General features: G+C 64.5%; 93 protein-coding genes and 1 pseudogene (1 of these 94 running past the window's edge). 57 read left to right on the top strand and 37 right to left on the bottom strand.

Annotation, left to right across the window (positions count from 1 at the left end; translation table 11 throughout):
* Window positions 1-198: 198 nt before the first annotated feature.
* The 3 genes from IEV83_RS14110 to IEV83_RS14100 form a co-directional block, all read right to left on the bottom strand.
* A complete protein-coding gene (locus IEV83_RS14110) occupies window positions 199-504 on the bottom strand; it encodes a hypothetical protein (RefSeq protein ID WP_181761771.1) in 306 nt (101 codons plus the stop codon).
* A gap of 135 nt (window positions 505-639) precedes the next feature.
* Window positions 640-1,095: a VOC family protein gene (locus IEV83_RS14105; RefSeq protein ID WP_209003167.1), complete on the bottom strand. Its 456-nt coding sequence runs from the start codon at window positions 1,093-1,095 to the stop codon at window positions 640-642.
* A 251-nt stretch (window positions 1,096-1,346) separates the two neighbouring features.
* Complete coding sequence (locus IEV83_RS14100; protein WP_181761772.1) at window positions 1,347-1,547, bottom strand: hypothetical protein; 201 nt, start codon at window positions 1,545-1,547, stop codon at window positions 1,347-1,349.
* A gap of 750 nt (window positions 1,548-2,297) precedes the next feature.
* Between IEV83_RS14100 and IEV83_RS14095 the strand changes: the two genes are divergently transcribed.
* On the top strand, window positions 2,298-2,573 hold the full coding sequence (locus IEV83_RS14095) for a ParB/RepB/Spo0J family partition protein (protein ID WP_181761773.1): 276 nt from the start codon (window positions 2,298-2,300) through the stop codon (window positions 2,571-2,573).
* A gap of 139 nt (window positions 2,574-2,712) precedes the next feature.
* On the opposite strand, the gene IEV83_RS14090 is transcribed toward IEV83_RS14095, so the two are convergent.
* On the bottom strand, window positions 2,713-4,512 hold the full coding sequence (locus IEV83_RS14090; RefSeq protein ID WP_181761774.1) for a hypothetical protein: 1,800 nt from the start codon (window positions 4,510-4,512) through the stop codon (window positions 2,713-2,715).
* 158 nt (window positions 4,513-4,670) lie between these two features.
* Between IEV83_RS14090 and IEV83_RS14085 the strand changes: the two genes are divergently transcribed.
* The 7 genes from IEV83_RS14085 to IEV83_RS14055 all read left to right on the top strand — a co-directional run bounded on the left by IEV83_RS14085 (window position 4,671) and on the right by IEV83_RS14055 (window position 11,359).
* Complete coding sequence (locus IEV83_RS14085) at window positions 4,671-4,958, top strand: hypothetical protein (RefSeq protein WP_181761775.1); 288 nt, start codon at window positions 4,671-4,673, stop codon at window positions 4,956-4,958.
* A complete protein-coding gene (locus IEV83_RS14080) occupies window positions 4,942-6,156 on the top strand; it encodes a CaiB/BaiF CoA transferase family protein (protein WP_181761776.1) in 1,215 nt (404 codons plus the stop codon). The genes IEV83_RS14085 and IEV83_RS14080 overlap by 17 nt, the downstream gene beginning before the upstream one ends.
* 17 nt (window positions 6,157-6,173) lie before the next feature.
* A complete protein-coding gene (locus tag IEV83_RS14075) occupies window positions 6,174-6,662 on the top strand; it encodes a MaoC/PaaZ C-terminal domain-containing protein (protein ID WP_209003166.1) in 489 nt (162 codons plus the stop codon).
* A gap of 81 nt (window positions 6,663-6,743) precedes the next feature.
* On the top strand, window positions 6,744-8,282 hold the full coding sequence (locus IEV83_RS14070; protein WP_181761777.1) for a class I adenylate-forming enzyme family protein: 1,539 nt from the start codon (window positions 6,744-6,746) through the stop codon (window positions 8,280-8,282).
* 56 nt (window positions 8,283-8,338) lie between these two features.
* The gene (locus IEV83_RS14065) at window positions 8,339-8,971 is read left to right on the top strand and encodes a MarC family protein (protein WP_181761778.1); all 633 of its coding nucleotides are present in this window, start codon (window positions 8,339-8,341) and stop codon (window positions 8,969-8,971) included.
* A gap of 40 nt (window positions 8,972-9,011) precedes the next feature.
* Window positions 9,012-9,788 carry an enoyl-CoA hydratase-related protein gene (locus tag IEV83_RS14060; protein ID WP_181761779.1) on the top strand — a complete coding sequence of 259 codons (777 nt, stop codon included), beginning with the start codon at window positions 9,012-9,014 and terminating at the stop codon, window positions 9,786-9,788.
* Window positions 9,789-9,805: 17 nt separating this feature from the next.
* Window positions 9,806-11,359 carry a carbohydrate porin gene (locus IEV83_RS14055; RefSeq protein ID WP_181761780.1) on the top strand — a complete coding sequence of 518 codons (1,554 nt, stop codon included), beginning with the start codon at window positions 9,806-9,808 and terminating at the stop codon, window positions 11,357-11,359.
* Between the two features lie 385 nt (window positions 11,360-11,744).
* Here the strand turns inward: IEV83_RS14055 and IEV83_RS20090 are convergent, their stop codons facing one another.
* The 3 genes from IEV83_RS20090 to IEV83_RS14045 all read right to left on the bottom strand — a co-directional run bounded on the left by IEV83_RS20090 (window position 11,745) and on the right by IEV83_RS14045 (window position 13,027).
* Window positions 11,745-12,023 carry a LysR substrate-binding domain-containing protein gene (locus tag IEV83_RS20090; RefSeq protein ID WP_209003165.1) on the bottom strand — a complete coding sequence of 93 codons (279 nt, stop codon included), beginning with the start codon at window positions 12,021-12,023 and terminating at the stop codon, window positions 11,745-11,747.
* A complete protein-coding gene (locus IEV83_RS20085; protein WP_209003164.1) occupies window positions 11,948-12,199 on the bottom strand; it encodes a LysR family transcriptional regulator in 252 nt (83 codons plus the stop codon). The genes IEV83_RS20090 and IEV83_RS20085 overlap by 76 nt, the downstream gene beginning before the upstream one ends.
* Before the next feature lie 456 nt (window positions 12,200-12,655).
* Window positions 12,656-13,027 (bottom strand): winged helix-turn-helix transcriptional regulator, encoded by a 372-nt coding sequence (locus IEV83_RS14045; RefSeq protein ID WP_181761781.1) that lies wholly within the window; start codon window positions 13,025-13,027, stop codon window positions 12,656-12,658.
* A 124-nt stretch (window positions 13,028-13,151) separates the two neighbouring features.
* Between IEV83_RS14045 and IEV83_RS14040 the strand changes: the two genes are divergently transcribed.
* The 9 genes from IEV83_RS14040 (at window position 13,152) to IEV83_RS14000 (ending at window position 19,381) form a co-directional block, all read left to right on the top strand.
* Window positions 13,152-13,763 carry an NAD(P)H-dependent oxidoreductase gene (locus IEV83_RS14040; RefSeq protein WP_181761782.1) on the top strand — a complete coding sequence of 204 codons (612 nt, stop codon included), beginning with the start codon at window positions 13,152-13,154 and terminating at the stop codon, window positions 13,761-13,763.
* 44 nt (window positions 13,764-13,807) lie between these two features.
* Entirely contained in the window at window positions 13,808-14,521 is a 714-nt protein-coding gene (locus tag IEV83_RS14035) for a glutathione S-transferase family protein (RefSeq protein ID WP_181761783.1), read from the top strand.
* Window positions 14,522-14,655: 134 nt separating this feature from the next.
* Window positions 14,656-15,309: a DsbA family oxidoreductase gene (locus tag IEV83_RS14030; protein WP_181761784.1), complete on the top strand. Its 654-nt coding sequence runs from the start codon at window positions 14,656-14,658 to the stop codon at window positions 15,307-15,309.
* Between the two features lie 28 nt (window positions 15,310-15,337).
* Window positions 15,338-15,634: a GNAT family N-acetyltransferase gene (locus IEV83_RS14025; RefSeq protein WP_181761785.1), complete on the top strand. Its 297-nt coding sequence runs from the start codon at window positions 15,338-15,340 to the stop codon at window positions 15,632-15,634.
* Window positions 15,635-15,672: 38 nt separating this feature from the next.
* Window positions 15,673-16,107 carry an alcohol dehydrogenase catalytic domain-containing protein gene (locus tag IEV83_RS14020; RefSeq protein ID WP_181761786.1) on the top strand — a complete coding sequence of 145 codons (435 nt, stop codon included), beginning with the start codon at window positions 15,673-15,675 and terminating at the stop codon, window positions 16,105-16,107.
* A complete protein-coding gene (locus tag IEV83_RS14015) occupies window positions 16,104-16,826 on the top strand; it encodes an HAD family hydrolase (protein WP_181761787.1) in 723 nt (240 codons plus the stop codon). Before IEV83_RS14020 ends, IEV83_RS14015 begins: the two co-directional genes overlap by 4 nt.
* Before the next feature lie 158 nt (window positions 16,827-16,984).
* Window positions 16,985-17,701: an IclR family transcriptional regulator gene (locus tag IEV83_RS14010; protein WP_181761788.1), complete on the top strand. Its 717-nt coding sequence runs from the start codon at window positions 16,985-16,987 to the stop codon at window positions 17,699-17,701.
* A 105-nt stretch (window positions 17,702-17,806) separates the two neighbouring features.
* A complete protein-coding gene (locus tag IEV83_RS14005) occupies window positions 17,807-18,202 on the top strand; it encodes a GlcG/HbpS family heme-binding protein (protein ID WP_181761789.1) in 396 nt (131 codons plus the stop codon).
* Window positions 18,203-18,214: 12 nt separating this feature from the next.
* A complete protein-coding gene (locus IEV83_RS14000; protein WP_181761790.1) occupies window positions 18,215-19,381 on the top strand; it encodes an MFS transporter in 1,167 nt (388 codons plus the stop codon).
* Between the two features lie 101 nt (window positions 19,382-19,482).
* On the opposite strand, the gene arsH is transcribed toward IEV83_RS14000, so the two are convergent.
* Genes arsH through arsB form a run of 3 tightly spaced genes read right to left on the bottom strand, consistent with a single transcriptional unit; the run spans window position 19,483 to window position 21,659 of the window.
* Window positions 19,483-20,202, bottom strand: coding sequence for an arsenical resistance protein ArsH (gene arsH / locus IEV83_RS13995; protein WP_181761791.1), 720 nt, complete (start codon window positions 20,200-20,202; stop codon window positions 19,483-19,485).
* Window positions 20,199-20,615: an arsenate reductase (glutaredoxin) gene (arsC, locus tag IEV83_RS13990; protein ID WP_181761792.1), complete on the bottom strand. Its 417-nt coding sequence runs from the start codon at window positions 20,613-20,615 to the stop codon at window positions 20,199-20,201. The genes arsH and arsC overlap by 4 nt, the downstream gene beginning before the upstream one ends.
* A 3-nt stretch (window positions 20,616-20,618) precedes the next feature.
* A complete protein-coding gene (gene arsB / locus IEV83_RS13985; protein WP_181761793.1) occupies window positions 20,619-21,659 on the bottom strand; it encodes an ACR3 family arsenite efflux transporter in 1,041 nt (346 codons plus the stop codon).
* A 120-nt stretch (window positions 21,660-21,779) separates the two neighbouring features.
* Here arsB and IEV83_RS13980 point away from each other — a divergent pair, with 120 nt between their 5' ends.
* Window positions 21,780-22,103 (top strand): ArsR/SmtB family transcription factor, encoded by a 324-nt coding sequence (locus IEV83_RS13980; protein WP_181761794.1) that lies wholly within the window; start codon window positions 21,780-21,782, stop codon window positions 22,101-22,103.
* A gap of 617 nt (window positions 22,104-22,720) precedes the next feature.
* On the opposite strand, the gene IEV83_RS13975 is transcribed toward IEV83_RS13980, so the two are convergent.
* The 6 genes and pseudogenes from IEV83_RS13975 to IEV83_RS13950 form a co-directional block, all read right to left on the bottom strand.
* Window positions 22,721-24,301 carry a HoxN/HupN/NixA family nickel/cobalt transporter gene (locus IEV83_RS13975; RefSeq protein ID WP_181761795.1) on the bottom strand — a complete coding sequence of 527 codons (1,581 nt, stop codon included), beginning with the start codon at window positions 24,299-24,301 and terminating at the stop codon, window positions 22,721-22,723.
* Window positions 24,302-24,311: 10 nt separating this feature from the next.
* Window positions 24,312-25,652 (bottom strand): metal-dependent hydrolase family protein, encoded by a 1,341-nt coding sequence (locus IEV83_RS13970; protein WP_181761796.1) that lies wholly within the window; start codon window positions 25,650-25,652, stop codon window positions 24,312-24,314.
* A gap of 55 nt (window positions 25,653-25,707) precedes the next feature.
* Window positions 25,708-26,514 (bottom strand): efflux RND transporter periplasmic adaptor subunit, encoded by an 807-nt coding sequence (locus IEV83_RS13965; RefSeq protein WP_181761797.1) that lies wholly within the window; start codon window positions 26,512-26,514, stop codon window positions 25,708-25,710.
* Between the two features lie 77 nt (window positions 26,515-26,591).
* Complete coding sequence (locus IEV83_RS13960; RefSeq protein WP_181761798.1) at window positions 26,592-26,996, bottom strand: hypothetical protein; 405 nt, start codon at window positions 26,994-26,996, stop codon at window positions 26,592-26,594.
* A gap of 33 nt (window positions 26,997-27,029) precedes the next feature.
* On the bottom strand, window positions 27,030-28,364 hold the full coding sequence (locus IEV83_RS13955; RefSeq protein WP_181761799.1) for a metal-dependent hydrolase family protein: 1,335 nt from the start codon (window positions 28,362-28,364) through the stop codon (window positions 27,030-27,032).
* 477 nt (window positions 28,365-28,841) lie between these two features.
* Window positions 28,842-29,515 (bottom strand): annotated as a pseudogene (locus IEV83_RS13950) (IS5 family transposase).
* Here IEV83_RS13950 and IEV83_RS13945 point away from each other — a divergent pair.
* Window positions 29,439-29,597, top strand: coding sequence for a hypothetical protein (locus IEV83_RS13945; RefSeq protein ID WP_181761855.1), 159 nt, complete (start codon window positions 29,439-29,441; stop codon window positions 29,595-29,597). The pseudogene IEV83_RS13950 and the gene IEV83_RS13945 sit on opposite strands and share 77 nt — an antisense overlap.
* 192 nt (window positions 29,598-29,789) lie before the next feature.
* Here IEV83_RS13945 and IEV83_RS13940 read toward each other — a convergent pair whose 3' ends face one another.
* The 6 genes from IEV83_RS13940 to IEV83_RS13915 all read right to left on the bottom strand — a co-directional run bounded on the left by IEV83_RS13940 (window position 29,790) and on the right by IEV83_RS13915 (window position 35,913).
* Window positions 29,790-30,314, bottom strand: a complete 525-nt coding sequence (locus IEV83_RS13940) for a carboxymuconolactone decarboxylase family protein (RefSeq protein ID WP_181761800.1) — start codon at window positions 30,312-30,314, stop codon at window positions 29,790-29,792.
* 40 nt (window positions 30,315-30,354) lie between these two features.
* Window positions 30,355-31,182, bottom strand: a complete 828-nt coding sequence (locus tag IEV83_RS13935; protein ID WP_181761801.1) for an SDR family NAD(P)-dependent oxidoreductase — start codon at window positions 31,180-31,182, stop codon at window positions 30,355-30,357.
* Window positions 31,183-31,279: 97 nt separating this feature from the next.
* Window positions 31,280-31,588, bottom strand: a complete 309-nt coding sequence (locus IEV83_RS13930) for an AtuA-related protein (RefSeq protein WP_181761802.1) — start codon at window positions 31,586-31,588, stop codon at window positions 31,280-31,282.
* The gene (locus tag IEV83_RS13925) at window positions 31,589-32,923 is read right to left on the bottom strand and encodes an acyclic terpene utilization AtuA family protein (RefSeq protein ID WP_181761803.1); all 1,335 of its coding nucleotides are present in this window, start codon (window positions 32,921-32,923) and stop codon (window positions 31,589-31,591) included. It abuts the gene before it with no gap.
* Window positions 32,920-34,800: a TRAP transporter permease gene (locus IEV83_RS13920; RefSeq protein WP_181761804.1), complete on the bottom strand. Its 1,881-nt coding sequence runs from the start codon at window positions 34,798-34,800 to the stop codon at window positions 32,920-32,922. The genes IEV83_RS13925 and IEV83_RS13920 overlap by 4 nt, the downstream gene beginning before the upstream one ends.
* A 12-nt stretch (window positions 34,801-34,812) precedes the next feature.
* A complete protein-coding gene (locus IEV83_RS13915) occupies window positions 34,813-35,913 on the bottom strand; it encodes a TAXI family TRAP transporter solute-binding subunit (protein WP_209003163.1) in 1,101 nt (366 codons plus the stop codon).
* A 10-nt stretch (window positions 35,914-35,923) separates the two neighbouring features.
* Here IEV83_RS13915 and IEV83_RS13910 point away from each other — a divergent pair, with 10 nt between their 5' ends.
* Window positions 35,924-36,865: a LysR family transcriptional regulator gene (locus tag IEV83_RS13910; RefSeq protein ID WP_181761805.1), complete on the top strand. Its 942-nt coding sequence runs from the start codon at window positions 35,924-35,926 to the stop codon at window positions 36,863-36,865.
* Between the two features lie 140 nt (window positions 36,866-37,005).
* Here the strand turns inward: IEV83_RS13910 and IEV83_RS13905 are convergent, their stop codons facing one another.
* The 6 genes from IEV83_RS13905 to IEV83_RS13880 all read right to left on the bottom strand — a co-directional run bounded on the left by IEV83_RS13905 (window position 37,006) and on the right by IEV83_RS13880 (window position 40,228).
* Window positions 37,006-37,416 (bottom strand): MarR family winged helix-turn-helix transcriptional regulator, encoded by a 411-nt coding sequence (locus tag IEV83_RS13905; RefSeq protein WP_181761806.1) that lies wholly within the window; start codon window positions 37,414-37,416, stop codon window positions 37,006-37,008.
* An 86-nt stretch (window positions 37,417-37,502) separates the two neighbouring features.
* Window positions 37,503-37,985 (bottom strand): nucleoside deaminase, encoded by a 483-nt coding sequence (locus IEV83_RS13900; RefSeq protein WP_181761807.1) that lies wholly within the window; start codon window positions 37,983-37,985, stop codon window positions 37,503-37,505.
* Window positions 37,985-38,359: a DMT family transporter gene (locus tag IEV83_RS13895; protein WP_181761808.1), complete on the bottom strand. Its 375-nt coding sequence runs from the start codon at window positions 38,357-38,359 to the stop codon at window positions 37,985-37,987. The genes IEV83_RS13900 and IEV83_RS13895 overlap by 1 nt, the downstream gene beginning before the upstream one ends.
* Before the next feature lie 49 nt (window positions 38,360-38,408).
* The gene (locus IEV83_RS13890; RefSeq protein ID WP_181761809.1) at window positions 38,409-38,729 is read right to left on the bottom strand and encodes a DMT family transporter; all 321 of its coding nucleotides are present in this window, start codon (window positions 38,727-38,729) and stop codon (window positions 38,409-38,411) included.
* Window positions 38,730-38,758: 29 nt separating this feature from the next.
* Window positions 38,759-39,412: a DsbA family oxidoreductase gene (locus IEV83_RS13885; protein WP_181761810.1), complete on the bottom strand. Its 654-nt coding sequence runs from the start codon at window positions 39,410-39,412 to the stop codon at window positions 38,759-38,761.
* Between the two features lie 153 nt (window positions 39,413-39,565).
* Entirely contained in the window at window positions 39,566-40,228 is a 663-nt protein-coding gene (locus tag IEV83_RS13880; protein WP_209003162.1) for a TetR/AcrR family transcriptional regulator, read from the bottom strand.
* Window positions 40,229-40,414: 186 nt separating this feature from the next.
* Here IEV83_RS13880 and IEV83_RS13875 point away from each other — a divergent pair, with 186 nt between their 5' ends.
* The 7 genes from IEV83_RS13875 (at window position 40,415) to IEV83_RS13845 (ending at window position 47,031) form a co-directional block, all read left to right on the top strand.
* Entirely contained in the window at window positions 40,415-40,843 is a 429-nt protein-coding gene (locus tag IEV83_RS13875; RefSeq protein ID WP_244628192.1) for a PaaI family thioesterase, read from the top strand.
* Between the two features lie 388 nt (window positions 40,844-41,231).
* Entirely contained in the window at window positions 41,232-42,116 is an 885-nt protein-coding gene (locus tag IEV83_RS13870) for a MurR/RpiR family transcriptional regulator (protein WP_181761811.1), read from the top strand.
* Window positions 42,117-42,245: 129 nt separating this feature from the next.
* A complete protein-coding gene (locus IEV83_RS13865) occupies window positions 42,246-43,502 on the top strand; it encodes an ABC transporter substrate-binding protein (protein ID WP_181761812.1) in 1,257 nt (418 codons plus the stop codon).
* Window positions 43,503-43,575: 73 nt separating this feature from the next.
* Window positions 43,576-44,445 (top strand): carbohydrate ABC transporter permease, encoded by an 870-nt coding sequence (locus IEV83_RS13860; protein ID WP_181761813.1) that lies wholly within the window; start codon window positions 43,576-43,578, stop codon window positions 44,443-44,445.
* Window positions 44,435-45,244: a carbohydrate ABC transporter permease gene (locus IEV83_RS13855; RefSeq protein ID WP_181761814.1), complete on the top strand. Its 810-nt coding sequence runs from the start codon at window positions 44,435-44,437 to the stop codon at window positions 45,242-45,244. The genes IEV83_RS13860 and IEV83_RS13855 overlap by 11 nt, the downstream gene beginning before the upstream one ends.
* 12 nt (window positions 45,245-45,256) lie before the next feature.
* Window positions 45,257-46,006: a glycerophosphodiester phosphodiesterase family protein gene (locus IEV83_RS13850; RefSeq protein WP_181761815.1), complete on the top strand. Its 750-nt coding sequence runs from the start codon at window positions 45,257-45,259 to the stop codon at window positions 46,004-46,006.
* Entirely contained in the window at window positions 46,003-47,031 is a 1,029-nt protein-coding gene (locus IEV83_RS13845) for an ABC transporter ATP-binding protein (protein WP_181761816.1), read from the top strand. The genes IEV83_RS13850 and IEV83_RS13845 overlap by 4 nt, the downstream gene beginning before the upstream one ends.
* A gap of 27 nt (window positions 47,032-47,058) precedes the next feature.
* Here IEV83_RS13845 and IEV83_RS13840 read toward each other — a convergent pair whose 3' ends face one another.
* Window positions 47,059-47,814 carry a GntR family transcriptional regulator gene (locus tag IEV83_RS13840; RefSeq protein ID WP_181761817.1) on the bottom strand — a complete coding sequence of 252 codons (756 nt, stop codon included), beginning with the start codon at window positions 47,812-47,814 and terminating at the stop codon, window positions 47,059-47,061.
* 175 nt (window positions 47,815-47,989) lie between these two features.
* On the opposite strand from IEV83_RS13840, the gene IEV83_RS13835 reads away from it, so the two are divergent.
* From IEV83_RS13835 to IEV83_RS13790, 10 genes are read left to right on the top strand one after another with little or no spacing between them, the layout of a single operon-like run.
* Window positions 47,990-49,468, top strand: coding sequence for a 2-hydroxymuconic semialdehyde dehydrogenase (locus IEV83_RS13835; RefSeq protein WP_209003161.1), 1,479 nt, complete (start codon window positions 47,990-47,992; stop codon window positions 49,466-49,468).
* 10 nt (window positions 49,469-49,478) lie between these two features.
* Entirely contained in the window at window positions 49,479-50,279 is an 801-nt protein-coding gene (locus IEV83_RS13830; protein ID WP_181761818.1) for a 2-keto-4-pentenoate hydratase, read from the top strand.
* A complete protein-coding gene (locus tag IEV83_RS13825; RefSeq protein ID WP_209003160.1) occupies window positions 50,279-51,214 on the top strand; it encodes an acetaldehyde dehydrogenase (acetylating) in 936 nt (311 codons plus the stop codon). Before IEV83_RS13830 ends, IEV83_RS13825 begins: the two co-directional genes overlap by 1 nt.
* 1 nt (window position 51,215) lies before the next feature.
* Entirely contained in the window at window positions 51,216-52,247 is a 1,032-nt protein-coding gene (gene dmpG / locus IEV83_RS13820; RefSeq protein ID WP_181761819.1) for a 4-hydroxy-2-oxovalerate aldolase, read from the top strand.
* Window positions 52,244-53,011, top strand: a complete 768-nt coding sequence (locus tag IEV83_RS13815; RefSeq protein WP_181761820.1) for a 2-keto-4-pentenoate hydratase — start codon at window positions 52,244-52,246, stop codon at window positions 53,009-53,011. The genes dmpG (IEV83_RS13820) and IEV83_RS13815 overlap by 4 nt, the downstream gene beginning before the upstream one ends.
* A gap of 21 nt (window positions 53,012-53,032) precedes the next feature.
* Complete coding sequence (gene thmT / locus IEV83_RS13810; RefSeq protein WP_181761821.1) at window positions 53,033-53,248, top strand: 2-hydroxymuconate tautomerase; 216 nt, start codon at window positions 53,033-53,035, stop codon at window positions 53,246-53,248.
* 25 nt (window positions 53,249-53,273) lie between these two features.
* Window positions 53,274-54,293, top strand: a complete 1,020-nt coding sequence (locus tag IEV83_RS13805) for a TRAP transporter substrate-binding protein (protein WP_181761822.1) — start codon at window positions 53,274-53,276, stop codon at window positions 54,291-54,293.
* Window positions 54,277-54,831 (top strand): TRAP transporter small permease, encoded by a 555-nt coding sequence (locus IEV83_RS13800; RefSeq protein ID WP_181761823.1) that lies wholly within the window; start codon window positions 54,277-54,279, stop codon window positions 54,829-54,831. The genes IEV83_RS13805 and IEV83_RS13800 overlap by 17 nt, the downstream gene beginning before the upstream one ends.
* 2 nt (window positions 54,832-54,833) lie before the next feature.
* Complete coding sequence (locus IEV83_RS13795) at window positions 54,834-56,132, top strand: TRAP transporter large permease (protein WP_181761824.1); 1,299 nt, start codon at window positions 54,834-54,836, stop codon at window positions 56,130-56,132.
* Between the two features lie 12 nt (window positions 56,133-56,144).
* On the top strand, window positions 56,145-56,942 hold the full coding sequence (locus IEV83_RS13790; RefSeq protein ID WP_181761825.1) for a glutathione S-transferase family protein: 798 nt from the start codon (window positions 56,145-56,147) through the stop codon (window positions 56,940-56,942).
* 73 nt (window positions 56,943-57,015) lie between these two features.
* Here IEV83_RS13790 and IEV83_RS13785 read toward each other — a convergent pair whose 3' ends face one another.
* From IEV83_RS13785 to IEV83_RS13760, 6 genes are all read right to left on the bottom strand, one after another.
* Window positions 57,016-57,816 carry a DODA-type extradiol aromatic ring-opening family dioxygenase gene (locus IEV83_RS13785; RefSeq protein ID WP_308683738.1) on the bottom strand — a complete coding sequence of 267 codons (801 nt, stop codon included), beginning with the start codon at window positions 57,814-57,816 and terminating at the stop codon, window positions 57,016-57,018.
* Between the two features lie 7 nt (window positions 57,817-57,823).
* Window positions 57,824-58,738: a LysR family transcriptional regulator gene (locus tag IEV83_RS13780; RefSeq protein ID WP_181761826.1), complete on the bottom strand. Its 915-nt coding sequence runs from the start codon at window positions 58,736-58,738 to the stop codon at window positions 57,824-57,826.
* Window positions 58,739-58,782: 44 nt separating this feature from the next.
* Entirely contained in the window at window positions 58,783-59,970 is a 1,188-nt protein-coding gene (locus IEV83_RS13775) for a muconate/chloromuconate family cycloisomerase (RefSeq protein ID WP_181761827.1), read from the bottom strand.
* A 116-nt stretch (window positions 59,971-60,086) separates the two neighbouring features.
* Window positions 60,087-60,959, bottom strand: coding sequence for a dioxygenase family protein (locus IEV83_RS13770; RefSeq protein WP_181761828.1), 873 nt, complete (start codon window positions 60,957-60,959; stop codon window positions 60,087-60,089).
* Window positions 60,960-61,106: 147 nt separating this feature from the next.
* Entirely contained in the window at window positions 61,107-61,625 is a 519-nt protein-coding gene (locus IEV83_RS13765) for a flavin reductase family protein (RefSeq protein WP_244628191.1), read from the bottom strand.
* A 25-nt stretch (window positions 61,626-61,650) separates the two neighbouring features.
* Complete coding sequence (locus IEV83_RS13760) at window positions 61,651-62,250, bottom strand: FAD synthetase family protein (protein WP_209003159.1); 600 nt, start codon at window positions 62,248-62,250, stop codon at window positions 61,651-61,653.
* A 188-nt stretch (window positions 62,251-62,438) separates the two neighbouring features.
* On the opposite strand from IEV83_RS13760, the gene IEV83_RS13755 reads away from it, so the two are divergent.
* The 18 genes from IEV83_RS13755 to dmpG (IEV83_RS13670) all read left to right on the top strand — a co-directional run bounded on the left by IEV83_RS13755 (window position 62,439) and on the right by dmpG (IEV83_RS13670) (window position 78,706).
* Window positions 62,439-63,989: a 4-hydroxyphenylacetate 3-hydroxylase N-terminal domain-containing protein gene (locus IEV83_RS13755; protein ID WP_181761829.1), complete on the top strand. Its 1,551-nt coding sequence runs from the start codon at window positions 62,439-62,441 to the stop codon at window positions 63,987-63,989.
* 71 nt (window positions 63,990-64,060) lie between these two features.
* Entirely contained in the window at window positions 64,061-64,435 is a 375-nt protein-coding gene (locus IEV83_RS13750; RefSeq protein WP_181761830.1) for a hypothetical protein, read from the top strand.
* On the top strand, window positions 64,432-65,289 hold the full coding sequence (locus IEV83_RS13745; protein ID WP_181761831.1) for an alpha/beta fold hydrolase: 858 nt from the start codon (window positions 64,432-64,434) through the stop codon (window positions 65,287-65,289). Before IEV83_RS13750 ends, IEV83_RS13745 begins: the two co-directional genes overlap by 4 nt.
* A gap of 235 nt (window positions 65,290-65,524) precedes the next feature.
* Window positions 65,525-67,051: a class I adenylate-forming enzyme family protein gene (locus tag IEV83_RS13740; protein WP_181761832.1), complete on the top strand. Its 1,527-nt coding sequence runs from the start codon at window positions 65,525-65,527 to the stop codon at window positions 67,049-67,051.
* A gap of 28 nt (window positions 67,052-67,079) precedes the next feature.
* Window positions 67,080-68,141 carry a TRAP transporter substrate-binding protein gene (locus IEV83_RS13735; protein WP_209003158.1) on the top strand — a complete coding sequence of 354 codons (1,062 nt, stop codon included), beginning with the start codon at window positions 67,080-67,082 and terminating at the stop codon, window positions 68,139-68,141.
* Complete coding sequence (locus IEV83_RS13730) at window positions 68,138-68,644, top strand: TRAP transporter small permease (protein ID WP_181761833.1); 507 nt, start codon at window positions 68,138-68,140, stop codon at window positions 68,642-68,644. The genes IEV83_RS13735 and IEV83_RS13730 overlap by 4 nt, the downstream gene beginning before the upstream one ends.
* Window positions 68,638-69,930: a TRAP transporter large permease gene (locus IEV83_RS13725; protein WP_443096376.1), complete on the top strand. Its 1,293-nt coding sequence runs from the start codon at window positions 68,638-68,640 to the stop codon at window positions 69,928-69,930. The genes IEV83_RS13730 and IEV83_RS13725 overlap by 7 nt, the downstream gene beginning before the upstream one ends.
* Before the next feature lie 11 nt (window positions 69,931-69,941).
* Window positions 69,942-70,769, top strand: a complete 828-nt coding sequence (locus IEV83_RS13720) for an alpha/beta fold hydrolase (RefSeq protein ID WP_209003157.1) — start codon at window positions 69,942-69,944, stop codon at window positions 70,767-70,769.
* Window positions 70,766-71,023 carry a hypothetical protein gene (locus tag IEV83_RS13715; RefSeq protein WP_181761836.1) on the top strand — a complete coding sequence of 86 codons (258 nt, stop codon included), beginning with the start codon at window positions 70,766-70,768 and terminating at the stop codon, window positions 71,021-71,023. The genes IEV83_RS13720 and IEV83_RS13715 overlap by 4 nt, the downstream gene beginning before the upstream one ends.
* A gap of 3 nt (window positions 71,024-71,026) precedes the next feature.
* On the top strand, window positions 71,027-71,857 hold the full coding sequence (locus IEV83_RS13710; protein WP_181761837.1) for a DODA-type extradiol aromatic ring-opening family dioxygenase: 831 nt from the start codon (window positions 71,027-71,029) through the stop codon (window positions 71,855-71,857).
* Entirely contained in the window at window positions 71,854-72,171 is a 318-nt protein-coding gene (locus tag IEV83_RS13705) for a Rieske (2Fe-2S) protein (RefSeq protein ID WP_181761838.1), read from the top strand. Before IEV83_RS13710 ends, IEV83_RS13705 begins: the two co-directional genes overlap by 4 nt.
* Entirely contained in the window at window positions 72,168-73,571 is a 1,404-nt protein-coding gene (locus tag IEV83_RS13700; protein ID WP_209003156.1) for an aromatic ring-hydroxylating oxygenase subunit alpha, read from the top strand. The genes IEV83_RS13705 and IEV83_RS13700 overlap by 4 nt, the downstream gene beginning before the upstream one ends.
* A 5-nt stretch (window positions 73,572-73,576) precedes the next feature.
* Window positions 73,577-74,134 (top strand): 3-phenylpropionate/cinnamic acid dioxygenase subunit beta, encoded by a 558-nt coding sequence (locus IEV83_RS13695; RefSeq protein ID WP_181761839.1) that lies wholly within the window; start codon window positions 73,577-73,579, stop codon window positions 74,132-74,134.
* 14 nt (window positions 74,135-74,148) lie between these two features.
* Window positions 74,149-74,997: a 3-(cis-5,6-dihydroxycyclohexa-1,3-dien-1-yl)propanoate dehydrogenase gene (hcaB, locus tag IEV83_RS13690; protein ID WP_181761840.1), complete on the top strand. Its 849-nt coding sequence runs from the start codon at window positions 74,149-74,151 to the stop codon at window positions 74,995-74,997.
* Complete coding sequence (locus IEV83_RS13685; RefSeq protein ID WP_181761841.1) at window positions 74,994-75,986, top strand: NAD(P)H-dependent flavin oxidoreductase; 993 nt, start codon at window positions 74,994-74,996, stop codon at window positions 75,984-75,986. The genes hcaB and IEV83_RS13685 overlap by 4 nt, the downstream gene beginning before the upstream one ends.
* On the top strand, window positions 75,983-76,759 hold the full coding sequence (locus IEV83_RS13680; RefSeq protein WP_188478608.1) for a 2-keto-4-pentenoate hydratase: 777 nt from the start codon (window positions 75,983-75,985) through the stop codon (window positions 76,757-76,759). The genes IEV83_RS13685 and IEV83_RS13680 overlap by 4 nt, the downstream gene beginning before the upstream one ends.
* The gene (locus IEV83_RS13675; RefSeq protein ID WP_188478607.1) at window positions 76,756-77,697 is read left to right on the top strand and encodes an acetaldehyde dehydrogenase (acetylating); all 942 of its coding nucleotides are present in this window, start codon (window positions 76,756-76,758) and stop codon (window positions 77,695-77,697) included. Before IEV83_RS13680 ends, IEV83_RS13675 begins: the two co-directional genes overlap by 4 nt.
* Window position 77,698: 1 nt before the next feature.
* Window positions 77,699-78,706, top strand: a complete 1,008-nt coding sequence (gene dmpG, locus IEV83_RS13670) for a 4-hydroxy-2-oxovalerate aldolase (RefSeq protein WP_181759798.1) — start codon at window positions 77,699-77,701, stop codon at window positions 78,704-78,706.
* A 12-nt stretch (window positions 78,707-78,718) separates the two neighbouring features.
* Here dmpG (IEV83_RS13670) and IEV83_RS13665 read toward each other — a convergent pair whose 3' ends face one another.
* Entirely contained in the window at window positions 78,719-79,384 is a 666-nt protein-coding gene (locus tag IEV83_RS13665; protein ID WP_209003155.1) for a TetR/AcrR family transcriptional regulator, read from the bottom strand.
* 67 nt (window positions 79,385-79,451) lie between these two features.
* On the opposite strand from IEV83_RS13665, the gene IEV83_RS13660 reads away from it, so the two are divergent.
* Complete coding sequence (locus IEV83_RS13660) at window positions 79,452-80,663, top strand: NAD(P)/FAD-dependent oxidoreductase (RefSeq protein WP_181759800.1); 1,212 nt, start codon at window positions 79,452-79,454, stop codon at window positions 80,661-80,663.
* Window positions 80,664-80,676: 13 nt separating this feature from the next.
* Here IEV83_RS13660 and IEV83_RS13655 read toward each other — a convergent pair whose 3' ends face one another.
* Window positions 80,677-81,093, bottom strand: coding sequence for an Rrf2 family transcriptional regulator (locus IEV83_RS13655; protein ID WP_181759801.1), 417 nt, complete (start codon window positions 81,091-81,093; stop codon window positions 80,677-80,679).
* Between the two features lie 136 nt (window positions 81,094-81,229).
* Here IEV83_RS13655 and IEV83_RS13650 point away from each other — a divergent pair, with 136 nt between their 5' ends.
* A protein-coding gene (locus IEV83_RS13650; protein ID WP_181759802.1) for an NnrS family protein crosses the window boundary here: on the top strand, window positions 81,230-81,268 show its 5' portion. The gene runs 1,158 nt beyond the window's last position; the window shows 39 of its 1,197 coding nt (coding positions 1-39); its start codon is at window positions 81,230-81,232; its stop codon lies off the right edge, out of view.

Genomic DNA, 81,268 nt, shown 5'->3' with positions numbered 1-81,268 from the left:
CTTCGTTGAGGAACAGGCTAACCCAAAATCGGGAACATCTCAGGGGAGCAGGTCAATCTCAGCGGTCTAGGTATCTTTGCCACTCTCCGGGGCATCAATCACGCTATTGATCGCCATCGAGAAGGCATCGACAAGGCCGAGGCGATTGAGGAAGGTATCGGCGTCGCTGTGACCGGCACTATGAAGGCGACCGTGGACTTAGCCGAGATGGGTTACAAAGTCGCGACGTCGCGTCCGAGCCGCTTCTTGGGACGTCAGGTTGTTAAGGTCGGACAGGGGATCGGCCGACGGATCGATGCGGCAGAAGAACGTGCGCGTCAGAAAGAAGAAGCCGAGAAGAAGCAATCTTGACTGCCAGCGGAGGGCATCGCCACGGAATGTCGCGGCCCGCAGAACCCAGATTGAAAGCGCCAAGAGTTGATCGGCATCGCGGTTACTAAGAAGAAGGCTGTTTCCCAGCCCGTTGGAATTGAGCCAGTTGGCTTTCCTGATCGTCAGGGCCATTCATTGAAAAAAACAATGACTTAGCGGCTGGAGAACGTTGAATCCCGGTCTCGTTCCCTCCGCCATTCCCGCCGATTGTGCGACATTCTACTCTCCCGGTCTGATGGTCGCTTTGTGGGTGGAGTTGCCATTCGGCTAATCGCGCAGCCACGGCGTTTCACTCACCGCAAGCAGTAAGCCTTCTGGACTGAGAAAGCGCGTCACGCTCTGGCCCCAAGGCTCTTGCCTGTTGGAAATCAGCAGATCATAGCCACGTGCCAGCAGCCCTTCGGTGGCGACAGCGATATTCTCCACATCGAACTCCAGCCATGCCTGTGGTGTTGGCAGGTCTGTCGGCCATTCATCACGACCAAAGCAGGATTGCGCGGCCTGCGAGAGCGGCCAAAGTGCAAAATGCCTGCAGCCCTTTAACTCGCCGTCCTCGGTCGAAAGATAGTCAGTGTTGTCGCCGTATGGTTTGAGTGGCAGGCCAAGTATATCTGCATAAAGCCCCCGACTTTGAGTCGCGTCTGTGGTTATAGGGCCAAAACCAGCCACAAAGAGCACACCAATTTCTGACAACCCCTGCTCCATAGCTGCTGGCTCAATCATGCACTAACCCCCTGCGGTATTTTATCGCGAACTCGGGCCGACATTAGCTTTTAAAGCACTGAGGTCCAAGGCCCATTCAGGGCTCCAAGCCGTTGTAGGCGGCAAGGCGTTCGGAAGGAACACGGATTGAGCGTACCTGTAGCGCGCAAGATCAAATGGCAACAGAAATTACGTGGCAAAGCGGTGCAATCGGCCCCCTGCGAGCGCGTGACGGCCGCTAGTCGATAATCCCCTCGGCCCGCATGATATGTTCAGCCAGGCCCGCAGTGCGAACTGCCCGGCTTATGCCGGATAAAAGCGCCTTTGCTTACCGCCCTCTCAATTGCCTCCCACGTGATCGGTTCGAGCGCATCGTGTTTCAGGCAGTATGCTTCCAAGCGGTCGGTCTCGATATCGATCTGACAGTGCTCTGCCGCGCCGATATAGAACGCCACCGTCTCCAGGCGCTTCATGGTGGTGGCGTCCGGCATGACGGATGCGACACCCACACTCAGGACGGTGGCGCTGACGGCGCCGGCAATCGCTTATCCAAAGCTCATGGCTTTCAAGCCCCTTTTCCGGGTGCACTAAGGGCATGTGGATGGGCGGGGTGTCGCCCTACAGCTAGCGCGTCGAGAACAGGAAGCTCGTGGTCGAGGAGGAGCACGCCGAGCATGTCCGCTGGATCTTCGCCCGCTTCCTCGAGATCGGGTCGGGGACGGAACTGGCGCGCGGGGTCGCGCAACGCGGCATCCGCACGCCGCGCGGCGAGCACGACACGATCATAGACCGTGACATGTGGGGTAAGGTCCACGTCATACTTCAGGGGAGCCCCCGCAAGCGCTCTGCGGACCCGCGCCGAGACGCCCGCGCTCCTGAGGGGCTGCTATTCGGGCCTGATGGCGCCGCCTTCTCGCCGCCACATACCCGCAAGGGTGACAGGCTCTACCGCTACGATGTCAGCCAGACGGTGCCGAAGCATGGTGCCGGTTCGTGTCCGGTCGGCCGTGTGCCAGCAGGTGAAGTCGAGACCGCCGTCATGACCAGCTGCGCGCCGTGTTCCGCCAGCCAGAGATCGTCGCGGGGACGTGGAAGGCGGCACGCGGCCACGCCGATGACCTCACCGAGGCCGACGCTAGCGTGGCCCTGCAGCAACTCGACCCGTTGTGGGATGAGCTGTTCCCCGCCGAGCAGGCGCGCATCGTGGCGCTGCTGGTTGACGCGTGGAAATTGGCACGGACAGCACTTTGGTCACGGCGTTGGCGCGCGCGTTTCGGTGGAAGCGGCTGCTGGAGTCGGGCCAGTTCTCCACCATTGCCGAACTGGCCGAGCGCGAGGGGATCGCGCCGTCCTACATGACCCGCGTTCTTCGTCTGACGCTACTTGCGCCCGACATCGTCGAGGCGATCCTGGACGGGAAGCAGCCGTCGCAGGTGACGATGGCGCGGGTGCTGGAGCCGTTCCCGATGGAGTGGCAGCAGCAAGCACTTCACTTCTAACAGTGCGCGTCATTGCCGGTCGAGCCAGAGTAGAGGCTCGCTCGGCTGAAGCGAGAGCCCTGGGCATGGTGAAAGCGCAGGTCGGTTCGCAAGTAACACGGGCTGCATGAAATGACGGCCACACCGAGGCCTAAAGGCTTCATTGCGAATGATGCGACCTCACGGAAGCGATACCTTTTTCGATTGCGTCGATAACTTCGGGATCAAGCCTGCGAGGCTCGAGCCATGCTCTGGGATCCTCGGCCAGAAGCGGGCTGCGGCCGGCGACGTAGTCGTAGGCGTCGCGCGCGGCCTGCTCATTCGAAAGGCCCGCATGGGCGATGGCAAGCAGCGCGTGGCTCAGCGCCGATCCGTCCGCGACGGCACGTTCGGCGTTGACGAGCATGTCGTCCCATTCCTCCTTCATCATGTGGTCCATCGCAATCATGTGGAAATAGAAAGGGGCCGGCGCCAGGGACAGGTCGATCGCGCGTTCGAGGAGGGGGACGGCCTTATCGAAGCTGCCGACCATTCCGTAGCGGTAGCCCAGGTTGGCCAGCACGGCCGGATCGTTGGGGTTTTCCTCGACGGCCCGCTGCGCGAAGGCGATGGATCGGTCGAGATCCCCGGCGTATTGCTCTATATGCGACATCGCCTGCAGGGCATCGGTGTCGCTGGGGTTGATGTCCAGTGCACGCAGAGCCGCCGCGCGCGCATGGGCGAAGGCTTCGTCCCGCGTGCGCTCGCTGTCGTGGCCGAACCGCGCCGCATCGTTACGCAGATAGGCGAGCATGGCCCAGGCCCGTCCGTAATTCGGCTCGTCCAGAACCGTTTGCTCGAGGCAGTCGCGCGCCGCCTGATACGCCTCGCTGCGATAGGTGCGCCGGTAGATCTGCGCGCTGGCGACGCAGGCGAAGCCGCGCAGGCTGGGGTCGCTGCCGTCAGCCGCAAGCGTTTGGCGTATGTCGCGCATGGCATGGCCGTATTGCTGGCCGACAACCGCGGCAATCTCGCCCGCTATCGCGTCCTGGATATCGGTAAGGCTACGACCTTCTGCCCCTTCGATGAAGCGGTCGCTCCAGAGGACCTGGCCGTCGCGGCGCCGGACGAGTTCGGCGCGAACGAGCACCTCATCCGTTTCGCGCCAGACGGTCCCCGATACCGTGAAGTCCGTGTTCGGCGCTTCCTCCGCGCCTGTCGCAATCGCCGGGTCGGCGTCACCAGAGGCGGCCATCAGGTGGACCCGCAGATCCGGGAACCTGAGCAAGGATGCGGCCAGCTCATGGGAAAGGCCGGAGGCGAGCAGTGTCGAGAGGTCATCGGCGCTGCGGGTATCGAAGCCTTCCATAAGGATCTTCACCCCGCCCACTGGCACGGCCGCTGCGTCTTGCGACGGAATGCTCACAGGGCGTTTCGCCATGACGATGGCAAGAAGCGCGAGGACGAGTATGCCTGCGCCCGCCGTCGCGTGCAGGGGGCGCCAGCGGCGGGATGCCGGGGTTGCCGGCATCGGCGGGGCCTCTGTGTCAGCTGACGGGGGCGTATCCGGCCTTGCCGGGCGGGTGACGGCCTCGGGGCGGGCGAGCGCTGCGTTCCCGGTCGCCTGCGCGGCAAACTTCGGCACGTATGCCCCCTTGGGGATGCTGATGCGGATCGGGTCGTTCTGTCCGGCGTCAGCGTAGTAGTTGTCGAGATCGCGGCGCAGCTTGCGAGCCTCGAGGCGCACCACGGGGTCGGCTTGCTGGTCGAAATCCGCGCCCCTGTCGAAGACAGCCATGGCGATCGTCGTCGCCTTGATCCCGGACGCACGCCCGGCCAGCGCCTCGTCCACCACGAAGGCGAGCATGTCGCGCCGGCGATCGCTTGCCTGGAACTCGGGGAAGGCAAGGATTCGCGCGAGTTGCTTGCGTATCTCACCTTCGGAAAACGCCGTGCGAGCGAATGAGTCGGATATCGACATCGAGCGAGGTTTCTCCGGACACGCTTCGGAACATGCGATCTTAATGATATTTGACAGGAAGTTAACAGCCGCTCGCCCCGCGTGACCACAAGTTGCAACATGTTCCAACGTGTCGCCGCCCGCCGCGACCATGCTGAGTGGTCGGCGGGAGTGCTCCGATGGCCGACGCGTATCTGCAAAAACTGATCTGGCGGTTTCCGCGACTGGAACATTCCATCCTCGCGCTGCACCGCGACGATCCGGATTTCCGCTCGATCTGCGAGGAACTGGCGATCGCGGACACAGCGCGTGAGCGGTGGAAGGACCTGCCCGAGCGCGCCGACGAATACGAGAAGATCTTCGAGAGGCTGCAGGACGAGTTCCTCGATCATCTGGACAGGAAAATGCGCGCGGCCTTCGTGGAGCCGTTCAAGCAAAGGATGAAAGACGATGGCCGGAATACTTGACGGGATCAAAGTGGTCGAGGTCGCCTCGATGGCGGCCGCGCCGAACGCGACGGTAATCCTGGCGGATCTCGGAGCCGAGGTGATCAAGGTGGAACCCCTGGGCGGCGACCCTTGGCGGTTCGGGCACATGACGCCGGGCCTGCCGCCATCGAAAGTGGCCTGGACCACCTACATCCAGAACCGAACCAAGAAATCGGTCGCGCTCAACCTCAAGAAGCCCGAGGCGCAGGATGCGCTCAACAAACTCGTGGCGACCGCGGACGTGTTTCTGACGAACTCGCCGCGACCGGTGCAGAAAGCGCTGAACCACACCTACGAGGACATCAAGGCGGTCAACCCGAAAATCGTCTATGCCTCGATCAACGGCTTCGGCCTCAAAGGGCCCGACAAGAACGCGCCGGGCTTCGACGCGACCGCCTGGTATGCGCGCACCGGCGTGATGGAGGAGTTGCGCCCCAAGGAGGGCGACCCCGTCGCCCTGCCAGTGGGGCTCGGCGATCTCGGCACGGCGTCGACGCTCGCCGGCGCGGTGCTTGGCGGCCTTTTCCACCGGGAGCGGACGGGGCAGGGCTCGGAAGTGTTCACCTCGCTCATGCATAACGGGCTCTGGGCCAATGGCTGCATGATGCAGGCCGCCCTCGTCGGCACGCCGCCGATGCCGAAGTTTTACATCGACGAGTGGCCCAACCCGGTCACCGGCGGGCGCTTCAAGACGAAGGACGGCCGCTACGTGATCATCGTGGAGCTCAATCCCGACAATATCGGAAACCTGCGCGATGCCTTTGGGGCCGATCACCTGAAGGGCGACGAACGCTTCGCCACGCCGCAAGCCCGTCTGAAGAACGCGAAGGCCTTATACGACGAGATGCAGGGCATCGTGGCGCAACACGACCTCGAAACTGTGCGAAAGCGCCTGTCGGAGTTCGGCGCGAACTTCAGCGTCGTGCAGACGACCGAGGAATGCACCCGCGACGAACACATGATCGCCAATGGCTGCTTCCCGGAGGTGGCAGGGGCCGACGGCATCCGGACGGTCGACAGCCCGATGCACATCATGGCCGAGGGCGTGGAGCGGGTCGCCCCGCAGGCGCCGCCTGCCGTGGGCGAACACACGGTGTCGGTACTGACCGCCGCAGGCTTCAGCGAAGACGAGATCAAGGCGATGGCCGAGGCGAAGGCGGTCGGTTTGCCGAAGTAGTCGGCCCGAAGCGCACATTGCCCGATGCCATCGAGAAATCGAAAGGGCGAAACATGAACGATGAGAGCAAGTTTTTCGAAGACTTTGAAATTGGCGACTCATATATGACCGCCGGCCGCACGATCACCGAGACCGACATTGTGATGCACGCGATGCATTCCGGCGACTTCATGCCCCACCACACCGACGAGGAATTCGCAAGTTCGCAGCCGATCAAACACCGGATCGCGCACGGCAATCTGACCTTCGTGATCAGTACCGGGTTGATCTTTCAATCGCAGGGAATGAACCCCAACGTGATGAACTATGGCTACGGCAAAATCCGCTATCCCGGCCTTGTCTACATCGGCGACACGATCAAGACCGAGGTCACGGTCGCTGACAAGAAGGACGCCAAGCAGCCGACCCACGGTGTGCTGACGCAGACCGAGACCACCACCAACCAGAGTGGTGAGACGGTGTGCTTCGTCGAGCACCTGCTCTACGTCAGGAAGAAGAATGCTTGACCATCGCAAGACGCCGAGGACAAAGCATTGACCCTGCCCTCCGACCGCAGGACCGCCTCGAAGGGGGACGCGTTTCGTGGCATGAGCGTGACGTGGCTGCTCGATCAATGGGTGGCACGCCAGCCCGACAAGCCCTTCGTCGTCTGGGCCCCGTTCGAGGGCGACGTACGCCGCTGGAGCTACGCCGAGATGGCGCGCGAGGCACGGCGCTTCGCGGCGGGGCTCCACGCCCGGGGCGTGCGTGCGGGCGATTTCGTGTTGATGCATCTCGATAACGGGCCGGAATTCCTCGGTGCCTGGCTGGGCTGTGCTTATCTCGGCGCGGTGCCGGTGACGACGAACACGCGGTCGGTGGCGGAAAACGTCCATTACTTCGCCGAGCTGATGCAGCCCGCCTGCGCCATCACCCAGCCCTCGCTGGCGCCGCTCGTCCGGGAGGCCTGCGGGGCCGGCACGGCGATGATCGTGACGGGCGATCCCAACACCGCCTATGATGCGGCCGCCCTGGGCGCGACCTCGCTGGCAGAGGTCTTTTCCGACGGCCCGCTCCCGGACCTGCCCGCCGATCATCTCCGCAATTTCGCCGTGCAGTTCACATCCGGCACGACCTCGCGACCAAAGCCCACGGTCTGGACCCACGCGAACGCGCTTTGGGGCGCCCGGACGATCGCCATGAACCTGCGGCTACGGCGCGAGGACGTGACGCTGCTTTATTTGCCGCTCTTTCATGCCAATGCGCAGGTGACGTTCTTCTCTGCCCTCTGGGCGGGCAACACCATCGTCGTGCATCCGCGCTTTTCCGCCTCGCGGTTCTGGGACACCTGCGCCGCCCATGGTGTGACCTGGGTATCGAGGATCCCGTTTGCGTTCAAGGCGCTCAAGGGGCGGCCGGTGCCCGAGCACAAGGTACACACGCTGATCGGGCTTGCGCGCCTGCCGGAGGCGGAGGCCGAGTTCGGTGCCCGCACCATGGCGCTCTGGGGGATGACGGAAACGGGGACAGCCGCGATCATGACCGATGCCGATCATCCGGGGCCGCCCGGAACGATGGGCCGGGCGCTGCCGCAATACGATGTCGAGATCCGCAAGCCCGATGGCACCATGGCGGGGCCGGGCGAGGAAGGCCTGCTTTACATTCGCGGCGAGCGGGGCGTGTCGCTCTTCAGGGAATATTACCGGCAGCCCGACAAGACCGAGGATGCCTTCGACGCCAGCGGCGCGCTGGATACCGGCGATATCGTCCGGATCGACGCCGAGGGCTGGCTCTACTTCGTCAACCGCGACAAGGACATGCTGCGCGTCGGCGGCGAGAACGTCGCGGCGCTCGAGATCGAGACCGTGATCGCGGGCACCGGGCTCGTGCTTGAATGCGCCGTGGTGGCTCAGAAGCATCACATGCTGGGCGACGTACCGGTGGCCTTCGTTTCGGCGAACGCCGACGGCCAAGCGCTGGCGAAGGACGAACTGCGCGACCGTATCCTCAGCGGCTGCCGAGAAAACCTTGCCGACTTCAAGATGCCGCGCGCGGTGCATGTGGTCGATGACTTTCCCCGCTCCACGCTGGACCGGATTTCGAAGAAAGAGCTGCGCGATCGCCTCGACCCGGTCGAGGCCGAGTGACCGCGGGACGGTGACCATAGCAGCGCCCAAGACGCTGCAAGACAGGAGGTGCCCCGATGGGTTGGGGTGACATTTTCGTACTTCTCTTCGTGACCATCGGCCCGGTGCGAGCGTCGCTCGTCTATCTCGGACTGACCAAGTCCGCCGACGCGGACCTCAAGCGCGTCATCGCCTTTCGCACGGTGACCGTCTCCACGGTCATCTGCATCATTTTCGCGCTGGTCGGCGCCGCCATTCTCGCGGGTCTCAAGGTCAGCACGGAGGCGCTGCTGATCGCGGGCGGCATCATCCTTCTGCTCTTCGCACTGAACCTGATCCTGGGTGAGGACAAGGAGCAGACCTCGGACGGGCCGCCGCCGGCGCCTTCGATCGATGTGGCCACCTTTCCGCTTGCCGTGCCGCTCATGGCGTCGCCGCAGGGCCTTGTCGCCATCGTGGCCATTGAGGGCACTCTGGCCGGCGCAGCGGACGGCGGGATCTTCCTGGCGATGATCCTCGCGATGATGGCGATCAACCTCGGCTTCCTTCTCGCCGCCGACAAGATCTTCGCCAAGATCCCGCCCGCGATCCTCAAGATTTTCTTGCGCATCGTCGGGCTGCTGCTCTGCGCGCTTGCGGTGCAACTGGTGATCTTCGGCCTCGACGGGCTTGGCCTGATCCCGAACCCGGATGTCGATCTGAACGCCTGAGACAAACCTGCTGCCCCCAACCGCCAAAAGGAGGAAGAAGATGGCCGAGTATGAGTACGTTTTGACGGAAACGCGCGGGAATGTGGGCATCGTGACCTTCAACCGCCCCGATGCGCTGAACGCGCTCAACGAACAGGTGGCGCAGGAGGTGACCGATGCGCTTCTGGCCTTCGATGCCGACCACAGCATCGGCTGCATGGTGCTCGCGGGCGGCGACAAGGCGTTCTGCGCCGGTGCCGACCTGAAATGGATCGCCAGCCAGGATTTCGAGAGCGCCTACCTGACCGACCTCGCGGCCTACATGGACAAGGTCACGGCGTGCCGCAAACCGGTCATCGCCGCCGTGCGCGGCTTTGCCTTCGGTGGCGGGACCGAGATATCGCTGATGTGCGACATGATCATCGCCGACACGACCGCACAGTTTGGCCTGACAGAGGTCACGCTGGGCGTGATCCCCGGGGCCGGCGGCCCCGCGCGTATCACCCGTGCCGTCGGCAAGGCCAAGGCCATGTACTACGTGCTGACCGGTAAGACGTTCGGCGCGGAAGAGGCGGAACGGATCGGCATGATCACGGCGGTGGTCGAGGATGGCACGCATCTCGACGAAGCGCTCAAGATCGCCTCGAGAATCGCGGCGAATCCGCGCCTGGCAGTCCTTGCGGGCAAGGAGTCTGTGAATCAGCAGGCGGAAACCCCGCTGATCCCCGGCCTGAAGCTCGAGCGCCGTCTCTTCCACGGGCTTTTCAGCACGCCGGACCAGAAGGAAGGCATGGCCGCCTTCGCCGAAAAGCGAAAGCCGGATTACCGGAAATACTGAAACTGGAGCGAAGGGACATGGGGGACGTCTTCGTCGATGCATCTGAGGGGGGCGGACCGGTCCTGGTCAATCGTTCGCTTGCCCCGATCGCTTCCGATGGCGGCATGCGCGTTGCGATTGCGGACGGCCGGATCGGGGCGAGAGGTGACACCGGGACGCAAGGAAGCATCTCCAGCCAAGCAAAGTGCCTGGTCGGAGCGGGCACCGATGTTGCCTGGTGGAAATTGTCCCGCAGCGCGGGCTACCTCGGCAGCCGGGCTTCGGCTGGGACGGTGTCGCGCGGGATGCACGGCGTGACGACAAAACGCGCGATCGGGGTGCTGTCGATCATTGGCCTTCTGTTCGGTTCCGTCCCGGCTCTGGCGGACACCATCGGCCGTCCGGAAGCGAGGACCACGGATCTGAGTGCCGAGCCGTTGCAAGGCCCGGATTCCGCGGATGCGATCCTGCGCAGGGACCGGCAGGAGAAGGCGGACGTGCTGGACCAGAATCTCCTTGAGAACTGGGAGGAGTGGAAAGCCGGGATCCGCGACCGCACGGGATTGAGCTTTGGCGCCGATTACACCGCGGCCGGCTTCGTCGCCACGGAAAGCCTGGGCGACGATTACGCGGCGGGCGGGATCGCCCGCTTTTTCGGCTCCTTCGACCTCGTGAACCGGGACGGACCGAATACGGGGCGCCTGGAGTTCAAGATCGAGCATCGGCATTCCTACACCGACACGCCGCCCATCCTATTCGGCGCGGCGCTCGGCTATGCCGGCACGCCGCAGCCCGTCTTCAACGAGGACGGCTTTCGCACCACCACGCTTTACTGGCGTCAGGACGCCTTTGACGACCGCGCGGTGTTCCGGATCGGCTTTCTCGATGTGAAGGAATACTTCAACGTCTACGCGCTCGCGAGCCCCTGGACGGGCTTTCAGAACCTTGCATTCTCGACCGGCTCGAACACCATGAGCGTATTGCCCGACGGCGCCTTCGGCGTCATGGCCGGCGGCTACCTGACGGACAGCGTCTACCTTGCCGCCGGGATCGTGGACCGGAACACCGATCCATCCGCGGTTTTCGACGGTTTTGATACGTTCTTTAACGATTTCGAGACGTTCCGGACGGCGGAAATCGGATTTACATCGGGCGGGCAGCGGCTTTTCGTCGACAACGCGCACATCGCCTTCTGGGAGATGGACGCGAGCAATGCGACGGGCGCGCAAGGAGGGCGCGGTGTGAACGTTTCGATGTCATCGCTCGTGGGGGCGAACTGGCTCCCCTTCCTCCGAGGCGCGTGGGCCGAGGGGGGCGGCGGGGTGTTTGAGGCGTCCGTCAGCGCGGGTTTCGGCTATCTGGACCAGCCGGGCGGCAATCTGCTTGGCATAGGGCTGAACTGGGGGCGGCCCAACTCCGACACTTTCCCCGTCGATCTATCGGACCAGTGGACCGCCGAGGGCTTCTACCGGGTCCAGTTCGCCGAAAACATCCAGATCACCCCCAGCTTGCAACTGCTTGTCGACCCCGCTCTAAATCCGAAGGACGATTTCATTGCCGTGTTCGGTCTGCGCGCGCGGGCGACCTTCTGAGCTCTTGTGCGTCCGAGGAACGAGCGGACCGCGCGGCATCGACCGAAGTGAAACCACAGGCCGTGTGCCGCACTTTTATGTGCGACTGCTCACCGGAACGCACGCGCGTGAATTGTGCGGGCGCGAGGTTTGGGCGTCTTTTGCAAAGACTTAACATTGTCAGCATTTCTGCTTGAAACACTTTTTTCATAAAGATCATGATGGGTCGTTTGATTGTTCTATTTGTGTTCGTTCTGATGAAGTATAATAATTCGAATTGCTCATATAGTGTTACTAAAAGTCATTTATTTTAAATTTCTTGTGGTCAAATAAAAAGATCTTGCGAATTCATGGGGTTTGGAGAATGTCGGCCCTAGGATTCAGATCCATAAAGTGCCTATGCAAGTCATTTGATTCCTGATTCCAACTCCTGAACAGGAGTTTGGTGACGTCTGGTGGTCGTTGGGTCGATGCGCCGGATCGTGGACTTGTCGCGAGGAGGTTCTGACAACCGGATCGCCAGATCACAATCTTCGGCGACGACATCCACGAGGCTGTCGGTGAGCATGACTGAGAGTTCGATGCTTGGATACGCAAGCCTGAAGCTGCTCAATAGTTTCGGCAAGAGTCGCAGTCCGAAAGACGTGGGGGCATTGATCGACAGCCTTCCGCGATGCGGCTGCATGTCCGGTCCAACTCGTCCCTGACATTGTCGAACGCTTCGACAACCGGCCGATAGCGCGCCGCAACGAGAGCGCCCGCGGAGGTCAGCGAGACTTGCCGCGTCGTGCGGACAAGCAGCTGCTGACCGAGATCCTGTTCTAGCCGGGCGATGACGCGTGTGATGGAAGCCGGCGTCATGCGAAGGGACTTGGCTGCCGCAGTAAAGCTCTTTTGGATGTTCTCGAGCCAGCCTCAGCCTGACCTCTCCACACAAACAACGGAGGAGCCAATGTCCATGCTTGAAGTTCTTACCCCTCAGAACAGCCAGCGGATCTTCATCGATCACCAGCCGCAGACGCCGACGCGCTGGTGATGCTGCGCCGCCACGCCACTTCCGCCGGCGAGCCCTGGCTGGTCCGTCAATGCGATGTTCGCCAGCCCGGGAGAGCGTCAGGGAGCGCTGGTGCCCGCCAAAACCGAAATGCGCGCCTGCCACGACGGCTGTTCGAACGGCTGCGGCCTGCATGGATACCCATCCAGGGAACTCCGAGACCCGCCTTGGTCCGCTCGTAAACCTCCGCCAGGTCCCCCGTTGCGGCGTATTCCGGCACCGGATGGATGGCCGGGATCGCGTCCGGTTTCACGCGCCGCAGGTCAGGCATCGGCCAGGCCTTGCGGCAGGCTCTCGCTCCACTTCCGAAGCTCATCGAGAAACCCCAGCGCCGTGCGGCCCAGATCGGTGATCTGGTACTGTACCGAAACCGGGGCCGTATCCATGACCTCCCGCTGCACAAGCCCTTGCGCTTCGAGTTGGCGCAGCCGTTCGGCAATCATCTTCTTCGATGCCCCGCCGACCATCCGGGCAAGATCGTTGAACCGCACCGGCCCGTCCTTCAGGTGCCACAGGATCGAGCCCGTCCACTTGCCGCCGATGATCCGCATGCCGCGTTCGATGGCGCAGGGTTCAATGCAGGGGTCATGAACGTGCCGGCGCCCTTTCGCGTCCTCCACCACTTTGGCTTCCACCGCAAGCCTCTCCTGTAAGGTTACTAAAAGTATACTGGTTGATTTCCGTTCCCGGAGTGAGCAACTTCGCCTCGAGATGACCGGGAGTCAACCGGCCGAGAACTCGAAAACAAGGACAGACACCATGAGCAACATCCTGATCCTGAACGGCGCCCAGCCCTATCCCTTCGCTCCCGGCCGGCTGAACGCCACGCTGGCGGTCCGCGCGAAAGACCGACTGGAGGCGCAAGGTCACGCCGTGCGCCTGACCACGGTGGCCGAAGGTTATGACGTCGAGGCGGAGGTGGAGAACCACCGCTGGGCCGACACCGTCATCATGCAGTTCCCGGTGAACTGGATGGGCGTGCCATGGTCGTTCAAGAAGTACATGGATGAGGTCTATACCGTCGGGATGGACGGTCGGCTGACTGTGGGCGACGGGCGCATCGCTGAAGCGCCCAAGGCGAACTACGGCATGGGCGGCGCGCTCGCCGGCACGCGCTACATGCTTTCGGCGACGCTCAACGCCCCCGCCGAGGCGTTCGACGACCCTGCGGAGCCGTTCTTCGCGGGCCTGTCTCTAGACGACCTGCTGCGGCCGGCGCATCTCAACGCAAAGTTTTTCGGCATGTCGCCGCTGCCCACTTTCGGCGCTTTCGACGTGATGAAGAACCCCGAAATCGAATCCGATCTCGCCCGCTTCGACGCGCATCTGGCCGCTGTGTTCCCCGACGCGCGGACCGAAGCCGCCGCCTGAGCGCATGCCGGATTGCCGCAAAGAAACCTGACGGAGCGACGCAGATGACCCAGCCGGACATCCACCTCTACACCGCCGCGACGATGAACGGCTACAAGCCGGTGATCTTCCTCGAGGAGGCCGGGGTCCCCTACGGCCTGACCTTCATCGACTTATCGAAGCAGGAGCAGAAGGCGCCTGACTATCTGAAGCTGAACCCGAACGGGAAGATCCCGACCATCGTCGATCGCGACGAGGGTCGGCCGATCTTCGAGTCCGGTGCAATCCTCTGGCACCTTGCGAACAAGTACGGGAAGTTCCTTTCGGACGACCCCGTGGCGCGGTCCGAGACACTTCAGTGGCTGTTTTTCCAGGTAGGACATGTCGGGCCGATGATGGGTCAGGCGATGTATTTCCAGCGCATCGCCGCGCCCAACGGCCATGAGGAGCCGTTCTCGATCAAGCGCTACGTGGACGAAAGTCGCCGCCTGCTGGAGGTGCTCGACACGCGGCTCGCGGGTCGGGACTTCCTGGTGGATGACTACTCGATCGCCGACATGGCGGTTTATCCTTGGGCAAGGGCCTATCCATGGGCGCGGGTCGGGATCGACGGTCTAGCCAACCTCAAGGGCTGGTTCGACCGGATCGACGCCCGGCCGGCGGTGCGGAAGGCGCTGACCATTCCCAAGGCGCAGCCCGCCTTCTGGGGCGACGCCGACGAGTCGGAGTTCCTGAAGGAGAACGCGGCCCGCTTCGCGTCCGACGTGAAGACGGCCTGACCGCCCGGTGCGAACCGGCGGCTCGCGCAGGCGGGGGGGGGCGCAGCTGCCGAAGCCCCGCTCCGCCGTGTTCGGCGGGGGCGACGTGGAGGCGGTGGCCGCTGCCAACGCCGCGAACTACAAGGAGTGACGACATGACCGACAAGTCGCCGATCCGCGTGGACATCGTCTCGGACGTTGTCTGCCCCTGGTGCGTCATCGGCTACCACCAGCTCGCGAAGGCCGTGGAGGAGACGGGTATCGCCGTGGAGATCCACTGGCACCCGTTCGAGCTGAACCCGCGCATGGCCGAGGAGGGCGAGAACCTTCGCGAGCACCTCGCCGCGAAATACGGCACCACGCCGGAGGGCTCGCGCAAGGCGCGTGCGCGGCTGACCGAGATGGGCGCCGTGCTCGGCTTCGAGTTCAACTACGCCGACGACATGCGCATGTGGAACACCTTCCGCGCGCACCAGCTCATCGACTGGGCCGAGGAGCAGGGCAGGGCGCACGCGGCGGAGCTCGCCCTGTTCGCGGCCTTCTTCACCCGCCGCGAGAACCTCGCGGATCCGACGGTCCTGGCGGACGTGGCGGCCGAGATCGGCCTCGACCGGGACGCCGCGCGGGCGATGCTGGAGGGGGGCGAGCGCGCCGAGCGCGTGCGGGAGCGGGAGACCTTCTGGCTCGAGCGCGGCGTGCAGGGCGTGCCGGCGATGATCTTCGAGCAGCGGCACCTCGTCACCGGCGCGCAGGGAGAGGAGACCTACGCCCGCATCCTGAACCAGCTCAGCGCCGTGAAGGCGGCCTGATCCACGGTGCCGACGAAGGAGAAGGCCAATGGACGACGCATTCGAAATCCGTCGCGAGGAAGGCGAGAGCAAGGGGCGCTACGTGCTGCTCCTCGACGGCCATGAGGCCGAGATGACATACTCCCGCGCAGGCGCGACGACCATCATCATCGACCATACCGGCGTGCCGGACGCCCTGCGCGGCCGCGGCGCGGGCAAGGCGCTGGTCCAGCGCGGCGTGGAGGACGCCCGCGCCGAAGGGCGCAGGATCGTCCCGCTCTGCCCTTTCGCGAAGGCCGAGATCGCCCGTCACCCCGAGTGGAGGGACGTGCTGCAGGGCGGGTGACCCCCGTTCCAAGAACCAGACAAGAAAGGGAGGAGACGATGCCCAAGGCGCAGGTGATCCACGAGATGGGCCCGCCCGACGTGATGAAGTGGGAGGAGTGGCCGGTGCCCGACCCGCCCACGAGCATCGGCTTCGAGGGGGGCGGCGTCGCCGAGGACGTTGGCGAGGGCGTGACCTACTTCAGGCCCGGCGACCGCGTCGCCTACGGCCACGTCTCGGGCCCGCCGGATCCGGTGGACGTCATCAAGGATCTGGGCCGGCATGGCTCGCTGTTCATCACGCGGCCCGCGATCATGCACTGCCTCGCCAAGCGCTCAGACCTCGAATGGACCGCGCGCGACCTGTTCAAGGCGATCAGCGACGGCATCCTCGACGTCAACATCAACTACGAATATCCGCTCAAGGACGCGGTGAAGGCGCATGAGGGCATCGAGCCTGGCAAGACGCTCGGCGCGACGGTGCTGATCCCGTGAGCCTCGCGGGCGTCAAGGCGCTGACCTTCGACACCGGCGGCACGGTGCTCGACTGGCATTCCGGCTTCCGCGACGCCTTCGCGGAAGCTGGACGCCGGCACGGGATCGACAGCGACTGGGCGGCGCTGGCAAACGATCTGCGCCGCCGCTCGATGCAGGCGATGCTGAACCTCGGCGAGAACGGGCCGCCGGGCCACAACTTCGACGAGGCGCATCGCTTCTGTCTCGACACGCTGCTGGCCGACGAGGGGCTGGAGGGGGTCGACGAGACGGACCGCCGGGCCATCGCCTGGGACGCGCCGCATTCCTTCGAGGCCTGGCCGGACGTCCGCGAGGGCCTCGCGGCGCTGCGCGGGCACTTCATTGTCGTGTCCTTCACTCTCCTGTCCTATCGGCTGGTGATCGACACGTCGCGCCGCAATGGGCTGACCTGGGACGCGGTGCTCTCATGCGAGGGGCTTGGCGTCTGCAAGCTGCTGCCCGAAGCCTACCGCCGCGCCGCGCGGCGGCTGCAGCTGGCGCCGGAAGAGTGCCTGATGGTGGCTTGCCACCCCTACGATCTCGACGCGGCGCGCGGCGTGGGCTTCCGCACCGCGCTGGTGCGCCGACCGCGCGAGTGGGGCCCGGAACCAGTCGACCGGCCACATGTGCCCGAGCCTGGCACCTATGATATTGAAGTCGACAACATCATTGACCTTGCCAAGGTGCTTGCAGATTAGCCGCGCGAGGCCGAGGCTCAACCTGAGCAGCCCGTATATAGGCTTGTCTGTCCCAGCATCTCCGCGCACTCGCTCAGCATCTCGGCGATACCCCACGCATACGGCGCCGTGAGACAGGAAGTGCGTGACAATTGCTCAGCATTGCTGAATATAGATTCATGCCCGGCAGTACAATTCAGTCGATAGAACGCGCCACGGCGATCCTCGAGGTCATCGCCCGACAGGGGGGCAGCGCCCAGCTCGCCGTGATATCCGACATCACCGGCTTGAAAAAGACCACGGTGCACAACATCGTGCGCACGCTTGCGGACCTCGGTTACCTGCACCGTCGCCCGGGCGATAGCGCCTACTACCTCGGAGCGCGGATCCTGAACCTTGCACGGATCGCGGGCGACGACGACCGCTTGCGGGCATCCCTGCGGCCCGCGCTGACCCGGATCACCGAAGCCACGGGATTTGCTTCCTTTCTCGCGGTCCCCAGCGGGGACCAGACGCTCTACCTCGATGCGTTCGACCCGGACGGCGACGGTGCCAATTCCTTGGTGGGCCGACGCGAGCCGCTTGAGGGAACGGCCGTGGGTCTCGTCTTCCTCGCATTCATGCCCGCGCTCGAAACACGCGTGCGGCTGCGTCGTGACCTGTCGAACGATGGCGTGACCGACGCGCGCCTGTCGGAGGTCCGCCGCCTCGGCTTCGCGCTCGACCTCGAATACTTCATCCGGGGCCTTCATTGCGTCTCGGTCCCGGTCAGGGAGCAGGGCGAGGTGCGCGCCGCGCTCGCCATCGCCGGCACCAAAACCGAACTTACCGAAGCCCGGATGCGCGATGCGGCATGGAAAATGTTGAAAATCTCGGTCGAGGTTCAGCAATACTGAATATCTTGCGCTCTCGCATGGGCGCCCCTTTCCAAAGCGGCTGTCACGTCCGAAGTGGACCGGCAGAGATGGGCACGACGCCCTACAGGACAAGGAGAGGATCCCATGCAACAGAACATCATCCGCACCGTCATCGATACCGCCCGCGCCAGGGCAGCCAAGGCCGGCTTTGCCGTCAACATCGCTGTCGTTGATGCCAGCGCCCAACTTGCCGGGTTCGAGCGCATGGAGGGCGCGGTTCTCGGCGCCATCGACGTGTCGCAGAAGAAGGCCCGCACCGCCGCGTTGTTCCAGACCGACAGCATCGCGCTCGGCGCAGAGGCTCGCCCCTCGGGTGCGATCTACACGATCGAGAACAGCAATGGCGGGCTGATCAGCTTCGGTGGCGGGGTCGTACTTCGTGACGCGGAAGGCGCCTTCCTTGGCGCAGTCGGCGTGGCCGGTGCCACAGTCGAGGACGATGAAGACATCGCGCAAGCCGCCGCCGCGGTTCTCCGGTAGGAGGAGGTTATCATGCCCATCGCAGTCCTTGCCCTGGCCATCGCGGCCTTCGCGATCGGCACGACCGAGTTCGTCATCGTCGGCCTCATCCCCGAGATTGCCGGCGAGCTCGACGTGAGCGTGCCTTCGGCTGGCCTTCTGGTCAGCATGTACGCGCTGGCGATCACGCTCGGCGCACCCACGATCACTGCCCTGACCCAGCGCCTGCCCCGCAAGGCGCTGGCGCTCGGCCTCATGACGCTCTTCACCGCAGGCAATCTCGCGGCGGCGCTGGCGCCGAGTTTCGGCACCCTTCTGGCCGGCCGCATGGTGACCGGTGTCGCCCACGGCGTGTTCTTCTCGATCGGCGCGGCAATCGCCACCTCTCTGGTCGACCGTTCGCGGGCCTCCCGTGCGGTGTCGCTGATGTTCGCGGGTCTCACCGTGGCCATGGTCGTCGGCGTGCCGCTCGGCTCCTTCATCGGCCAGACCTTTGGTTGGCGCGCGCCCTTCCTGCTTGTCGGTGCGCTTGGGGTTCTCAGCTTTGCTAGTCTCGCTCTGTTCCTGCCGGGCAACCTGCGCATTGGCGAGGCGCTGCCGCTCAAGCGTCAGTTCGCACTTGTCGCCACCCCGCGGCTCCTGTCGCTTTATCTCATCACGGTCTTCGGCTTCGGCGGCTCCTTCGTCGTCTTCACCTACCTCACGCCGCTCTTGACCGACGTGACCGGCATCGCGCCCGCATCGGTGAGCCTGGCACTGATGCTCTTCGGTCTGGCGACCGTGGTGGGTAACCTTGCGGGCGGCGCGGCCTCCGACCGGCTTGGCGCGACGACTGCGCTGGGCATCGTACTGATCGGCCTTGTGGCATCGCTCGCCATGCTGCTGGTGACGCAGGGCAGCGTCTGGGCGATTTCGGTCAACCTCGCCGTCTGGGGGGGCTTTGCCTTCGCCATCTCGCCGATCGTGCAATCGGCCGTGGTCGAAACGGCCGAGGCGGGGAGCCCCGGTGCAGGGGCCGTCGCCTCGGGCTTCAACATCGCGGCCTTCAACCTCGGGATCTCCGGCGCGTCGGCGGTGGGCGGTGCGATCGTGGCCGGCCCGGGCGTCGGGATGACCCCGGTAGTCGCGGCCCTTTCAGGCATGATCGCCCTCGGCCTCGTGTCACTGACCGCGGCGAAAGCGCAGGAAAACCGCGCCTGACGCGCAATCATGCACTGCCCGGCCCTGTCGCCGGGCAGTGCATCATCACAATTGCAGAGCGCCAAAGTTGTTGCCGATTTCCGCCTTCAAGCGCACCGCTTTCACTGGCCGACCGCCTTTGCCTGGTTGACCCGTCGGGACAGCTCTGCGCGACTTTCGACCCGTTCGGAGTATCGATCAACCAGATGATCCTTGATATCTCGGGTCAACAGGGTGAACTTCACCAACTCTTCCATCACGTCGACGATGCGATTGTAATATGGTGATGGCCTCATCCGACCGCATTCGTCGAACTCGTCCCATGCCTTGGCGACCGAGGACTGGTTGGGGATAGTCAGCAGCCGCATCCAGCGGCCGAGGATGCGCAGCTGGTTGACCGTGTTGAATGATTGCGACCCGCCGCAGACCTGCATCACCGCCAGGGTTTTTCCCTGCGTCGGGCGCACGCCGCCGAGCGACAAGGGAATCCAGTCGATCTGCGATTTCATGATCCCGGTCATGGCGCCATGGCGTTCCGGCGAGCACCAAACCATGCCTTCACACCACGTCACGAGATTTCGCAGCTCGGCCACCTTGGGATGCTCGGCCGGCGCGCCATCGGGTTGCGGTAGATTGCGCGGATCGAATAGCTTCACCTCGGCGCCGAGCCTTTCGAGAATCCGCGCGGCCTCCTCAGCGGCAAAGCGGGAGTAGCTGCGTTCGCGCAACGACCCGTAGAGGATCAGGATACGCGGTGCGTGGCTGCTGCGGATCGCGGGGAAAAGTTGCGTCTCGTCGATGTTGAGAAGACTGGCGTCGTGAAGTTGGGGCGTGTCGCTCATGGGCGGTCTCCGTTCTCGTTGATGACCATCTGGCCGTCTTCCTTGTAGAGCGGCCCCGCTGGCAACTGGTCGAGCAAGTCGAGCACGGCCTCGGACGGACGGCACAGGCGCACGCCTTTCGGACTGCAGACGATGGGGCGGTTCACCAGGATCGGGTGGTCGAGCATAGCGTCCAGTAGGGCGTCGTCCGAGATGCGTTCATCCAGAAGGCCCAGTTCGGCGGCGGGTGACTTCGTGGTGCGCAGCGCCTCGCGCGGGGTGATGTCCGCGGCGGCGAAGAGCGCGAGCAACTGCGGGCGCGTCCAGCCCTCCGTCAGGTACTCAACGACCACCGGCTCAACCCCGGATTTCCGGATGAAGGCCAGCACGTTGCGCGAGGTGCCGCAATCGGGGTTGTGGTGAATGACGATCATGGCTCAGGCTCCGGGAAAGCGGGCACGGGTACGGTTGGCGAAGGCCACCAGCGACAGCATGACCGGCACTTCGACCAGCACGCCGACCACGGTAGCAAGCGCCGCGCCCGAGTTCAGACCAAAAAGGCTGATGGCCACGGCGACGGCCAGCTCGAAAAAATTTGAGGTGCCGATCATGGCGCAGGGCGCGGCGATCCGGTGGGGCACGCGCAGGGCAAAGGCGGCTCCGTAGGCGATTGCGAAAATGCCGTAGCTCTGGATCAGGATCGGCACGGCGATGAGAAGGATGACGCCCGGACGGCTGAGGATCGTATCGCCTTGCAGACCGAAGAGGATGGCAACCGTGGCGATGAGGCCCAGCATCGACAGAGGCTTGATCCGAGCGGTAAAGGCGTCGATGGCCTCCGACGATCGCAACAGTCTGCGGGTGATCAGCCCGGCGATCAGCGGAAGCACAACGTAGAGCACGGTCGCCAGCGCCAGCGTGTCCCAGGGCACCACGATCTCGGTGACGCCCAGGAGCAGCGCCACGATGGGGGCAAAGGCCACGACCATGATCAGGTCATTCACCGAGACCTGCACCAGCGTATAGGTGGCATCGCCCCGCGTCAGCTGGCTCCAGACGAAGACCATGGCGGTACAGGGAGCCGCGCCCAGAAGGATAAGGCCCGCAATATATTGGGCCGCGTCCTCGGGTGCGATCCAGGGCGCGAAGATGTGGTCGAAGAACAGCACCGCGAGAAAGGCCATGGTGAAAGGCTTGATCAGCCAGTTCACCACCAGCGTGACCAGCAGCCCCTTGGGCTGGCGCGCCACGCCAGCCACGGCGCCGAAGTCGACACTGACCATCATCGGGTAGACCATGGCCCAGATCAGGACGGCGACCACGAGGTTGATCGAGGCAAACTCTGTCACGGCAACGGCATCAACCAGACCAGGGGCCACGGTCCCGATACCAATCCCGGCCACCATGGCCAGCGCCACCCAGAGGGTCAACAAACGTTCAAAGGTGCCCATGGGGGCAGCAGCGGAGGTATAGTCCATGAATGACTCCGATGGGTGGCAGGTCATAAGTCCGTCATTTCGCGAATTGGCGAATTGATACCTCTGTTGAGCGCTTTCGCCCGCCTTGTCAACCTCCTTTATTTCGCGTAATTACGAAATATGAACCAACCCGATGCCATCGACGCATTCAGCGCACTTGCCCACGACACCCGGCTGGCCATCTTCCGCCTGCTCGTGCAGCGGGGCCCCGCCGGCACACCCGCCATGGAGGTCGGGCGCCTTCTTGATTTGAAGCCGTCCACCTTGTCGGGTCATCTCGCCACGCTGAAACGGGCAGGGCTGGTGACCGCCGAGCGTCAGCACCGCGAAATTCTCTACGCGCCCAGCTTCGACGCGGTGAACGGGTTGGTGCGATTTCTGTTGCAGGATTGCTGTGGCGGCGACAAGTCCGCCTGCGCCGGGGTTGTCCCGCCGGACGTGTAAGGTCGGCCCTCTCGCCGTAGTCGGTTTCAAGGCCAGCTTCCGATGGGAAAGCAGATATTGCCCTTCCGGCCTAGAACGACAGTTTCGTCCCGCGTCTCGTCTATCCAACCTGATTGCACCGAAAAATCAGTTTGAGCTCCGCCGATTTCCGGGGGGCGAAGGACCTTAAACGGGAAGTTCTCCGCGCTGCCGAAGGTTTCGCGCCGCAAGAGAGAGGGTTTTCTGCGGCAGCAACAAATGCAAGCGCAAAAGGCGGCTTTGTCCGCAACTCGTTCATTTGGGCCTGTCGCAGCGAATACCGCATTGACGAACGTTCGATCTCTGTTCCATTTCGTCGAAAGCGGCCGGTTCAGTTGCGACCAGAGGCGAACCGGGCCTTTTGCGGTCGAGGCAGCCTGTTGTGGAACTGGGCTGGCCCGTACACTGCGGCGCCGAATACCTGAGCTTCCTCCTTCGCGAGACCGACGCCGATGATGATGGCTTCTCCCGTGTTTTTTGTGTTGGCACCGTAAGCCCGGCACATAACGATGCCGTCAAGTGGAAGCGGCTTCCACTCCATTTCCGCTCGCGATGACCGGCAAACGAGGGCGCATACTGCTGCCGCGGGCGCGGTCGGACTATCCGCCAGACGCGACCAGGGTCTCGGCACCAATGGCAGTTTCGCGCATTGCGTTTCGCTCTGACGGGGCATGGAGGAAGGTGGCGATGAACAGGCCGGCACCGAGAACAAGCACGCAGGATGCGCCTGCAAGGCGCGCGCCGTGTTCGAAACGCAGGCGTCTGCGATCGTCGGATGCGAACCGCCGCTCCGCCCAGCCGCGGCCCCAGATTGCGGCGATACCGATCCCAGCCATGGCGACCGCCATGCCGGCGGAGATCGCGACCACCATGACGATGGCTGGCCAGATCAGATCGTTCGCCAGCCCGAAGAGCATCACGATGAGCGCCCCGGTGCAGGGCACGACCCCGACGGCGGCCGCGATCCAGCCACCGCTGCGACCATCCCCATACGCCCTGCAGGCGGAGCAGGTTCCCTGGCCGTCGCCGGCGTGGTCGTGGACATGCGTGTCCGCCGCCCCCGTCGTTGGCCGCCAGATCGCGCGCACGGCCTGCCAGAGCATGACGGCGCCGATGGCGACGATCAGGGCGTAGCTAAAAAGACGGATCATGCGGTAGTCGGATGGTGCAGCGCCGGTTGCCTGGCGCACGGCAAGGTCGAGCAGGAACACCACGACGATGGCGGACAGAACGTGGAACACCGCGATGCGCGTGCCCATGGTGAGACCACGTCGAAGGCTCCCACCGGTGCCAGCGAAGTACGAGATCACCACCGCCTTGCCATGGCCCGGCCCCAGTGTGTGCAGCGCGCCATAGCCGAAGGCCAAAAGAACCGCGAGCACGGTCGCTTTTGCCGCCCCCTCCCGGCCGATCTCGGCCATACCGGACGTGAATAGACTGTTGACCCAGATCTGGGCTCTCGCCAGCGCCGGTATGTCGGACGCGGATGCGGCCACTATGTCGCCCGGCTGGCCGGCTATTGCGGCACTGTCCAACCCGTAGGAGGCGGGAATCTGCCGGCTGCCGTCGATCAGGAAAAGCGTGTGCTGCGCTGGCTCATGGCGCAGGGTCCCTGCCAGCCGGACCGCCTGGAACCGTCGCTCCAGCACCAGCCCCTCAGGATAGGAGACATGCACGATCTGGTTGGGGGGTGGCGGCGGCGTATGGATGCATGCGCCGACCCAGGGAACGAGCAGGAACTCGACGACGCGCTCGCCCTCCCAGGCCAGCGGCAGAACATATCCGTCGATGAGGATCGGGCTTTCGAGGAATGTCGATGTGACGCCGGTCGCCTCTTCGCGACGCCGTTCCATCACGACCAGTCGCTGTTCGAGAAGATAATCCGCGTCCAGTCCGACGGCGTCGAGCCTGACGCGGGCCGCCTGCGCCGCGTCCTTCAGCGCCGGCGCGGCGGCTCCTGCGCCGGCGGCCTCGTTTGCGCGCAGCACGTCGCGCAGGTCCCGCTTCTGTTCGAGCGTCATATCGAGAAATGGATCGTCGTAGGGCTCCACGGCGGGAGCGAGCGCATCCCACGCTGCGAGCCTCGGGGCCGCTTCGGCCACGGCCGTGGGGGAGAGCGATTGAGCCAGGATGAAAGTGAGAACTGCAAGACCGTGCAGCAGGCGAAGAGACCGGACCACGGGCGTCACCCTACAGTTCGCTTTTGTAGATGGTGCCACCCTTCATGATCAGGTCGATGACCGTCTCATGGTCTTCGAGGATTGTGATGTCCTCGAGCGGATTGCCGTCGATGAGCAGCAGGTCGGCATGGGCGCCTTCGATGATCCGGCCGACAATGCCGGGATAGGGGCTGCGGTCGCCGGAGAGCTGCAACAGCTCGCCCGAATTCGCCGTGGCCTGCGTGAGGATCTCGGCTGGCGTGAACCAGTCGAGCCGGGCGGCAAACTCCTTGTTCTGTTCCGCACAGGCCTCGGGGTTCACGACGACGTCGGTGCCGAACACGGTCTTGATCCCGTATTCCTTCGCGAGACGGAACATGCTGTCCAGACCGGCTTCGACCATTTGCCCTTTCGCAAGCCGGACAGGGCCAAGATCGGGCGAGAAGGTGCGGTAGACGAGCACCTGCGGGCTGAGCCACACGTCGTTCTCGGCCATCATCTGGGCAATTTCCTCGTCGATGAGGTTGCCGTGCTCGATGCACTTCACGCCGGCCTCGATGGCCTGCCGGATGCCGTCCGTCGTGTAGACATGGGCGGTGACGTAGGTGCCGAAACCTTCGGCCACCTCGACGGCGGCCTCGATCTCGTCGCGGACGAACTGCCGTCCGTCGATCGGGTCGAACTCGGTGCCGACACCGCCGGCGAGGTGCATCTTGATCTGGCTGGCTCCGCGCTTGAGGTTTTCGCGGGTGGCCGTGAGAACGTCGTCCACGCCATTGGCGATGCGGCTGTAGCCGAGACGTTCAAGATTGTTCTGCGGACCGCCAAATTCGCGGGGGTTCATGTAGCGGGGATTGGCGTCGCCATGCCCGCCGAATTGCGACAGCGTGCGCAAGGACGGCCAGACGCGCGGTCCGGCGATCTGACCGCGGTCGGCCGCGAGCTTGGCACCCCAGGACGCGCCCCCCACGTCCCTCACGCTGGTGAAACCGCGCATGAGAACCCGTTCCGCCTCCTGCGACGCGAGGATGCCGATATAGTCGAGATCGGGCGCATAGGCGCCCTGCTGGTCGCTGATCGGGACCGAGCACAGGCTGAGATGATAATGCATGTCGATGAACCCGGGACTCATCACGCGGCCCTCGGCGTCGATGATCGTCGCGCCCTCGGGGGCGTCGAGCCCTGCACCGATTTCGGCGATAAGGCCGTCCTGCACCAGCACGTCCTGCCCTTCGATCAGATCCGGCCCGATCCCGTCGAAGATGCGCGCACCCGTGATTAGGGTGCCGGGGTCGGTCGCCTCCTGCGCGCAGACCGGGGCGCTGACAGCCAGTGCAAGAATGGTCGCAAGGAAATTCTTTCTCATCGTCATGGCCTCGTCTGCGCGTTTATGTGCGTTCGAGCGGGCAAAGCCGCCCGACGTGTACTCAATTCGCGTTCAGTCTCGAGCGTACGGTCACCCTCAATCCCGGGCGCAGGGAGCGCTCCGGATTCGGAAACGCGCGCCAGACGGTGATCTTCTGCGTCTGTTCCTCGAAGGTGCATCCACCCGAGACCAGCTTGCCCTCGTGCGGGTATTCGGTCCCATCCGGCAACACGAGCGAGAGCACGATCCCCTCGATCAGGGCTTCGTCCGAGGCGAACGTGGCCTGGCGCGCATACACGTCGTAGGGCACCTTGCCGACAACGTGGATTGGATCGAGCTGCGTGATGATGGCCATGGTGATGTCGCCGTCTCCGGCATCCTGCCATCCGTTCTCGCGCACCAGCGGCGTGCTCATGACGCCGGAAAACGGGGCCCTCTGCGTCATCTGCATGACGCCGAGTTCGGCAAGACCTACATTTGCTTCGGCCTGCGCCACGTTGGCTGCTGCGATCTCGCGCAGGGCCACCGTCTTTTCGAGATCGACGGCCGAGACCACGTCGCGGTCCGCGAGGATCTTTGCCCGCTTCACATTCGCTATGGCTTCCAGCAACTGCGCGCGCGCGGCATCGAACTGCGCCTGAGCAAGATGCAATCGATATTCCGCAGGCGGCTTGGCGAACTCGAAGAGCGGATCGCCTTCCTCCACCATCTGGCCGGGCTGGAACGTGATGGTCCTCAACCAGGCGCTGACGATCGGGGTGATCTCGACCTCGCGCGCAGGAACGACAGTGCCCTTGAACTCGGCCAGGTCGAGGCTCTCTTCCTGCGCCGCGACATCTGTTGCGTACGTCGTCGCGAAGAGAGCCATGGCGACGAAAAGCCAGGCCGGTGGGCAAAGGTATTGGCAAACGGAGGTACGCGAAGGCCGTGTGTCACAGACGAGTCTCATGGCGATCCGTCCTTCCGAAAGAGCCCGAGCGCCGCGATCAGGTTCAGGATCGTTCCGAAGGCGTTGATGCCCACGGCGATCACGAAGGCAGTGACGCTCGCATAGCTTTCCAGTCCGTTTTCGGCGTAGCGGAGAACGTTCGCGATCACGCCACCGCCGCCGAAGAACACGAGCGCCGGGATCATGGCGAGGCGATACCAGCCGAGGCGCCCGGCACGGGGCAGGAACAGGCTGGCGGCGTAGAGGACGAAGAGACCTATGGATGCCGGGATATTGGCCGCACTGAGCGGCGCGCCCACAATCGCCGCCCGCGCCGCGCTCGCGATGAGGAAACCCACGGCGAGTGCGGCGAAGACCCATTGCAGGCGCACGAGCACCCGCAGATGGAGCGGCCACGACATCCGATGCGCCCGCGTCACTGCCGGCCGCGCGATTCACTTGCCGATCTCGTTCTTGTAGATCACGCCGTCCTTCATGATCAGGTCGAAATTCGTGTGCGGATCGGCGACGAGATCGATGTCCTCCAGAGGATTTCCGTCAACGAGGATCAAGTCGGCATAGGCGCCGGGTTTGATGACCCCGAGGGCACCGTCCTGGTAGGGATGGCGCGGCCCTGCCAATTCCAGAAGCTCGGCATTCTCGGATGTCGCCATTTTCAGCACTTCATAGGGCGTGAACCAGCGTTTGAGCTTGGCCAAGAACGCGCCTTGCCTTTCAGCCAGGGCCGGATCAAATAAAATGTCCGTACCAAAGGCGATTTTCACGCCGACTTTCTTGGCGAGCGGATAAATCGTATCTGTTCCGTTGGTGACCTCAATCCATTTCTGCTGGCTACCGGGGTCGTCAAAAGAAAAGCCGTCTTCATCGTCGAGCAACGGCTGTATGGAGAGCCAGGTGCCCTTTTCCTTCATGAGCTGAAGCGTTTCTTCCGTGAGCAGGAATCCGTGCTCGATCGTCTTCACCCCGGCCTCGACGGCAATGCGTGCGGCATCGTCGGTGAAGATATGAGAAGCTACGTAGGTGTTGTATGTGTCTGCCACCTCAACGAAAGCCTCTACCTCTTCCCTGGTGAATTGGCGGACATCCAGCGGGTCGTAAACGGAAGAAACGCCACCCCCGCCGGATATTTTGATCTGGCTGGCTCCCATGCGCATCACCTCGCGGGCGCGTTTGGTCACTTCCGGAACACCATCGGCCATGGACATCAGCCCGACGGCGTACCAATACCACTGGGAATCAGCCGGGTTTGTCGGCACGGACTGGTAGGGGCGATAATCAAAGTGACCACCCGTCTGCCCGATGGGAGGTCCGGACGGCAGGATGCGTGGGCCGATGAGTTCCCCTTTATCGATCATTTTTTTGGTCGCGAAAGGATTCCCGCCGACGTCGCGCACCGTTGTGAAGCCGCGCATTAATGTACTTTCCGACCCAAGCGCGCCCCGTATGGCGACTTCCAGAATGTCGCCAGTGACGACGGTCGACTGGGCCGCACAGCAATAGGACGTATGCCAGTGAACGTCGATCAGGCCCGGAATTATCGTGCGGCCTCCGCCATCGATTACCGTTGCGCCTTCAGCCGATATTGGGTCGGAGGAGACCGACTTGATGAGGTTCCCCTCGATCAGAACGCTTGCGTTTTCGATCAGGTCGGCGTTTTCTCCGTCAAACACCTGTACATTGTTGATCAGGGTCTGGGATACTTCCTGCGCAAGGGCCGTGGTCGTGCTGAAGATCAGGGCAGCCGCGAAGAGATTTTTACCTAAAGTCATATTCACTCCGGAAACCGCAATTAGCTCGAAATTTGAGCCTTCATCCGAGTAATTTTCGTAACGATAATTCTAAATTCTGGTTCTGATTAAAGTCAATCAATGGATCTGAAACCATTCCGATGCGTGATGCCACGTCGGAAAATATGTCGGTCTTTTAACGAGATCTCGCGGATTTTTCTGGCGCCCAGGCAGTTCGTGCCTCTAAAAATGTGAAGCCTTTTAGATGAATAGGCACGCAGATGTGGTGCCGTTGGTTTTTGATTATTCTGTCAGCGCATGCCGTTGAAGAAATCTATCAATTAGCCTTCGGGCTCGGACTGAACATGATCGAATTCATCGGCCCGGAGAGGACATTGGATCAGTCTCAACCAATGTCCTCTTCCGGTTATGAAATAGTGGGCAAGTTCAGCCTTCCGCTTTGACGAGCGGGGGCCAGCTCCACTGGAATGCCTAGGGGCCGGGGCCTAGGCTTCAGACTTATAACCAGTAGCAGACTGTTGCCGCGAGGCAGATGGCCGACAGAAAGTTGTTGGCGTTGCGATCCTCCGAAACTCCTTGAGCCTGCCGAACATCCGTTCGATGACGTTTCGCCCCTTGTAAAGGTATGGCGAGAAACAGTTTTTCCATTTCCCTGTTTCCCGCAGTGGGATGTTTGGCAGAGAACCTCGCGCCTCTATGGTCCTGCGGATACGGTCACTGTCATAGCCCTTGTCGCCATGCAGTACTCCTGTTGCCGGAACCAGTGGCAAGAGAGCCTCTGCTCCGGTGAAGTCGGAGATATTGGCACCGGTGAGATGACAGGCGATTGGCCGGCCTTTGTTGTCGCTCAGGGCGTGGATTGTCGTTCCCGGACCACCACGAGTTCGGCCCAGGGCATGGGTTGAGCCCCTTGCCACTATGGGCAACCCGATGCGCCCGAACAGCCGTGCTGTCGCCACCAGCGACCTCTTCCAACACTACGGTCGCCCCAGACACCCTTCTCGGACCAGCGCACGAAGCGGTTGCAAAGGGCGGCTGGGGCCATAGACGCCTGGCGCATCGACCCAACGACCGCCAGACGTCAAGACATGAACGATGCCGCTGATCACCCGCCGGTCATCGACACGGGCCTTGCCCCGCGTATTGGCCGGCAACAACGGTCGCAACCTCAAAAACGGCTCTTCGCTGAGCCAGAAATACCCATCAGACCGTCAGCAAACTCCTGTTCAGGAGTTGGAATCAGAAATCAAATGACTTGCATAGGTACTATTTGGGTCTGAAGCTTGGAAGCAGGAGCGCGCCACGCCCGTTTAAGCCTCAAAGCCACGCGCTCATTTGGTTTATAAATTTAAAGTGGTATATTATAAGTTTATGACTATTTTTGGTTGTTATAGTCAAGCCGTCCCGGCAGGCCAGCGGTGCGTACCGGTCCGACCTGCGCGGGGATCAGCGTGGGTCGTGGGAGTGGACCTCCAGCGCCTCCAGAAAACGGGAGACCATGTTGTAGGCGCCGATGGTTGCCGTCAGTTCCACCAGGGCGCGATCGTCGAACGCGGCGCGGACTTCCGCGAACACATCCGCCGGAACCTGAACCTGCCGCGTCATGGCTTCGGCATAGGCGAGGGCCACGCGTTGTTCGGCGGTAAACAGCGGGCTGTCCTGCCAATTGGCAAGAGCGTCGATTTGCGCCTGACTTGCCCCTTCCGCTAGGGCGATGGGGATGTGTTGATCCGCCTCGTAGGGGGCCTTGTTGAACTGTGCGATACGCACGATCAGCAGCTCGCGCAAACAGCCGTCCAGTCCGCTTTTCTGCCGGATCGCGGTCAGAAAGGCGAGCCACCCTTCGGCGACGGGAGGGCTGTGAATCAGCATCTGGTAAAGATGTAAAAGGCTGCCGCGCTCGGCGACAATGCGCTCCACCAGAGCGCGGGCTTCGGGCGCTTCCGGGTCGCCATAGGGGATACGGGCCATCAGGGTTTCCTCGGGGACTTGTCGGGGGATGAGGGCAGCCTTACCGGGTCGCGGCGGTCAGTCCGCCGTCCACCAGAAGCTCGGTGCCGGTGACATAGCGGCTTTCGTCCGCGGCGAGGAAAAGCGCCGCGTGGGCAACATCCCAGGCGCTGCCCATGCGTCCCATGGGCACCTGCTGGTTCCGCGTGGCGACAAAGGCGTCATACTGTCCGGCGGCATATTTGTCGGCGAGCTGGGTTACCAGAGGCGTATGCATCAGCCCGGGCACCACGCAGTTCAGGCGTATGCCCTTGGAGGCATAGAGAACCGCCGTGGTCTTGGTCATCTGCATCAGCCCGGCCTTGCTTGCCGCGTAGGCAACCTGCGGCTTGCCGATATAGCGCAAACCCGCGACAGAGGAGACGTTGACGATGGAGCCGCTGCCCTGCTTCTCCATCACCGGCAGGGCTGACTTGCAGGTCAGGTAGGCGCTCTTCAGGTTGACGTCCAGTTGGGCGTCCCAGGTCTCTTCATCCATGGTGGCGGGCTCGCCGGGCTCCGAGCGGCCGACATTGTTGACCAGAACGTCGATCCGGCCGAACCGCGCCAGGCAGGACTCGATCAGTGCGGCGGTTTCCCCGGCGCGGGTCACATCGCAGGTGCCCACGTGCATGGTGCCGTTTTCCTCGGCAACAATACGGGCCGTTTCGGCGGCCGCGTCCGCATTGAGGTCCACGCCGTAGACCTGCGCGCCCTGCCGGGCAAACAGAACGGAGATGGCCTTGCCATTGCCCCAGCCCGGGCCGCTCGACCCACAGCCGGTAACCAGGGCGACCTTGCCGTCGAGGCGGAAAGGGGAGGTGGCGATGTCGGTTTCGGATTTGTCCATGTGTCGTTCCTCGTCTCACGGCTCTTCCGTGAGAGATTGCGCATATGTGCGCGGGGTCGGCGGGAAGGGTGAGGGGGCAGGTGGAGAGGGCGCCTGTTCAGGCGTCGGGCAACTCCAGGTCCAGCACGGCGGCGCCGATGCATTTGCCGTGGGCATCCAGCGCCAGCGACTGGGTGACGCCGCCGGCCAGCGCATCGTGCAGAACGAAGTTCAGGGCCCCCAGAGCGGGGAGCTCGTACCGCTCGATCTCGCCGATGGACAGGCCGGGAAAGCAGGCGCGGATCCGCTCTGCGCTGACGTGCCGGGCCAGATGCGGATAGTCCGCCAGCTTGTAGGCAATGACCGAGATGTTGGAGGTGTTCCCCTTATCGCCGGTGCGGCTGTGGGCAAGTTCGCGCAGGCGCATCTAGGCCTCCATCATGTGAATTCGAGGCGAAACAAGCTGCTCCGGAATGAGGGTGGACACGACGCCGATGACACGGCGTGTCGAGCGCCACGCTCCTCCGCCACCGGAGGGGCCATTGAGATAAAGAGCCTCGACCTCCCGGCCGATGCGTTCGGCATCCGCCCGGCTGTCCGTGCGGGCCGCGAAGCGCATGCGCACCTCGCGCGGGGCGGGCGTGTCAGGCTCCGGGCCGAGAATGGCATTGACGCCAATCAGTTCGCCGCGCGTTTCCCGGCAGGGAACGCCAAGCAGGCGCAGGCGTTCGGCGACGATATCGGCGGCAAGCTGTCCGCGCTCTCGGGCTCCTGGGCCGGCGTAGGAAATCTGCCCCTCGCCAATCCATCCCTCCTGAATGCCAAGGGAGACCTTCAGCAGTCCGGTGCGCGGGTGGCCGGAGCCGCCGGCAAGGCGAATGCGGTCGGGCCCATCCTCCATCATGGTCACGCCGGAAAAGTCGGCCACCACATCCGGCTGAAGGTAGCGGGCGGGGTCGTGCACCTCATAGAGCAGTTGTTCGGTGCAGGTCGCGCGTGTCACCTCGCCGCCGGTGTCCGGCAGCTTGGTGACGACGAGTGTGCCGTCCTCGTCGATTTCGCCGATGGGCATGCCCACGCGGGCCAGATGAGGCGGGTCCTTGTACCCGGGATCGGCAAAATAGCCGCCGGTGACCTGAGCGCCGCATTCCAGCAGATGCCCGGCAACGATGCCCCGGCCAAGGCGCGGCCAATCGTCCAGTTGCCAGCCAAAGGCGTGAAGCGCCGGCCCCAGAAACAGGGCCGGATCCGACGCGCGCCCGACGATGACGATATCGGCTCCTTGCGCCAGGGCCTCGGCAATGGGAGCGGCGCCCATGTAGGCGTTCGCGGAAACCAGCTTGTCCCGCACACTGGCCACCGGCGCGCCCGTTTCCTCTATGAGGAAGTCGCCGTTGCAGACGGCGTCAAACACATCATCGCCGGTGATGGCTGCAATCCTGAGGCCGGAGATGCCGCAGGACCGGGCCACGCGGGCCGTGGCTTTGGCCGCCGCCAGGGGATTGGCGGCGCCCATGTTGGTGACGATCTTTACCTCGTTCCGTTTGCAGGCCGGCAACACCGCCTGCATGCGCGCTTCCAGCAAGGGCTCGTAGCCGTGGTCCGGATTGTCGAGCCGGGTGAGCTGGGCCAGCGCAATGGTGCGTTCGCCAAGGCACTCGAAGACCAGGTAGTCCAGTTGGCCGCGTTCCGCGAGATCAACGGCGGGGTCGATCCGGTCACCGGAATAGCCGGCGCCCGTGCCTATACGAATGCTCTTCATGGCCGACGCTCCAGTGCCTGCTCGGCGGTTTCCTTCGGGGCCGGTTGCTTGCGCAGGAATGCCCAGGCAAGGATGGCAATGGCGATCAGCGGTGTGAGGGTGAAGGGCAGAACCGCCAGCACGATCACCGCGAGATAGATCACGCCATCCAGCACGCGCTTCCCGAACAGGGGCATGCCGCTCAGCAGGGCCGGGATGGCCAGCACAAGAGCGCCGCCGGTCAGAACGGCATCCAGCACCGCCAGTGTTCCCCCGTTTCCGGTCATGCCCGGATAGATGAGAAACAGGAACGGAACCAGATAGACCACGGCGGCAAGCCGGACGGCCTCAAGGGCGGCCGGAAGCCAGTTGGTCTGTGCAATGCCGGCGCCGACGAACACCGCGATGCAGACAGGCGGCGTTACCACCGAAAGGGTGGCGAAGTAGAACACGAACATCTGCGCGGAGAGCGCATCCACCCCCACGGTCGTCATGGCCGGCGCCAGGACGGCTGCCACCAGCACATAAGCGGCGGTGGTGGGTAGCCCCATGCCCATGATGAGACAGACCAGCGCCACGATGATGGCGATGATGCCGACATTGTCTCCGGCAAGCTGCACGATGAGCGAGGAGATCACGACGCCCACGCCCGTGAGGTTGATCATCGACACGAGGATCTGGGCGCCGGTCAGCAGCACGCCGATGATGACGAGGCCGCGTCCGGCATCGGCAAGCCCGGCGACCACATGGCTGGCCATCTCGCGCGGCGAGGTGCGGCCGATATTGGTGGCCACATAGGCCAGCAATAGCCCGAGAACGCCCCAGAAGGCGGCGGTGGTGACAGAGCGGCCCGTCAGAATGGCCAGCAGAAGTGCACCAAGGGCCGCCACCACGGGAAGCGCGCGACGCGGGGCAAAGATGGCGCTCCAGGCCGGCAAATCCTCTTCCGGTGCAGCCCGGAGGCCGCGTCGCAGCGAGACGATATGCACGGTGATGAAGACGGACAGGTAGAAGAGCAGGGCGGGAATGACCGCAGCGGCCATGACCGTGAAGTAAGAGACCCCGAGAATCTCGGCCATCACGAAGGCGGCCGCGCCCATGATGGGGGGAGCGAGCTGCCCGCCGGTGGAGGCAACGGCTTCCACCGCGGCGGCGAAGGGCGCGGGGTAGCCAAGGCGGCGCATCATGGGAATGGTGAAATTGCCCGTGGTTGCGACATTGGCCACGGCGCTTCCGGAGATCATGCCGAACAGGCCGGAGGCGATGGTCGCGACCTTGGCCGCGCCGCCGGGGCTGCGCCCGCCAAGACGCATGGCCAGATCCATGAAGGCCTGACCGCCGCCAGTGTGCAGCAGAAGGGCGCCAAACAGCACGAAGGCCGCGATCACCGTGGCCGCCACGCCCGTAAGCATTCCCCAGATGCCAAGGTCGCCGAGGAAGAGGGTTTCGGTGACGAAGGCGACATCGAAGCCGCGATGCTCGAACGGGGCCGGCAGCAGGTGGCCGAACAGGGCATAGGCCAGTCCCATCGCCACCATGGCGGGAAAGACGATGCCCACGGCGCGTCGGCTAAGCTCCAGAACGGACAGGGTCAGCCCGGCGGTAAGGGCCATGTCGAGCGAACTGGCCCAGGGAAGTTCGGTCATGATGCGATCGTAATGCATCACGACATAGGTGCAGGCGGCCAGTGTGGCGGCGGCCAGTGCCAGATCGAGCACCAGCCCCAGCGGACGCCAGCGGGTGCCGGCGCCAAGGGGGTAAAGGGTGAGTCCGAGGCAGGTGACCAGCGCGAGAAAGATCGCGCGCTGGATCAGGCTTTCAAAGGGCCCCGCGCCCGCGGTCCAGAATACGAACACGCCAACGAGGACCGCGAGCGCGGCTGAGAGCTTCTTGAACATTGGCGGTTCCCGTCATTTCTTGGGCTGAAGCTTCTCGGGAAGTTCGATGCCGTTTTCGCTGAACCAGCGCGCGGCGCCGGGGTGCAGCGAAACCGTGCCGTAGGTGGTGGTCAGCTCGGCGAGGTTCTCGCCCTTCAGGGAGGCCAGGGCGGCGACCTGGACGGTCTTGTCGGCCATCGCGGCCTTCACGATCTGATAGGCGGTTTCTTCGTTCAGGTTGGGGCTGGCGGCCACGGCCAGACCAAAGCTCCAGGTCGAATATTCGGGAATATCCTGATCGGGGTTGGCCGGCACCTTCACCACGGAAATGTCCGGCATTTCCTGCTCCAGCTTGCTCGCCTGATCGTCGGTGAGGGAGAGCACGTTGATCGGGGTCATGGTGGAGATGTCGAGCGACGAGCTGTCGAGTTTTTTGCCCGCGCCGGATTTGACATAGCCGGTCACCCGGTTGTCCTTGACCATGTTGACGACGTCAGTGGTCGAGCCGCGCACATAGTCGGGCTGGATGCCGAGGGTCTTGAGGACCGCTTCGGCGGTGGCTTCGGTGGCGGACCCCTTCAGACCCGGGTTGAAGCGGCGTCCGTTCAGCTTGTCCATCGTGTCGATGCCGCTGTCCTTGCGCACGACAACGTTCTGCGGCGCCGGAGCATAGACCCACAGAAGCTGAATGTCGGTCGGGCGGCCCTTGAAGCCCTGCGTGCCGCTCACCGCATGTTGGACCACATTGGTGGTGACAAGGCCGAAGTCGATCTGATTGCGCTCCATGCGGCGGATGTTGTCGAGCGTTGCGCCCGTTTCCACCACCGAGGCTTCGACGCCCTCAATCTGGTCGTTGATGATTTTTGCCAGAGCGACAAAGTATCCGTACTGGCTGGACGACGCGGACGTCGAGCCAATCAGGAGCTTCTCATTGGCGTGAGCTGCTGGAGCGGCTAGCAAAATGGCGCCAGCCGCGAACAATGCGCGGATATTCATCCCGTATTCCTCCCTAGGGTGAAGCGTAAGCTTCGGTCGCGGTTTCGTGACCTTCGTTTCCTTCCTGCGGGCCGATGTTTCCCGGCCCGGAGAAACTGTTGCACAAGGCGGCTGGTGTTTTAATTGAAAAGAAGTCATTTTTCATTGCATGAAACGCATCAATCCAGACCTTAAAGACCTGCGCCTGTTCGTGACCCTGGCCGAAGCTGGAGGGTTTCGGGCCGCGAGCGAGATTGTCGGCCTCAGCAGCCCCGCCCTCAGCCGCCAGATTGCCCAGCTCGAAGGGCGCCTGAAGACGCGGCTGTTTGACAGGGACACGCGCAACGTCGAACTCACGCCGTCCGGCCGGGAACTGCTTGGACTGGCCCGCCGGGTTCTCAATGAAGCGGCGAAGGCGCGGGACGAGTTCGATACGTTTCTTGCCGCGCGCCGGGGCAGCATTTCACTTGCCTGTCTGCCGTCCGTGACGGCCGGGCTCATGCCGCCGATTCTGTCCCGCTTCGTTGTCGACCGGCCCGATATCGATGTCCGCTTTCTGGATGCGGTGTGGGATGGCGGCGCCAGCGCGGTGCTCGACGGGCGGGCGGACCTTGGCTTGACCACGAATACGGCGGATGGCTCCGGTCGCCTGACCTTTCGCAAGCTGATCGAAGATCCGGTCTATGCCGTTGCCGCACCGGGAGGGCCGCTGGATGAACCCCGCGCCTTTCTGTGGGAAGAAATCCTGGCCATGCCGTTTGTGACCATGGCGCCGGGCACGACGGTGCGCGATCACATCGGCGCGGCCGTGACCCAGATCGGGGCGGTGTTTCGCCCGCGCTTTGAGGTGTCGCATCTGGCGTCCGTGGGGGCGCTGGTGCGGCAGGGGCTGGGGGTGACGGCCTTGCCACGGCTGACCTTGCCGGTGATTGGCGGATCGTCTCTGGTGGTGCGTCCCCTCAAGGCGCCGACCATCGTGCGGCAGATCGGCCTTCTGCATCTGCCAGGGCGAAGCCTGTCGCCCGCGGCGCAGGCGCTAACGGATGTGATCGTGGAGTATTGCAGTCAGTACACGCAGGAGGACCTTCTGGAGCTGCCGGATCCGGCATAAAGACGGCAGGGAGCTTCCTGTCCACGCCGCCTCCTTGTGCCGAAAGTCGACCATGCGCATCGGTTATCATGCCGCAGGCTGCTTTGCAGGTGGCAGGACGGGCGCTGACAGGAAAGCCGCCGCCAAGCCTTTTCGCCAGTTTATTCTGCCTTGATGAATGCTGCCGACAGCAGGTCCTCGCAGCCATGGTCCTTGAGGGAGGCGGCAAGTGCCGCCTCGTAGTCGGGTTGCGCGCTTTCGAGACAGGTGCGTCCCTTGTCGGTGAGCACCGTATAGACACCGCGCTTGTCGTTCGGGCAAAGGTCGCGGACCGTAAACCCGCTCCGCTCCAGCCGTTCGACCATGCGCGAAACCGAGCTCTGGTTAAGCCCCAGATGCGCGGCCAGTTCCTGCATCCGAAGTTCAAGGTCCGGGGAAAGGGAGAGCCTGTGGAGCGCGCGGTAGTCGGACAGGCCAAGCCCATGCTTGCGTTGAAGCGTCTTGCTCAAGTCCGCCTCAATGCTGGCGACGACATGAGTCAGCCTGAGCCAGGAATCGCTTCTCTTCGACATGACCGGCGCGCTCCTCTTGAGCAATCAATGGGACGATGTGCATATGTATGCCCATGCAATGACTGGCACAAGGGAGCGCGCCGCCATCAGGCGCGTCGCCTTGAGCGGAATTCCAGGAATGGGTGCAAGCCCTCCGGGACGGCGAGTTTGCGCACGGCAGGCGATTGCCAGGTTCGCGGGTCCTGGGCAAACAGGCGATAGGTGCCGCGATAGTCGAAGCCGTGTCGGGCGGCCTCGTCCCGATCGACAGCGTAGAACACCTGCGAGATGCCGGCATGGAGCGCGCTCATGTAGCACAGGGCGCAGGGTTCGCCTGAGGCCAGAAGCGTTGTTCCCGGCAACTGCGCGGTGCCGTGCGTCCGGCAGGCATCGCGTATCGCCTCGACTTCGGCATGGGCCGTCGGGTCGTGGTGCTGCCGGACGCGGTTGACGCCGCGCCCGAGAATGGCGCCCTCGCGGTCGATGACGAGGGCGGTGAAGGGGATGCCGCCAGCGCGGACATGATCCATGGAGACGGCGACGGCCGCCTCCATGATCTGCCTGTGGCGAGCCAGGGGATCGGAGGCCATCAGGCGTTCCCCGTGAGCCGTGGGCTGTCGGCCAGCTTCAACCAGACGACGCCTGCGATGATCATCGCCAGCCAGAAGGTTTGAATGAGGGTCAGCGGCTGGTCGAGCAGGACACTGCCAAAGCCTGCCGCGCCGACCGAACCAATACCGGCCCAGACCGCGTAGCCAATGCCGACGTCGATGGTCCGCAGGGCGGCGCTGAGGAAGTAAAGCGTCAGCAGAAAGAAGACCAGGGCGGCTGCTGACCAGCTTGGAATGGTGAACGCCTGGCTGCCGCCAACGCTGAGGGCGTAGCCAATTTCGAAGGCGCTGGCGAGCATCAGCATGGCCCAGGCGCGCCCGTTGCTTTGGACGGGGCTTTCCATCGTCGTCATGTTCGTTTCCTTTCAGATCAAGTGGGATGTGTATGAAGAAGGCGGGTGTCTAGGCCGCGCCGCTGAGGCGCAGGCCGACGACGCCGCCGATGACGAGGGCGATCCCGAGAAGCTTTTTGGGGCTCAGTCGCTGGCCGAAGAACAGTGCGCCCAGGATGACGATCCCGACACCCGCGACCGACGTCCAGATCGCGTAGCCGACGCCGACGTCAAAGGTGAGAAGTGCAAGGCTGAGGAAGAAGGTGGCGATTGCGCCGCTGACAAGGGTGGCGATGGTCCACCCGATGCGGGTGAACCCCTCGGCCTTGCCCGCACTGATCGCGACCGCGATCTCAAAGATCACGGCGATCCCAAGATAGAGCCAGTTCATGATGTTCTCCTTTCGTGACGGGTTGGGTCTCAGGCTCGCGCCTGGGGGGGGACGGGGGGCGCGGCGATCGGGGGGCTGCTGCCGTCTCCGCCGCTCTCGACCAGCCGGTCGATTGCCTGCCGCAATTCACCGAGCGGCGGGGTTCCGCGGAAAAACCGCTCGCCGACAACAATCGTCGGGACCGAGGTGATGCCCATGTGTTCGCTGGCGTGGCGCTGTGCTGCGCGATGGCGCTCGGCGTAGGTACCGGTTTTGAGCGCCTTCCGCGCCGCCACAGGGCTGAGCCCGGCATCCGCCGCCAGCTCGATCAGTGTTTCCGGATCGCCGATGTCGCGATCTTCCTGAAAGAAGGCGCGCAGCACCCGCATGGAATAGGGATGGTCAAGCCCCGCGTCCTGCGCCATCGCCAGCAGTTCGAACGCCTTGGCCGTTCGGGGCTGGGGTGAGGTCGAGGGCAGGCGGATCGCAACGCCCAGTCTTGCGGCGAGGGGATAGACCGACCTGTTCCAGACGGTTGGCAGGTAAGGGTCTTGCGGACGTAATGTCGGTTCGGGGGCGGGGCGCAACTCGAAGGCGCGCCAGGATAGGGAGACGGTCCGGTCGCCAATTGCCTCGGACAAAACCCGTTCCGCCAGAAGACAAAAGGGACAAACGTAGTCGGAATAGATGGTTATGGCGCTCATGGTGCTCGCTCCATGTAATTGCATGTGCATGCATTATATGGGTGGTGCGCGCGAGTCAAATAAAATGCATGCGCATGCAAATTTATTTGCGAGTGAGTCTGATCGGCCACAAAGGGGGCAATCTGGGCCGGCCGTCGCCACGGCGCGTTTCAGCTATTCGGAGCGGGGAGGCGTCTGAGGCCGGGGGCCGGCCGCGCGCAGGCACGTCTCGACGAGCGCGCGCACAAGCGCTTCTTCCTCTTCCGTGCCCTGCGTGCAGCCAGAGCGCTCGCTTAGCGGGCCCAGCAGGGTTTCGACAATCGCGCCGACGATGCAGATGGAGGTGATGCGCGGGTCTTGCGGGACCAGCTCTGCGGCCGCCATGCCCTCGCTGAGCACCTCCTCGATGAGCGCCTGATAGGGCGCGCGAAACCGGCGCCGGTCGGCGTCAAGCTCCGGCCCGACAGGCTCGACCAGCAGCGCACGCGCCAGCGTGCGGCCCCGAAGCGCGCGCCGGGCAAAGGTTTCGACCATGCCGGCCAATCGCTCGGGAGCGGTGCCCGGAACCTGCGCCGCTTGAGCAAACGCGGCGATTTCATGCCGGGACGCTTTTTGAAAGACCTCCTGGAACAGCGCAGCCTTGGACGGGAAGTGCCGGTAGATGCTGCCGGTCGAAATTCCGGCGGCGCGGGCAATCTCGGGGATGCCGGTGCCGGCATAGCCGGAGGCGGCGACAAGGCGCCTTGCGGCGTCGGCGATCTGGGCGCGTGTCGCGTCGATGCGCTGCTGCATCCTGGGCGTGCGTCGGTAGGCCATAACAATTGAACCGTGTTTCATTTCTTTGTAGCGTCTCCCTTATAGCAGGCCCTGCCCGGGGCGAGGGCGCCGGGCTGATGCGTGCGGCGGGAGGTGGACATGCGACATCGCGGCGCGCGGCTGGTGACGCAAGACGCGGGGACACGGTGGCGTTTCCGGCCGGCGATACCTGGCGCCAGGCTGTGTGAGGCAGGGAAGGGGAATGAGATGAACAAGCCCATGGATGCGGAGGCTCTCAAGGCTTTTGCGCATCAGGTGTTCGATGCGCAGCCGTTCAGCCGCTACATCGGTGCCCGCCTGATCGGGGCGGCGCCGGGATATGCGGAGCTGAGCCTTGAGGTGACGGACAATCTGAAACAGCAGCACGGGTTCGTGCATGGCGGTGTCATCAGCTACCTGGCGGACAATGCAATCACCTTCGCCGGCGGACTGGCGATGGGCGGCAACGCGCTGACCTCGGAATTCAAGATCAACTATCTGAAGCCGGGACGCGGGCATGAACTGATCGCGCGGGCGCGCGCCCGGAGTACGGGCCGGCGGCAGGCGGTCTGCCAGTGCGAGATCTTCTCGCAAGTCGACGGCGAGGAGATCCTCTGTGCCCTGGCCCAGGGGACGATCGTCGCCGCCTCGGACTGAGCCTCCACACCGGGGGAAATGCAGGGGGCGGCGGCGCGCGGCCCCCTGATGATTGGCTATTGTAATAAAAATTTCACTGAAACGTATCCTGCAATTCAAATTGCAGGCCTAGGGTTCAGCCTCATAAATGAGCTCGAAATGGTTTGAGGCGGATTGCTCCTGATCAAGAAGCGAAAGCGCAGGAAATGTGGTTCATTTTCAAGCCTTTCGCGACGCATGAGCAGGTGCAATCCGGTCAAATCCTTCAGGACATGGAAATGGCTTCACCCTGCATCGTCAGCGCGTTTGACCGGGCAACAGCCCGCTCCGCACGCCCTTCCTCGCGAGGCTTTGCCATTTCCCATGCCATGTCAGTCTCATTTGTGGGGCTGGCCCCTGGAGCGGCGGCATGACAAAGTCACAGTCCCCCTCCGGGTTCCTCTCCGACCTCATTACCCAGAACGCCGCGCGGCTGACCGGGTCGGACACCCGTCTTCTCGACGTTCTGGTCAAGGATCCGCTGCGCGCCGCCCTTGAGAACGGCAAGGAGGTTTCGAACCGGGCCGGGGTGCATCCGGCGGCCGCCGTCCGACTGGCCAAGCGCCTCGGTTTCGAGGGGTATCCGGAGTTCAGGGCGTATCTTCAGGCGAGCCTCGTTGAAGAAGGGAACGACTTCGAGAACCCGGCGGCGCGCATGGCGGCGCGGCTGGTGTGCGCCGAGGAGGGACGCGTCCTGGCCTCGGTTCTCGACAGCGAAATCGCCGCGCTCGAAGCCTTGCGGAACGCGGTCTCTGACGGCGATATCCGGAATTTCTCCGAAACCCTGCGCGGCGCGCGGAAGGTCTTCATCTTCGGCCGAGGGCACGCGGCCAGCCTGTCCGCGCTCATTGCGCTGCGTCTGCAGCGCTCCGGCTATGACGCGGCGGACCTTGGCGACCGGACCCATCACTTCGCAGAAATGCTGAACATGCTTTCGCCCGACGATGTGGTCTGGCTGCTCGCCTTCCGCAGCCCTTCCCAGCAGATCCGCGATGCCAATGATATCGCATTCCAGCGCGGGGCAAAGAGGCTCGCCCTGACGGATCTGCAGGCGGCGCGGCTCGACCCCATGCCCGACCATCAGATCTGCGCCGCGCGCGGCGAGGCGGGGGAATCCCAGTCCCTGGTCGTGCCGATGACCATCGCCAATGCGGTCATTCTCGATCTGGCGGGCATCGACGACGGCAAGTCGCTGAAGTCCCTGGAGGCGTTCAAGGCGTTTCGGCAATCGCTGCCGGCACGATGGCAGCGATGACAAGCCCACCCGCCCGCGCCGGCGCCGGGCAATCGGACACTGCGGAATAACCAAGAACGACCGTCGTTCGAACCGGCGGCAGACCCTCACGCGCAACCGGAAAACAGCCACTCTGGCAAGGATGAAAACATGTTGAAGAACGTGAAGAAACTGCTGCTGGCGAGCCTCTTGGGGCTTTCAGCCGGCATCAGTGCCGCACAGGCCGATGTCACGGTCAAGTTCTGGCACAGCTTCGACGGCAATGGCGGCGAAGCGCTCGGCAAGATCATCGACAACTTCGAAGCGGCCAACCCGGGCATCACCATCGACGCCCAGCATATCGGCAACTACAACGACATCGTCGCCAAGCTTCAGGCCGCCATCCCGGCCCGCCGGGCGCCCGATGCGGTCATTATGGAAGTCACGCGCTACGGCCTCTTTGCGGATCGCGGCGTGCTCATGGATCTGACCGAGAAGGTCAACAACGATCCGCTGAAGGACGACCTGTTCGCCTTCGCCCGCGAGGTCGGGGTGTTCGAGGGCAAGAACTACATCGTTCCGTTCAACTCCTCGACGCCGGTTCTCTACTACAACAAGGAGATCTTCGAGCGTGCGGGCTTTGCCGAAGAACCGGCTCTGAAGACCTATGACGACCTCCTGGCCGTGGCCAAGCAGATCACCGAGAAGCTCGGCGGTGAGGGCATCACCGGCATCGCGGCGCCGGGGCAGTTCGCCCGCTGGGGCCTGATTATGGCCAATGACAGCGACCTGATCGACAGCAAGACCGGCGAAATTCTGATCGACAGCCCGAACACAATCGAAGCCTATGAATGGATGGCGTCGCTGGTGCACGAGCACAAGGTTGCGTCCGCCGATGGCGTGACCAAGGAAAACAACGGGCGGGACGCCTTCCTGGCCGGCAAGGTCGGCATGATGCTGAATTCCACCGGCAACTACGGGCGTTCCCGCAAGGCGCTTGGCGAGAACCTGGCCGTTCGTCCGATGCCCTGCAACAAGGTCTGTGCCGTGCCGATTGGCGGCGCCGGGATCGGTATCCTGTCCTCTGCCGACAAGGAAACCCAGGACGCCGCCTACAAGTTCATCAGCTTCGCGGCATCTCCTGAATCCAACGCCATCTGGTTCTCTGGCACCGGCTACATGCCGATCAACCGGCACACGGCGAAGCAGCCGCTGGCGGCGGCCGCCGTTGAGGACAAGCCGGGCATCACCGTCGCCATCGAGCAGCTCGACTTCGCCCGTGGCCGTCCGCGTCCGCCGGTGGTGACCTGGATGCGCGCCTCCGAATACGACATGTGGCAGGCCATGGCGCTGGGCCAGCGCGATGTGGCGGAGACGCTCAAGGGCTTCGCCGAGCGGACTCGCAACGAAGCCAAGCGGACCAACTAAGCGCCCGCCTCCTTCCCGATGACAGCGCAGGGCTTCCTTCATGGAGCCCTGCGCCTCCGGAGCCCTGTTCCCGATGCTGTCTCGTCTGACACCCTACCTACTGGTGTTGCCACTGATCTCCTTCATCGTGGTGTTCACCTATATTCCCATCGCCGCCAGTCTTAATCTCAGTTTTCGGGAATGGGACTTCCTGTCGCCGACGATGCCCTTCGTCGGCCTGGAGAATTACCGGCTCCTGTTCTCTTCGCACGAATTCTGGAACGCGCTGCGCGTGACCGTCATCTTCGCGGTCATTTCCGTGCCGATCCGATTGGGTCTGGCCCTTCTCATCGCGAGCTATCTGGTGCGGGAGGCCCTGCCGGCCCGGGTTCTGCGCGGTGCATTGTTTCTGCCCTCGGTGACCTCCACCGTGTCCATCGCCGTGGTGTTTTCGTGGCTGTTCGCCACCGACTACGGGATGGTGAACGCGTTCCTGCAGACGCTCGGGCTCGGCAAGGTGCCCTGGCTGCAGGATCCGCAACTGGCCCTTTGGGTGCTGGTCATCGTCAACACCTGGAAGCAGCTCGGCTACGACATCGTCATCTACATTGCCGGGCTGCAGGCGATCCCCCAGGAGCTTTACGATGCCGCTGCCGTTGATGGCGGTGGGAAGGCCCGGGTGTTCCGGCGCGTGACGGTGCCTCTGGTCATGCCGACGACCTATTTCCTGCTGGTCGTCTCGGTCATCGAGGCCTTCCAGATCTTCACCGTTGTCGACGTCATGACCCAGGGCGGACCGGCGGGGGCGACGGACATGCTGGTCAACATGCTCTACCGGGTCGGTTTCACCCTGTTTGACATCGGCCAGGGGTCGGCGCTGGCGGTTGTCCTCTTTGCGCTGCTGATCGCGCTAGCCCTGTTCAAGGCGCGCGTTCTGGGACGGAGGGTGCATTATGAAGCCTGACAGCCGGATCCTTACGGCCCTTGCGCTGATCGCGGGCCTTTTGTTTCTGTCGCCCGCGCTCTATTCGATCTTCATGTCGTTCCAGACGGTGGACGCCTACTACACTGGCAAGTTCGAGTTCACCTTCGAGAACTACGCGCTGGCAATCGGGCAATACAATTTTGCCCGCTACCTCTTGAACAGCATCATCGTGGCGGGTCTGGTCACGCTCATTGCCCTGACGGTGTCCACCCTGGCGGCTTTCGCCTTTGCCCGGTTCCGCTTTCCAGGGGGCAATCTGCTCTTTGCCGCCGTGGTCGCCACCTTGATGATCCCGAGCCATATCTCGCTGATCCCGAACTACCTGACCCTCGCGAAGGTTGGCCTGCTCGATACCTATGCGGGGCTTATCCTGCCGGCGATTTCCAACGGCTTCGCGGCCTTCTTCCTCAGGCAGTACATTCGCGGCATTCCGGTGGCGCTGGACGAGGCGGCCTATATGGACGGCGCCACACCGCTGAAGGTGCTGTGGCGGGTCATCGTGCCGATCGCCCGTCCGGCGATCTTCGCCATGGGCCTCTTCATCTTCATTTCCGAATGGAACAGCTACATCTGGCCATTGGTCGCCGTTGGCGAGGAAGAGCTCTACACGCTGCAGATCGGCCTCGCCCGTCTTTACCGGGTCAACCCGGGCGAGGACGTTATCAACTGGCCGCTCGTCATGGCGGCATCCACCATCACCATTCTTCCCGTTCTGCTCGGCTTCGTCTTCGTCGAGCGGCATCTCGTGCGCGGCATCACCATGGGTGCCGTGAAGTAAATGGATCACCCAATGACACGTATCGCATCCCATCGTGGCGGCACCCTGGAATTCGGCGACAGCACGCCGGTCGGCTTCAAGGCCACCGCGCAGATGGCGCTGGAGGAAGTCGAGTTCGATGTGCACCCGACCGCCGATGGCGCCATCATGGTTCACCACGACCCCACGCTTGACCGGACCACGGACCGGACCGGCGCGATCCGCGATCTGAGCGAAGCGGAGGTGAGGGCGGCAACCATCAACTATGGCGCCGGCGGTCATCCTCTTTCCCTGGAGGAGCTTTGCGCGATCTACCGGGGAAGTGCCGTCGATTTCCGCTGTGAGATCAAGCCCGGACCGGACGGCCGGCCCTATGCCGATTTCGTTCACAGGGTGATCGCCACACTTGAGCGGGAAGGCATGTTGGCGCGCACGGTGTTTTCGTCCTTTCTGATCGAGACCCAGGACGAATTGGCCCGGGCGACGGAGCGCCCGCGGCTCTGGCTGGTCAGTCCGCCCGTTCTCAACCAGCTCGGTGTGGCCGCCACGCTGGAGCTGGCACGGTCCCATGCCATTCCCGAAATCGGCGTTCATGTCGACTGCGCGGACCGCGACCTGATGGACGCCGTTCAGGCGGCCGGCTGCCAGTTCGGCTGCTGGGCGGCGCACACGCAGCAGCAGATCGAAAAAACGCTGCGGCTCGGGGTGAAGGTGTTCACGACCGACCGGCCGAGCCTTGCCATTGCGGTTCGTGATCGATTTGTGAAGGGTGAGCAGCCATGAGCGGCATCCAGCTTCAGGATATCCGTAAATCCTATACGGGCGGCCCCCAGGTGCTGCGAGGGGTGTCGATGGACATTCGCGCAGGGGAGTTCATCGTCATCGTCGGTCCTTCCGGTTGCGGGAAATCCACGCTTCTGCGCCTCATCGCCGGGCTGGAAAAGTGCAACGAGGGCGACATCCGGATCGGCGGCAGGCGCGTCAACGACGTGGCGCCGCAGGACCGGGACATCGCCATGATCTTCCAGAACTACGCGCTGTATCCGCATATGAACGTGCGCGAGAACATTGCCTTCGGGCTGGAGTTGCGCGGCATGGCCAAGGCCGAACGCCACGCCCGGGCGGAGGAGGTGGCCCGGACCCTGAAGCTCGATGCCTTTCTGGACCGCAAGCCGGGCGCGCTGTCGGGCGGCCAGCGCCAGCGGGTCGCCATGGGCCGGGCCATGGCCCGCAACAGTTCGATCTTTCTGATGGACGAGCCGTTGTCCAATCTGGACAACGCGCTGCGGGTCGCCATGCGCTCGGAGATCAAGGAGCTTCACAGGCAACTGGGCGCGACCATCATCTATGTGACCCACGATCAGAGCGAGGCGCTTTCCCTGGCGGACCGGATCGCGGTGATGAAGGATGGGAACCTGCTTCAGTTCGATACCCCCGGCACGATCTACGACCGGCCGGCGAACCGTTTCGTGGCCGGCTTCCTCGGCATGCACCCGACGAACTTCCTGCCCATCGAGACCTTGCCCTTCTGGCAGGGCAAGGCGGGGCTCACCGTGGGGATGCGGCCGGAGCACATGACGGTGCACACAGCCGCTCCCGAGGCGCCGGCGATCCCCGCGCGGATCGTTTTCTCGGAGATGACCGGCGCAAACCTGATGCTCCACTGCGAGAGCGATGTCGGCCGGCTGCTCGTCACCGCGCCGCGGCAGGAGATGGTCGGCGCGCAGGAGACCGTCTGGATCGGATATGACGCCAGCCAGGCCGTCTTCTTTGATGCCGGTAGCGAGAACCGGGTCGAGCACGGCTGAGGCCGCCATGGCTCCCATGCGGGGGCTTCACTCGGGAACGGGGGCGGTTTGTTCAGGGCGCAGATTGCGCAAGCTGGCGAATTCGCTCTCCGTTTGCGGCAGATAGCGCGCGACGTCGGCCACCGAGGCCTCGATGTGCTGTTCGACCAGCGCCGCGCAGTGGTCGATCTCGCCCTTGATGGCGCTGTCGAAAATCTCGGCGTGTTCCTTGCGCACGTCGCGTTGCTTCAGGTTCTTCATCAGGGCCAGCCGCAGATAGCGGTTGCTGTGCTCGTGCAACTGGTGCCGGAACCCGGTGAGCCAGGCGTTGTCGCAGTTGCGCACCAGGCAGTCGTGAAAATCTGAATTGCGGCGATGCCATTCGGCGGCAAGCGTCATGTCGCCCTGGGTGAAGATCCGGTCCTCGACCAGTTTCAGCTTGTGATAGGCGGCGAAGAGATCGCCCTCCCAATCGTCGTCGCGGTTGGACAGCGAGACGCGCAAGGCGCCGGTCTCGACGATCTTGCGTGCCTCGCTGATGTTGCGGAAATCCTCGTGGCTGAGTTCGCGGACCTGGAAGCCGCGTTGGCGCTCGGATGTGACCAGCGTGTCGGTCATGAGGCGCGACAGGGCCTCGCGCATGGTCGCGGTGGACACGTCGAATTCGCGGCGCAGGTTGTCCACGTGCAGGCGGTCGCCGGGCATCAGCTCGAAATTCAGGATCCGCCGCTTCAGTTCCTCCTGAACCGACTCGATTGCGGTGCGTTTTGTCGTCCTCGGCGTGTCCGTGCTCACTTCGCTCATCGTCCGCCCCTTTGCGTCCTGTGATGGTGTATCGGCTTTTCAGCGGTATATCAACGGCTTGCATGATATATAAACGACTATAAAAACAAAAAACGTTTTTAGATTTGACAAAACGGTTATGTGGCGGCAGCGTTTGGGCAAGCGGGCGAGGGATGCCTGCGCATGGGAGAAAACAATGCTGCAAGCTACGGCTCTGGCGGAGCATCGTCTGTTCATCGACGGTGCCTATGTCCCCGCCACGACAGGCCGCATGTTCGACAAGAGGTCGCCGGTCACGGGCGAGGTGATCGGCCGGGTCCATGAGGCCGGGCGCGAGGATGTGGACCGTGCGGTCCGCGCCGCGAAGGCAGCCCTGAACGGCCCCTGGGGCACGATGACCGTGCAGGAACGGGCGACATTGCTTCAGGACCTGTCGCGGGCGATTGCCGAACGATCCGAGGAGTTTCTGGAAGCGGAGGTTGCCGATACCGGCAAGCCGAAAAGCCTGGCGCGGGTGATCGACATCCCGCGCGGCGCGGCGAATTTCGCGACCTTCGCCGATATGATCAAGAACCTGGGGGGCGAGTTCTTCCGCACCGATACGCCGGACGGCTCGCACGCGATCAACTACGGGCTCTATCGTCCGAAGGGCGTGATCGGCGTCATCTCTCCGTGGAACCTGCCCTTGCTGCTGATGACCTGGAAGGTCGGCCCGGCGCTGGCCTGCGGCAATACGGTGGTGGTCAAGCCGTCGGAGGAAACCCCGCACACCACGACGCTGCTGGGCGAGGTGATGAACGCCGTGGGCATTCCGAAGGGGGTCTACAACGTCGTTCATGGCTTTGGTCCGGACAGTGCCGGCGAATTCCTGACCCAGCATCCGCTGGTGGATGGCATCACCTTCACCGGCGAGACCCGTACGGGTGAGGCGATCATGCGCCAGGCCGCCAAGGGCCTGCGCGATGTCTCCTTCGAGCTGGGCGGCAAGAACGCCGGCATCGTCTTTGCCGATGCGGATCTCGACAAGGCGGTCGAAGGGACGATGCGGTCGGCCTTCGCCAATTGCGGTCAGGTTTGCCTTGGCACCGAGCGGGTCTATGTCGAGCGGCCGGTGTTTGACGAGTTCGTCGCACGGCTGAAGGCGGGGGCGGAAAGCCTCGTTCTCGGCGGCCCGGACGATGCAAATGTTGGAATGGGGCCGCTGATCTCCGCGGAGCATCGCGACAAGGTGCTGTCCTACTACAAGCTGGCGGAAGATGAGGGCGCGACGGTGGTGACCGGCGGCGGCGTGCCGACCTTTGGCGACGCGCGGGACAATGGCTGTTTCGTACAGCCGACGATCTGGACCGGTTTGCCGGACACCAGCCGCGTGGTGCGCGAGGAGGTGTTCGGCCCTTGCTGCCACATCGCCCCGTTCGACACGGAAGACGAGGCCATCGCGCTCGCCAATGACACGGACTACGGGCTTGCTTCGGCGATCTGGACGGAAAACGTCTCGCGCGCGCATCGCGTCGCGCCACGGATCGAGGTCGGTCTGGTCTGGGTGAATTCCTGGTTCCTGCGTGACCTGCGAACCGCCTTTGGCGGCTCCAAGCAGTCGGGCATTGGCCGGGAAGGCGGCGAGCACTCGCTCGAGTTCTACACCGAGCGCTCCAACATCTGCGTGAAAATCTGACGGGATCCCCATGCTGACGGAAACACAAGAAACCGTGGCCAGCGCCCTGCTGGCCGCCGCGCGGGACTGCGCGCCCATCGACCCCGTTGCCCCGGCGCTTGGGCCGGGTGCCACGCTCGATGATGCCTATGCGGTGCAGGATCGCATCACCGAGACGGGACTGTCCGCAGGCCGCCGACTGGTGGGGCGCAAGATCGGTCTCACCTCGACGGCGGTTCAGGCGCAACTGGGTGTCGATCAGCCGGATTACGGAATGCTGTTCGCCGACATGGAATATGTCGATGGCCAGGACATTCCGATGACGGGGCTGATCCAGCCGAAGGTCGAAGCGGAAATCGCCTTCGTTCTCGACCGCGATCTTGCCGCGCCCGACACGACGATCAGCGAGCTGACGCGGGCAATCGACCACGCGGTTCCCGCGCTGGAGATCGTCGACAGCCGCATCCGCGACTGGAAGATCGGCATTCTCGACACGGTGGCGGACAACGCCTCTTCCGGGCTGTTCGTTCTGGGCACGCGCCCGGTGCGTCTTGCCGATCTCGATCTTGAGCTGTGCGGCATGGTGCTGGAGCGGGCCGGTCAGCCGGTGAGCTTCGGCGCGGGTGCCGCCTGCATGGGCAATCCGCTGGTCGCCGCGCTCTGGCTGGTGCGCAAGATGGCGGCGGTCGGCCGCCCGCTGAAGGCGGGCGAAGTGATCCTGTCTGGCGCCCTCGGACCGATGGTTCCGGCACGCCCGGGCGATGCCTTCCGTGCCTCCATTGCCGGCCTTGGCAGCGTGGCGACCCGTTTCACTCCTCCGGAGACAGTCTGATGAAGCACAAGGTTGCGATCATCGGCTCGGGCAATATCGGCACCGACCTGATGATGAAGATCCTCAAGGGATCGGACGAGTTGGAAATGGCGGCGATGGTCGGCATCGACGCCGACAGCGACGGGCTGAAGCGCGCCCGCGATCTCGGTGTCGCCACCACCCACGAGGGGCTTGAGGGCCTGCGGGCCTTGCCGGGCTACGCCGATATCTCGGTGGTCATGGATGCCACCTCGGCCAAGGCGCATCAGGCGCATCACCCGGTGCTCGTGGCCGACGGCAAGCAGGTGATCGACCTCACGCCGGCAGCCATCGGTCCCTTCGTGGTGCCGCCGGTGAACCTTGAGGACCACCGCGAGGCAACGGCCCTCAACATGGTGACCTGCGGCGGGCAGGCGACCATTCCGATGGTTCATGCGGTCGCGCGGGCCTGCGACCGGCTGATCTATGCCGAAATCGTGGCTTCGGTCTCCTCGCGTTCGGCAGGCCCCGGCACCCGGGCGAACATCGACGAGTTCACCCAGACCACGGCGCGCGCCATCGAGCAGGTCGGCGGCGCGGAGCGCGGCAAGGCGATCATCATTCTCAATCCGGCCGAGCCGCCGATGCTGATGCGCGACAGCGTCTTCACCCTGAGCGAAGGCGGCGACGAAGCGGCGATCCGCGACAGCGTGCAGCGCATGGCCGAGGCGGTCCGCAGCTACGTGCCCGGCTATCGGCTGAAACAGGACGTGCAGTTCGAGCGCATCTCCGACACCGCACCGCTCAACGTGCCGGGCATCGGCAAGGTCTCCGGGCTCAAGACGTCGATCTTCATCGAGGTCGAAGGCGCGGCGGACTATTTCCCCGCCTATGCCGGCAATCTCGACATCATGACCTCGGCGGCCAAGGCGGCGGCCGAAAGCTGGGCACGCGCCCGGCAAGGGGAGGCTGCCTGACATGGCCATCACCAACAAGGACCGGCTCTACATCCAGGATGTGAGCTTGCGCGACGGAATGCACGCGCTGCGCCATCAGGCAAGCCTGGAGGATGTGCGGAAGATCGCGGGCGCACTCGATGCCGCCGGGGTGGATGCGCTGGAAGTCACCCACGGGGACGGGCTGTCCGGCTCCTCCTTCACCTACGGGTTTGGCAGCCATTCCGATCTGGACTGGATCTCTGCGGCCGCGGATGTGGTTAAGAGCGCCCGCATCACCGTTCTTCTGGTTCCGGGCATTGGCCTTGCCGACGATCTGAAGGCTGCCTATGCGGCGGGGGCACGCTCGGTGCGGGTTGCGACCCATTGCACCGAGGCGGATGTGTCACGCCAGCATATCCGGGTCGCGCGCGACCTTGGCTATGACACGGCCTGCTTCCTGATGATGGCGCATATGACCGATCCCGCGTCGCTGCTGGAGCAGGCGAAGCTGATGGAAAGCTACGGCGCGGAATGCGTCTATGTGGTCGACAGTTCCGGCGCGATGCTGCCGGAGGATGTGATCGCGCGGGTGACGGCGCTGCGTGAGGGCCTGCGCCCGGAGACGGAAGTCGGCATTCACACCCATGAGAACCTGCATCATGGCGTCGCCAATGCCGTGGCCGGCATCCGCGCCGGTGCGGTGCGGGTGGATGGCTCGCTCGCCGGTCTGGGCGCCGGCGCCGGCAATGCCCCCATCGAAGCGCTGGTCGCGGTGCTCGACCGGCTGGGCTTTGCAACCGGGTGCGATTTCGCCCGGCTGTCGGCCGCGGCGGACGATCTCGTCCGGCCGTTGATGGACCGCCCGGTGCGCGTCGACCGGGAGAGCCTGATGCTCGGCTATGCCGGTGTCTATTCCTCCTTCCTGCGCCATGCGGAGAAGACCTCGGCGGATTACGGCATCCCCACCTCGGACATTCTCGTCGAACTGGGCAAACGCAAGATGATTGGCGGACAGGAGGACATGATCGTCGATGTGGCGCTCGACCTTGCCGCCGGAAAGGTCACCCAATGAGCAACGATCTCGTTTCCATCGCCGAACGGCTGGATCAGGCCATTCTGACAGCCACGGCAACCCCGCAACTGCCGAAAGGCTCGGAAATTGAGGCGGCCACGGGCTACGCGGTCCAGGCCCATGGCATCGAATTGCGCAAGGCGCGGGGCGAGCGTGTCATCGGCGTGAAGATGGGGCTGACCAGCCGCGCCAAGATGGAGCAGGTCGGCGTTGATGAGGTGACCTGGGGGCGGCTGACCGACACCATGCGCCGGGAGGAGGGGGGCACGCTTGCCCGTGCCGACTTCATCCATCCGCGCGCCGAGCCCGAGGTGGCCTTCATCCTGGGGCGCCGGCTAACGGGCGAGGTGAGCCTGGCCGAGGCCGCGCTGGCGGTGGAGGCTCTTGCGCCGGCGGTTGAGATCATCGACTCGCGCTACGAGAATTTCCGCTTCGCGCTCGGCGATGTCGTTGCCGACAACTCCTCGTCGGCGGCCTTCTTCCTTGGCCCCCGCGCCAAGCCGGACACCGACATCGCCAATCTGGGGATCGTGCTGAGCATCAACGGCGCCCCGCGCGAAATCGGCTCCTCCGCCGCCATTCTCGGCCACCCGCTGCGGGCGCTCGTCGCCGCCGCGCGGATGACGGCGCGGGCCGGCCATGTGCTGGAACCCGGCGACATCGTGCTGGCGGGAGCAGCGACGGCGGCGGTGCCGTTGCAGGTCGGAATGCAGGTCGAAGCGCGTATCCAGCATCTGGGGCGCGTCGGCTTCTCAGTCGTCTGACGCAACAGAGGGAGGAAGATCGTGCCACTTGTCGAAGTCACGATGATCGAGGGGCGTACGCCGGAACAGAAATCCGCGCTCATCACCGAAGTCACGGATGCGGTGGAGCGGACGGTGTCGGCACCGCGCCACACCATTCGCGTCGCAATCCGGGAGTTGCCGGCCGAGAACTGGGCGATTGGCGGACGGTCCATCGCCGAAATCCGCGCGGAACGCCAGGACACGGACCGGGGTTGACCTTATCCAAGGGAGGAAAGTCACAATGAAACGCATTCTGCTCGGCGCGCTTGGCGCCATGGCCCTCATGGGCGGCACGGTTGCCGGGGCGCAGGAGAAGGTCGAGTTCAACTTCTCGCACGATCTGCCGATGCAGCACCCGCTGCATTCCAGGGGGTTCAAGGTCTGGGGAGACTCCATCACCGCGGCGACGGATGGGGCGCTGACCTTCAATTTCTATCCCGCCGGCCAGCTTGGCAAGGCGAAGGACGAGTATGACATCGCCCGCTTCGGCATCGCCGATTTCGTCTGGGCCAATCCCGGCCACACGCCGGGCCGCTTCCCCATCGCGGCGCTGGGCGAGTTGCCCTTCTTCATCAGCGATGGCGCCGGTGGCACCCGGGCCATCAACGAGTGGTACCAGGCCTATGCCGACAAGGAGATGCGCGACGTCAAGCTGTGCATGATCCACCTGCACGATCCCGGCACGCTGCACACCACGCGGGAAGTGCGTCAGCCGTCGGATCTGGAGGGGCTGGCCATCCGCCCGCCCAACGGCACCATCGGCCGGCTGATGCAGGCCAATGGAGCGTCCTCGATCCAGGTCGGTCCGTCGGAGGCGCGCGAGGTGCTGGAGCGTGGGGCCGCCGATGGCATCGCCTTCCCCTGGCGCTCGATCTACATCTTCGGCATGGATGACGTGACCACGTATCACGCGGACATGCCGCTTTACGTCACCAACTTCATCATCGCGATGAACAAGGACCGGTACGAGCACCTGTCGGAGGCGCATCGTGCGGTCATCGACGCGCATTGCACCCCGGAATGGGCGGAAAAGCTGGCCACCGGCTGGTTCGAATTCGACCGCGAGGGGCGTCAGATGTTCGTGGACGATCCCAAGCACACGGTGACCGAACTGAGCGAGGCGGATGTGCAGCAGTGGCGCGAGGCGTCCGCCTTCCTGCTGGATGAGTGGCGTGCGGCCGTGACCAAGGCCGGTCATGACGCCGATGAGATCTACAACGCGCTCGTCGAACGGCTTGATGCATATGACGCCCGTTTCTGAGCGCAACACCCCCTTGAGCGGAGCCCTCGGGCTCCGCTTGTTCGCCGCGCGCATCGAGGCGGCGGCCGCCATTATTATGGGGCTGGTGACGTTGCTGATCTTCGTCTCCGCCTTCATGCGCTACATCGCCGGCGCGCCGATCCCCGATGCCCATGACTTCGGGCGGTTGGCGCTCGGCATCGCCATCTTCTGGGGCGCGTCCATCGTCAACTTCAGCGGGGCGCATATCAGCGTCGACCTGCTGCATGCGGCGGTCGGCCCCAGAGTGCGCCGGGCCATGGACATCTTCGCCACCGCGATTGTTCTCATCGCCTTCGGCACGCTGACGGTGATGATGGGAACCAATGCCGCCGATGTCTTTGCCACCGGCGAATACAGCTACGACCTGCGTCTGCCAATCTGGCCGGCCTACTGGCTGATGGTCGCCGGCTGTGCGCTCGCCACGCTGGTGACCGCGCTTCGTCTCCTCATGCTGTCGACCGGCACCGAGGCCGAGAGGCTGGAAACCAGCCCGCAGCTTCCCGATGCCGAGGTCTGAAGATGGATAGAGAATTCGTTACGATTGCGGGCTTTTCCGCGCTGTTCCTGATGATGGCGCTGCGCGTGCCGGTCGGCATCGCCATGGCGGTCGTCGGCATCGGTGGCTTCGGCGCCGTCGTCGGGATGGAGCAGGCGCTGCGGCTGGTGGCGCTGTCGCCGCTGTCCACCGCGACCACCTATCACCTGGCGATGATCCCCATGTTCATCCTGATGGGCGCGTTCGCCACCCGGTCCGGCATGAGCCGGGAGCTGTTCCGCGCGGCGGAAGCCTGGCTGGGGCATCGCCGGGGCGGGCTGGCCCTGTCCACCATTGCCTCCTGCGCCGGTTTCGCCGCCATTTCAGGTTCGTCCATCGCCACCGCCGCGACGCTGACCAAGGTGGCCCTGCCGGAAATGCGGCGCGTCGGCTACTGCGATTCCGTCTCCTCCGGCGTGATCGCGGCGGGCGGAACCGTTGGCATTCTGATCCCGCCCTCCATCGTGCTTGCCGTCTACGGCATCATCACCGAGCAGAACATCGGCACGCTGTTCATTGCCGGTCTCGTTCCGGGGCTCCTGGCGGTCGCGCTCTACATGCTGACCGTGACGCTGATCGCGCATTTGCGTCCGGCCTCGATGCCGGTCGGCACGCGCCACAGCTGGGGCGAAGCCTTCGCCGCGCTGCGCAGCGTTTGGGCCATCGGGCTCTTGTTCGTGCTGGTCGTCGGCGGCATCTATCTCGGTGTCGTGACACCGACGGAAGCGGCCGCGCTTGGCGCCTGCGGCGCCTTGGCCATCGGTCTTGCCCGGCGCCGGCTTGACCGCAAGGCGATCATGGAGTGCCTCATCGACAGCCTGCGGGTGTCGGTGTCGATCTTCGTCGTCTTCATGGGGGCGCTGCTGTTCAGCTACTTCCTGGCGATCACCCAGACGCCGCAGAACGTCGCCGATTACCTGACGTCGCTGCCGGTCAACCGCTATGTGATCATGCTTTTGATCCTGCTGCTCTACCTGCTGCTGGGCTGCGTGCTCGACAGCATGGCGATGGTGGTGCTGACCGTGCCGATCCTGTTTCCGGTTGTGACCCAGCTCGGGTTCGATCCGATCTGGTTCGGCGTCATGGTGGTCGTCGCCATCGAGCTCGGCTTGATCACGCCGCCGATCGGAATGAACGTCTTCGTGATCAATTCTGCGCAAAAGGACATCAAACTTACGACAATTTATCGCGGAGTGATGCCTTTTATCGCCATCGACGTGGTGCGCATGGGCCTGCTGCTGGCCTTCCCCGCGATCACCCTGTTCCTGCCAAGTCTGATGTAGGGGAAAGCCGACATGCTCACACTTTACAGCCACCCCATGTCGCCCTGTGCCCAGAAGGTGAGGCTCACGCTGGCGGAAAAGGGGCTTGCCCATGAGATCCGGCAGATCGACCTGCCGGGCAAGGAGAACCTTCAGCCCTGGTATCTGAAGCTCAACCCGGCAGGCGTCGTGCCGACCCTCGCCGATGGCGATCATGTGATCCGCGAAAGCTCGCTGATCTGCGAGTATCTCGATGAAGCCTATCCGGAGGCCGGGCGGGTATTGCGCTCGCCGGCAGCGCATCTGCGCGCCGACATGCGGCTCTGGATGAAGCATGTGGACACCGCGCTGCATCCCTCCTGCGGGGCGTTGCAATGGCCGCTGGTGATGCGTCCGCGCCTGCTTGCCATGCCGGAGGAGAAGGCGCGGGCCCTGATCGAGCAGGTGGTGGAGGCCCCCCGGCGGGAGCGCCAGAAGCGCCTGTACGCGCAAGGGCTCGACGCGCCGGATGTGGCGGCGGCGGTCGCCACCTATCGGGCAACCATCTTGCGCATGGAGGCGATGCTGGCGGCCGGTGACTGGCTTCAGGGCGACGATTTCGGGCTGTCCGATATCGTTGTCGCGCCGTATTTCCAGACGCTCGTGCAGTTCTGCTGGACCGACCTTTTCCGCCGGGATTGTCCGCGCGTCACCGACTGGCTGGGGCGCATGCAGGCACGCGAAAGCTGGCGGCAGGGAATTGACGCGGAAATCGATGGCGAGAAACGTGCCGAGCTTGCGCGGATCGGCACCGAGGCCTGGCCTTCGCTCACCCGCCACCTGGCGCGGTGATTTCAAGCATGCGGCGGGCGGCGGCAGGGGGGGCATGTCCGCGCTGCTCGCCGGCAAGGTCTTGTCCGTGCGGCTAGAGACCGAGGGCGAGCACATCCATCGCCAGAATCCCGTAATTCGTGCTGGCATGCCAGCGGGTGCCGGTGAGCGGAGTGCCGGCGGCACCGAGCGCAAACGGCAGGGGCAGGATGTGGTCGTCGGTTGGGTGGTTCTCGCGGCCGAGCGGCCAGTCCTCGGGGGGCGTCAGCAGCGTCTCCAGATCGCCCGCAGCGACCCGCTCGGCAACCCAGTCGGCGAATTGCCGGGCGAAGGGCTCTTCCGGACTGGTCAGACCGTAACTGCCACCGAAAAACCGGCGCAGATTGTGGGTCATGCTGCCGGAGCCGATCAGCAGAACCCCTTCGTCGCGCAAGGGCGCCAGAGCCGCGCCGATCCGGTAGTGGGTGCGCCCATCCTCTTGCGGCAGGATCGAGAGGGGGACCACCGGAATGTCGGCCTGCGGGTAAATGAGCGTGAGCGGGTTCCAGATGCCATGGTCGAGGCCGCGTCCGGGCTCTTCGGATGCCTTGATCCCGGCATCGCGCAGCAGGGCGGCGATGCGGGTGGCCAGGGCCGGATCGCCGGGCGCGGGATAGGTCATCTCATAGAGCTGCGCGGGAAAGCCGCGAAAATCATGCACCGTTTCCGGGCGGGCGGAGGCGCCGACGTGTACGCTGGCCGCCTCGTAATGGGCCGACATGACGACGATGGCGCGCGGACGGGGGAGCCGCCCGGCAAGCGTCGACAGGAAGTCACGGGCCGGGCAGTCCTCAAGCGGCAGGCTCGGGGCACCGTGCGAAATGAACAGGGCGGGCAGGCGGTCGGTCATCCTCATGTCTCTGTCATCTTGAGGCTTCGGGTGTGTCGACCCCCAGGCGGCGGGAGACCCGCAAGGCGATGTCGACGAAATTCTTGATGTGCACGGACGGGTCGTCGATGCGGGTATTGACCGAAACGGCGGTGGTCGCTTCCGGGTTGGCCAGCGGCACGAAGCGCACGCCCTTGCGGCGCGCCTCGCCGACGGAGGAGGGGACAATGGCGCAGCCGACCTCGACGGAGACGAGCGAGATTGCCGTCTGGAAATCCATGGTGAACACCCGCGAGGTCGGTTCCAGCCCTTCGGCCTGGAAGAGGCCAAGCACATGGTCGGCGAAGCTGGGACGCGGTTTTTCCGGATAGAGGATCAGGGTTTCATTGCCGATCTCCTCCAGCGAGACCGCACGCTGGTCGGCCAGCGGATGGGAATCCGGGGTGGCGAGAACCAGCGGCTCGACGATGAGCTGGCGCGACAGGATTTCAGGATCGTCGAGGCGGGGGCGGGCAATGGCGATGTCGATCTCCCGGCGCACCAGCGCCGTTCGCAATCCGGCGTTGTTCATCGGGAACAGGCCAAGGGTCACGGCGGGATAGTGGCGGCGGAAGGACTTCAGCACATTGGGCACGACGCCATAGGTGGACGAACCGACGAAGCCGATGCGCAGCCGGCCTTCCGCGCCCTGGCCGATGCGGCGGGCTTCCAGCTTGGCTTCTTCGAGATTGGCGAGGATTTCCTGGGCGCGCTCATAAAGCTTGGCGCCGGCCTGGGTGAGGGTGACCTGACTGCGTCCGCGGTTGAACAGCAGCGCGCCAAGGTCTTCCTCGATCTGCTTGATCTGGCGGCTGAGCGGCGGCTGGGCAATGCCAAGCCGTTCGGCGGCGCGGCCGAAATGCAGCTCCTCCGCCACGGCGACGAAATATTCCAGCCACCTGATTTTCACTCCGGGTCCTCACGCTGCAGGGCGACGGATCGCCGGCGGGTGCGTCAGGCGGCGGCCGTGCGCCAGTCCCCGTCCGACAGCTCCTGAATGTAGGCTTCGTCGACGGTTACGCCAAGGCCGGGGCCGGTCGGGCACGCGATGTGGAAATCGGCGAAGCGGATGCCGGCACAGGTCAGGTCGCGGGTAAGGATCCTCGGCCCGAAATGCTCCGTGCCCCAATGCAGTTGCGGCAGGGTGGAGAACACGGCCAGATGCGCCGCCGTGCCGATGCCGCTTTCCAGCAGACATCCGCCGTAAAGCTCCATGCCATGCGCCGTGGCGATGCCGGCAGCGCGCTTCAGCTCCTGCAGGCCGCCGCTCTTGACCAGCTTCAGCGACAGGACGTTGCCGGCGGCGCGGGCGCCGGCTTCCGCCACCTCGGCAAGGGAAAAGGCGCCCTCGTCGATCATCACCGGGATGCGGCTGCGGGCGGTGACGCGGGCGAGATTGGCGCGCTCCTGTGCCGGGACCGGCTGTTCCACCAGGACAACGCCAAGCTCTTCCAGCGCGGGCATCCACCTGTTGCAGCGGGCCGCCGTCCAGCCCTGGTTCACGTCCACGATCAGATCGCAATCGGGCAGCGCCTCCGTGAGGCGGCGCAGGCGGGCAAGGTCGGCTTCGGGCGCGGCGAAGCCGATCTTCACCTTGAAGCGGCGGTGCTCGCGCGCGGCGTATTTGGCGCGGGCCTCGTCGATCTCCTGATCGGTGTCGCCGGAGGCCAGCGCCCAGATCACCTCGAAGCGGTCATGCATCCGGCCGCCGAGCAACTGTGCCGCCGGCAGGCCCAGGGAATGGCCGACCGCATCGTAGAGCGCACTTTCCACGGCGGCCTTGGCGGAGGTGTTGCGGGCAGCAGCGCGGGCCATGGCGTGTGCCGCCGCCTCGAAGCGGTTGGCGGGCAGGCCGAGGATCGCCGGAGCAAGGTAGCGGTCGATAGAGGCGCGGATCGATTCCGGCGATTCCTCCGCCCAACGCGGCCCGCCGAGGGTGGAGCCCTCGCCATGGCCGATGCTGCCATCGGACAGGATCACCCGCACCAGGATGATCGCCTTGTGGCTGATTTCCGTGTTCGACAGCTTGTGCGCGCGGATCGTCGGGGCGTTCACGGCCCGGGTCTCGACCCGGACGATCGTCAGGCCGGTCTCGTCGAAAAGAGGGGCGCGCGGGGCCTTGACGGGATTGACGAGGTTCATGGGTCTCTCTCTTCCGGGCGCTGGTGGCAGCGCGTGGGCGTTTGATGCGTTACAGGAGCGCGCCTTGCGAGGAAGGGGGCCGGGCCGGCACAGGGCCGGCCCGGAACGCATGCGGTTTACTCGGCCGCCATGCGGGCATCCGCTGCTTCGCGCAGGACGAAGTCGAAGCGCAGGGTCAGATCGGTGTCGGCGCCGTCAGGGGCCTTCTCGAAGTTGCCGATCAGGCTTTCCTTGACGGCGAAGACGCTGTCGGTATCGAGCCAGGCACTGTCGGCGTCGTAGATCTGGGTGATCAGCGGGCGGTACCCCTCTCGCGACAGGATGAAATGCAGGTGCCCCGGCCGGTTGGGGTGGTGGCCCATGTAGCGGATCAGCTCACCGGCGGTTTCGTCCTCGGGGATCGGATAGGGCACGGGCCGCACCGCGATGAGGGCGTAGTGGCCGTTCGCGTCGGTCTCGAACCGGCCACGCAGATTGTAGTCCGGCTGGTTCGGGTCGTGGTTCTCGTAGAGCCCGTTTGGGGCGTCTTCCCAGATGTCGAGCGTGACACCGGCAAGCGGGTTGCCGGCGGCATCGCGCACATAGCCTTCGACCCAGACCGTTTCCTGGCCCTCGAAGTTCTTCTGGATGGTGGAGGCGCCCTTCGGCAGGACCGGCGGGTTCTCGCGGTAGAACGGGCCGAGCACGGTGGATTCGCTTTCGCCATTCGCCACCGGGTTGGACAGCATGTCGACCAGCACCTCGACGCCGAGAATGTCGCCCAGAAGAATGAACTCCTGACGTTTGTCGTCGGTGATCTGGCCGGCGCGGGCGAGAAAGTCGCAAGCCGCCAGGAACTCGCCGTGCGACAGCTTCACATCCTTGACGAAGCCGTGCAGGTGCTTGAGCAGCGAGGTCATGATCTCGCGCTGGCGCGCGTCGATCTCTCCGAACTTGCCGAGCGAGCCGATCACGGCATCGGTAACGTTGTCGATGGTGACATTCCGCATTTTCAAAGTCCTCCCTTGGGTGGGTCGCGTTTCGACCGTCCTCCCGCGATCCGGTTTTCCGAATGACACTTGAAGGTTAGTGCAGCGGCGGGATCCTCCCAATGCCGCGAAGGGTATCGGCCGATACTTCGGCCGCAGCATTGGGGGTCACAAGCTGTCGTCCTGTGGTGTGAGCGCACCGAAGCGGCCCTTGTGAAAGGTGAGAGGGCGTCCCTCCGGCGCGATGTCGAGCGCCGTGACCCGGCCGATGAAAATCACGTGATCGCCGGCCTTCACGCTCTGGTGGACATGGGCGGCGAACACGGCAAGGGCGTCCCGGGCGACGGGCAGGCCGTCAAGCTCGCGCAAGGGGCTGCCGATATCGTCCCTGGGCCGTCCGGCGAAATGCATTGCCACATCTTCGGTTCCCGCTGCCAGGATCGACACGGCGAAGCGTCCGGACTGCTCGATCAGCGGCAACATGCGCGCGGTGTCGGCGATGGACACCGCGACCAGCGGCGGATCGAGGGAGATCGACATGAAGGCATTGGCGGTCATGCCATGGTCGCGCGCATCCGCGCGGGTGGTGATGATGGTGACACCGGTGGCAAACGCCCCGCAGGCGTTGCGAAAGGCGAGCGGGTCGATGGGGGCGGCCTGCGGTGTCATGCGCGGTACGGCGTTCATGGGGTCTCCTCCTGTGACGGCGAAATCAGTCGACGGTGCCGGGCAGGCAGCCGAGCGAGGGCCAGCCGTGCAGGCGGCGGGCCTCCTCGCGGCGCCCCTCGCCGAACAGCGCGCGCAACCTGGAACTGGAAATGCGTTCGCCGGTCGTGCAGCCGACATCCTTCAGAACGCGGACGTCGAAATAGCGCGACAGCAGCGCCACGTCGCCCTTGCGGCCCTGGCCAAAGCGAAAGTCCCGGCCGAGCCAGAGTTCGCGCGGATTGAGGCGGCCAAGCTCGGCGATGAAGGCCTCGGCCGGCCGGGCGGCGTAGTCGGCATCGAAGCGAGCGACCACGATGTGATCCACGCCGAAATGGGACAGGCGCCGCAGCTTCTCCTCCAGCGGGGTCAGTTGCAGCACCTTGGCGAACACCGTCTTGGGCGGCGGATCGAAGGTGTAGACGAGCGAGGGCACGCCGCGGCGGCGGGCGCGGGTCACCAGATTGGACAAAAGCGCCTGATGACCGCGATGCACGCCGTCGAAGGTGCCGACGGTGACGAGCGAGGAGGACAGCGCCAGCGCGGCGTGCGGATGCACCTTGGCCGTGCCGCCTGTCGACATGAGGGTTTCCCGATCGGCGATCATGTGCGCTCCTCCCCGAGCAGTCCGGATGGGTTCTCCGTGACCGTCAGAATTCGGCAAAACTGCGGAGGGATCACGGTATCGGTCGATACCTTTCGTTCGGCGGGAATTCGCGGCAGCCTCCTTGCATCTTGCCGGCGGGAGGCTGGCGGGACCGGTGATCGTGCCGAGCGGATTGGGAGGAAAAGACCATGGACGGGATGCGGCCCACCAACACGCCCTACACGGGCAAGAGCTATCTTGAAAGCATTCGGGATGACCGCGAGATCTATCTGCACGGCGAGCGGGTGAAGGATGTCACCACCCATCCCGCCTTCCGCAATTCCACGCGTATGGTGGCGCGCTGGTACGATCGCTTTCACGAAAAGGCCGACCAGATCGGCGTGGCTTGCGACAATGGCAGCGGCGGCGTCACCCATCCGTTCTTTCTCGGGCCGAAATCGGCCGGGGATCTGGTGAAGTCCCGCGATGCGATCGCGGAGTTGCAACGGGTCTCCTTCGGCTGGATGGGCCGCTCTCCCGACTACAAGGCGTCCTTCCTGGGCACGCTCGGCGCCAACTCCGGCTTCTATGGCGAATATGCGGAGAACGCCAAGGCCTGGTACAGCAAGACCCAGGAGCGGCTCGATTACTGGAACCACGCCATCGTCAATCCGCCGATCGACCGGGACAAGGCCATCGAGGAGGTGCGCGACGTCTTCATCCATGTGGAGAAGGAGACCGACGCGGGCCTGGTGGTTTCCGGTGCCAAGGTGGTGGCGACCGGTTCGGCGCTGACCCATTACAATTTCATTGCCCACTATGGCATTCCGATCAAGGACAAGTCCTTCGCGGTGCTGTTCACCGTGCCGATGTCGGCGCAAGGGGTGAAGCTGATCTCGCGCACCTCCTATGAGCTGAACGCGGCGGTTGCCGGCACGCCGTTCGATTATCCGCTGTCCTCGCGTTTTGACGAAAACGACTCCATCCTCGTCTTCGACAAGGTCCTGGTCCCCTGGGAAAACGTGTTCGTCTATGGCGATGTGGCCAAGATCAATACCTTCTTCCCCGCCTCCGGCTTCGTGCCGCGCTTCACGCTGCATGGCTGCACGCGGCTTGCGGTCAAGCTGGAGTTCATCTCCGGCCTGTTCGCCAAGGCGGTGGAGGCAACGGGATCGAAGGACTTCCGGGGCGTGCAGACCGCCGTTGGCGAAGTGCTGGCCTGGGCCAACCTGTTCAAGGGCATGACCGATGCGATGGTGCACAATCCGCTGCCCTGGGACGGCACGGATGGCTATGTGCTGCCCAACACCTACACCGGGCTTGCCTACCGGGTGTTCGCGCCGATGGCCTATGGCCGCATCAAGGAGCTGATCGAGCGTCATGTCGCCTCCGGCCTGATCTACCTGCCGGGCTCGGCGCTCGACTTCGAAAGCCCGGCGGTGCGCCCCTACATCGACCGCTTCGTGCGCGGCTCGAACGGCTATGCGGCCATCGACCGGGTGAAGCTGCTCAAGCTCCTGTGGGATGCCATCGGCTCCGAATTCGGCGGGCGGCATGAGCTCTATGAGCGCAACTACGCCGGTAACTACGAAAACATCCGCATCGAAACGCTGCTGACCGCACAGGCCACCGGCCAGCTCGATGCGATGAAGGCCTTCGCCGAGGAATGCATGAGCGAATACGATCTGAACGGCTGGACCGCCTCCGATCTGGTCAACCCGGCGGATGTCAACGTTCTCAAACAGGTCGCGGCCCTGTGAGCTTCGCGCGGGCGGCGGAGCATGCTGCCGCCCGCGTCCCCCTTGGGCCGGATCACCAACAAGGAGACGCCATGCGCGATACGCTGGAAACCATGCGGGGGCGCCTTGCCGAGACGCCCCATCTCATGCGGCTGGGCCGGCTCTTTACCGAGACGGTGCAGCTTCGCGTCGATGATGCGGAATATTACCTCGACTTCGAGAAGGGCGCGCTTGTCGCCATCACCGAAGGTCCGAGCCGCAAGACGCCCTATCGCTTCGCGCTGGTCACCGATGGCGAGGCGCTCGCCCGTTTCTGGGAGCCGCTTCCCGCCCCGGGCTTTCACGACATCTTCGGGCTGGTGAAGCTTGGGCGCGCGCGGATCGAGGGCGATATTCTCACCCTCGTCAAGAACCTGCGTTTCTTCAAGGAATTCATGGCGCTGGCGCGCCGGGAGGCCGTTCAATGACTGCCATCGAACCGATCACCGGGCGCTATCTCACGGTCACCGTCGAGGGCGCGCCGCGCCGCATCTATTTCGAGGAAGCGGGCGCGGGGCGCCCGGTGCTGTGCCTGCACACCGCCGGCGCCGACACCCGCCAGTGGCGGCATCTGATGAACGATGCGGAGGTGACCGCCTCTCACCGGATGATCGCCTTCGACATGCCCTGGCATGGCAAATCGCTGCCGCCGGAAGGTTTCGAGACGCAGGAATATCTGCTGACCACCGACGCCTACATCGAGACGATCCTGGCCGTGATTGATGGGCTCGGTCTGGAGCGTCCGGTGCTGGCCGGCTGTTCGATGGGCGGGCGGATTGCGTTGCAACTGGCGGCTCTTCACCCGGAGCGGTTTTCCGGCTTCATCGCCATCGAGGCCTCGGATTTCCAGCCCGCCTGGTACGACATCGACTGGTTCCACCGGCCGGATGCCCATGGCGGCGAGATGGGGGCGGCGCTTGTCTCCGCCAACATTTCCCCCCACGCGCCAGACGAAGAGCGCTGGAACACGCTGTGGATGTTCATGCAGTCGGGCCCGGGCGTCTTTCGCGGCGATCTGAGTTTTTATACCCGCGACGACAGCCTGATCGCCCGGCTCGGCCAGATCGACTGTACCCGCACGCCGGTGCATATCCTCGTTGGGGCTTATGACCTCACCTGCACGCCGGAAGACGCGGAACGGACCGCCCGGGCGATTCCCGGAGCGACACTGACGGTGATGGACGAGCTGGGCCATTTCCCGATGAGCGAACACCCGCAAGGCTTCCGCCCGTTCTTCCTCGATGCGCTGGCGCGCATGCGGCAACCGGCGGAGGCCGCCTGAACACATCCCGCCAGTCCACCGGTCTTCGGTGGGAAAGGCTTGATATCAAACGGCGGATGCCCGGCCTGACCATGGCCCGGCGTCCGCCGTTTGTGTTTGACCTGCGCTCTCATCGCCGCAAGGCGCCAACCTGTCAGGCATGTGGCCTGCACTTTGTCGATCCGAAAACATACTCATAGGTATTGACACGAAGGAGGCGAGGTGGTTTCTGGGCGCAGAAAGAGGAGGGACGCGGATGACCGTGGCGAGTTTTCTGCCCTGGCGCCGGGAGGCGCATATCGGCAATCTCATTGATGTCCTGGTAAAGGCGGAACGGGAAAATCCCGAGAGACTCTTTGCCAAAGACCCGACTATCAGCCTGACCTATGCCGAGGCGCTGGCGGCCGTACGTGGCTTTCGTGCCCTGTATGGTGATGTGGTCGAGCGGCGGGATATCGCCTTGTCGATGGCCAATGGTGTCAATTTCCTCGTAACATACCTTGGAGTCTTGTATTCAGGTGGAGTTCCGGCGCTGCTGAATGCGGGGTTGCCACCGAAGACCGGTGAGACTCTGATTGGTGAGCTGTCGCCCGCTGCGGTTTTCACCGATGCGCCGCTGTCGTTCTGCGCGGATGCGGTGACCGTCGATGCGGATCGCCTGCGTATCTGGCTTGCTGCGGATAATGGCGCGGCCAGCGCGTGCGGTTCAGGCGACGACACGGCGACCTATTTCTACTCCGGTGGTACCACCGGTGTGCCGAAGCGGGTGCGCTATACCCATCGCAAGGTACTGGCGGCCGGCGAGCGGATGCAGTGGGGCTGGCCGGTTGCCGACGGCGAGGTCTTCCTGCCGATCGCGCCCTTCAGTCACATCTATGGCTACCTCATGGGGGTCTGCGTGGCGCTGCAATGTGCCGGCTCGTCGATCATGCTTGAGCGGTTCCGGCCGGGCGACGCGCTGGATGCCATCGAGCGGGAAGGGGTGACGGTGCTCGGCGGCGGTCCGCCGGCGATCTACCAGGCCCTGATGTCGGATCCGGACCTGGCGTCGCGCAACCTGTCGACGCTCCGGTTGTGTCCGGGCGGCGGGGCGCCGTTTCCGCTGCATGTCCACGAGACCTGGAAGGAACTGACCGGCCTGACGATCTTCGAGGGCTACGGTATGACCGAGATGGCGCCGATCACCGTCAACACGCTTGAGGCGGGGCACCGCGCTGGCGCGGCGGGAAAACCTGCGCCCGATGTCGAGGTGAGCATCGTCGATCTGGAAACCGGCAAGCGGGAGATGCCGGTTGGCGAAGCCGGTGAGATCCGGGTGCGCGGGCCGCATCTGATGGGCGGGTATTGCAACAATCCGGAAGAGACCGCGCTGGTGCTGCGCGACGGTTGGCTGCACACCGGCGATGTTGGTGTGGTCGACGGGGAGGGGTTCCTCACGATCACGGACAGGAAAAAGAACGTCATTATTCACAAGGGGTTCAACGTCTTCCCCCGCGAAGTGGAAGAGGCGATCCTGACCCATCCCGACATTTCCGGGGCCTGTGTGGTCGGCGCGCCGGATGCGCGCAGCGGCGAGGCGGTGGTGGCCTTCGTCGCGCCGCGCGGCGACGCGCCTCTCGACGTGGATGGGCTGATCGCCCACTGCCGCGACTATCTGCTCGCCTATCGGATGCCGACCCGCATCGAGTGCCTGGAGGAACTGCCGCTGACGCCGGCCGGCAAGCTCGACCGGATCGCATTGAGCCAGCGCGCCTGCCAGGGCGCGCCCGAAGACAGCGTCTGAAGAAAACACAATCGAGGGAGGAAACGGGATGGTCGATTGGACAGATCTGCGCATGCGGGGCCGCGCGACGCTGCTCGCCGGCACGGTGGCGGTTCTTGGAATGGGGCTGTTCTCCGCCGGGGAGGCTGCGGCCGAAAGTGTGACGCTGCGTTACAATCAATGGTTCCCGAGCGGGCATTGGAGTCAGGCCGAAGGGCTCTATCCCTGGTTCGAGGACATCGCCCGGGTCACGGAGGGGCGGGTGACGGTGGAGCCCTCGGCCAAGCCGCTGGCGCCGCCGAACCGCAACTATCAGGCCGTGGTCGATGGCGTGGCGGATATCGCCTGGGGTCCGCATGGCTACACGCCGGGCGTCTTTCCGCTGACGGAGATGGTCGAGTTCCCGTTTATCACCGAGAATGCGGGGCTCTCCTCGCGCGCCTACTGGCGGCTGTGGAAGGCGCATTTCGAGCCGACCGGCATGCAGAGTGACGTCGTGACGCTCGGAATGCATGTGACGGCAGGCGGCAACATTTCCATGCGCGAGGCGCAGGTAACACGGCTCGCCGACCTCAAGGGCAAGAAACTGCGCGTACCCACGCCGGTCGTTGGCCGGGTTCTGGGCAAGATCGGCGCGGTTCCGGTCTCCGGATCGCTTGGCGAACTTCGCGAGATGCTGTCGCGTGGCATCATCGACGGCACGGTGATTTCCGACGAACTGGTCACCGGTTTCCATGTCGACGACGATGTACACGCGGTCACGCGCATTCCCGGCGGCATCTTCTCCAACTCCGCCTTCATCATCGTCAACAAGGCGAAGTGGGAACAGATCAGCGAACAGGACCGCGAAGCGATCCGCGCGTTGTCGGGTGAGCGGCTCAGCGAGATCATGGGCCGGCTGTGGCATGAGAACGACCTCAAGGCGCGCGCCGCGTTCCAGGAGCGCCTCGGAACAGCCTATCAGACGGCGTCGGATGCCTTTCAGGACGAGTTGCGCGCCGCCTATTCCGACGAGTTGGAGGCCTGGAAGGCGCGCGCCCGCGATGCCGGCATCGATCCGGAGGCTGCCCTGGCCTTTTATCGGCAGCAGATCGCGGAGGCCGGTGAATGATCCGGCTTCTGCGGCGCTTGCATGGCGTCCTGCAAGAAGCGCTTCTCCTGCTGACGCGGCTGGCGCTGTTCGGTCTGGTCGGGATCACCGCGGTGGATGTGGTCGGGCGCGTTGCCTTTGGCGCTCCGCTGGGCTTTGCCTATGAGTTGGTCGGTGTTCTGCTTGGTGTTGCGGTCTATGGCGGGCTGGTGCGCGCGGCCTGGCGGCGCGACCACATCCGCATCGACCTGCTGCAACCCTGGCTGAGCCGCCTGCCGGCGTTCGACCGGGCGCGCGAAGCGGCGGTGTGGCTGCTGGAACTGAGCTTCTTCACGCTGCTCGCCATCTACATCTTCCGCCAGATGGGCGCCTTGATGCGCTGGCGCGAGACCTTCCTGTTCCTGCCGCTGGAAAAGTGGTTGCCGCTGGCGGTCTTCGGCGGACTGGCGAGCCTTGCCGTTGTCGCCACGCTGGCGGCCGTGGTGCCGGGTCTGCGCCCGGGCGATGGGGAGCGCGCATCATGATCCTGACGATCAGCGTTGTCACCCTGCTCGTGTTGCTGCTGCTGCGGGTGCCCATTGCCGTGGCGACGGGGCTGGTGGGCCTGTGCGGGCTTGCCGCCTTCCAGGGTTGGCCGGCGGCCTTCGCCCAGGTCGGGATCATCGCCACCGAAACGGTGCTGACCTACGAATTCGCCGTCATTCCGCTGTTCATCGTCATGGGCGCGTTCATTGCGCGCTCGGGCATCGCGGAGGAGCTGTTTCAGGCGTGCTATGCCTTCGTCGGCCATTGGCGGGGCGGGCTGGCCCTGTCGACGGTGGCGGCCTGCGGCGGCTTCGGCGCCGTGTCCGGCTCGTCATTCGCCACTGCCGCCACCATGTCGCGCATTGCCTATCCGCAAATGAAACGGTTCGGCTATCGCGACGACCTGGCGACCGGTTCGATCGCCGCCGGCGGCACGCTCGGCATTCTCATTCCGCCGTCCATCGCGCTGGTCTTCTTCGGCATCATCACCGAAAGCGACATTGGCGCGTTGTTCATGGCCGGCATTCTGCCGGGGATCCTCGGGATCGTGCTCTATGCAGCGGCGGTGCTGTTTGTCGTGGCGCGCAACCCGGAGGCCGGACCGGCGGGCGCGCGCTCCAACTGGCAGCAACGCATCGCGGCGCTGCGCGGCATCTGGGCGGTGCTTCTGCTGTTCGGCCTTGTCATGGGCGGCATCTATGGCGGACTGTTCTCGCCGACGGAAAGTGCCGGAATCGGCGCGGCCGGGGCGCTTCTCATCGCCGTTCTGCGTGGCCGCGCGTCGCTGGAGATGGTGCGCACGGCGCTGGCCGACGGGATCGCGACGACAGTGGCGTTGATGGCCATTCTGATCGGCAGCTTCCTGTTTGCCAATCTGGTCAATGTGGCACGCCTGCCCCAGGACCTGACCGCCGCCATCGAGAGCCTCGGCGTTGCGCCGCTGGCGGTCATCTTCCTGATCATCCTGATCTATCTCGTTCTGGGCTGCATTCTGGAAAGCATCTCCATGATGCTGCTGACCGTACCGGTGTTCTATCCGCTGGTCGTCAGCCTTGGATACGACCTCGTCTGGTTCGGCGTGCTGGTCGTGGTGGTGGTTGAAATCAGCCTGATCACCCCGCCCGTCGGGCTCAATGTCTTCGTCTTGCGCTCCGTGCTGCAGGAGGTCCCGCTGTCGCGGATCTTCCGGGGCGTCGTTCCCTTCGTTGTCGCGGATGTGGCGCGCGTGCTGCTGGTGGTCTTCGTACCCTGGCTGTCACTCGCGCTGCCCGCCTATCTCAAGTGAGGATGTCTGCCATGCTGGATTACAACGCCACCCGGCTTTCGGTGACGGCGGCCGGTCATGACACCAACGTTCACCGCGCGGGCGAGGGCGCACCTGTCGCCCTGCTGCACGGCTCGGGCGCTGGCGTGTCGGCCTGGGCAAACTGGCGCAAGGTGATCGCGCCGCTGTCCGCGCAGTTCGACATCGTGGCGCCGGACATTGCCGGTTTCGGCGCGACCGAGATGAAACCCGATACCCAGTACAACATCATGTTGTGGGTAGAGCATTTCGTCGGTGTGCTCGATGCGCTGGGGCTGGAAAAGGTGTCGGTCGTCGGCAATTCCTTCGGCGGCGCGCTCGGCCTGATGACCGCGATCAATCACCCGGAACGGATCGACCGGCTGGTGCTGCTCGGAACGCCCTGCGGTCGTTTCCCGCTGACCGACGGCCTGCGCGCGCAAGGCGAATTCGACGGCACGATGGACAGCCTGCGCCGCGCGATGAGCTTCTTTCCCCATGATCCCTCCTTCGTCACCGAGGATCTGATCCAGGCGCGTTTCGAGGCTGCAACGCGGGACGGGGCGCTGGAAGCTTTTCGCAAGCTGATGCCTCCGCCGGAAGGCGAGGCCCCGATCGTGCGGGGCATTCCCGAAAAGATGCTGCGCACGGTGAAACATCCCGCCCTGATCCTGCATGGCCGCGAGGACCGGCTGGTTCCCTACGAGCGGGCGCTGGACATGCATCAGTGGCTGGAGAATTCGCAGCTCCACAGCTTTGGCAAGTGCGGCCACTGGGTGCAGATCGAACGGGAAGCCGCCTTCCTGAAGCTGGTCACCGACTTTCTGGGAGAAGACGCATGAGCCGCAACAGTCTCGAAAAGGTGCTCTACGACCTGTCCACCTCGGGCGCGAACAAGAAACTCTTTGCAGCCGATCCAGACAAGTTCCTCGGACGTTATCAGCTCGACGTCGAGGAAAAGACGCTCGTCCGGGATTATCGGGTGCGCGACCTCGCCGACCGGGGCGTGAACACGATGCTGACCTGGGGCTTCTGGCTCCAGGCGGGCAAATCCAATTCCGATTACATGAAAATCATGAAACGAGAGGAGGCCTGACCCATGGCCACGATCGTCGGCGGTTTCGTCGTTCCGCACAATCCGGTGATGTATTTCAACCCCAAGGGCGCCTCTGCCGAACAAAGCGCCACCGTCTATGCCGCCTATGCGCGCATGGCCGAGCGCATTCGGGAGCTGCGCGCCGACACGGCCATCATCATTGGCTGTGACCACTACATACTCTTTGGTACTGAAGCGCTGCCGCCCTATGTCATCTCCACCGGAGAGATCGAGGGGCCGGTCGATCAGCTTCCCGGCATCAAGCGCGCGCCGATTGCCTCCAACGCCGCGCTTGGCGCGCATATCGCGGCGGTCGGTCGGCAGACCGGGTTCGACTGGACGGTCGGGCGCGCCATGCAGGTCGATCACTCCATCGGCATTCCGCATCATCTGATGATCAAGCCCAACGAGGGCATGACCACGGTGGCGGTGATGCTGGCCTGCGGCGTCGATCCTTATCTGCCGATGGCGCGGGCCTGGCAGATCGGCGAGCACATCGCGGCCGCCGTGGAAAGCGACGGCACTGACCAGCGTGTCGTGGTGATCGGCTCGGGCGGCATTTCCCATCATGTCGGCAACGAGCGCATGGGCGAGGTCAACCCGACGTTCGATCGCAAGGTGCTCGACATCGTCGCGCGCGGCGACCGGGAGGCGATGCTGGCACTCACCGACGAGGAAATCCTGCAAGAGGGCGGCAATGGCGCCATGGAAATCCGCACCTATGCCTGCGCGATGGCGGCGACGCGCGCGGCCGGCGGCGAGGTGGTTGCCTATGAACCGATCGAAGGCTGGGTCACCGGCATGGGCTTTGCGGAACTGAAGGTGGCGGCATGATCGAGCTTTGCAACAGCACCGACGTGGTGGAAGGCGAAATCCTGCGCCGCGATGTCGAAGGGTTTCCCGCCGTGGCGTTGACCCGGCACGAGGGGCAGATCTTCGTCTTTCCCGACACCTGTCCGCATGCGGAGGAAAGCCTGTCGGAAGGCTGGGTCGAGGATGGCCGCGTCGTGTGCGGCGTTCATTTCGCCGAATTCGAACTGGGTTCGGGGGAGGTTCACAACCGCCCGGCCGGTTGTCCCAATCTGACGTTTTTCACCTGCGAGGACCGTGACGGCAAGGTCTTCGCCCGCCTGAAGGAGGAGGCATGACCATGTGCAGAGGTTCGTGCCAGGGCGCGGGGCGCCCGGATATGACGCCGGTCTATCCGACGGCTGGCAGCTACCCCGATTTCGCGCGGCTGGTGGATCGCGACACCGCCCAGGTCGATCGCCGGGTGTTTTCCGACGAGGCGGTCTATCAGGCGGAATTGCGCCAGATCTTCGCCCGGGCGTGGCTGTTTCTGGCGCATGAAAGCCAGATTCCAGGGCCCGGCGATTTCATCCGCACCTCGATGGGCGAGGATGACGTGATCGTCGTGCGTCAGCGCGACGGCTCGGTGAAGGCACTGCTCAACTCCTGCCCACATCGCGGCAACCGGGTTTGCATGGTCGATGCCGGCAGCAAGGCGCGCGGCTTCATCTGCAATTATCACGGCTGGTCCTTCGGCCTCGACGGCGGCTTGCGGGGCACCGACGGCAAGGTTTACGAAAAGGACGAAAGCTTCGAGAAGGCGCAGATCGGCCTGACGCCCGTGGCCCAGGTCGCCAGCTACAAGGGGCTGATCTTCGGCACTTTCGACCCCGAAGCGCCAAGCCTTGAAGAGTTTCTCGGCGACTTCACCTTCTATCTCGACATCATGCTCGACAACGAGGAAGGCGGCACCGAATTCATCGGCGGAGCAATCCGTTCCGAAATCGACTGCAACTGGAAATTCCCGGCGGAAAATTTCGTTGGCGACATTCTCCATGCCTTCTGGACGCATCAGTCGGGGGCTCAGGCGATCCTCGGTGGCGGTGTCGACCTGGGCAAGCGGTACGACGAACTGGCCTTTCAGGCGTCGGTCTATGGGCATGGCATTGAATCCAACCTCGACAAGGTCGGCAATACCCGCACGCTCGGCTATCCGGAACTGGTCGACTATATGTTCGACCTGTCGGAGCGCGCCAAGGCGCGGCTGGGCGAGGTGCGCGCACGAGCCATCGGCGCAGTTTCCTCGGCCACGGTCTTCCCCAACATGTCGTTCCTGCCGGGACAGAACACCTTCCGCGTCTGGCATCCGCGCGGGCCGGGCAAGATTGAACTGGTGTCCTGGACCATCGTCAACAAGAACGCTCCGGAACGCATCAAGGATCTCTACCGCAAGGGCGTGATGATGACCTTCTCGCCCGGCGGCGTCTTCGAGATGGATGACGGCGAGAACTGGGAATATTCGACCCGCGTCAATCAGGGCTTCGTCACCCGCCAGCAGCCGCTGCACTACGCACTGGGCCTGGGCTCCGAGGATCTGGAACGCGACCTGCCGGGCATCGTGCACAAGGGCTCGATGAACGACGCCAATCAACGGCTGTTCTACACCCGCTGGGCGGAATTCATGGAGCATGACAACTGGGCGGATTTGCAAAACGGCGCCACGGCGGCGCCAGCACGTCCCAAGGCTGCGGCGGAGTGAGCGCGATGACGGATATTCTCGACATCTCACGGCCCTTCGCCGCCTATGATCGGCCAGCCGACGCGGAGACGGAACGGGCGGTGACCCGGTTCCTCAATGCCGAGGCCCGAACCCTCGACCGCGAGGCCTATCAGGAGTGGCTCGATCATTTCGTGGACGAGGACATCCACTATTGGATGCCCGATATGGAAACGCGCAACCGCTCGGATGCGCGCGGCCCCTATCGCCACGGCGACAGCGCCTATTTCGACGACACCTTGTCCGAACTCAAGGTCCGGGTCGCGCGCTTCGTCGAGCCCTCCGCGTGGGCCGACAACCCCGCCACGCGGCACCTGCACCTGATCTCCAACATCGAGGTTTATGAGACCGGCGACCCATCGCTGCTGGCCGTGTGCTCGGTCTTCACCAATGTGCGCAACCGCAACGAGACGGACCAGGACGTGATCCACGGTCGCCGGGAAGACGTGCTGCGCCGCCACGGCGAGGGGTTTCGCCTGGCGCGCCGACGCATCCTGATCGTGCAGAACGTGCTTCTGTCGAAGAACCTCAACACGTTCCTGTGAGGGGAGGAGGGACCATGAGCGAGACCTTGCGGGAAACGCCGCCGCGGGAGGCGGCCAATGGCCGACTGGCGGGACAGGTCGCCCTTGTCACCGGCGGCGGCAAGGGCATCGGTCGGGCCGTTGTCGAGCGGTTTATTGCCGAAGGCGCGCGCGTCGGCGTCCTGGTGCGCTCGGAGACCGACGTGGACAACTTGCGCGCCGCTCATGGCGCGTCGGTCTGCCCGGTGCTGGGCGATGTGCGCGACTGGGAGGCGAACCGGCAAGCGGTCGAGACGGTGGTTACCACCTATGGCAAGCTCGACACGCTGGTGCCCAATGCCGGTGTCTACGACTTCGGCGACCGGTTCGAGGACATTGCCGGCGAGGATCTGGCACAGCGGTATCGGCAGTTGTTCGATGTCAATGTGCTCGGCTATCTGCTGGCCGTCCGCGCAGGGCTGGACGCCCTGCGCGAGACGCGCGGCTCGATCGTCTTCACCCTGTCGTCCTCGTCCTTCTTTTCCGGCGGCGGCGGGACGCTCTATGTCGGCTCCAAGCACGGACTTGTCGGGGTCGTGCGCCAGCTTGCCTTCGAGCTGGCGCCGGACATCCGGGTCAACGCCGTGGCCCCCGGTGGCACCCGCACCAACCTTGGCGGGCTGCCGGGCGACGAACGCCAGCTTGCCGGGCTCGACGGCTTCGACGCGATGGTGGCGAAGACGGTGCCGCTCGGGTTCCTATCCGAACCGGAAGATCACGCCGGACTTTACGTGACATTGGCCAGCAGAGCCGAAAGCGGCTTCGTCACGGCGGAAATCATCCGCTCCGACGGCGGGCTGGAGGTGCGCGGCGGAGGCCGGCGCAAGCGGGGGGCATCCTCATGAAAAAGGAAACGAGCGATGCGCGGGCGCGCGTCGCGGCCCTGAAAGCACGGTTGCGCCTGCCGGTGATCGTCGCGCCGATGTTTCTGGTGTCGGGGCCGGAGATGGTCATTGCCGCCTGCAAGGCCGGGGTGATGGGCGCCTTGCCCGGCCCGAACGCCCGCACGGTGGACGACCTGAAAGCTATCTTCGAGACGATCCACGCACGGGTCGGACCGCAGGACGCGCCCTGGGCCTTCAACATGATCACCCATTCAAGCTATGGCCGTTTCGAGGAAGAGCTTGCTCTGGTCGCCGCCTATCGGCCGGAACTGGTGATCACCGCCCTTGGCGGACCGCATCGGGTCACCGACACCGTGCATGGCTATGGCGGTCTTGTGTTCGCGGATGTGAACAGCCCCACCTACGCCCGCAAGGCCGTGGACAAGGGGGCCGACGGCCTCGTTCTGGTGTGCTCCGGAGCCGGCGGACATACCGGCGAATATGCAATGCTTCCCTTTATCGAGGAGGTCCGGCGTTTCTTCGATGGGCCGATCGCCGTTGGTGGCGGGATCGGGACCGGCCGGGCCGTGCGGGCGGTCGAGCTTCTGGGCGCGGATTTCGCCTATGTCGGCACGCGCTTTCTCGCCGCGCGCGAAACCCTGATTTCCGATGCCTACCGGCAAATGGTGATCGACAGCGCGATGGAGGATCTGATCGCCTCGCGGGCGATCACCGGTGCGCTGGGCAACTGGATGCGCGCCAGCGTCGAGGCGGCAGGCATCTCCCCTGACGCCATGCGTGCGGATGCGAAGATCGACTTTTCCGGAGACATGCACTCCGGCGCCAAGGCCTGGAAACACGTGTGGAGTGCGGGCCAGGGCGTTGGCGGCATCGCCAGGACCGAGCCGCTGGCCGACATCGTCGAAGGGCTCGCCGCCGACTATGCGGCGGTGCAGCCGGGTGAAGCGGGCGTTGCCATGCGGCGCGCAGAACGGGAACTGACAGCATGACCCTTGATGACATCGCCCGTGCGCTGCGGGAGGCGGACGCCACCGGCGCGCCGATCCTGCCGGTGCGCGATGAGCTTGCCACGGCGGAAGACGCCTATGCCGTGCAGGAAATCAACACCGCCGCGCGGCTGGCCGCCGGCGGGCGCCTGGTCGGCCGCAAGATCGGCCTGACCAATCCGGCGGTGCAGCGCCAACTCGGCGTCGATCAGCCCGATTACGGCATGCTGTTTGCCGACATGGACGTGCCCCACGACGGCGAGATCCCCTTCGTCGCCGGCGCGCAGATGAAGGCGGAGGCGGAGCTGGCCTTCATCCTCGGCCGGCCGCTCACCGCGCCCGACTGCACCATGGCCGAGGTGATCCGCGCGGTGGAGTACGTGGTGCCGAGCCTTGAGATCGTCGGCTCGCGCATCGCCAACTGGGACATCCGCTTCGTCGATACGGTCGCCGACAACGCTTCTTCCGCCTTCTTCACCCTCGGCCCCTCGGCCCGGCGGCTCGACGGCGCCGACCTGCTCGATTGCCGGATGCAAATGCGCTGCGGCGATCAGGTGGTCAGCGAAGGCAGCGGCCGCGCCTGCCTCGGCTCGCCGCTCAACGCGCTTCTATGGCTCGCCCGGGTGATGGCCCGGGCCGGCCGGCCGCTCGGCGAAGGCGACGTGGTGCTGTCCGGCGCGCTCGGGCCGATGGTCGCCGCCACCCCCGGCGCCCGGTTCGTTGCCGAGATCGAAGGCTTTGGCGAGACCGCCGTCACATTCGGAGAAGCAGAATGAACAGGATCAAGGCCGCGATCATCGGCTCGGGCAACATCGGCACCGACCTGATGATCAAGATCATGCGCCTGTCGAAGGTGCTGGAGATGGGCGCCATGGTCGGCATCGACCCGGCCAGCGACGGGCTGGCCCGGGCGACCCGCCTTGGCGTCGCCACCACCCACAAAGGGCTCGACGGCCTGCGCGCGCTGCCGGAATATGACGCCATTCGCATCGTCTTCGATGCCACCTCTGCCGGCGCCCACAAGCGCCATTCCGAGGCGCTGATCGCCGATGGCAAGCAGGTGATCGACCTGACGCCGGCGGCCCTTGGCCCCTTCACCGTGCCCTCGGTCAATCTCGATGCCAATCTGGCCGAGCCGAATGTCAACATGGTGACCTGCGGCGGCCAGGCGACCATCCCGATGGTGGCGGCGGTCAACCGGGTGGCGAAGGTGCATTACGGCGAGATCGTCGCCTCCATCTCGTCGAAATCCGCCGGGCCCGGCACCCGCGCCAACATCGACGAGTTCACCGAGACCACCGCCCATGCGATCGAGGCGGTGGGCGGCGCCACCCGCGGCAAGGCGATCATCATCCTCAATCCGGCCGAACCGCCGCTGATCATGCGCGACACGGTGTTCTGCCTGTGCGACGACGCCGACGAGGCGGATATCCGCGCCTCGGTTGCGGCAATGGTGGCCGAGGTGCAGTCCTATGTGCCGGGCTACCGGCTGAAGCAGGAGGTGCAGTTCGAGCGGATCGGCGACAACGCCCCGCTCACCATCCCGGAGATGGACCGGAGCTTCACCGGGCTCAAGGTCTCGATCTTCCTGGAGGTGGAGGGCGCGGCCCATTACCTGCCGGCCTACGCGGGCAATCTCGACATCATGACCTCCGCCGCGCTGCGCACCGCCGAGCGCCTGGCGGTGAAGCGCAACTGGGTGGAGGTCGCCTGACATGACCAAGCTTTATCTTCAGGACGTCACCTTGCGCGATGGCATGCACGCCCTGCGTCACCAGTATGATCTTGGTCATGTCCGCGCCATCGCCGAGGCGCTGGAAGAAGCGGGGGTCGATGCCATCGAGGTGGCCCATGGCGACGGGCTGACCGGCTCCACCTTCACCTATGGCTTCGGCAAATGCACCGATGCGGCCTGGATCGCGGAAGCGGCGAAGGTGTGCAAACGCGCCCGGCTGACGACGCTGCTGATCCCCGGCATCGGCACTATTGAGGACCTGCGCCGTGCCCGGGACGTGGGCGTTACCTCCGTGCGCGTCGCCACCCATTCCACCGAAGCGGATGTGTCGGCGCAGCATATCGCCGCCGCCGTCGAGATGGGGATGGATGTCAGCGGCTTTCTGATGATGTCGCATATGACGCCGCCGGAGGTGCTGGCCGGCGAAGCGGCCAAGATGGAAAGCTATGGCGCGGCCTGTGTCTATGTGACCGATTCGGGCGGCGGCATGGTGATGCGCGATGTGGCGGCCCGGTTCGAGGCCTATGACACGGTGCTGAAGCCGGAGACGGTACGCGGCGCGCATATGCATGAGAACCTGTCGCTGGCGGTGGCGAACTCGGTGGTGGCGGTGGAGCATGGCGCGACCCGGGTCGATGCCTCGCTCGCCGGCATGGGGGCCGGGGCCGGCAACACGCCGCTGGAAGCCTTCATCGCGGTGGCCAACCTGATGGGCTGGGAGCATGGCTGCGACCTGTTCAAGCTGCAGGACGCGGCCGAAGAGCTGGTGCGGCCGCTGCAGGACCGGCCGGTGCGGGTCGACCGGGAGACCATGACGCTCGGCTATGCCGGGGTCTACTCCAGCTTCCTGCGCCACGCGGAACAGGCGTCGGACCGCTTCGGCATCGACACCCGCGACATTCTGGTGGAACTGGGCAAGCGCCGCATGGTCGGCGGACAGGAAGACATGATCACCGACGTCGCCCTCGATCTGGTGAAGGAAAGGTGAGGGGCGACGGGGCTAGCTTTCCGGGCGGTCCCCGTCCGCCGGAGGGGGCGCGGGCGGGGCCAGCATCGCCAGCGCGGTCTCCAGAAACTCCTCCTGCGACACCCGGTCGAGGGTCCGGTGCAAGGTGGCGTCGCCGATCATCAGGCAATAGGTGACGTAGCCGCGCCGGCGGGCCTCCTCCGGTCCATAGCCGAGGTCGCGGAACAGCCGTTCGAAATAGTCCTGGCGGATTTCATCGACCTCTTCCACCACCTCGCGCGGCATGTCCACCCGGCGGGCCCAGTCGCGAATGCTCGATTCGATCTGGGCGAAAGCCGGCGATTTTGGCTGGCGGGGCAGAGCCATCAGGTTGCGCAGCCGCTCCAGCGCCTTCTCGCCCGAGCGGGTGATGGAGCGGATGACATTGAGCGTCATGCGCCGGCGCCAGTTCGACAGGAGTGCGATCAGCAATTCGTTCCGCGTGGCGAAGTGCCAGTAGAAGCTGCCTTTCGTCACGCCGAGCATCTTGCACAGGGTGTCGATCTTGATGCCGCGCACGTTCTCGCGAACGAGGATTGTCGTGGCGGCGTCGATCCAGTCCTGCTCGTTGAGCGGCGCGTCCTTGTGGCGGCGGGTGGGGCTGCGTTTGCGGCGCTGCGGCGTCGCCGGCGCTTCGGTCTCGTCGGCTTCGCCGGTCAAGAGGGCAATCCTTTGCAGGAGGCAAGAGCTTGAATCAGGATGCAGTTTATCAGAAGAGGGCAGTGGGATGGAACATGTGATCATCGCCGGCGCGGGACAGGCCGGGGCCGGGGCGGCGCTCAAGCTGCGCGAGTTGGGCTTCGCCGGACGCATCACGCTTCTGGGGGCGGAAACCGTGCCGCCCTACGAGCGGCCGGAACTGTCGAAGGGCTATGCGCAAGGAGCGGTTCCGTTCGAAAAGCTGGTGGTGCTGACGCAAGAGGCCGCGCGCGCCGCCGATATCGACCTGCGGCTTGGCACGCACGTCGGGAGCCTGGATCGGGCGGCCCGGATCGTGCGCGCTGGCGGGGAAACGCTCGCCTACACCCATCTGGTGCTGGCCACGGGCGGACGGGCGCGCCGGCTGACACCTCCGGAGGGATGGCAGGCACCGCTTCTTGCCATCCGCGATGTGAGCGATGCGAACGCGCTTGCCACGGAACTGACCCGGGTCAGCGCGGGCCGGCGCCGGGCCGTCGTCATCGGCGGCGGCTGGCTCGGTCTTGAAGCTGCTGCAACCTGCCGGGCGGCCGGGTTCGAGGTGCATGTCGCGGAGATGTCGGAGCGGCTGTGTGCCCGGGTCGCCCCGCGCTGGTTGTCCGAACGACTTGCCACGATGCATCTGGACGCGGGAAACACGCTTCATCTTGGAGTGTCGCCGGCTTTGGCAGACGGGCGAAGCGTGCGCCTCGGCACGGATCTGGTTGAGGCGGATCTGGTGATCGCCGCCATCGGCATGCAGGCGAATGATGAGGTGGCGCGCGGCGCTGGCCTGGATTGCGAGGATGGTATTTTGGTGGATGCGCAGGGGCGCACCGCCGATCCCGCCGTTTTTGCTATTGGCGACTGCGCGCGTTATCGCCATCGCGGCAACATGCGGCGGGAATCCTGGCAAAATGCCAACCAGTCGGCGGCGGCTGTCGCCCACCTGATCCTTGGGCAGGAACCGCCGCAGGATGAGCCCGACTGGTTCTGGTCGACCCAATTCGGCCATGCCATCCAGATGCTGGGCGCTTGCGACGACGCCTTCGAGCAGGTGGAGCGGGCTGAGCCATCGGGCGCCGGCGTAACGCGCTTCTTTCTCGATCAGGGATGCCTGCGCGGGGTCATCGCCATCAATGCCAAGCGAACGCTCGGCATGGCCCGGCGGTTTGTCGCCTCGGGCGCGGCGATGGAGGCCGCTGACCTTGCCAATCCCGAAACGCCACTGAAGGACTGTATGGCCCGTCCGGCCGCCTGAGCGGAGCCTACCCCTACACCTTCTCCGCTGGGGTGTAGATACAGTCGGCGAGGGTGCTTTCGTCGAGCTCGGCGAGAAAAGCTGCCTCGGCTTTGGCCAGCCGCGCCTTCAGCCGGCAGCGCGGGGTGAGGGTGCAGAGGTTTCCCGCCGGGGCGAAACATTCCACCAGCACCTGATCCGCTTCCAGCAGGCGCACCACCTCGCCGAGGCGGATCTGATCGGCGGGCCGGGCCAGCATCGCCCCGCCGCCGCCGCCGCGCCGCGTGGCGATCAGCCCCGCGCCGGCCAGCACCGAGATCACCTTGGCCAGATGATGCCGGGACACGGCGAACTCCTCCGCCAGCTCTGCGGTGGAAAAGGCGCGGGTTGGTTCGCCGGCCAGGCGCATCAAGGCCCGGAGCCCAAAATCGGTGAAAGTGGTGAGACGCATCGCCACGGCCCTGAATTGGTATTTGCAATGCGCATTACATCGGTTTACAGCAAAAGGCAAATGTCGGGTGTCGGCAGGGCGTGTGGAATGTCCCTGATCGCGGCGCCCGGAAGTCGCTTTGGCAAGAGGTGGAACCATGGCCTCGACTGCGGAACAGATGCGTGCCTGGACCGGT

The organism is Stappia taiwanensis (assembly GCF_014635285.1).
Taxonomy (GTDB): domain Bacteria; phylum Pseudomonadota; class Alphaproteobacteria; order Rhizobiales; family Stappiaceae; genus Stappia; species Stappia taiwanensis.
The sequence above is the reverse complement of the archived record's forward strand: the minus strand, read 5'-3'. Positions and strand labels throughout refer to the sequence as shown.

What these genes read in the sequence shown, in the direction of transcription:
- IEV83_RS14025 (WP_181761785.1), top strand. Translation starts at nt 15,338, where the DNA reads ATGGACGACGCATTCGAAATCCGTCGCGAGGAAGGCGAGAGCAAGGGG.
- arsH (WP_181761791.1), bottom strand. Translation starts at nt 20,202, where the DNA reads ATGAGCGACACGCCCCAACTTCACGACGCCAGTCTTCTCAACATCGAC.
- IEV83_RS13715 (WP_181761836.1), top strand. Translation starts at nt 70,766, where the DNA reads ATGAGCCGCAACAGTCTCGAAAAGGTGCTCTACGACCTGTCCACCTCG.
- IEV83_RS13865 (WP_181761812.1), top strand. Translation starts at nt 42,246, where the DNA reads ATGTTGAAGAACGTGAAGAAACTGCTGCTGGCGAGCCTCTTGGGGCTT.
- IEV83_RS13840 (WP_181761817.1), bottom strand. Translation starts at nt 47,814, where the DNA reads ATGAGCGAAGTGAGCACGGACACGCCGAGGACGACAAAACGCACCGCA.
- IEV83_RS13740 (WP_181761832.1), top strand. Translation starts at nt 65,525, where the DNA reads ATGACCGTGGCGAGTTTTCTGCCCTGGCGCCGGGAGGCGCATATCGGC.
- IEV83_RS13745 (WP_181761831.1), top strand. Translation starts at nt 64,432, where the DNA reads ATGACTGCCATCGAACCGATCACCGGGCGCTATCTCACGGTCACCGTC.
- IEV83_RS14005 (WP_181761789.1), top strand. Translation starts at nt 17,807, where the DNA reads ATGCAACAGAACATCATCCGCACCGTCATCGATACCGCCCGCGCCAGG.
- arsB (WP_181761793.1), bottom strand. Translation starts at nt 21,659, where the DNA reads ATGGACTATACCTCCGCTGCTGCCCCCATGGGCACCTTTGAACGTTTG.
- IEV83_RS13660 (WP_181759800.1), top strand. Translation starts at nt 79,452, where the DNA reads ATGGAACATGTGATCATCGCCGGCGCGGGACAGGCCGGGGCCGGGGCG.
- IEV83_RS14080 (WP_181761776.1), top strand. Translation starts at nt 4,942, where the DNA reads ATGGCCGGAATACTTGACGGGATCAAAGTGGTCGAGGTCGCCTCGATG.
- IEV83_RS14085 (WP_181761775.1), top strand. Translation starts at nt 4,671, where the DNA reads ATGGCCGACGCGTATCTGCAAAAACTGATCTGGCGGTTTCCGCGACTG.
- IEV83_RS14000 (WP_181761790.1), top strand. Translation starts at nt 18,215, where the DNA reads ATGCCCATCGCAGTCCTTGCCCTGGCCATCGCGGCCTTCGCGATCGGC.
- IEV83_RS13760 (WP_209003159.1), bottom strand. Translation starts at nt 62,250, where the DNA reads ATGATCGCCGATCGGGAAACCCTCATGTCGACAGGCGGCACGGCCAAG.
- IEV83_RS14105 (WP_209003167.1), bottom strand. Translation starts at nt 1,095, where the DNA reads ATGATTGAGCCAGCAGCTATGGAGCAGGGGTTGTCAGAAATTGGTGTG.
- IEV83_RS13770 (WP_181761828.1), bottom strand. Translation starts at nt 60,959, where the DNA reads ATGCGGAATGTCACCATCGACAACGTTACCGATGCCGTGATCGGCTCG.
- IEV83_RS13945 (WP_181761855.1), top strand. Translation starts at nt 29,439, where the DNA reads ATGCCGCTGATCACCCGCCGGTCATCGACACGGGCCTTGCCCCGCGTA.
- IEV83_RS13700 (WP_209003156.1), top strand. Translation starts at nt 72,168, where the DNA reads ATGACCATGTGCAGAGGTTCGTGCCAGGGCGCGGGGCGCCCGGATATG.
- IEV83_RS13685 (WP_181761841.1), top strand. Translation starts at nt 74,994, where the DNA reads ATGAAAAAGGAAACGAGCGATGCGCGGGCGCGCGTCGCGGCCCTGAAA.
- IEV83_RS13875 (WP_244628192.1), top strand. Translation starts at nt 40,415, where the DNA reads ATGAACAAGCCCATGGATGCGGAGGCTCTCAAGGCTTTTGCGCATCAG.
- IEV83_RS13755 (WP_181761829.1), top strand. Translation starts at nt 62,439, where the DNA reads ATGGACGGGATGCGGCCCACCAACACGCCCTACACGGGCAAGAGCTAT.
- IEV83_RS13850 (WP_181761815.1), top strand. Translation starts at nt 45,257, where the DNA reads ATGACACGTATCGCATCCCATCGTGGCGGCACCCTGGAATTCGGCGAC.
- IEV83_RS13930 (WP_181761802.1), bottom strand. Translation starts at nt 31,588, where the DNA reads ATGCGCCTGCGCGAACTTGCCCACAGCCGCACCGGCGATAAGGGGAAC.
- IEV83_RS14020 (WP_181761786.1), top strand. Translation starts at nt 15,673, where the DNA reads ATGCCCAAGGCGCAGGTGATCCACGAGATGGGCCCGCCCGACGTGATG.
- IEV83_RS14070 (WP_181761777.1), top strand. Translation starts at nt 6,744, where the DNA reads ATGAGCGTGACGTGGCTGCTCGATCAATGGGTGGCACGCCAGCCCGAC.
- hcaB (WP_181761840.1), top strand. Translation starts at nt 74,149, where the DNA reads ATGAGCGAGACCTTGCGGGAAACGCCGCCGCGGGAGGCGGCCAATGGC.
- IEV83_RS20085 (WP_209003164.1), bottom strand. Translation starts at nt 12,199, where the DNA reads ATGACGCCGGCTTCCATCACACGCGTCATCGCCCGGCTAGAACAGGAT.
- IEV83_RS14110 (WP_181761771.1), bottom strand. Translation starts at nt 504, where the DNA reads ATGGCCCTGACGATCAGGAAAGCCAACTGGCTCAATTCCAACGGGCTG.
- IEV83_RS13935 (WP_181761801.1), bottom strand. Translation starts at nt 31,182, where the DNA reads ATGGACAAATCCGAAACCGACATCGCCACCTCCCCTTTCCGCCTCGAC.
- dmpG (WP_181761819.1), top strand. Translation starts at nt 51,216, where the DNA reads ATGGCCATCACCAACAAGGACCGGCTCTACATCCAGGATGTGAGCTTG.
- IEV83_RS13680 (WP_188478608.1), top strand. Translation starts at nt 75,983, where the DNA reads ATGACCCTTGATGACATCGCCCGTGCGCTGCGGGAGGCGGACGCCACC.
- IEV83_RS13970 (WP_181761796.1), bottom strand. Translation starts at nt 25,652, where the DNA reads ATGACGATGAGAAAGAATTTCCTTGCGACCATTCTTGCACTGGCTGTC.
- IEV83_RS13675 (WP_188478607.1), top strand. Translation starts at nt 76,756, where the DNA reads ATGAACAGGATCAAGGCCGCGATCATCGGCTCGGGCAACATCGGCACC.
- IEV83_RS13830 (WP_181761818.1), top strand. Translation starts at nt 49,479, where the DNA reads ATGCTGACGGAAACACAAGAAACCGTGGCCAGCGCCCTGCTGGCCGCC.
- IEV83_RS13775 (WP_181761827.1), bottom strand. Translation starts at nt 59,970, where the DNA reads ATGAACCTCGTCAATCCCGTCAAGGCCCCGCGCGCCCCTCTTTTCGAC.
- IEV83_RS14055 (WP_181761780.1), top strand. Translation starts at nt 9,806, where the DNA reads ATGGGGGACGTCTTCGTCGATGCATCTGAGGGGGGCGGACCGGTCCTG.
- IEV83_RS13870 (WP_181761811.1), top strand. Translation starts at nt 41,232, where the DNA reads ATGACAAAGTCACAGTCCCCCTCCGGGTTCCTCTCCGACCTCATTACC.
- IEV83_RS14040 (WP_181761782.1), top strand. Translation starts at nt 13,152, where the DNA reads ATGAGCAACATCCTGATCCTGAACGGCGCCCAGCCCTATCCCTTCGCT.
- IEV83_RS13845 (WP_181761816.1), top strand. Translation starts at nt 46,003, where the DNA reads ATGAGCGGCATCCAGCTTCAGGATATCCGTAAATCCTATACGGGCGGC.
- IEV83_RS13790 (WP_181761825.1), top strand. Translation starts at nt 56,145, where the DNA reads ATGCTCACACTTTACAGCCACCCCATGTCGCCCTGTGCCCAGAAGGTG.
- IEV83_RS13825 (WP_209003160.1), top strand. Translation starts at nt 50,279, where the DNA reads ATGAAGCACAAGGTTGCGATCATCGGCTCGGGCAATATCGGCACCGAC.
- IEV83_RS13800 (WP_181761823.1), top strand. Translation starts at nt 54,277, where the DNA reads ATGACGCCCGTTTCTGAGCGCAACACCCCCTTGAGCGGAGCCCTCGGG.
- IEV83_RS13965 (WP_181761797.1), bottom strand. Translation starts at nt 26,514, where the DNA reads ATGGCTCTCTTCGCGACGACGTACGCAACAGATGTCGCGGCGCAGGAA.
- IEV83_RS13980 (WP_181761794.1), top strand. Translation starts at nt 21,780, where the DNA reads ATGAACCAACCCGATGCCATCGACGCATTCAGCGCACTTGCCCACGAC.
- IEV83_RS13915 (WP_209003163.1), bottom strand. Translation starts at nt 35,913, where the DNA reads ATGACTTCTTTTCAATTAAAACACCAGCCGCCTTGTGCAACAGTTTCT.
- IEV83_RS20090 (WP_209003165.1), bottom strand. Translation starts at nt 12,023, where the DNA reads ATGCAGCCGCATCGCGGAAGGCTGTCGATCAATGCCCCCACGTCTTTC.
- IEV83_RS13925 (WP_181761803.1), bottom strand. Translation starts at nt 32,923, where the DNA reads ATGAAGAGCATTCGTATAGGCACGGGCGCCGGCTATTCCGGTGACCGG.
- IEV83_RS13750 (WP_181761830.1), top strand. Translation starts at nt 64,061, where the DNA reads ATGCGCGATACGCTGGAAACCATGCGGGGGCGCCTTGCCGAGACGCCC.
- IEV83_RS13880 (WP_209003162.1), bottom strand. Translation starts at nt 40,228, where the DNA reads ATGAAACACGGTTCAATTGTTATGGCCTACCGACGCACGCCCAGGATG.
- IEV83_RS13710 (WP_181761837.1), top strand. Translation starts at nt 71,027, where the DNA reads ATGGCCACGATCGTCGGCGGTTTCGTCGTTCCGCACAATCCGGTGATG.
- IEV83_RS13795 (WP_181761824.1), top strand. Translation starts at nt 54,834, where the DNA reads ATGGATAGAGAATTCGTTACGATTGCGGGCTTTTCCGCGCTGTTCCTG.
- IEV83_RS13910 (WP_181761805.1), top strand. Translation starts at nt 35,924, where the DNA reads ATGAAACGCATCAATCCAGACCTTAAAGACCTGCGCCTGTTCGTGACC.
- IEV83_RS13695 (WP_181761839.1), top strand. Translation starts at nt 73,577, where the DNA reads ATGACGGATATTCTCGACATCTCACGGCCCTTCGCCGCCTATGATCGG.
- IEV83_RS14060 (WP_181761779.1), top strand. Translation starts at nt 9,012, where the DNA reads ATGGCCGAGTATGAGTACGTTTTGACGGAAACGCGCGGGAATGTGGGC.
- IEV83_RS13890 (WP_181761809.1), bottom strand. Translation starts at nt 38,729, where the DNA reads ATGAACTGGCTCTATCTTGGGATCGCCGTGATCTTTGAGATCGCGGTC.
- IEV83_RS13900 (WP_181761807.1), bottom strand. Translation starts at nt 37,985, where the DNA reads ATGGCCTCCGATCCCCTGGCTCGCCACAGGCAGATCATGGAGGCGGCC.
- IEV83_RS13730 (WP_181761833.1), top strand. Translation starts at nt 68,138, where the DNA reads ATGATCCGGCTTCTGCGGCGCTTGCATGGCGTCCTGCAAGAAGCGCTT.
- IEV83_RS13765 (WP_244628191.1), bottom strand. Translation starts at nt 61,625, where the DNA reads ATGAACGCCGTACCGCGCATGACACCGCAGGCCGCCCCCATCGACCCG.
- IEV83_RS14035 (WP_181761783.1), top strand. Translation starts at nt 13,808, where the DNA reads ATGACCCAGCCGGACATCCACCTCTACACCGCCGCGACGATGAACGGC.
- IEV83_RS14010 (WP_181761788.1), top strand. Translation starts at nt 16,985, where the DNA reads ATGCCCGGCAGTACAATTCAGTCGATAGAACGCGCCACGGCGATCCTC.
- IEV83_RS13835 (WP_209003161.1), top strand. Translation starts at nt 47,990, where the DNA reads ATGCTGCAAGCTACGGCTCTGGCGGAGCATCGTCTGTTCATCGACGGT.
- IEV83_RS13705 (WP_181761838.1), top strand. Translation starts at nt 71,854, where the DNA reads ATGATCGAGCTTTGCAACAGCACCGACGTGGTGGAAGGCGAAATCCTG.
- IEV83_RS13815 (WP_181761820.1), top strand. Translation starts at nt 52,244, where the DNA reads ATGAGCAACGATCTCGTTTCCATCGCCGAACGGCTGGATCAGGCCATT.
- IEV83_RS13860 (WP_181761813.1), top strand. Translation starts at nt 43,576, where the DNA reads ATGCTGTCTCGTCTGACACCCTACCTACTGGTGTTGCCACTGATCTCC.
- dmpG (WP_181759798.1), top strand. Translation starts at nt 77,699, where the DNA reads ATGACCAAGCTTTATCTTCAGGACGTCACCTTGCGCGATGGCATGCAC.
- IEV83_RS14100 (WP_181761772.1), bottom strand. Translation starts at nt 1,547, where the DNA reads ATGAAGCGCCTGGAGACGGTGGCGTTCTATATCGGCGCGGCAGAGCAC.
- IEV83_RS13920 (WP_181761804.1), bottom strand. Translation starts at nt 34,800, where the DNA reads ATGTTCAAGAAGCTCTCAGCCGCGCTCGCGGTCCTCGTTGGCGTGTTC.
- IEV83_RS14030 (WP_181761784.1), top strand. Translation starts at nt 14,656, where the DNA reads ATGACCGACAAGTCGCCGATCCGCGTGGACATCGTCTCGGACGTTGTC.
- IEV83_RS13885 (WP_181761810.1), bottom strand. Translation starts at nt 39,412, where the DNA reads ATGAGCGCCATAACCATCTATTCCGACTACGTTTGTCCCTTTTGTCTT.
- IEV83_RS13735 (WP_209003158.1), top strand. Translation starts at nt 67,080, where the DNA reads ATGGTCGATTGGACAGATCTGCGCATGCGGGGCCGCGCGACGCTGCTC.
- IEV83_RS13785 (WP_308683738.1), bottom strand. Translation starts at nt 57,816, where the DNA reads ATGAGGATGACCGACCGCCTGCCCGCCCTGTTCATTTCGCACGGTGCC.
- IEV83_RS13855 (WP_181761814.1), top strand. Translation starts at nt 44,435, where the DNA reads ATGAAGCCTGACAGCCGGATCCTTACGGCCCTTGCGCTGATCGCGGGC.
- IEV83_RS13905 (WP_181761806.1), bottom strand. Translation starts at nt 37,416, where the DNA reads ATGTCGAAGAGAAGCGATTCCTGGCTCAGGCTGACTCATGTCGTCGCC.
- IEV83_RS13960 (WP_181761798.1), bottom strand. Translation starts at nt 26,996, where the DNA reads ATGTCGTGGCCGCTCCATCTGCGGGTGCTCGTGCGCCTGCAATGGGTC.
- IEV83_RS13895 (WP_181761808.1), bottom strand. Translation starts at nt 38,359, where the DNA reads ATGACGACGATGGAAAGCCCCGTCCAAAGCAACGGGCGCGCCTGGGCC.
- IEV83_RS13805 (WP_181761822.1), top strand. Translation starts at nt 53,274, where the DNA reads ATGAAACGCATTCTGCTCGGCGCGCTTGGCGCCATGGCCCTCATGGGC.
- IEV83_RS13655 (WP_181759801.1), bottom strand. Translation starts at nt 81,093, where the DNA reads ATGCGTCTCACCACTTTCACCGATTTTGGGCTCCGGGCCTTGATGCGC.
- IEV83_RS13955 (WP_181761799.1), bottom strand. Translation starts at nt 28,364, where the DNA reads ATGACTTTAGGTAAAAATCTCTTCGCGGCTGCCCTGATCTTCAGCACG.
- IEV83_RS13940 (WP_181761800.1), bottom strand. Translation starts at nt 30,314, where the DNA reads ATGGCCCGTATCCCCTATGGCGACCCGGAAGCGCCCGAAGCCCGCGCT.
- IEV83_RS13720 (WP_209003157.1), top strand. Translation starts at nt 69,942, where the DNA reads ATGCTGGATTACAACGCCACCCGGCTTTCGGTGACGGCGGCCGGTCAT.
- IEV83_RS14090 (WP_181761774.1), bottom strand. Translation starts at nt 4,512, where the DNA reads ATGTCGATATCCGACTCATTCGCTCGCACGGCGTTTTCCGAAGGTGAG.
- arsC (WP_181761792.1), bottom strand. Translation starts at nt 20,615, where the DNA reads ATGATCGTCATTCACCACAACCCCGATTGCGGCACCTCGCGCAACGTG.
- IEV83_RS14065 (WP_181761778.1), top strand. Translation starts at nt 8,339, where the DNA reads ATGGGTTGGGGTGACATTTTCGTACTTCTCTTCGTGACCATCGGCCCG.